Here is a 115,343-nt window from a genome sequence, read left to right as displayed (position 1 = left end):
CATGATAAAGGTATATTTTGCCATCGTTGTCGAAATAAACAAAAGGATCTATCTGTTTAACAGATGCTTTAAGTGCTCTCATTTCTTTCTGTACAAATGGTCCCAAAGGGCTGTTACTCTCTGCGATAGCTATTTGTTCATCAGCCACATAAGCTATGTAATATTTCTTTTTGTAAGAAAAAACCTGAGGGGCCCAAAAGCCTCCGTTGCCAAAAGCTTCTCCTTTTTTAAGGGCATATCCTTTATCCTGCCAGTTTTTCTGATCGGTTGATGTATATACCTTAAATCCAGATCCTGCATTTCCTTCTACCGTTCCATAGAGATAATAGGTCTTATCTGAACGGAAAATGGCCGGATCTGCCAGATAAATCTGCTTATCTGTATCCTGACCAGCCTGACTTAAGGCTTTCAGCTGGCTTATTGAAGATAAAACGATTATCCATAAAACTGTTTTCCATTTTTTGCTGATTCTTTTTCTGTTCCAATTCATTTGCACACCAGAGAGTTATAAATTATGAAAAGTATGTCTGATTAGTTATTTTAAAAACAAACTGCACCATGTATAGGAAGCGTCCGGGAGATTTCCGGAAACAGGTTCAATGTATTCCGCCCTGCTTTTTCCTGTATTTTCCTGTAAGCTCAGGTTAAAACCTATCCTGGAACCAGGGCCAGGCTTTCCTCCCAGTATTTTCCAGGGAATTGCCAATTCCTGAACATATCCATTTCCTGTTTTCAGGCTTTGAGTCTGTATTCCGGAAAAACCTGATTTTTCTACCCATTCTGCCTTTGATCCCTCTCTGACAATCAGCTTATTATCAGCTGTAAGAAAGAACTGAAAGATTCCTTCTGCTGGTTTATCAGTAGCTTTGTTCAGAGCATCAATTGAATAAACGATCCCGTCATTTTGGTCTGCAGATGAAGTTACATAGACATTTTCATCTCTGACATCTGCAGAGAGATAAAGATAATTTTCATCAAATGCCATGTTGCCCCTGGCCTGTGTCCGGCTTTTTTGTCCGACAAATACCGGAAACAGCCCTTTCCAGGGATCTTCATTTAACATGCCGTCTACCTTGATCTGACTTTTATAAGCTTCCAGTTCAGGAATAGCCATTCCTTTTATCATCCATACTTCTGAATTATTGCTGAAAGCATTGGTACTTGTAAGTGCCACCACGGTATTATCCTGAATAACCGACAGACTGTTCCATAAACCTGATTTATCGGCCGGAATCACAAAGGGCACAGATTTTCTGCTGAAATTCAGGGCGTTCTCATCTCCTATTACGACTTTCATTTCGGAGAAATCCATTTTATTGGTACGGTCTTCTGTTCCCTGATAAGATAAAATAGTTTCTCCGCTTTGCAATTGTCTCAGATAAGGTGCGCCTGCATAAATTTCATCATCAATTTTCTCAAAAAGTGCATAATTTCTGTTTGTACTCTGAGCACTTACTGTTTCCTGCCAGTTATTCTGAAGCGTACTGCGAATGAGATAAGGTTTGAAATTGGTAAAACCATTGTCCTCAATTGAAAAGACGATATCTTTCCCGTTTTTCAGCAAAAGCGGAGAAGGCATTCCATCTCTTTTCCCGGCTCTGAAACTTACAATTTTCGGACTTTTCGACCAGCTCATTCCATTGTCTGCCGAACTGAGCATGGAAATATTCTGCTCATCAGAATAAGGGTAAATTCCTTCATTGGCAAAAAAGAGCTGAATTTCTCCGTTGGGCAACTGAACAGCGGCAGGTTCCCAGCAGCCATTTTCAAACTGATAACCTGCTTCATACAATAATCGCTCATCTTTCCAGGAAATCCCTCCGTCATAACTTTTTATCGTTCTGATCGCAAACCTGCGGGAAGGGTCTGTCAGGTAAGGTCTTGGATTATAACATACCAGAATCGACTGGTCTTTCAGTTCAAGTATATCCGGAACCGCCATATTGATTCCTTCCTGTCTTGCTGCAATGGTAAGGGGTTGAGACCATGAATTTCCAAGATCTTTGCTTTTTACCACCTTGATATTTCCATCCGCTTCATATACACACATCAGTGACTGATCGTGTAATTGAATCATTCTGGCATATCCGCAGTATTTTTCGCCGGAAGCTGAAGAGGATACTTTACGCAAAGTAGTATAATCCCAGGCAATACGGATTCCGTTAACCGGTGTTTCAGACTGAATTGTTTCTTCAGTATTATTTTGTTTGCCGGGGTTTATCACGACACTTTTTCCGCAGCCTGCTACCAAAGTTATGCTTCCCAGAAAGATGGAGATGATCCGTTTTATTTTCATCTGAATTTATTTCCCGGTCAATTTTCTGAAAACTTCTGCTTCTTCTTTAATATAAGGCGTGCCATCCTGTCTGAAAATATCATGAAACCATAGTTTCGGTTCAGCAGAATAGGCTTTTGTCCAGCTATCCCAGGGATAAATAGTCTGGCTTTTTCCGCTGACAAATCCCCAGTTAAACATGCCGACGTTATATTTTTTTGCGATCGGTAAATCCCCCTGAAAAGTACTTCCGTTTGGTCTTGCCATGTACTCGGTACAGATAATCGGGCGATCATATCTTTGCAGCAGTTTGATTCTTTTTTCAAATTCTTCCGGACTATCGTAATTATGAAATGAAATAATATCGGATTCTTCCAGTTGCAGTTTCTCAATTGGTTTCATTTTCTCATGAACTGACCAATCGCCCACCCAAACACCAGAGGTAAGAGGCTGTGAAGGGTTTACAGAGCGTGCCCACTGAAAAGTTTTTTTCAGCAATGGCAACACATAGCTCACTTTGTCAGGTAAATCAACTTTCTCATAAGATGGCCCGGTCGGATTATCCGGTTCATTCCAGAGGTCCCAGCCTAAAATGCGGTTATCATTGGCAAAACGGGCAAGAATTCCTTTCACATATTTTTCCAACCGCGGATATTGAGCAGAATCTTTCAAAGCATAATATCCGGGACTTTGCACCCATCCTGAATTATGTACAAAAGGTTTCGGGGCTCTCTGCTTTCCGGTTTTAGGGAAAGGATCCCAGCAGGAATCGAACAATACGAACAGAGGTTTGATATGATGTTTTTCCGAAATTTTCAGAAAAGTGTCTATTTTCTTATAAAAACCAAGTGAATCTTCCTCAAAAAGTAAATCATGCAGAAACACCCTTGAGGTATTCATGCCAAGAGATTCAGCAAAGCCTGACTCTTTGTCAATCGTTAAACTGTCGAAAGTATCCGACTGCCACATTTCGAGCTGGTTAACAGCAGTACTGGGAATAAAATTTGCTCCGACAAGCCATCCCTGTTTGTTGTACCAGCTTTTTGCATGCTCTTTCGTCCAGATCTCTCTGGCATTTAATGTTTCGGTGTTATGCTGTTGTTTGGATAAGCATCCCTGAAAAAACAGACTTCCAACTATTAATGCTATAATTTTAATCAATTTCATACGTACTGTAAGTTAAAAACCGGTGTATAATTTATTGATATACAACCATTTATTCGAATTTCAGAAAACGGGAATCAGGAAGAAAGACTTCCTTCCTGATTCCGGCATATTAATACCCTTTATTTTGTTTGAGGTTAATATTGTTTTCCACTTCATTCTGAGGAATAGGCAGACGATTATGTTTGCCTGGAACGAAGTTTTTGAAATCAGGATCACGCTGAGAAATAACATCAACTTTAGACTGTACGTCAAGATCTCCCCAACGTTTTAAGTCAACCCATCTCAAACTTTCACCACATAATTCCAATTCTCTTTCGATTTTCAAACGTTCTCTGAATTTATCTTTATCAGTTCCCGTTTCAGGATAGGCAGTTGTTAAAGGAAGCATTTTAGAGCGACTGCGAACCATATCTACATATTTAACAGCATCACCGGTTTGTCCGAGTTCATTCAATGCTTCTGCATAAAGTAAGAGTATATCTGCATAACGGATCATTCTTTCATTAACCTGAGAATAATAGTCTTCATTATTGCGGTAATAATCTCTGGAATATTTCTTAAACCATGCTTCATCGGCATCCCATTGCCAGCTTCTTCCATAAATTTTATCCCCGAAATCAGCTTCCAGACCCGGATAAAACAAAGTGTATCTCAATCGCGGATCAATTTTTCCGTCAGCGGTTTTCTCCTTTTTAAATTCAGCGACAATCCAGTTTCTGGCCTGTCCGTCAGACCAGCCTATACTTCTGGGTGCAAAGAACTGGGCTCTTGTATTTCCCATGCTGGCATTGGTGTTATCTCCGTCAGCACCTTTATTGGCATCAGAAAACTGGATTTCAAAAACGGATTCAGTATTGTTTTCATTCAAATGCGTGAAATTATCCTGAAAATTATCGACAAGCTTATAATATCCTTTCCCTTCACCAGTTACGAGGTAATCGAAAGCACTTTTCGCTTTCTGCCAGTCGTGCTGCTGCATATACACTTTCCCCAGCAAGGCCATGGCTGCACCTTTGGTAGGACGCCCGACATTTGCATCGTCCCATGAGCCCGGTAATGCCCCGGAGGCTTCTGTCAGATCTTTTATCACTTGCGCCCATACCTCTTCCAGGGTATTTTGTTTAGGTAAATCTTCGGGAGTTGAGGTTTTTAAAACCAGGGGCACATTTTCCCAAAGGATAGCAGCATAGTAATAATGTAAAGCTCTCAGAAATTTTGCCTGAGCCAGAATCTGGTCTTTCTTCCTGCTGTCTGTAAACTGTATACCCGGAACTTTATCCAGCACCTGATTACATCTGAAAATCGCTTTGTAGGTATCTCTCCAGGTATTTGAATTTCCTTCCCAGAAATTGTAATTAATGTATTGAAAACGAGTCCAGTCGCCTAATTCTATCCAGGGACTTTTACTGAATCCTTCATCTGAAGTAAGATCAAGTCTGAAATACATCCATCTGCTCCAGATACCGGGTTTATAAAACATGGCATACGCTGCATTTATTCCCTGCTGTGCATCGCTTTCACTTTTCCAGAACTGTTGTTCTGTAAGTGTATTGGGGTTTGGTTGATCAAGTAAATCATCCTGACACGCAGAGAAACCTGTGCTAAGTAGTGCCAGAAGTATTGCAATTTTTATTTTTTTCATAAGTCGTTTCAATTTTAAAATCCAAACTGTAGTCCCATTGAGTACATTCTTACATTAGGGAAAGCGCCATAATCGTATCCTTTTTCAAAAATGCTTGCGTTCAGGAACTCAGGATCAAGTCCGGTGTACTTGGTAAATGTCAGCAGGTTTTGTCCCGAAACAGAGATCTGAGCATTCGCAAATCCGATTTTATTTACGATGGCTTTTGGAATATTATAGGCAATACTTACAAATTTCAATCTCATGAAGCTTCCGTTTTCTAACCAGCGGTCTGTATCTCCGCGAGAGTTGAGCGTGGTTCCGTAATAGGCTCTTGGTACATTTGTATTCGGGTTATCCGGAGTCCAGGGTTGAATTCCTGCTCTGTAATTAGAGTTGTCGTCAAAACGATCCATTACGCTGCGGGGTCCGTTGAAAACCGTTGCACCAAATGCCCCGAACCAGTTCATAGAAAAGTCGAATCCTTTATAAGAAGCTCCTAAGTTCAAACCTATTTCATAATTCGGCCATGGACTTCCTACCACTACTTTATCCGAATTAGTAATCTGACCATCGCCATTGTTATCCTTAAATCTGATATCTCCGGGTTTGGCATTAGGTTGAATTGTAACTCCTTTAGCATTTTTATAGCTGTTTACTTCATCAGCATTCTGGAAAATTCCATCCGTTTGCAACACATACCACATTCCGACAGGCTGGCCGACTTGCGTAACAGTGTTCCCTACATAGGTATTATTTCTGTTATAACCCAGGCTGATTACATTATTATTCAGCGTTGTTAAATTGGCAGTTGCGTAATATTTAAAATCGCCTGCATCCTCACGGTATGTTGCTGTAAATTCAAAGCCTTTATTTCCGAGTGTGATTCCATTTACTCTTGGGTTTCCTCCGTCATTTCCCGTCGTCATAGCAATCGGAAATCCGAATAAAACATCCTCCGTTCTGGCAATAAAGTATTCAGCGGTCAGGGAAAGTTTATGATTCAGGAAGGAAGCATCAAAACCATAGTTCTGCTGAATGAGCTTTTCCCAGTGCAGGTTAGTATTAGCCAGCTGAACCTGTGTTGCCCCGGATTCTATATGCTGGTCCCGGCCCATTGCAATTGTTGAGAAGGTATTAACCAAAGGAATATAATCGTATGGTCCGATGTTGCTGCTTCCCAATGTTCCGTAACTGGCTCTCACTTTCAGGTCGTTAATCCATGAAGAATTGAAGAATTTCTCATTGCTGATTTTCCAGGCACCCGAAACGGAAGGATAACTACCCCACTGGTTACCAAACCCGAAACGGGAAGTTCCGTCTCTTCTCACCACTCCGTTTAACAAATAGCGGTCATCATAATTGTACTCAAATCTCCCGAAATATGAGATCAGATCAGAACGGGTTTTGAAACCTCCTGTCTGTGGTTCATTCCCCTGGTCAAGCACATTGAAATAACCTCCAGTCGGATTTACCAGTAAGTTTCTTTTTGTACCATTGATTTGCGCATATTCATCTTTCTGATAAGACTGGCCTGCCACAATATTGAGTGAATGCTTTTTGAAAACTTTATTGAAAGAAAGGGTATTTTCAATCAGCTGCGTAGAAGAAGTAGCACGGTTCTCATTGGCAATTGCCGGATCAAATGCCTGATTCAGTGTCCAGTTCCCTTGTTTTCTGAGATAAGAATAATGGTCGCTGCTGGTTTCATAACCTAAGTTCAGGCGATATTTCAAATAAGGCAGAAACTGTAATTCTGAAAACAGATTACCTCTGATTCTTAAGTTTTCGTTGGTTCTGTCTTCCAAATCGGCAATTGCTACCGGATTGGTACCAAATGTACGTGCTTTGGCTTCATCTCCATATCCGTAACCACCGGGATTAGCTTTGTTGTAAACCGGAATAGTCGGCAGCAAACGAACAACATCTATAATAGGATTACCTGACATTTCATCAGATCTGGAATTACTGATTGCAATGTTCTCTCCGATTCTGAAAATTCCTTTGGTTCCTGAGGTATTCACCCTTAGGCTGTAACGGTCAAATTTTGTACTGATAACTGTTCCCTTGTTACCGAAATAATTGGCTGAAACCAAATAACTTCCATCCTTGCTCCCACCCGAGAATGTCAGGTTATAATCATTGACACTTCCGGTTCTGAAGGCTTCTTTCTGCCAGTCAGTGTTGGTAGTTAAATCCAGTTTCTGGCGGGAAACGCCTGCATTATCATATGCCATGTTATTCAATCTGGCAAATTCATCTGTCCCGGCAAGATTATAAGTCGGAATAGTCTGCAAGCTGCTTTTTCCTGAGAAATCTATTCTCATCGGACCTTCTTTCCCTTTTTTGGTAGTAATGATGATTACCCCGTTTGCTGCCCTTGAACCATAAATCGCTGCGGCAGAAGCATCTTTCAGAATCTGAATGGATTCAATATCATTCGGGTTGAAATCTCTGTTGGCGGTTGAAATCAGACCATCAATTACGTACAGAGGATTCGTCCCGCTAAGGTTTTTCAAACCACGAATCAGAATATTCGCTTCAGAACCCGGCTGGCCACCCCCTCGGATATTTACTCCGGTTGCCAGACCCTGCATTGCTTCAGCAACAGTTGTTGCCTGCCTTTTCTGAATATCTGCCGCTTTTACCACCGAAACAGCACCTGTTAAATCTTTCTTCTGCTGTGTTCCATAACCTACTACTACCACTTCGTTCAAAGAAGTGGTTTCTTCGTCCAGCTGCACATCGATTGTTGTACGGCCATTGATCGGGACTTCCTTTGAGGTATATCCGACAAAAGAAAAAACCAATGATGAACCTCCCCGGGAAGCATTCAGGGAATATATTCCATCAGCATCAGTGGCGGAACCTGCAGAGCTGCCTTTGATTTTAACGTTTACTCCCGGAATTGGCACACCTTTTTTATCAGTAACTTTGCCGGAAATACGGGTATTCTGGGCAAGGGTTACTGTAGAGAAAAATAAGAAAAACAGTAGTAAAAAATGAGTAAACATCTCTGTTCTCTTTCGAAAAAGAAGATGCGGGGATGGTATCATGCCCCGCTTTTGAGGTAAATGTTTTTGAATCATAAAATTGTAAGTTAAATGGTTGTTGTTCAGTACAAAAGACCTTCAAATAGTAATTATTTTAGATTTTTTATAATTAACAGGACAAAGTGACTCATTAAATTTTGATTTTATGGCTCAAAATTTATTCAAAACGTCTCAATTAATGTCATTCAGACACTATTCAGCGGGAAAACAGAAAATCAAATGGATGTATTTGGCTTTTCAACTTATCTTTACATCAGCAATCTTCTAAGTAAATTGAAAAAAAATCATTTAATAGTATTATTACTGCTTAACTGGTCTGGTATTATTTCAGGTCAAAGCTATACTTTCAGGCATTATCAGGTAGAAAACGGCTTATCCTATAATTCCGTCATGTGCGGTTTACAGGATAAAAGAGGCTTTTTATGGTTCGGGACCAAAGATGGCCTGAATAAATTTGACGGATATACTTTCAAAATATTCAGAAATGATCATGATGATCCCGGTAGTCTCGGAAGCAACTTTATTCATAGCATCAATGAAGACAATCTGGGAATTATCTGGGTAGGAACTTTAAAAGGGCTTTATACTTATGAGGCTCAGAATGAAAAGTTTACTTTGATTAAAAATACACAGAATAGTGATGTCAGGGAGGTAAAAACTGACACCAGCGGTAATGTATGGTTTATTTCAGGGCTGACTTTTTCTCATTTCAACCGGAAAACCGGGAAATTAAAACTTTATGACAATGCTGGTATTAATGCCACTTCCCTGAGTATTTCCGGAACAACGATCTGGATTGCAACAACAGATGGTTTTCTCTGTGAGTTTGACTCTGCCAAGGGCTCCTTTAAAAGGTATAGTGTATTTGACAAATCAGGTCATGCGATTTCTCGCTGGATTGAAAAAATTCATGATACCGGGCATCATACCATATTAGTCGGCACTTCCAATCAAGGGGTGAAATTATTCAATACGGTCACCAAAAATTACGAAGACGTTCTGACAAATAATCCTGACCAAACAGATATTTATGCCAGAGATTTTTTGTATTTACATGATAACAAATACCTGATTGCTACTGAATCAGGACTATTTGAACTGGATCTTCAGACCAGAAAATATATAAACCTGCGAAAACAATACAACAATCCTTATTCTATTTCAGACAATGCTACTTACTGCCTGATAAAAGACAAAGAAGGTGGCATTTGGGTGGGAACTTATTTCGGAGGGGTAAATTACAGCCCGAATCAGAAAGTATTTTTTGACAAATACTTCTACCAGGGAAATCAGAAAAGCATTGCCGGAAATGCCATCAGGGAAATAAAACACGATGATTTCGGAAATCTGTGGATCGGCACTGAAGATGCAGGACTTAATAAATATGATCTCCGGACCGGAAATTTCACAAATTTCAGTCCTACGGTACCAGGCAAAGTTATTTCTTATACCAATATTCATGGACTGGCAGTAAAAGGGCAGGAATTATGGGTGGGTACTTTTGAACACGGGTTAGATGTATTGAATATCAAAACCGGGAAATTAATCAGGCATTATGCCGCAGGAAGCGGAGCAAATGATCTGAGAAGCAATTTCATTGAAACACTTTTTAAAACACGGAATAATGACATTATTGTAGGGGCCTCTGCGGGGCTTTACAAGTACAATCCGGCAAAAGACAACTTTAATGCCATTGATAAAATCCCTCAGATTTATCATAACAACGCCATTCTGGAAGATAGAGACGGAACAATCTGGGTAGGCACATTAAGGAACGGACTATATTTCTACAATCCGAAAACAAATGAATCAGGCGGATACACTTATGATGATGATCGGCAAAGTCTGAGTAATAATTCTGTAAACGGGCTGTTCACAGACTCCCGCAATCATTTATGGGTTACCACCGAAAACGGGTTGTGCAAATTTGAAAGACATACCAAAAAATTCATCAGATACAGCACTAAAAACGGTTTTCCAAGTAACGTTTTCTATAAAATTCTGGAAGACCGGACCGGGAATCTCTGGATCAGTACTTCTAAAGGACTGGTTTGCTTCAATCCGAAATCCGGAAAAATTAATACTTATACCAAAGCAAACGGCTTATTGAGTGATCAGTTTAATTATAACTCCGCATATCAGGATCAGGATGGGAAAATGTTCTTCGGTAGTGTGAATGGATTAATCAGTTTTAATCCTGAAAAATTCAGCCATAACACTTTCGTTCCACCAGTCTATATCACAGGTTTTCAGGTTTTTAATGAAGAATTACCCATTAACAAAGATGATTCTCCCTTAAAACAATCCATTTCTTTTACGAATAAAATTCAGCTTGGTTATAGTCAGTCTACCTTTAGTATCGATTTCGCAGCACTCGGTTTTACTGCTCCTGAAATGACGGAATATTCATATATTATGGAAGGGCTTGATAAAAAATGGACTTATCTTAAAACCAACAGAAAGATATATTTCACAGAATTATCGCCCGGAAAATATACTTTCAAGGTAAAATCCTCAAACGGAAGCGGCATTTGGAATAATCAGATTACACAGCTCGAAATCATCGTTTCTCCACCATTCTGGGCAAGTGTCTGGGCTTATATTTTATACAGTTTTATCATTTCAGGGAGCATTATTTATCTGATCAGGAATTATCACAAGAATATTAACCGGAAAAACCAGCGTAAAATTGAATTACTGGAAATTGAAAAAGAAAAAGAAATCTACCAGGCTAAAATTGAGTTTTTCACCTATGTAACCCATGAAATACGCACGCCTCTAACCCTGATTAAGGCTCCTTTGGAAGACCTTATGAAGAAGTCTGAGGAAATACCGGCTTTGCAGGATAATCTGGTTACAATGGAAAAAAACACCAATCGTTTACTGGAACTGACCAATCAGTTACTGGATTTCAGAAAAACGGAAACAAAAGGCTTTAGTTTAAATTTCGTAAATACCAATATCTCGAAGCTTCTGGAAGATACTTATCTGAGATTCAAATCTACTGCCGAATTAAAACAACGGCAAATGCAGATTCACCTTCCTGAAAACCCGTTGTATGCCTATGCCGATCCTGAAGCATTGAACAAGATCATCAGCAATCTGCTGGACAATGCTGTAAAATATGCAGATCAGAAAATTGAAGTGGAACTGAATGTTTCTGAAAGCAATACAGAATCGTTTACCATTGTCGTCAAAAATGACGGGAATCCTATTCCGTTGAACATGCAGGAAAAAATCTTTGAGCCGTTTTTCAGAATTGATGATAATAATGAAGGCGGAACCGGTATCGGCTTACCTTTGGCAAAATCTCTGGCTTTATTACACGAAGGAACGCTTTCATTTCATGCTGATCATTCAAACTTTAACGTTTTTATCTTAAAGCTGCCCGTACATCATGAAAAGGAATTCAAGGTTTACCAGGAACCTTTGGTTCAGGTTCCGATAAAAAGTCCTGAAGAATTACCGGATCCGGCCATCGAACGTCCTTCTATTCTTTTAGTGGAAGACAACCTTGAAATCATTGAATTTATTGCAGAAAAACTGCATAAGGATTATACTGTGCTAAAATCTTCCAATGGACTGGAAGCTTTAAAAGTCCTGAAAACAAACAGCATTCATCTGATTGTCAGTGATGTAATGATGCCTGTCATGAATGGTTTTGAACTTTGTAAAACGGTAAAAGACAATCTTGATTTCACACATATTCCCATTATTCTTCTTACAGCCAGAAACACCCTGCAAGCTAAAATTGAAGGACTTGAATCAGGGGCGGATGCTTATATTGAAAAGCCTTTTTCACCGGAACATCTTCTGATTCAGATTTCTAATTTACTGGCAAACCGAGACAAGATAAAACATTATTTCGCCAGTTCTCCACTGGTACATATCAAAAGTATGGCCTACAATAAAGCTGATGAGGCTTTTCTTGAAAAACTGAACGAAGCCATCTATAAAAACCTTGATAATAAATCGCTGGATGTTGAATTACTGGCAGACCAGATGAATATGAGCCGGCCTACTTTCTACCGGAAAATAAAAGCTATTTCTAACCTGAGCCCGAACGAATTAATCAATATTACCCGATTGAAAAGGGCAGCAGAGTTACTGGTTGAAAGCGATCATAAAATTCAGCAGATTGCCTTAATGACAGGATTTAGTTCTCAGGCACAGTTCGGAAGAAATTTTGTCAAGCAATTTGGCATTACGCCTTCGGAATATGCCAAAACTAAAAGTACTGCAAGAACTCAAAATCTATGATTCTTACCTGAAAACACAGGCTGTCTCCTTATATGCAGAGACAGCCTGTGCGGTATTAAAGAGGTTTCTCTCTTCCAAGAGGTTATTTAGTTAACTTAAGTACTTTCTTTTGCTGGACAAAACCTTCTCCTGAGACTGAAAAAAGATACACCCCATTTGTGAGAGATTCCATATCCAGCTCGTATTTTAATGAATCCGGATTTTCAATCACCCTGACAACTCTTGAATTTTCATCATAAACAACAATGGATTTCATGGCATATTTTGAGGCAATGGTGCAACGGTCGGAAACCGGATTCGGGAATACACTGACAAACGTTTCACCTGATCCTGAAACCTCTTTGTTTTTAGCTAAATCTTCCGAAAAATTGCCTGTACGGGCGTTAGGATTAGTTTTTTCATCCGCGGTGATATAAACTATAGCAGGGCGCTGGTTCGCTGTACCTGACTGAAGTGAGGTAAATGAACCATAGACTCCGGTCACTGTCGAAACGATTTTCAGGCTTAAAATGCTGTCAGAAGGCAAATACTGAAGTTGTTTTGTAATATCCCAGTAAACGTATCCGGCCGCTCCTGAAATAGTGCTAAGCAGGGTATCTCCGGCTGGTTTATTATTCCAGGTAATTCCGGTTTCTGTCCAGCTATTTACATTTGATCTGTATAATTGCCATTGGGTAGCGGCAGTTGAACCACTGTATAATCTGAGTTTTGCATTCAAAACTTTTCCGTGAACCTTTTTTAAATCAAATTTAACATAGGCTTCCCGCTGATATCCGACTCCGTCTTTTTTCACTTCCAGAAAAGTGCCTGTTCCGTAATTGGTTCCGGCATAACTTCCGTCTTTTACATACGAATCGGCAGAGGTCTGAATACTGTCTGACACAACTTTAGCAAACTTTGCACTGATGTCAACAGGTTCTCCTTCGTAAATCTGATTGGTTTTGGAAAGGTAAATTTTCACCACGCTGGAATCAGTAGCCGGAGTAATATTAACGGCGCCGTTGGCATGTGATGGTGTGAATGTTTTTACTGAAAATATCCGGTTTATTCCAAGATTTACGGAATTGTTTGTATAAAATCCATTTCTAAGATCGCTTGCATGCAAGTCGATGCCATCACTTTTTCTTTTTAACAGTAGGGCAGCATAGTTGCTGGACGAAACTTTCAGGCTGTCAGCACCCAATCCGATGGCCTTATTGTATCCGGCTCCGGTAAAGAAGACTCCGGTATAACCATTATAACTTACTGAAACAATTTTGCTGTTGTTATAATTGAGATATAAAGAGCTGGAATCATGATTGATGACTTTGGTATTGAAAAAAGTAATCAAATCGCTTTTCGAAACCGAAGGCACCACCACATAACGGTATGTCTGATCTTTCCATCCGTTCTGAGCTGAACCATGATTGATACTCAGCTGAAAGATGTTTACAGATACTGTGGCATTGGCATTTCTCTTATCAAGATTGTACCAGTTCCCGCTACGGTTTTCTGCTTTCAGAATTACATTTGTTGCAAGAGTTGCCTGTGGAATAATGATATAGCCCGTACTATCCTGCCAATACCAGGATGGTGAGGTGATATTCACGTTTGAATCTATTGAACCTGTGAGGGCAACGGATTGCTCTGCACCACCATTCAGGGAATAATATATATCTGAAAGTCTTTCTGTCTGATCCAGTGTAGTATAAATATCTCCTGAGTCGGTATCTGCATCACTGATCGAATTACCCATGCAGACCAGAATATCTTTAAAGGCAAAATAAGACTTTATGGCTTTGGTTTTATGATAGGAGTTGGTTCTGCTGAGGCTGAAAACCCCAATAGTTGCGATACCATCGCTCACACCTCCTGCTATTGAATTATCACTTTCATAACCGGTACTCCAGGGTACCAGCGGCAAAGCTCCGGTTTTTTGTTTTATTGTCGCTCCCGGAATTGCTCTCCAGTTCCACCCTACTCTGGCTTTATCGTATTCTGTTCCTTTTTTATAAAGCATTGTTGAGCCGTCGGCGACATGAAAATTCATCAGACCCTGTCCACTGGAAGCATCCGAAGTTTCTGCTCCGACGGTTCTGTTCGAAAGCATTTTAATGGCAGCAAAATACTTCGGGGAATGATGCATAATCAAATGAGAATTCCACAGGTATTTCGTGGAATCTATCTGGGAATTGGCGGGGGTCAGTTTATTTTTCAAAGCAAGCACAGAACTGAACTGAGGCAAGGTAGAGTCAGCTACGGCCAAAAATTCACTCAAAAAGGTAGGCAAACCACTTCCGGTTGTTCCGGACCGCTCGTTATGTCTTCCCATTACGCTGTGGGCGGTATGATTCTTATAAGAAAACCATTGCATCCCGTTCAGTAAAATATCTCCCCAAAACTGTTGCTGAGTACTGGTTAACTTCCATTTGGATGTTTTGGTCCAGGTGGCAAATCTGGCTAAATCTCTCAGAAAATCTCCTCCGTAACCAATGTTATAAGTCTGCGGACCATGCTGATTCAGGGAGCCGTCAAACATGGCTGCTACTACCGGGGAATTAGGTTTATTTATCTGAAAAGCAAGCTGATTGGAAACCATCGTTGAAAGTGTATCCATTGAGGCACTGTCGGTTATTGCAGCAAAAATTGATGTATAGCCAAAAAGCCGGTAACCAAGATTTCCCATCCGATGCCAGTCGTCAGTAAGATTTGTACCAAGATTAGGGTTTTTCAGGGTGCTCATTGTCAAACCATTGCTCCAGCTATGTCTCACAAAAGCTCCCGCTCTTTGTCTGATGTTTGAGATAATACTGCTGAAAGCCGGATCACTTTCATCTGTTTGAAAATTATCATAAAGCTTAATCATAATCATTCCCAGTTTGGTAGGCTGATCCATCGCACTGCTCGTCCAGGTAAAAGCCGGAATATGATTCAGCCAATAGTTGAGGGAATTGTAGATTTTAGCTTTTACGGCAGCATTCTGGTAATAACTTACAGAGTCAGGTTTCTCAAAAACGTAAGTCATTTTGTAAATACTTTCTGTCAGATCGGCAACAGTTGTGGCAGGATTCGATCTGTTAAAACTTCCGTCAGCATTTATACCATTCATAATACCCGCCATAGAAGGAGCATTGGTTGGAATAGTAAACATGTAATTAAAATACCAGCTCGAAGATAAGGTCGTTCTGACCTTTTCGATGTCAGTCTGAGAAAAGGCAAAAAATCCTGTAGTGCAAATGCAGGTGCAGGTTAGCAGATACTTGTAAAGTTTTTTCATAGTCATGTTTGTTTAAACGATATAAAAGAGGTACCAAAAATTGCAATGAACGATTGAATTCCCTTTGGGTAAAGGACAGGTAGTATCACCCCGCCCTCTACGGCCGACCATTATAAAAAAACTGAAAAGAATGCCTTATTTTGCCAGCTTATACAAGCCAAATTCAGCCAAGGCAGGATTTAGTCGTGAGGATTCTATATTTAATCTTACTTTCTGCGCCTCTATCGGTTCAAATTTCAGAAGGCGTTTATATCCTATCGTTGTTCCTTCCGTAAAACGTTTCCATTGCCCGTCAACCCAATACTCGGCAGAAAACTTTTCTATCCGCTGACCGATTGATATATTTTCCTGCAAAGACAAGACGTCAAAAGTCTGAGGTTCTTTCAAATCAAACTCTATGGTTGTCGTTGTATCTTTTCCTTTTGTGGTAAAGAATGTCAGCAATTTATTATCAGTAAGCGCAATTTTATTCAGTCCGTTATTACTGCTGACTACTGCTCCTTTGGCAAGATTTTCAGAGAAAGTAGCTTTAAATTTCTTTGACCATTCTAAAAGGTTATGAACGTCACTTGGGCTGATGAGTCCTTTTGTGTCAGGAGGAACATTCAGCAAAAGTACTCCGTTCCTGCCAACGGAAGTAAAATAAATATTCATCAGTTCTTCTGCCGTTTTCACCTTACTGTCTTCATTCGTATGATAAAACCAGCCCGGTCTGATACTTACATCTGTTTCAGCAGGATACCAAACCAGCCCTTTTGCACCCAAAATCTGTTTTCTGCCTCCCATATCTTCATTATTTTTAAGAACCTGGGGTTTTATCATCACTTCTTTCTGGGAAGCTCCGGCAATCTTTTTCTGTTCTGTCTCATCTACAGGTAATACACTCCATTCGGTAAGTCTTCCGATTCCGGACTCAGTCCCAACCCAACGGACATCCGGTCCCTGAATGGCGATTGTAGCCTGAGGCTGTAATTTCCTGATCAGTTTATACCAGTTGTCAAAATCATAAACCTGCTTTTTGCCATTCGGGCCTTCTCCGTTTGCCCCGTCAAACCAAACCTCATCTACCTTTCCGTATTGCGTCAGTAATTCTGTCAGCTGGTTTACGAAATAGGCATTGTATTTTTCGGTATCTCCGTAATCAGGAGAGTTCCTATCCCACGGAGATAAATATACGCCAAAACCTATGCCATATTTCCGACAGGCATCAGCAACCTCCTTTACTACATCCCCTTTACCGTTTTTGTAAGGTGTATTTTTGATGGAGTGCTGAGTATATCTGCTTGGCCAGAGGCAAAAACCGTCATGGTGCTTTGCCGTAATAATTACTTGTCTGAAACCTGCATCCTTCATGGTTTTCACCCATTGTCCGGCATCAAGCCGGGCAGGATTAAACTGTTTAATATCTTCTTTTCCGTCACCCCATTCCCGGTCGGTAAATGTATTAATGCCAAAATGAAAGAATGCAGTTAGTTCCAGTTGCTGCCAGCGCAGTTGTCTGGCAGAAGGAATGACATTGGCTGCTTTACGAATGATGTCTTTTTCAGTGTCTTTGGGAGAAATGGCGACAAAACTTTTGGTTTGAGCCATTGCCGAAGCAGAAAACAACACAATCGGTAAGAGAATCTTTTTCATATTTTGCATTTTTATAATTAATAAATTTCGTACAGAAAGCCACATTTTTATGATAAAACGTTAAAGGCCTTCAAAATCCGTACAAACCTATGAAAAAACCCGAAAATACCTGTCTGGAGCTAAGTAGCTGTCAGATTAACAAAGCATATTCAGAAAAACATAATCTATTGGCCACTAAACAATTACCCGTTTACCCATCATCATGTAAAAAGTCTTTTTACCTTATTGATAAACTCTGACGTAGTCAACAAAATATTTACTGGAAACAATCGATTTATCCAGCTTGCCTCCCAATGTTCCTTCTCTTCCCAGGGCCAGGTTCAGCAATAAATAGAATTTCTTCTGAAAAGTATTTTCATTTCCTTTTTTCGACTTTTTCAGGTCGAAACTGAAATATTTTAATTCGTCATAATAAAAATCAATCTGGTCTTTAGTCCATTCAATGGCATAAATATGAAAATCATCATATGGCGCACCTACAACCGGTTTTTCACCATGATATTTATACGTTCCGGTAGAATCTGCATAATGGATTGTTCCATAAACCTGCGAGGAATCCTTGCCTACAAACTCCATAATATCAATTTCTCCGCAAGTCGGCCACTTTACAGCCTGTCTGTTCTCTCCCAGCATCCAGAATGCCGACCAGACGCCTAAACCTTTAGGCACTTTTGCCCTTACCTCAAATCTGCCGTAAGTCCAGGTTTTTTTCCCTAAAGTCATAATACTCGCAGAAGTATATGCGGAAGTATCAAACTTTTCTTTTCTGGCTTCAATTACCAGTAATCCATCCTCTACTCTGCAATTTTCAAGTCTCTTTCTGGTGTAGTGCTGGGGTTCATTATTACGGACATGTCCTACTTCATATCCCCATTTTGTGCTATCCGGCAGGCCTTTGTAATTAAATTCATCCGACCAGACAAGTTTCCTTTTTATTTTCATTTTCACTGAATTGCCTTGAGCATTCAGCAAAAGCGGACTTATTATTAAAGTAATTACTGTAAAAAAAATCTTCATAGATGCTTGAATATATTGTTGAAATCTGATCATTCTGCTAAAAAATCCTCAAAATGACTGCATGAAAAAACGGGTTTAGTACAAACCTGCTTTAGTCAAACCTGCAATGCCCGAATGCAGGCAAAGCAGGTTTAAACTAACATGGTATAAGTAACTACTAATTAATCCATCCACTGTTTTGTACAAGATTCGGATTCATCTGCGTTTCTGTCGGCGGGATAGGCCAGGTATCAATGTAGTCTCCTTTCAGGTTATAAGGAACGACAATTGATCCCCAAATCTGTTTTACACCATTTCCCGGAGAAAATACCTTTGTTTTCCAGCTTCCCCAGCGTAATTCATCAAAATAGTTAATGCCTTCATTCGGAAATTCCATTCTGCGTTCGTTACGGATACGCTCACGTAGATCTGCCTGTGAAGATACAGTTGTTACTGCCGATGAATTAAGTAAAGCCACTCCTGCCCGTGCTCTAACCTGATTCACAAGACTTACAGCTTCAGCAGTTGATCCCTGTTCATTAAGTGCTTCAGCCCACATTAAAAGGACATCTGCATAACGGATGATCGGGAAATCTATCGGGCCATACTGACGGTTAATAATCTCATTTGAGCCTTCATAAACAAACTTACGGTACAGATAATAGAACTGACCTTTGGTATCAGTGGTTAAATCCAATACCGGAGGGTTTTCATTTCTGTTTGGCCAGCGGGAAGTAAAAGTCTGATCCGATCCGTTGATAGGACGTCCACGGTACGTTGAATACGGAGTAATCACATTATAAGCCAAACGCGGATCACGGTTATCATATGCTTTCTTAACACGTTCCTCGTTGCCGTCAGGAAGATAAAGAGACATATCCAGCCCTTTATTTTTGAAAGTAGTAATCTCTGTTGCCGTCAGGTTATTTCTCAGGAAAAACACTTCACGTTTAGCAGGATCCATGGCAGAATATCCCGGAATAATATCATCCCAGCTGAACTTGCTTCCATTACTGTTTTCATATAAATCCACAAGATTCGGAGAAACTGTGTAGGTATTCCAGCATGAACCAAAAGAAGAACGCGAGCCGCAATACCATTGTGTTGTTGAGCCGTAACCATCAATTCCGATGTTCTGCATAGAAAAAATCATTTCATCAGATTGTTCATTGGCCTCTTTAAACAATGCTTTATAATCAGCGAACAAAGTATAACCTGCTTCTTTTACTTTGGCAAAATCGGCAGCAGCTTCTTTCCATTTTTTCTGATAAATATAGGCTTTTCCACGAAGTGCATAAGCAGCACCTTTGGTAGCATGTCCGTATTGAGCGGCTCCTTTGGCATATTTTGCAGGAAGATTCGGTTCATTTATGGCATCTGTAAGATCCTGAATAATTACATCCCATACTTTTGTTTCCGTTTCACGGCCTTTTGTCATCTTATCGATACTGGTAGGTTCCAGATAAACCGGAACACCCTTAAATACCTGATTCAGACGCAGGTAGTAATAGGCTCTGAGGAATTTACATTCCGCAATGTATCTTGCCTTTTTCTCAGGTGAGGAAGGCGATACTTTTGAGATATTGACAATCGCATCATTTGCCCGCTGAACCCCTTCATACATTTCTTTCCAGGTATTGCTGAAAAGTCCGCTGGTTGTAGCCACTGTTCCGTTCACCATTTCATCACCTCCGGTGGTCATTCCGGTAAAACCCAGACGGTCATAATGGTAAAGTTCACGACCGGAAGCACCGGAGTTAGTGATACCCAGGCGAAGTGCCTGATAAACGCCCGTTACACCCAAATCGGTCAGGTTATCTGAAGTCCACATGTTAGATGAACTGATCGAACCGTATGGAGTAGTATCTAAAAGAGCTTCCTTGCAGCTGCTGGTTGAAAGAGCAAGTGCAAAACAAAGACCTAATGGTTTCACCAAAGATACATTTCTTTTTAATCCTTGTATTATTGTTTTTTTCATAATGTCTTAGAAAGTTACGTTTACGCCCATGGCAAATTGTTTCATTGTCGGATAACCAACTGATGCACCGATCTCCGGATCAAGGCCCGGATAAGCCGTGATTAGCAGCAGGTTTTCACCCGATACAAATATTCTTGCTCTATTCACACTGATCTTTTTAAGCAGTGATTGCGGCAAAGAATAGCCTAGCTGAACATTTTTTAATTTGACATACGTTGCATCGTATAACCAGGCTGTGCTTGAAGCAGTATTCTGGCTGTCACCGCCAAATTTCAAACGAGGGAACGTTCCGTTAATATTATTGGCAGGATCTTCCGGATTGGCATCATTGTAATAATAATGGTCATCAGCGATGCGTGTAGCCACGCCATTTCCCAGACGTACAATCGAGTTATTATATCCCTCTGCATTCCAGTAATATTGCAATCCGCCGCTTCCTGCCCAAAGCATAGAGAAGTCAAAATTATTCCAGGCAACACTCATATTTAATCCGAAATTGTATTTTGGATCTGCTGAAGTTCCGGTGAACGATTTGTCAAATGAGTTTCCATAAATACCATCTCCGTTAGTATCGGCATAAATGTAATCTCCGTAATAAATCTGGCTTTTCCCTACTTTTCCTACTGGCTGGAAGGTATAACCCGCTGCTACCATTGCCTGTATCCAGGCCATATCATCTTTTGTGCGAATCATCCCGTCTTTCGGACCGCCTTTAATATTTGGTGTTCCGTCTGCATTGAAATGACTTCCGTCTCCTTTATACAAGTTCAGCAAATAGTACTCATTGATCTTATGGCCTTCAAGAATACGGTTATCGCCTCCGCTTGATACTGTTCCCAGGTTAGAATTATAGACTTTATTGCCATTTGCATCAGTTCCCCAACCTTCCTGAAGCTGGCCTTTGTAGGTTGTAACATTGTTCATGTTATAGGCAAAGTTCCCGCCAATTGAGAAATCAACCTTCCCGATTCTGTTTTTCCAGGTAACTGCTACTTCAAGACCACGGTTAAGAACTGCCGCCGTGTTTTGTGTCGGAGCTGTTTTGGTACCTGCTGTCAGATAAATCGGAGGTGTAGTAAGGATACCGTCTGTCAGCTTGTTATAATAGTCCACTTCCACATTTACACGGCCTTTAAGAATTGAAGCTTCCAAACCGATGTCTGTAACGGTTGTTTTCTCCCATTGCAATAAGGCGTTTGCATATTTCGACTGTACTAAGCCTGAAGCAGATATTCCGTTGAAAGAATAATTCACTTTGTCGTAAGTAGCCTGATAGTCGTAATTTCCTCTGGAAAGATCAGAGTTCATAATGTTGTTACCCAATTGTCCCCATGAAGCTCTCAGTTTCATATTCTGAATATAAGGACGAACTGATTCCATAAATGGTTCTTCCATAATTCTCCATCCTGCCGAGAAAGAAGGGAATACACCCCAACGGCTTTCAGAAGCAAATTTTGAAGATCCGTCATAACGTAAGTTGGCTTCAAGCAGATATTTTGAGCGGAAAGCATAATTAATACGACCGAAGTAAGAACGCATAGCTCTGTCATATTCTGAACCGCTAATGGCCGACATATCCGAAGCAGAACTTAAGGTTGTGCTTGTATAATCAATCAACCCTTTTTTGGTAGCGCTGAATTCATAGTAGTCGAAGTAGTTTTGGTTATAACCTATCAATCCACCCAAATCATGATCTCTGCCAATTGTAGTATTGTATCTCAATACATTATCAAAAGTCAGGAGATAATCTTTGTTAAAAGAATAACTTGTCGTCAATTGATCCGGCGTTGAGGCCTGGCTTCTTAAGATATTGGTTGCAAAATCCCAGCGTTCGATCGGATTACTGTATGAATTTTGTTCCTGCATACGCATCTGATAGTTCATTTTTGTCTCGAAAGTCAGACCTTTCAGAAGAGTGAGCGTTGCATAAACGGTCGTATTGAAACGGTTGGTGTTATTATTTCCACCGGTTCCATCCAGATAGGTAAGCAGGTTATTATTGGTAACAGGTTCTTCCGGAGCCGGAGCAAAGCCGTATTTTCCATTGTAATAAGGATAAATTCCCGGAGTTGTCTGACGCAAAAAGTTAAACAAGTTATCAGTATTGGCCATGCCTACTGATTGATTTGAGGCGAAAGTCTGCGTTCCAAGAGTAAGAAACTTATTGATTCTTGCCTCTACATTGGCACGAAGCTGATATCTCTTAAGGCCTGTATTTTTCATCAGACCCTGGTTATCGAGATAACCCATCGACAAGTTATAAGAAGCTTTTTCACTGCCTCCGTTTACGGCGATATTATGGTTCTGAACAACATTATTTGTTAAAACCACTTTGCCCCAGTCTGTATTCGGATAGGCCACACGATTCGGAATGCCTAAGGCCGTCAGCCCATCCGGATTCTTATTTGCTTCATCCCACAGGGCAATTGTCGCGGCTGAATATACGTCTGCCTGCCCTATATTGCGTGCTCCTTCGTTAAACAAACGCATATGGCGTGCATTGTCTGAAACAAAGGTAGGACGGTTCATTGGTGTTGAAGAAGAGTATAATCCGGTATAGGTCACATTCATTTTATTTTGTGAACCTTTTTTGGTAGTAATAACAATTACACCGTTTGCTGCTAGGGAACCATAGATAGAAGCAGAAGCCGCATCTTTCAGAATTGAAATGCTTTCAATGTCATTCGGATTGACGGCATCCATTGAACCCATAATTCCGTCAATAATTACAAGGGCATCACTGTTGTTCAGTGTACCCGTACCACGAATACGGATAGTAGCACCGTCTGAACCAGGCTTTCCGGAACCTTGTCTTACAAAAACACCGGGAGCCAGACCTGCCAGTGAAGATGATACGTTGGTTACAGGTCTGTTTTCAATACTTGAAGAAGAGATAGCTGCGACAGAACCTGTCATGTTTACTTTCTTTTGGGTACCATAACCGATAACAACTACTTCATCCAGGGCCTTATTGGAAGATAACATGGTTACGGTTAAAACTGACTTCCCTCCGACTGCTACCTCCTGTGGCTGAAATCCGACAAAACTAAAAACCAGAACAGCATTGTTGTCAGGAACAGAGATTTTAAATTCCCCTTTAATGTCAGTTGTAGTTCCTTTAGAACTTCCCTTTAGTAAAATATTCACACCCGGAAGCGCCTCTCCCTTGTCGTCTGTTACTTTACCTGTGATATCAATGGCTAATGAAGCAGACATAGCTGAAGTAGCCGTTTGCCATTGAATGACCGTCAATGCAAATAGAAATATGCAAATTTTTGTAATAATTTGTTTACTGATACCGGGGTGTTCCCGAAGAAAACCCGGTTCTTTGTCTCCCTCTCTTTTCTTATAAGAGGTAGCACTTAATTCCTTGCCCCGGGGGCTTCCTGTAAAAAGATTCATAGGCTGTTTGTTTAGGATTGGGTATTAAAAATGACCAGACCATTTTTCTGACAAAAGTGGATGACAATCCCAGATTCATAGGGGGAATATTCTAAATAAAAGGGGGGATAATCCTAAACAATGCCTTAAAACAGCAATTATTTCAATAAAATCGGGAAGAAAGGAGTTTTTTTGAGCAAGTCCGGTTTATTTTTACTATTCAAATTTTAATAGGAATAGTTCAAAAAAAAATAAGGTTCGAGTATTTTTTAACTACAATTACCTTATGTTATTATTCAACAAATTATCCTTTCTGAAAAATTTGATATCGGGTTATGAATTATAAAGGTACGGCGGGTGGGTTTTTCCTTAAATCAGGGTGTTTTTCTCTGGTACTATTTTTCTGTAATTACTACTTTTCTATAGGTCAAAAGCCTATTTTTAATCGGGTTAGTATCGAAAACGGCCTTTCCCAGAGTTCTGTTCTCACAATTGTCCAGGATGCGAAAGGTTTCCTCTGGTTCGGCACCAGATCCGGACTCAACCGATTCGATACCCGGAATTTCAGGGTTTATAAAAATGTGCCTTCTGACCCGAAAAGCATTTCTGATAATTACATTCTTTCTTCTTTATGCGACAGCCGGAAAACTTTATGGATCGGTACTATTAACGGGTTGAATAAATATAATGCCGAACACGATTGTTTCAAAAGGATTACTAATGATCCCTCAGACAAAACCAGTCTGAGCAACAACACAGTTCATTGTATCTATCAGGACAAAAAAGGCCGGATCTGGATAGGAACAGATAACGGGCTGAACCTGATGAAGGATGCTGAAAAGACTGCTTTCATCCGGTTTTCTCATCAGGCAGGAAAACCCGGCCTGCCAGGCAATAACATCAGGGCTATTTTCGAAGATCATGAGGGCTTCCTCTGGATTGGTACCGGCAATGGTTTAACAAGAATTTCTGAAAAAAAAGGGTTATTTCAGTTTAAAGTTTACAAAAATTCAGCCAGTGATCACGGGAGCATCAGCGGAGATTTTATTTCGACGATTACTGAAGATTTTCAACATCGTTTATGGATTGGTACCCAGCATGACGGGATCAATCTTTTTGACAGAACACAGGATCGTTTCAAACGCTTTTATCAAAGTTCCGGAAAAACAGGTCTTGTGCATAACAATATCCGGAAAATCATACCTGATAAAAACGGGAGACTCTGGATCGGGACACTTGAAGGAATCAGTATTCTGGATCCGCTTACCCAAAAGTTCAGCTCATACCAGCATGATTCCGATGATCCCGAAAGCATCGGGCAGAATTCTGTATATGATATTTTCCGGGATGACAGCGGCTCTATGTGGATTGGCACTTACTACGCCGGACTCAGTGTCGTATTTTCTCATGCGACACCCTTTACTATTTACAGAAACAGCAAAAGAGTTTCCAGCATCAGCAATAATGTGATCAGTTCTATTACAGAAGATCCCCTTCAAAATCTCTGGATTGGCACAGAAGGCGGTGGCTTAAACTATTTTGACAAAAAGAGTGGAATTTTCAGCAATTTCAGGAATACACCAGGTAATGCATCAAGTCTGAGTTCTAATCTTGTAAAATCTGTTTACCTCGACCGAAATAAAAACCTCTGGATAGGGACGCATCTTGGCGGCCTGAATTTGTTTAATTCTTCATCAAAAACTTTCAGGCATTTCAGGCATAATCCAAACGATTCTTTGTCTATCAGTTCAGATGATATTATTGATATTCTGGAAGACAGTCAGGGAAGACTCTGGATCGGTACCGATCAGGCAGGGTTAAATATTATGGATCGTGAAACCGGAAAATTTTCCAGATTTTCTCCCAAAGGCCTCTTCTCAATCAGCAGTGTTGGGGTAACCGTCTTATTTGAAGACTCCCGGAAAAACATATGGGTTGGTACCAGCGGCGGCCTTAATGTACTTCAATACCAGTCAGAAAAATTCAAAACTATTCTCAAAGACAAAGAGCATAAAAACAGCCTGCCTTCCAATTCTATCACTTGTATCAATGAAGATTCCCGGAAAAATATCTGGATCGGTACTTATTTTGGCGGGCTTTGCAGGTATAACCTTTCTCAAAACACCTTTACTACTTTTACTGAAAAAGACGGCCTTCCGGGAGATAACATATTGGGAATTCAGGAAGATAATCAGGGTTTTCTGTGGGTAAGTACAAACAAAGGTTTGTCAAAATTCGACCCTGTCAGGAGGAATTTCAGGAATTATGATGTCAACGACGGACTTTCGGGAAATGAGTTTAATTACAATTCCTGTTTCAAGGATAGTAAGGGCGAGTTGTTTTTCGGGGGATATAACGGGCTCATCAGGTTTAACCCGAATGAAATCGGCATTAATGATTTCCATGCACCACTGGTTTTTACTGCACTGAAATTATTCAACAAACCTGTCGCCGTGGAAACAGAGGATAATCTATTAAAAAAGGACATCAGTCTGGCAGATGAGATTGTTTTCAGACATGACCAGAACATTTTCACGGTAGATTTCGCCTTACTAAACTACATCAAATCGAACAAAAATAAATATGCTTACAAGCTCGAGGGTTTTGAAAAAGACTGGAATTATGTAAACATTCCTTCTGCAACCTATACAAATCTTCCTTCCGGAGAATATAATCTGTTAGTAAAAGGAGCCAATAACGATGGTCAGTGGACAAGCGAACCTGTCAGCCTGAAAATCCGTGTATTGCCTCCTTTTTGGAAAACCTGGTGGGCCTATTGCCTTTATATCCTCTTTTTTGCAGTGATTTTATTCTTTATTATCCGTTTTTTCCTGTTGCGGGCATTGCTCCGGCAAGAACATGAACTGCATGAAATCAAGCTTAATTTTTTCACCAATATTTCCCATGAAATCCGTACCCACCTTACCTTAATAACCGGTCCGGTAGAAAAGCTGCTTATTTCTGAAAATACCCGTGAAGGCTTTCAGGGACAGCTTGTACATGTAAAAAACAATACAGACAGGCTTTTAAAATTAGTGGGAGAATTAATGGATTTTCAAAAGGCGGAAAGTCGTCACCTCAGATTACATGTTTCCAAAATAAATATCGTTTCCCTGCTTTCGGGAATTTTCGGGTCTTTTGAGCATATTTCTGAAATGCGGAATATTCAGTCTTCGCTCATCGCTGATGCAGAGGATATTGAACTTTATGCAGATTCCGAGCAAATCACTAAAGTATTCTTCAATCTTTTATCAAATGCTTATAAGTTTACGCCTGATGGCGGTTCTGTAGTGCTTAAAATCGCTAAAAAGGATAGTCTGGTTGAGATAGAGGTTATTGACAATGGCCGTGGAATTGCTCCGGAATACCTGAAAAAGCTCTTCGTGAATTTCTTTCAGGTTTATGAATATGGCTTGCAGAATACCGGATACGGAATCGGGTTGGCTTTATCGAAAAGTATTGTTGAATTACACAAAGGCGAAATCAGCGTTGAAAGTGAAGTAGCTCATGGGCATCAGAATGGCCGCACCTGTTTTAAGGTCAGTCTTCCCGCAGGACATGCTCATTTCACTGAAAGCCAGCTTACTCCTTCTGAAAACATTCCTGTTTACTCTTTCACGGCACCAGCTGCTGAAACGGATGAAAATGAGTCCGTTTCCTTAGAAATTTCCCAAAAGACCTCTATCCTTGTCATAGAGGATAATCCTGAAATCCGGCTTTTTATCCGTAATTCACTGAACACTCATTATCAGGTATTTGAAGCGGAGAATGGCCTGAAAGGGTGGGAAATGGCTACTGAGCTTATTCCTGATCTGATAATCAGCGATGTGATGATGGATCAGATGAATGGGCTGGAGTTATGTGATAAAATAAAAAATGATGAAAGAACCAATCATATTCCTGTCATCCTGCTGACTGCCAGAGCCACCCTGAATCATCAGGTTGAAGGCCTGAGAACCGGTGCAGACTGTTACATTACCAAACCTTTCAGCATACAGGTACTGGCACTCAATATCCACAACCTGCTCGCCTCCCGGGAAGTCATGCGGCAAAGATTCAGCCGACAGATTACATTGCAACCTCAGAATACCATTATTAATACTTTTGAGGAGGAATTTCTTGACAAAGTTATACAAATCATTGATAATCAAATGGACAATCCGGAATTTGGGGTAGTAATGTTATCTGAAAAAGTAGCCATGAGCCAGCCTATTCTTTACAAAAAACTGAAAGCCCTGACAGACATGTCTGTCAATGAGTTTATAAAATCCATTCGTTTGAAGAAAGCCGCACAGCTTTTACAGCAAAAACAAATGAACATTTATGAAGTATCCTATGCCGTAGGTTATGACGACCGGAAGTACTTCAGTAAGGAATTTAAAAAACTCTTCGGTAAAACGCCAAGCGACTATCTTAATAGTTTTGAAACCCGTCCGGAGGATCCGGTTTGAGTTGGGTTCAGGTAAAAATAGTCATACCCTATTTCAACTAAAAATATCGTATTCCAGTACGATAATAAACAATTATCGTACCTCAACACGATAATATAAAAATATCGTATCACAGAACGATAATTGACGATTATCGTATTCCAGCACGATAATTTTTGACAGTACGATTAAAATACTGTACATTAGCAAAAAAAATGCTATGAGTTATTATGCAGTAATCACGGGAGATATTATCAACTCAACCAAGTTTGATGCCTTTAAAAGAGATAAGCTGTTACAGAAATTAGATACTTTTTTCAGGAAGTATTCGGCGGAATCTGAGAACGAAATGCATCTGAAAATACAGTTTGAGATTTTCAGGGGAGATAGTTTTCAGGGATTGCTGGATTCTCCTGCGGAGGCTTTGAAGCTCTGCGTATTAATGCGTTCTTATCTAAAAAGCCAATTTGATTCTGAGCTGACTCTGGACGCAAGAATTGCCATCGGAATCGGAGAAATCAGTTATAAATCTGAGAAATTATCAGAATCAGATGGGGAAGCCTTTCATAATTCAGGAAGATTACTGGATGTTATGAAAAAACTGCCCCAGCAAATAGGTCTGCAATCTCCCTGGCCCAACTTGAATAATGACATTAATATCGGACTGGTATTACTGGAAACAATCATCAGTAAATGGACGCCGCTTCAGGCGGATGTGGTATATCTGAAACTTTCGGGACAAACGGAGCTTCAGATCTCAAAAATATTAAATATTGCACAATCCTCTGTTAATCAAAGGGCTAAAGCTGCCTCCTGGGGGGCTGTGGAAATATTTATCAAACATTTCAATGAGGTAACAAAAGCCAACCTAAGCTAAATATGTATATTTCTTCCGCTCAGTTTATCATATTAATACAATTGTTACTGGCTCATACACTGGGAGATTTTCACCTGCAATTCAACGATTGGGTAAAAGATAAGGAAGATCGTTTTCTGCGGTCAAAATACCTTTATTTTCATGCAGCGGTCCATTTCTTCTTAACCTGGATTTTACTGGGAGAATGGAAATTATGGTATATCGCCCTGTTTATTGCCATTACGCATTTAGGAATAGATATCTGGAAAATCAGCAAAGACCGCAGGCTCAATTCAGCCTACAGAACTAACAGGAAAGACCCGGCATATTCCCATAAAAAGTTAAAGTATTTTCTGCTTGACCAGAGTATGCACCTTATCATTATTCTGGCAGTATGGCTGTTTCTGATTGAAAGGCTTGATACTGCATTGGATTATTGGAGCGATTTAACCACTAATTATGGGGCAATGACTATCCTCACTGCTTATGCCCTATGTACTCTGCCTGTTTCTATCATTATTAATATTGTCACCAGAAAATGGCAGATGCAGTTACAGACCCCGGTTCCGCCAAATGTAAACGATAATGACCTTGATAATGCCGGTATGTGGATCGGAATGCTGGAAAGGATTATTATTCTCACACTGATCATTGCAGGACAATATGAATCCATTGGTTTTTTGATTGCGGCAAAATCCCTGCTCAGATTCAGTGAGAATAATCAGCAAAATGGTTCCTCTGTAAGTAAAAAGTCGGAATACATCCTGATTGGCACTTTATTGAGTTACGGAAGTGCCATTATCATAGGGGCTTTATGTAATCTGATTCTTAAAAGCACATGAATAGACTTTCAGCGGTCGGCCGTCGGCTTAAATTTACAAACTAACAGGTTTCCTTGTTCAGAATAAGCTTGTTCCGATTCGACAATTGTTATATATTTATAGACAATTGTCGAATTCATAAGAATTATGTCAGCAACAATATCAAATATCGAAACCAGGTTAAACAGAGAAATCACGGCCTTTTTGCATTCTGACAGAATTACAAACCATCAGATTGAAGTAAATAAGTCGATTACTTATGAAGGCTTTCTGGAAAGCAAAATACTTATCATCCTTGCAATCAGAGCTGGTATTCCATATTCACTTTTTAATTTAATTCAGGATTATGCCCCATTTACTGAAAGTGATTGGGCTGACCTTCTTAACATTTCAACAAAATCACTGCATAGGTACAAGGCATTTTCCGGACATTATTTCAAACCGGTTCATTCTGAGAAAATCATTGAAATGTCCGAAGTTACTAAAGTCGGACTTGATGTATTTGGTAATATAGAAAAACTCAGGTTATGGCTCAATACTCCGAATTATGCACTAGGTAAACTAGCACCCATAGAATTATTGAAAGACTCTTATGGGAAAGAGATGGTTATCAGCGAATTAATTCGGATTAATCACGGAATACTTGTGTAAAATGGAAGTATTCAGACTTGCCAGGGAGAAATATGCAGCTCCTCTCTCAGGGATAGGAGCTGCTATTAAAGGAGCCCGCTGGAACTCTATTGGCATAGAATTAATTTATACTGCCCAAAACAGGTCCTTAGCAATGGCTGAGGTGGCTGTTCACTTTACTTTAGCAACCCTGCCTGATGATTATGTCATGTTAACAATTGACATACCTGATGACATAGCTACTAAACAAATCTCCGAAACGGATCTACCACCAGACTGGAAAAATTTTCCACATCCGATTTCTACCCAAAAATTTGGTGATGAGTTTGTGGCTGAAAATACAAATGGTGTATTAATTATTCCTTCTGTCGTTACACAGGGCGACTACAATGTGCTTATTAATCCTAATCATAAAGATTTTAGCAGAATAACTATCAAAAAAATTGAAAAATTTCCATTCGATATGAGAATATTCAAAGGATAATATACAATCAAAGATTAGTGGATATCAAAACAAAAGTCAAAAACACATGACACTGAGCATTTTTAGCTTTTCCAATGTTTTAACACCACTCCTTTTAATAAGAAACAGAAACCTCTTCACTCGGTTTACTCTGGTTATTCGCCCTGTCAGAAGAAACCAGGTAGTAAAAAAATAATTTCCCTTTTCCTGTCTGTTTGTCAACATACGACAATTCATCCGGTTTTAAAGAAGCCAGTAATTGTGGTTTAGCGCCTCGTTCATAGCGATACAGTTTCACTTCTTTCAGGTCGCTGTAACGTACTTCATCCCACTGTAAAATCACACCAAGCTCATTTTTATAGGCAGTCAGTCCAAACGGAACCGGAATCTCAGGAACTGGAAGCAAAACAACTCCGCTTTCGTCAGCCTTACTTGATTCACCGTTAAAACCCAAGGTCTTAATCTGATACTGGTAAGAGGCTCCTAAAACAGCCGTAGAATCATTAAAATAATTAACATTGGTTCCTATTTGCACGATTTTCACTAAAGTCCCGTCTCCTGTTTTCTTTCTGTAAATTTCATAACCGGAAATACCTGCCTCCTCCTTGGCAGACGGAGCAGTCCAGTGTAATTTTACCAAAGGCATTTCATTTTCTGCGGTAAAAGCAAAAGGCGGACTTAAGGCAACTTTCAATCCGGTAACACCACTGGAAGTATCTGATGGCATACTCATTACATGACTGGTATTTTCAGCTATTACAAAATAACGATAAGAGGCATTTGGCCTGAGTATTCCCGAGGAATCCACATATTCCTGCAAAATAAGTCTGTTATTATGAGGCAATAAAGTCCGTACCAGTTCAAACTTCGAGTCATTCATCCCTGCCCGGTAAATATGATACCCTTTCAGATTTGGTTCTGAAGTCTGCCACTTGAGTTGTATCCCGTCAGGATGTGAAAGGACATAAAGATTACCGGGAGCAGAAACTGCCGTTTTATCCTCATATAAGGTAAAGAATTTTGCCGTCTGGCCGGAAAATTCTCCCATCAATCCGGTAGTAATGAGATAGTAATAGTACTTTTTCATCGGAAGGACGTCTTTGTCAAGAAACTCGCTTTCTGTCGGCAGCGTTTCTCCGATTAAGCGGAAATCTTTGTCATAATATTCACTTCTCCAGATCTGAATACTTTTGAAGATATTAGGACTTTGTATTTCCCAGTTAAGCTTTACGGCATGATTTTCAGAAAGCCCCAAAGCTTTCAGGTTATAAGGAATCCGTACATTCTGATAAGTATAAGCCGCTACAGTAATGGTATCGCTCAGTGGCCCCTCATTGCCAAAATAATCAAACGGTTTAATGGTATATCTATAGGCTGTAAGAGGTTTCACAAACTCATCAATCAGCATAATCGTTGGTTCTCCTTTTCTCAGATATGTAACATAAGAAACATTGACCGGAACAAAATTACCTTTCAGACCTTCCTGACGATAAGCTTTGAGGAAGAAAGGTTTATCTCCTTTTCCAACGCTCAAAAGCACCTGGATTTTATTTTCTTCTGAAATATTATGCAGGTATTTCAATCCGGCAACAGCAGGTCGTTTAGGGAGACTCACCGGGATAGAGATATAAGGTTCTGATCTGCTCAAACCTTCTCCAGTAAAGGAAATGCGGTAAGAATAAGTATTCCCGTTCTGCACCTTTTCGTCAAGATACAATAAACCAAAAGCCATTCTCAGGGATGGATTGGTAATATATCGTTTTAAGCTGTCGATTACCTGATATTTTTCCCATTTTTCCCAGATTTTGCCTAAGGTATTATCGTCCAGATTTGAAGGAACCGGCAATAATGCATCGTATTTCCGGAAACGTTCCGTCAGTTCTTTTCTGCTGGTCGGAACATCCATTTCTGTCAGTCCTTTAAAATCTTCATCATTGACTTTCCGCTCCACCTTAACGCTTCGGATCCCTTTTCCTCCTGCTTTTTTGCTAATGGGCTGCCGACCTAAACTGACATAGATTCCTCCTTTTCCGGCAACGGCAATGAGGTTATTGTTAGCCTTTTGTGAAAAGGATAAATGAGTACTGATGAACAAAACAGAGAAAAAAAGTATCTTTTTCATGATCTTCTATATAAACTAAACTGATCCGTTGAAATGAATAAACCGTAAATTATTCAATTGATTTAGGGAATATACAACTCATATTTTTTTGCATCGCTTCCCATATGCACTCTGATTCCCAGCGTTTTGGTAATACTGTCACTACTGGAGTCGCAGAAAGTACCATCGCAATCAGAATCACATACTCCCCAGCCCCAGTAAGCGGAACCTTTCAGAATCAACATGGCAGAACCGTCCACAAACCAATTGCCGCTGGTACTCACCTGGCCGTCTACACTCACATCCGCAGTAACGGAAGCCTCCAGACCTCCGCAGGCAATGCCTATTGATCCTCCGACTCCGGCAGTAACATTGGCAAAAACACTTTGTCCGATTCCCAGGGTGAGGCCGTCACTAAAGTTCATGGAAACCCTCATGTCGGCCCCGATTGTTGCACTCAGTTTTCCTGAAACTACGCCAAGGTCTATATCAAACTGCGGAATAATCGGTACAGGAATTTCGGCTTTTCCTTCAATATAAAAACCTTTGATCTGATTCGGGAAAATTGGTGGCAGCTCTCCTCTCAGCTGATAAACCCAGGAATATTGTTTAAAGATATTCCGGATTTCCTCAGTCATCGGATACATTCCTATAATCGTTGCAGCCATTCCTTTTGTAACCGGATTTGTTTTTTCAAACTCACCGGCTCCAAGAAAATACCATCCCTCGTTCCCCATTACCATATTGATATCAGCTTTCATAAAAGTGCCGGAACCCATATCTTTTTCAGTATGAAGATGGCCTTCAAGCTGCCCTTTATCGAAATTGTAAATGATTCCGATATTTCCGTAAGGTGTATCGATGTTTTTAACACCAACTTTCTGGTTATCAGCAACAATATCCCCATGCACTTCCAGATTCAGTCTTCCTGTAGCTCCGTTTGCGCCCATAATATCCCCTCCGAATTTCAGCAAAGACCAATTCCCTGAATTTACCCTCAGGCCTCCGGCCATATTAATAAGTTTGGAATTTCCATTTGAAGCCAGGTTAAAAGTGGCAGATTTCGGCAAACTGATGCCGCAGGTATCTTTGTTTTTACCCAGACTCATCGGAAAACTAAACTTACCGTCTTCGGAAACAGAACCCGTGGCAAAATGTCCTGTTTCTGTAATTTTATTGTCAGCAGCTTTAACTCTGACGGTCAGGGTATTTGTTTTGAACTCATAATCAAACGGCAGGACTTTGGTGCTGATACTCGTTCCCTGTTTTGTGAATTGCAGCAAGGTCTGTTTGCTTTCCAGGTTCGGAATATTCAGGTCAATAAAACCCGGAATATTGACACTGCCATCTGTCACCTGAATATCTTTCGGCTTGAACCTGAAAAGTTTAAAGGCTGTCACATCTTTCTGATCACTGGCTAAATCATATCCTTTTGAACCGTCACTGTAAAGACTCATGTTACTGAAATAAAATCTATCTTCAGGATTCAGATTAGGCAGACCTCCAAATGAAGCGACAATACTTTTACCCGGTTTGGCATCCATTTTCAAAGACCAATGGCTTTTTCCGGAATCATATCCAAATTGAACACCTGCTTCAGGCTGAATTTTGATTACGCCACCCAGAGAAAGTTCATTAACCTCATACGTTCCGTAAAGCAATTCTTCAGTCGTAACCTTAATATCCTTAAACGGAACATCCAGCAAACCTGTTTTAATTTTACCGGATTTCAGGATAAAACCTTCATTGCCAATCACATATTTATCTGCCACCAATTGCCATTTTTCCAAAGACATGGTCAATGAACTGGTCGATTGCATCGTGTTCAGTCCTTTGCCATAAAGGAGATTCAGATAGCCCATTGAAATTTTCAGATCAGCCGGACTGACGTTTTTCAGATTGGTATGAATTATGGTGAATAATCTTACAGAATCGGCATTAATATAAGATTTTTCGGCATCAGCTTCAGCTTCAAGATTGGTAGAAAAAAGCTTGAATTTCAATGCATTTCCACTGGCATCCGCAATCCCGATTTTACGGTTTGGCAAAGTATTGGCTGCAAAAATCGCCATCTGAACCCGTTGCCCTTTATCTGCTACTGTTAAATCTGTCAGGTAAAAACGGTTCTCTGTAAAATCGACTTTCGTATCCGGAAAGGCAGCACTGGTAAGAATATAGGCTTTTTCCTTAATCTGTCCTTTACCCCCCCCGCCATCACTTACCACAATTCCTGCAGAAGTATTTTCTGCGATGGTACTGAATTTCTTATAGGTCTGGAATACCAGTTTGTTAGTCTGTGTAACTACTTTTCCGGCCACAGGTTTCAGATAAGGCAAACCTGCTGAGTTTTTTTCTGCACTCTTTGTTACTTCAAGGTCTTTGAAAGTCAGCACCTTGGTAGAATCATAGATAAAATTCGGATTGGAAGGAATGCTGTTGAAACTTCCGGTTACTTTGATTTTTCCACCCTCATTTCTGATTTCAGTCAGCGTAACAGGAAGCCCGAGAATCTTCGTAACGTCTAATGTATCATTTTTCTTTAAACCAAAATCAACATTATTCTGAGACAATTCCATAATAGTCAGCAACTTACTTCCACCGAGATAATTAGAGCCGGACTTCTCTGCAATCACTGTTAAAGGCACTCCTCTTTGCAAGCCATGCAACTCATATGTACCATCAGATTTAGTTTCAGCTTTTACTTCCGGTTTTTCTTTAACATAGACCTTTGCTTTGGCAAGCGGTGAGCCACTATCTGTACCAAATACCTTTCCGGAGATTTTTGCAGACTTTTGCACCATAATGATAACGGCTTTCTCCTCTTTTGAAGGGAAATTTACCACCGTTGTATTTTTGATGGCATAATCCGGATGATTTACCTTGATTACAAAGTTATTAGCACCGCTTTCAGTAGAAAATTTAAATCCGGTTGTTCCTTTAGCATCAGTTTTCTGAGGAGCCAGTCCGGCAATAGCGACCCCTTCATCTTCCTGTGAAGGCTGATTTTTATTTCCGGATAAAGATCCGGCCTTAGCCGGGGAATATTTTGCTGAAAGCGGTGAGCCTCCGCCCGAACCTCCCCCTGCTCTTATTTCTACTGAAGCATCTTTCACATAGGTAATTTCCGAAGCATATTTTAAAACGGTTGATAAAACCTGTGAGGCATTCGGTTCAGCCTCCTGTTTTTCAAAGGCTGTATATAATTTATTTCCGGAGTCCACGACTTTCGGACCTGAACTGGCGTAAAACTTAGATACATCGGCAGCTGTTTTCTTAAAGTTATTGGCAGGAGAAGGAACCGGTGATTTATCTTCCATGACAATAACCTTAATCCTGTGCTGCTTTTTCTTCATGACCAGTTTTCCCAGATCAACTACTGAATTATCTCCGATTGAAAAAGTACTGTCAAAATCAAAAAATGATTCATCTTTTACATCAATATGGAATTTGATCTTCCCGGAAGTAGCAGGCAGGTCAAATTTAACAGGAGGTGTATTTTCGCTAAGTACATACACCGTACCGAATTTCCCTGAACCCGATTTTGCCGAAGAGGTTTTATAAGTCGTTTTAACGTTAAAAGTTGAATCTTTTGCACCTGTTCCCGGGGTAATCACAACGCTAATCCCATTTCCATCTTCATCTACTACAGAGCCTTTTACCCTGCCTGAAGGACTGAGAAAAATACCATCATAATATTTATAAAAACCTGGAGCCAGAGCACGGACCTTTCCTTTATCTTCATAAATCAACTCCCCGGCCGGCTTGAACCCGCTGGCATTCAGCCGATAAGCAAAACTGCTGTATGGTTCTGCAAAATTACCTTCGGAGGTAAGAGGTCCCATCAGCAGATTGCCGGAACCTGTATCAAAATGACCTTTGGTATCGAGCGGAATTTTAAATTTTGCGGTAGCATCAAAGATCAGAGAGAGTCCTAATTTGGCAATATCTCCGTAGAAAAACTTCACATCTCCATTGGTTAACGGTACTTTTTTATTATCACTTCTGTAAACGAATCCTTCTATACGAGGATACAGAGGAAACATATTTACATTGCATTTGATGTTGGTAAAAGTCTCATATTCACTGTTGAAAGTAGCATTATCCAATCCTGGCCCGCCAATAATGATAGATTGCCCGTTCTGACTTACATCCGGATCTTTGTAATCTTTGTTCAGGGCAAAATACACCGCCGGGCCGGAAGTAAAATTATTGATGGCCTTTACCTCTTTGTTATCGGGTTTCTCCGTAATAATATAGTAATTACTGCCTGATTCAAGGTTAACTACCAGATTTTTGAAAACAACTTCATTATTATTGTTACAAACCCCCTCCGCAATTACCTCCATTCCCTGAATTTTCTTCTTAGGTTTCGGAATATCGCCTTCGGTTGCAGGAACTTCCGTCGGGATATTTTTTCGGGTAAGATACACTTTATAGCCATTAAACGTAGTTTTAAAAACGGCATCTCCCTGTAATTTCTGTCCGAACAATATCTTTTCAGCATTTTTCAGGCGCACCGTCAGTTCATAATCCCTTACCCCGGCTACCAGGTTTTTATAAGATGTTTCTTTTTCTTCGTCATAAGTCAGAAAATCTTCCGGACTTGTATAATAAGGACTATCTACTATAATTCTGGCACTTCGGGTAATTTTTCCTTTGAAAAAATTCTTAAATTCTCCACTGCCAAATGTTAAGGAAGTATCTGCACTTAAGACTTTTGTCGGCGAAGTATTAACAAACGTAAACTTGAAATTTCCGTTATTATCGGTTTTCGTTACTGCAATTACTTCATGGTAGTTTTTAAGCATCGAGGAAAAATAATTCTTATCATTTCCCTGAATTTTATTGCCATCCAGCTGACCATCCATTTTATAATCAACTACCAGTTTAACCTGAATATTAGCAAGCGGTTTTCTTCGTTCCGAGACACTGAGTATGGCTGACAAAAATGCGGGATTATAGGCTGTACTGATATTGGTTAATGCGGTAGCATTGGCGGGCGTCATGTTTTTATATGTTCCGTTTCCGGTCGGGTAATAGGAAGCTGCTGCTGCGGGCGGGCTGTTTCCACTTTTCTTAGCCGTTCCGGAAGAGGAAGTTCCGGAACCTGATGAGCTGTTTTTATTGCCCGACTGGTCGATAAAATCATAATTTATTGTACCCGATAATACCGTATTTGCAAAAATCGGAACGTATTTGCCCACAGCAAAATTTGCCGGAATGCTCGCCTTTGGTTTTTTCTCAGGAATGGTTGTTACTTCAGTTTTTACAGTCTGAATTTCAGGATTTTTATAGATGAAAGATCTTACTTCACTCCTTCCGTTATTTCGGAAAGAAGAGCCTTCTCCCTTCTGATTACGACCGTTTAAAGAGCTCTGATCCAATGCCTGTACAGCCCAGGCATATTTTCTGCCCACAACCAAAGGAGGATCAGCAGGGCCTAAAACATATACATTTCCGGTAACAGTTTTTTCAAAAAAAGCAGGTTGCGTTCCTGAAAGAAAAGCATCATTCGGATTCCGGTTTGGCTGAATCATTTCAAAGATTTTCAACTGGTATTGCGTACCAACCGGGCTTCCGGCAGGTACTGTCCATGAAAAAATCATGTTCTGTGGTTGAAAAACCCTCACTTCTTCATCTTCAAGCGGTTTGATTAAAATTGGTGGTTCGAGCTGCGTAAGGCGAATAGTCGTACATCCCAATGGTGCATCAGATGATAAGGCGGTTGTCTGACGGACAAAATCATACGCTCTTACACATACCTGATAAATGCCCTCAGGAATCCCATTTTTTCTTTCAATATCATCCATCGTAATCCCTCTGGCAGTAAGCTGATTTACATCAAACAAATCCTGTAAATCACCAATATTCAAAGTATAGGGAATATTAGGCTGCAAGGTTATACCTCTGACAGGTCTGAAATTCGGATTGGTAAAAATCTGGATTCCATTATCCCCTGAAATAGAAGCTCTCAGATAAACCGTCTGGGCTACCCTTTGGGTGTTTTGCAGAATAATGATGGCTTTTCCGGGATTATTGGCATAATCACTCAGTCTGGTAGAATAAGGGGGAACTAATTGTAAGTTTACATTTACTGCATTCTGGGCAATGGTTTTCCATGACAACAGGACAAAAAGCAGGAGCAAAATTTTATTTTTCATAGCATGAAAGAATTTTCCGTTATTGGTAGCTATATTTTCAGGTTCTTTTTGGCAAAAATTCAAATACTTCAGAAACTCAGTGTATACCCTAATTCTCCCGTTGTCTCTGAAAATTTCGGTTGTCCCCCTTTCGCATCATCACTTGGCTTATTATTCAGATAATTTACTCTTAAACTCAATCTGTGATTTCTCAAAGGCTGGTACGAAGTATTGACACCGAGATTCAAAATGGTACTGCTTCCCTGCGGTAAAGTACTGATGATGTAAGAATTGGAAGTGCTGAACTGCAACTGGTTTTTAAGAAATCCTTTTGATGCGCCTAAAGTCGCTCCTTTGTTGGTAATGGTTCCTGTAGTAAGAACATTTGTCGTATAATTCCCTCCGGCCATTAAAGACAAACCTGATTTATTGAAAGTAAGGTTATAATTCAACATTGCTACGGTTGTATTAATGTTGTTGGCAGCTTGTGTTTCGGCATTTACATCCGAGAGATTGCTGTAATTATATGAAAGCAGGAATACCTGTGTGTGTTTTTCTGCCGGAATAATCAACCTCGGGCTTACCGAAATATTCTGATTAGTCTGGGCAAGCAGGTATTTGTTCTGAACCTTTGTTACAGTCGGTTCTGAATTGGAAGAAAAATTAGTATAATTGGCATCTAAGCCAAAAGCGGTAGTCAGATCCCAGGAAAGATTCGCCATTCCGATAACTCTTTTGGTAGTAGCCTGCTTTTGCTTTTGGGTATTATCATTCTGAATACCCAGACTTCCCAAAAACCGTAATTTTCCTTTCAAAGCATTAAATGAAGGAGAAATGGTGATGTTTTCTATATCACTTTGGAAGAAATAGGCTCCCATCGACTGGAAATTCGGATCGACATGCTTATAAGCTACTTTAAGGGAGAAATCCTTTTCTTTATACCCGATTCCTCCTGAATATGCGATGTAATATTCTGAAGTTCCGTTAATGGTAATGAATTTATTTACCTTGTTGAAAATATCAGTACCGGTAACTTCTGATGACAATGCCAATTTGGATTGAAAATCCCGGGTATAAACGCTGATTGCACCATCAGCAAAAATGAATAGTTTCTTAGCAAAAGTAACCTTTGTATCTGCTCCGATTACCAGGTTTTCAGCAGGACGAACGGTACTTTGATCCAGATTTCCTACTTTTAAACTGGCTTCATCATCTTTGGCTTTCAAAAAACTCAGGTCGAAATGCGTATCTTCCGTCCCATAACCAACTTTTCCGGCATATCCGAATCTTGAAAAGCTATAAGGCTGAATCGTTCCGGTTGTTGTGTCAACCGTAGTTGCCCGATTAAGACGGCCATACATAAACCCTATCCTCAATTTTCCGGGATTCAGTTCAAATCCTCCTCCTAACATGGTATAACCTGCCAGGGTATAAGGCGAAAAAGAAACATTGCGATAACCGGCATGGACGGTAATCCATTTGTAGGCAGGACTCATGCCGAACTGATTGAAAGGCTGCCTGAAATTACGTTCCTGTTCACTGTAAACGAATGAAAGAGGAATTGATATCCCGTAGATTGAAATCGTAGGGCTTCCTGAAATCATATACATAAACGGACTCCTGCGGGCAGGAATTCCGTCGGCTGAATAAGCTATCCCCCGTACGTCAAGAGAGCCACTCAGGGCAAAGGGTTTTTGCTGACCCATAGTTGCCAGATCCTGCGAAAAAGCATTTGGCAGCAAACCCAGAAACATCACCAAAACTATTAATAATCTCATTTCCTGAAAGTAGTAGTGTTTAATAAAGAGCTGTTTAAAATGTTTAATGCTTGTTTTACTTTGTTGTCAGGTGAATAAGTGCTGGATATTAATCGATGCTCCGGGTTGTTTAATATTTTCCGGCTTTCTGCTTCTTCTTAACTAAAGGCTGTTTCAGCCATAATAAAAAGCAATTTTCAAAACAGAAGTTATTAAACGGTTTCAGTATTCCATTGGGAAATTTATAGTTTTAAAACAGAGCATTTTTAAATAAATTCATCAGAAGAATAACCTGTATCTGCATCCCTCAAAAGGTTGTTTTTAATTTCTTTTTCTGATTAATCAAATCTATTTACATTGACCGGCGATACAATATAGTAACCGATGAAAGGCTATCAATAATCGTTGAAGGGAACGCTTTTTCGCGCAGCGGGTTTAACAACAGTCTTTCATGTTTCAGGTTTTTTCCGGTAATCTTAAAAAAAATACCGAGTAAACCGATTCATACAGAAGGCAATAACAAAATCTGTTCACAGAATAATTCAAAAGCTAAAATATATGATTTTTTGTTTTCTAAAATTCAGTTAAATTGTTAGCCAAATGAATGTTAACAGGGATTGCATATCGGTTTCTATTGGTCATATTTCCGGGAAACATCTTTTAATTGATTAAATATTCAACACACCAATACACTAACATGCCTTTTTGAAATGGCGAAGAAGATAGCTTTTATTTATTTTTTAATAGGAATATTATGGATAAGCTCCAGTGATACGCTCTTAGATATTATCGCCGCATTTCTGGGTTTGAATCCTTCCATTATTTATTGGATTGGTATATTTAAAGGTTTCTTTTATGTCGGCATTACTTCTTTGATTCTGTACTTTTATCTAAGAAAGAGCTTCAGGAAAGAGGCTGATCAAAGAATTGCCTATCAACGCCTTTTCGAGGAAAATCCGATCCCCATGTGGATCTCTTCAAAAAAAGAGTTCAGATTTCTGGCTGTAAACCAGGCCGCAATTAACAAATACGGTTATTCCAGAGAAGAATTCCTGAAAATGACCATTATGGATATTCGTTCTGCTTCAGAAATAGAAAGGCTCAATAATTATTTTCAAAAGGTTTCAGCAGATACCCCCGATGATTTTATCTGGAAACACCAGACGAAAAGCGGAAAGGAATTTTTCGTCAGAATATCTGTCATGGAAACCGTTTTTGAAGGCACTGCCTCAAGATTTGCCTCCTCAACAGATGTGGATGAAATCATTAAAACCCAGCAGGCTAATGCAGAATTAAACACTCAGCTGATTGCTTACAAAAATCGTCTGGAAAATATTCTTTCTTCTGTTTCTGACATTATCTGGTCATGTGAAATTGACTCCTTTAAAATCAATTATATCAATGATGCCTGTACCTCTGTTTATGGATATACGCCAGATGAATTCCTGACCAATTCTGATTTATGGTTTTCAACAATCATTGATGAAGATAAAGCAATTATCGGTGAAAATTATAAAAGACTGCTTAAAGAGGGACATTCAGAATCTGAATATCGGATCAGACATAAGGACGGAAGTATCAGAGTTATCTACGACAGAAATGTACTGGTAAGGAATCAGGAAGGTCTTCCTGATTCAATCAATGGCGTTTCGAGTGACATTACAAAGGCGAAAGAATTACAGGAAAAGATCATTAAAGATGAGAAAAATATGCATGCGCTCATCAATAATACCGAAGATCTGATCTGGCTGGTAAACAAAGATATGCAATTGGTTGTCGGAAATGATCCTTATCTGAAACGCATTGAGAAAATTACCGGACAAAAGCCTAAACAGGGTGATTATGTAGTTTATAAAGAAAAGGATTACGCTCTTTGGAACAGATTTAAGGTACATTTCGACAGAGCACTTGCCGGAGAAAAAGCACATTTTGAAGACTCCACCAATTTCCCGAATGAAGGGGAGCGGATTATTGAAATTAACCTTACGCCCGTTACAGATCAAAAAGGAGAAGTAACCGACATCAGCTGTTTTGTAAGAAATATTACAGACCGGCATTTAAATTCCCGGAAAATTAAACTTCAGAATGATTCGCTGAATGAAATTGCCTGGCTTCAGTCGCACACCGTAAGGGCTCCGCTTGCCAATATTATCGGTTTGGTACAATTAATAAATCATGATGATCTCAATGATCAGAATAATCAAAAAATCCTCAAATTTCTTGAAGAAGAGTCATTCAAATTAGATGAAATCATTCATAAAATTGTCCAGAAGACTAAACAGGTTCCAGGCGTTTCACTTCAGAAGAAGCCTACTTCAGAGCTTTGAAAACCTATTTATTTCCGGCATTTACCACCTGAATGCTGTTCAGTTCTCTGATCCAGCGGGCGTGCTTTTTATCTTTGGGAACAACCAGTCTGAAAGGGCCAACACCTTCTCCCAGTGGTTTTCCGTCTGCCTTAGTAGCCAGTAAAATGATGTCATCAGAAAAATCAGAATCCAGCTCCGGTAAAGCAAAAAGTACTTCATAACCGTCATTTGCCTTTGCCAGCACAAATTTAGAGAGGTTTTTCCCGCGAAGCTGAGCGCCTAATGTTACACCTGCCAGTTTTAAGACTTCATTTAATGCTACTCCCGAAAAAACATGATTTTCAGCATCTTTATCCTTCGCCGTTATTGAAATCTGTGGCAGTTTCGACAAATCTTCTATTGAAAGTGACAAAGGTTTAAGTACTTCTCCCTGCACTTTGATGACTGCCTGCTGAGCCTTTGAAATACCCTGGATGAAGCATGTCAGAACAAGCAGAAATGCCAGGCGGCTATGTCGTGATAAAGTTGATTTTTTCATAAAAACAATCTGAAGAAATTGCTGAAAGTATCTGTTTAATCTATTTTCTCAAGTATCTGGAAGGCTTCGTTATATTCAACAGAAAATAACGACTCAAATATAAGCGTCGATTTTCATTTAACAAAACCTTATCTTGATTTGAAATTTCTTATATTGCCCTAAATTGCTTTGGGGGAAAGCAGATTGAATCACATGGTTTTTTGCTTCTCTCTTTCCAATTTTTTAACTTTATGGATGACAAAATTTCATTTTCAGAGTCACAAAATCTAACATGCTGATTATGAGCAGGCGTTTTTAGGGTCAACTTATAATACTCAAAGCAAATTTTAAAACAACCATTCAAAAAAAACACGTATGAATAAAGTTTATTTAAGTGATTCAGGCCCAAAAGTTTCTGAGGCAATTTATGGATTCTGGAGATGGACGGATAAAGGTCTGGAAACCTCTGCTTCTATAGAAAAAATCGTAAACCTTTGTTTAGAGTTAGGAATTAATACTTTTGATCACGCTGATATTTACGGTGATTATACCATTGAAGAGTATTTTGGCAAGTTAATTCAACAAAAATCATTTAAAAGAGAAGACATCGTTTTATTCAGCAAATGCGGTATCCGTAAAACATCAAGCGGGGTAACCTATTTTGACAATACCAGAAAATATATCCTAGAAAGTGTCGAAAATTCACTCAGAAAACTAAAAACTGATTATTTAGACATTTTTCTTCTTCATAATATCGATAAATTAAGCAATCCGGAAGATACGGCACAGGTACTTTTCGAATTGGTTAATTCAGGAAAGGTAAAGCATATCGGGGTAACAAATTTTACGGTTTTTCAGCATCAGTTGCTTGAATCTTACCTTAGAAAACCTATCGTTACCAATCATATTGAACTGAATCTGGCCAATACTTCAGCGATTGAAGACGGAAGAATTGACTTTATCAAACAAAGGTTCAGTAAACCGCTTGCCTGGGCACCACTTGCAGGGGGAAAAATTCTGAACGGAAGAGATGCCAAATCAGAAATGCTGAGAGCCAGATTATCGGAAATAGGTAGAAAATACGAAGCCAATGTAGAACAGACTGCCGTAGCCTGGCTTATGCAATTAGGAACTTTGCCAATTATCGGATCCTTATCTGAAACCAGAATACGAAATGCAGCAAGTGCTACAGAAATCAAACTTTCACATGAAGACTGGTATGATCTTTATAACCTGGCTTTATTGAAATAGAATTAATATCCGGATAAGTGAAGTTTTTAAAAAGAGCTTCACTTATTTTTTTACGGTAGTATCATCCTGTATTGAAACGATTTCCTATGAAAAAAAACAAACTATACAATGAAACGCATCAATTCGATTGATTTTGTCCGGGGTTTGGTAATGGTTATCATGGCCTTAGACCATGTTCGTGATCTTATGCATGTCAGTTCCATTACTCAGGATCCTACTGATCTCAGCACCACGACCCCGCTTCTTTTTATGACCAGATGGATTACGCATCTGTGTGCTCCGACATTCGTATTTCTTTCCGGAACCTCCGCTTATCTTTCGCTTAAAAATCATGGCAATTTAAAGGCCAGTCAAAGTTTTTTGCTTAGCAGAGGGCTCTGGTTAATTTTCCTGGAATTTACGGTCGTTAATTTCGGGATCTGGTTTGACCTTCATTTCAGAGTTGTACTTCTTCAGGTGATAGCCGCAATCGGGTTTGGTTTTGTCATGCTGTCTTTTCTCCAGAAACTTTCTATAAAAACCCTTACCATTATTGGTCTGATCATTACTTTCGGGCATAATCTGCTGCAATTTGTTTCCTTTAACGGAAATCCTGTTGTAAACTTTCTGGGGTCCTATTTTTTCAGGTCTAATGCCTTTCAGGTAACACCACAGTTTACACTGGTAACAGGATATCCTGTCATTCCCTGGCTTGGCATTATGTTGCTGGGTTTTGCTGCCGGTAAGATTTTTGAACTACCGGAGGCCGACCGGAAAAAAATACTCTGGCAGACTTCCGCAGGTTGTCTTATTTTGTTTTTCGCGATCAGATTTATTAATTTATATGGTGACCCGGCTCCCTGGGCTGTCCAAAAAAGCCTGACTTTCACCTTTCTTTCGTTTATCAATGTCTCCAAATATCCTCCCTCCCTGCAGTATTCACTGGTAACATTGGGTTTGATGTTTCTCATTCTTTTTCTGGCTGAGGGATGGAAAGGTAAATTCATTGAAATTATTAAAGTTTATGGGAAAGTACCGCTTTTCTACTATCTGATTCACTGGTATCTTGCCCATTCTATCATGCTGATTATGGTATTTGCACAGGGCTTTCAGGCAAAGGATCTGATTTTCGGAGCTTTCGGATTCGGAAGGCCCAAAGAAGGTTTCGGATTCGAACTCCCTGTCGTTTATCTGATCTGGCTGGGAATAGTCATTTCGCTGTATCCATTATGTAAATGGTATGGAAAATATAAAATGCAGCATAGAGATAACAAATTGCTAAGGTATCTGTAAAATCTAAGAAGCCTGTTCCAGATCCGGAACAGGCTTCTTATTATCAACAAATCATTATTTTAACAGTTCTGCAGCTTTGTCAATCTGATCTGAGTAACCATTTAAAGTCTGCGAAATCGTTTGTATTCCGTTATCCGCTTCTTTCCATTTTCTTTGCTCAATTGATTCACGAACAACAGGCAATGTTTTTACCCCGTAACCGGTATAAAAACCCGGGGCATAAATCTGATGTTTATACCAGGGGCGGGCAGGCAGGCCAGTAGGATTCGTCAGATAACGTTCTGCATGAAACAAAATCCCGTTAAGGCTGTTTAATTTATCTGCACTAAGCTTTCCGGTATTTTTAGACAATAACGCATAATTTTCAGCACTTTTTGATAACCTCGTCAAGGCATTTTCAAGTGGTGCAAAATTCAAATACGGCACTTCATCCAGTAATTTCTCAGACAAAGGTTCATTTATATTAACAGCAGCCTCAAAACTACCTTCCTTAATTAAGCGATTGTTCTCTTCGGTTTGTGCCCGTTTGGTTTCCAGCAATTTTTTCACCTCTTCTCCATATTTCTGAACGGTATTTGAGAACCCAAGGAAATCAAAAGGAAGAACATCTGAATTGGCTAATCTCAGTACACTTCTCCCCATTGTTTTAGCAAGGGTAATTCCATAAGAAAAATCAGGGTCTTTGAAGCGGGTATAAAGGTCAAATGAATCATAAATTGAGTGATATTCTCCCCCGTCGTCTTCTCCGCCAAAACCTACATTCATCGCTGAAATTCCTGAATGCTGCAAAAACGGGGAATAATCCGAACCGGAGCCTAAAGCTCCGATGCGGAAGCCTGTCTGGGATTGAATATCCTTTTTATTCTCAGGACTCCCGTTTACTTTGATATAAGCCCTTAAACGCTCTGAGACACTGATTCCTTTTTGTGGATCTTTTACCTCTCTGGCTATTTCGTTAAAAAATTTCTCAAGCGTGTGCGAACCTTCGGCAGAAAGAAAACCCCTGCCATTACCATCAGAATTGAGGTAAACGACGGCCTTTTTATTTAATTCGTCCTGATTGGTTTCAACCCATTCCGTTGATCCCAGTAAACCGGGCTCTTCTCCGTCCCAGGCACAGAAAACCAATGTTCTTTTAGGTTTCCAGCCTGTTTTGGCCAACTCCCCGATTGCTCTTGCTTCTTCCATAACAGCAACCATGCCGCTCACAGGATCTGCCGCTCCGAAAACCCATCCGTCATGGTGATTCCCTCTCAAAATCCATTGATCCGGGAATTCACTTCCTTTCATCACAGCAATTACATTAAATAATGGTTCAATTTTAAAATCAAACATCAGTTTAAGATGAACTTTTGCCGGACCGGGACCAATATGATAAGTTATCGGCAATTGTCCGTTCCATGTTTTAGGGGCAACTCTCCCTCCCATCGCTTTCAGCAAAGGCAGCGCATCATTGTAAGAAATCGGTAAAACCGGAATCTTCATGATGGTTGTGGCTTCCTGATAATTAATATGTTTTGCATTTTTAGTATGCCCGTAACCGTTTGTCAGAGGATCTCCCGGCGCAACAGGCAAATCCAGTACAGAGCCTCTCTGTACACCATTTTCATTTCTGAAAGGCCCTTTTGGATATACATCACCTTCTCCATAACCATCATCTTTCGGGTCCGAGTAAATAATACAGCCGATTGCTCCTTTTTCAGCCGCTAGCTTAGGTTTTAATCCCCTCCATGACTGTCCGTATTTTACAATGACAATTTTTCCTTTTACACTAATGCCCATTTTTTCAAGCATTTCGTAATCATCCGGCCGGCCATAATTCACGAAAACCAGCTCGGCAGTTACATCACCGTCAGCTGAAAAGCAGTTGTAAGTTGGTAAATGGTCTTTCAACTGACTGGAGGTAACATCCTCTTTGAGAGCAGGTTCGGTTAAAGAAGCTTTAAAAGGTACTGGTCCCAGGAGTTCAAGCTGACGAATTTTGGGTGTCGGGAAAAGTGTATAAGAAGTATCTATTCTGGCTTCATAACCCCAGGAACGAAATAAATCTCTCATAAAAACAGCATTATCACGGTCATGCTGCGAACCAACAAAATGTGGTTTGGAAGTCATGCGCTGCATCCAGCTTCTGAGATTCTGAGGATTAAGTCCGGCATCAAACTGAGCTTCCAGTGCCAGTTGTTTTTTCACATTCTTTTCGTCAAACCCAAGAATATTCTGAGCTAACAGGCTTTGATGTGAAATAAGAGAGAGGATGAAGATGAAGGTAAGTCTTTTTTTCATGTATTTTTCCTTAAACGTTTCAATAAACAGAGGATAAGTTTTCTACTAAAGTAAATATATTGAAAACTCCATAAAATCTGTATTTTAAAACAGTATGTTTGCAGGGAAAAAACAAAGAAAGAGGTTTTAAGTCAAGTTTTTTCTCACCTGATTTTATGAAAAAAGAAAGCTGTCAGCTCTTTCAAAACAAGTTATAAAAACTCGTTTGTCATTTTCCGGATTATTTTCAGGAAAGAATAAATCAAAATCAGCAATTTGGTATAAAACCAAGTTTTACTCCATAAAATCACCAAAAACAAAGGATTTTACGGGGTATGGCTTTAAATTAACTTGTCCAATAATTGAGAAAAACTCAACAAAAGGGAACAAATGATTTTGTATTTTAAAAAAAAGTCTATACTTTCACGGCATGAAATTCACAGCATGAATTTCTGCAAGACAAATTTGTTCAACCTGTTAAACACTATATACCTAATATTTAACACTAAACTTGTTTATTACTTTTCTTTTATCCTCACTGTGGTAAAAAGTGACGAACAAATCTATATCTTTTGGGTCTGAATATTCGGGAATACGGGTTGAAAATCTTAATTTTTATCGACGATTATATCATAAATGTTTTTCTTGGCAGAGAGAAACAGGCATCCGGAATAAATATTGTCATTAGTACCAATAACATTCCTGGTCAAGATTAAGTCTGGGATGAGTAGTTATCTGAATAGATAGTCTTCGGTGTATCCATTTCATGTGCTCAATAAAATCTGATCCTTCAGTATATGCTGAAAAGTCATTACCTAAGATCAGATGGATAAGTAATCTGCACTACTATTTAGAACTACTCAACTCAAACAATCTGAGAAAACGATATACCTTATAACCCGGCAGACTGCTTATCGTTACATTCAGAAAGCATTGTAATCAGACGATAATTCCTTTTATCTTTCTCTAAAGCCCCTACAGATTTCAAAACAGATAACTGATCTATTTTCTCAAGAAAGCAGGGGTTGTCATGGTATTCCATTCTCAGATTAGGTCTTGATAAAAAAAGTATTCCCGCCTCCGCATTCCTGCTGAAATACAAATCTTCAATCGAAGCCCCTCCTATCGTATTTTCAAGAGAATACAAAAGCATTTGGTCAATCTGTTCAATTTTGTAAAAATCTCCCTGAAAAAACCGGAAAATACTTCCATCTCTTCGCTGATATCCCCATAACTCTTTTATGCCAAAGCTTTTTTGCCGGCCATTGTTAAAAGAGACACTGAATATGCCTTTCCCTGGGCGCCAGTTAACTCTCCTGACTGCCTCTTCAGGCCTTGATGAGATGTTTAACAAATCATCACTTTTCCGGATAAGCCGGACAATGTCATGAGGATGAGTCTTTTCCCGGGCATTCACATTTGTGATAGCACACAGGATTAAAAAAAACATAATCAGTGACTTATAAGCATTCACAGACTTTTTCATATTACTTCTTAAATTTTCATTTGGTGTATGTATTCAGGAAAAATCAACTTTAATAATTTGTATTGACCAGTTTGAGAGACATCCCGGTTTTAACCTCATCACTGGCCGTTTTGAGAATGATGTCTCCTTCTTTTACCTGTCCGAAAACCTCTGTTTTGCCATCCGCTTCCATACCTTTTTTTACATCTACCCATTGCGCTTTTCCGTCAACCACTTTTACTACAAAACATTTCTCCATCGTTGTGGCAATAGCAGAAGAAGGCACCATAAGAGAAGCACCGGATCTTTCTACAGGCAGATTAACCATCGCATACATGCCTGAAACCAGTCGAAGGGAATTATTAGGAATTTCTATTTCAATCATTTCCGAACGGCTTTGTTTTTCAACATTATGAGAAATACGATTTACTTTTCCTTTAAAAACCTCATCAGGAAAGCTCATTACCGTAAAAGATACCGGTTGATTCTGTCTGACTGCATCCAGGTATTTTTCAGGAACAGCGATCTGTAAACGTAATTTATGCTCCTGTTTGATCTTAAAAACCGGAACAGCTGTTTTTTCTCCCGGGCCGACAAAAGCACCGGGTGACAATTTACGGTCAGTAATAATTCCGGCAAAAGGTGATCTGACTTTCAGAAACCCATTCATCTCCTGCATAGACTGGTAAACGGCATTGGCTCCTGAAAGAGATAAACTATCTGCCACTGTTTTTGAGCGGGCAACGTCCAGGTCATACGGAGATACCGCCCCCGGAGTCTGTGCTGCTTTCAGGATTCTTCTGTAAGTGGATTTTCCGGCTGTCCATTGCGCTTCCGCAGATTTTACTTTGGCATAAGCCTCTGCCAATTGAGATTTCAGTTCCGGAGCTTCCAATTCCGCCAGAAGCTGTCCTTCTGCAACATGATCGCCTATGTCAACATTTATTTTTTTAATATAACTGTTCACTTTCGGATAGATATCTGTTTCAAAATAGCTCGTCAGTTCTCCGGGTAAATGCAGTTCCCGGGTAGGACTGGCTTTTTCTATTTTAACGGTAGGCCAGGTGATTTCATCCCCCTCTCCCATTGTTTTACCGGCATTTTCAGCATTGGAAGAACTACAGGCATTCAGCATTACTACCATTCCGGAAGCGGTAAGCAATAACATTATTTGACGTTTCATGAGATAATAATTTTAAGCGTTTTCAGCGATAAGTTCGTGTTGGTCATAATAATCACTCTCCGAATCTTCCGGATTGAGTGATACAGATTTTACGGATGTTTTCTTTTGTATTCCGGCAAAAACCAGTGGTAAAATGAGTAAAGCAGCAAGCGTTGACGCAACCAATCCGCCGATTACTGCCCTTCCCAAAGGAGCAGTCTGTTCACCTGATTCACTCAGGCCGCTTGCCATCGGTATCATTCCGACCACCATCGCAATGGAAGTCATCAGAATCGGGCGTAGCCTGACTGCCCCGGCCACTCTGGCAGCTTTTGCAGCATCCTTATATTCTTTTCTTAAAGTTTCTGCATTGGTTACCAGTAACAACGCATTAGCTACCGACACCCCTACCGACATGATTATTCCCATGTAAGACTGTAAATTGAGTGTGCTTCCGGTAAGCAGTAAGATTGAGATGGAACCTGCCAAAACTGCCGGAATCGTTACTAAAACCACAAAAGATACTTTGAATGACTGGTAATTAGCGGCCAGCAACAGGAAAATTACTACTACCGCCAGACCTAATCCTGAACTAAGGCTCCCTAAAGTATCCTGTAACAGCCTTGCCATTCCTTTCAGTTCCACAACTGTTCCCTGAGGCGGTGTTCCGGCTGCTTCGATGGCCAGACTCACATCTGAAGCCGCAGCACCTAAATCCTTTTTATAGATATTTGCTGAAACGGTAATAATCCTTCTGGGGCCGATTCTGTCAAATTCTCCCGGAACTTTCACTTTTTTAACCACAGCAACATCTCCCAGTGTAGGACGAAGCTGACCCGGAATCAAAGGAATATTTTCTACATCCTGAACCGAAGCCATTTGATACTCCGGAAGCTGAACCTGTACCTGATAAGCAAATCCTTTTTTCTGGTCCAGCCAAAAATTCTTGGCCGTAAACCGGCTGGAAGAAGTAGCAGCCACTAAAGATTTAGCAATCTGATCGGCCGATAAACCAAATTGTGAAGCCCTTGTTCTGTCGATCTGAATATCTAAAGTCGGGGCACTTAAAGGCTGATTTAAACGGATATCCCGCAGATACGGAATCTTTTTCAGGCTTTCCATCAGCTTCTCAGCAAAAAATTTACCCTCATTTAAATCCTTGCTCCCTACCATTACCTCTATAGGTGTCAGCGCTCCCTGACTCATTATTTTGTCAGTTAATTCGATAGGTTCAAATGAGACATTTGTTTCAGGAAGTTGCTGATGAATCTTTTTCCGGATTTTTTCTTTGAGTTCATCAAGAGATTTAACCTGATAGTGTTCTCCTAAATTTACCTGTAAAACTGCCTCATTTGGCCCTGCATTAAAAACATACAAAGCACTTGTTCCATAACTTGAAGGAGTCATCCCGACGAAGGCAGAAGTTATATCTACATTTTCTGCTCCGACCAGGTTTTTAATCAGATTGATGGTTGTGATTACCTGCTGTTCGGTACGCTCTATACGCATTCCTTCCTGAGCAATCAGTCTCAATTGGAATTGTTTTGAATGATCCAGTTTCGGCATCATGTCTTTCCCGATCTTCATGAATCCGAAAACCAGCAGTCCTGAGCTCAAAATCAGGTAAGCGGGAATCACAATGGCTTTCCTCAGCATCAGTTTATCCAGCAAATGGAGGTATTTCAGTTTAAATTTCTCAAAACCTGAAATCTGTTTCGGATGCGTTTCTTCATAAACTTCCATTTCTGATTCCTCCGTATTATCGAGGTCATTCAGTATTTCAGGTTTATGTAAGGCTTTATGATCATGACCTTTCAACCACCAGTTTGAAAGCACAGGAACCAGCGTCTGGGAAAAAATATAGGACGCAATCATAGAAAATCCTACCGCAAGCGACAAAGGCATAAACATCCCTTTAGGAACACCATTCATCAATAATGCGGGAGCAAAAACCGCAAGAATACATAAGGTAATCAATAAAAGCGGAAAAGAAACCTCTCTCGCTGCATCGAGAATCGCTCTGGATTTGGTTTTCCCCATTTCAAGATGCTGATGAATATTTTCGATGACGACAGTCGATTGGTCAACCAAAATACCGATAGCCAATGCTAATCCTGAAAGTGTCATGATATTAATAGTCTGTCCGGACAGATTCAAAGCCAGCACCGCCGCGAGAATGGAAATAGGAATAGTAACAATTACAACCATTGAACTTCTGAAATCTCCTAAAAACAAAAACACCACCAGGCCTGTCAGCAAAGCCCCGATCAGTCCCTCTGAGGCCAGACTTTCCACGGCATTTATTACGTAAACAGATTGATCAAATTCATATTTTAATCTGATATAATCCGGTAAAAGAGATTGCATTTCCGGAAGTTTACTCTTCAGTGCATTCACAACATTCATCGTTGAAGCATCAGAGGTTTTGGTCAGAGGAATATAAACCGAGCGTTTACCATTTACCAAAGCATAACCTACCGTAACATCTGAGGCATCTTCTACAGAGGCAATATCATGCAGGAAAACGGTCGGGCCAACTCCTGTACGCAAGGGAATATCCAGAAAATCCTCCACTTTTCCCATCACCGAATTCATCGGAGTCATATAAGTCAGGTCTCCGATTCTCACATTCCCTGCCGGAGAAATCTGGTTATTTTTCACGACTGCCTGTACAATTTCATCAGGAGTCAGCTGATAGCTTTTCATAGCATCAGGATTCACTCTGACTACCACTGTTCTTTCATTTCCTCCAAAAGGAGGAGGAGAAGAAGCGCCCGGAATCTGCGAAAACAGCGGTCTGATTCTGGTTGAAGCCAGATCCTGCATTTCACTTAATGTTGCTTTTTTGCTGGTAAATACCAATTGCCCTACTGGAAGATTGGTAGCATCAAACCGAACTACAGTTGGCGGTACGGTTCCGGGAGGCATATAACTCATTACACGACTTACCTGATTGGCTACTTCACCGGCTGCCTGAGCCATGTCAACCGTTTCGTAAAAACTTAATTTCACCAAACATAAACCCTGGACATTTTTCACTTCAATATCTTTAATACCAGATACATACAGCATTTGATTCTGATACCGGGTTGCGATAAATCCTTCCATTTGTGCGGGGGTCATTCCTCCGTAAGGCTGAGCAATGTAGATAGTCGGCAGGTTCAGTTTCGGGAAAATATCTACCGGAATATTAAATAATGCCATGAAAGAAAAGATGGCCAATCCGAGTACTGCTACAAGCACCATAACGGGCTTGGAAAGTGCTCCTGTGAGTAATTTATCCATGATGATTAAGTTCTTTAGACTATTTTATCTGATTAAGAAAATCTGACAAATCCCCTTTTGCCGCAGATTTGAGCAATGCAGCCCGCCATACATTATTTCTGGCAATTACCTGATCTATTTCTGCCCGATTCAATACTGTCACAGCCTGTGTAAGCTCAAAAATGTTCGATAAACCTGCCTGATAACGTGAATCTGCCTGATTGTAGGCCGATTGTGCAGCATTCAGTTGCAAAGGCGTCTGCCGGACAATCTCCAGAGCCTGCCGGTATTGAAGACCGGCATCTTCCTGCTGGCCTTTCAACCGGAGCAGATTCTGATTATATTGTTCCTGATAACTTTTAGTTCTGAACTGCTGGGCCTTAAATTCATGCTTTGTTCTGAAAATATCCGATATTTTCCAGAGTGTGGTAAAACCAAGCATGTAATCATAAGCTCTGAATCCCAGACCGGATAAGGATGAATTATAAATAAAATTGCCATCTGCATCAGTCCTGTCATTAATTCCTGAACCTTTTGCCCAGGCAGCGCCAACTGCCATGATAGAAGGCATTGAAGATTTTGAGATTATACGGGCTTTTGCAAGACTGAAATCAACCTGTTTCTGGTAAAATTTCAGAATAGGATTTGTACTTTGCCATGATGGACTTTCTTCTGACGACACTTCGGGCAATGCTTCATTAAACTTTTCTCCGGCCAACTGAAAGTTACCATTATCAAACCCAAGTAACTCAGCCAATCTGATCTTCTGCTGGCTTGCCATTTTGCGGCTTTCCAGTAAAAGTATATTAGCTTTTGAAAGCTCTGCCTTTGCCAGAGAACTATCTACACCGGATCTTAGTCCGGCCTGTGCTCCTGCCATAACCACATCATAATATGCCTGTGTTCTGGTCAAAGTATTTTCCTGTACTTTCACCGCTCCTTCAAATACCAGACTCAGCAAATATGCATCCGTTACTTTTACTTTATGTTCAAATAGCTCCCGCTCATAATCTGCATTTGCCTGTTGAATTCCTGCCTCAGCATAATCTTTTTCCGCTTTTTTTCTGCCAAAATTTGCCAGTTTGTAATTAACCAGGACAGAACTTAAACTACTCCAGACTGCATCAGAAGTAAAACCATTAGTCTTAATCGAACCTGAAGTCGGGATGGCCGTTCCTTCCAGCGGATAATATGTACCCCGCACCTGATTGGAAGTAGCATAAAGTGCCTGTGCCTGCCAGGCAATGCCCGGAAGAGCATAATTAACTTTTCTTGCTTCGGCCTCAGATTTCCCTGCTTCTATTTCTGCGAGTTTCGCTTTAAGTGAGGGATAAGATTTAACCGCAATATCTATTGCGTTATCCAGGCTTAATATTTCAGGAATCTTTTGAGCGTTGACTGCCGTAACTGCCAGCAGAGCAATTATTACAGCCAAAACACTTTTACAGGATTGAATCATGACACAGCTTGATTTAAATACTGTGCCGAAGTTAATTTCCTTACTTAAGAGAGGGCTAAGAAAGAGATTAGAATACGATTAGAAATGTTTGAGAGGAAGAATAATCGTTACAATAGTTCCTTCATGCGGCACAGAGGTAAGGTGAATGCTTCCGTCATGAATTTTAACAATCTCCTGAACCAGGGTTAGTCCAACGCCGAACCCCCTTACATGATGGCTGTTTTGCCCCCGCATCATTGGCAGAAAGATATTTTCCATATCAGAGGGTAAAATACCCATTCCTTTGTCTATTACCTTCAGCACGATTTTTTCCTCTTCTTTGTCAAGAAAAATATCCACGGGTTTAAAATCAGAGTACTTACAGGCATTATCCAGCACATTCACAAAGGCAGATCTCAGTAAATGGGGGAAGCCCGAAATTACAGCCTGTACACTATCGCCTGAAAATCTGTCACTGAGTTCAAAATTGAGTAATTGTTCAGGATATTTATGATTAATATAAGATATGGTATCCATCAGCATCTCTATCGGGTCAAGATCTGATTTGTCCGGACTGGCATGAAGTCCTTCTACTTCAGCCAGCAGCAGCAGGTTATTTGCCAGATCTATCGTCCGGTTTACCTCTCCTATCGCTTCCACTGTACTTTTTTTCCATTCATCATCCTTTCTGTCATATGCCAGAGAAGTTTGCAAAACGCCTTTTATAACTGTGAGAGGTGTCCGCAGCTCATGAGAGGCATAAGAAATGAAATGTTTTTGGTTTTCGCCCAAATGCTGAATCTTTTCAAGTAACTGATTAAAAGATGCTGCAAGCCAGGAGGCTTCATCGTTTTTATCGCTGTATTTTACCCTGAAACCAAAACCTGAAACATCCGTTCCGTCAATCTGGTGAATGATCTGGTCAAAGGGGCTTAAAGCTTTTTTTGAGAAGAAATAGCCTGTTATGCCAATGATAATTAAGGCCAGCAGATTTCCGAAAAGTAAGGAGTATCTTAGTGTATTGCTCATATTCCGTCCGTTCAGGTCGTAGGCAGTCACTATGGCAACAAAGATTTTCCCATTATGGAAATAGGCAAAAGCTACGCCTTCTTTCTTAAATTCAAATTTGGGATTACGGTATTCGAATCTGTATTTTTTCTGACTCCGGACCAGCTGCAAAAATGAATCTTCCGGAACATAATCTGACGATTCGGCAGTTGAGACAACCAGATTATTTCCCTCATCATAAACAGCTTCATACTGATCGTTGAGTGAGAAAAATATATCTTTTCTGAAAACAGAATCATTCTGTAAAATCTGACGGGTAGCTTCCGCACGGGCAAAAAGCCTTTCATAAATCAAATCCTGCCGGTAATCTTCGTAAGAGTAATACACATAAAAAGAAAACAGCACCAGAATAGCCGCTACAATCAGGGTAAATGCAATGGTTATTTTCTGTTTGATAGTCATGGTTCTCTCAAAGAATAGCCTCTGCCAATAATAGTCTGCAATAATTTTTCAGGAGAATCTTTGTCTATTTTCCTTCTTAAGTAATTGATATATACATCGATGACATTTGTATTGGTATCAAAATTCAGATTCCAGACCTTTTCCAGAATATCAATCCGGCTGACAATCTTTCCCTTATTCAGCATGAGGTATTCGAGCAATTCAAATTCTCTTTTCGTAAGCTCAATTCTCTGTCCGGCACGGTGAACCTGCTGGCTATCAGTATCCAGCTCCAAATCACTCACTTTTAACACTTTAGACCGATTCGCAAAAGTCTGATTACGCCGGGCCAAAGCCTTTATCCTCAGTAAAAGTTCTTCAAATTCAAAAGGTTTTGCCAGATAATCGTCTGCACCGGAATGGAATCCCATCACTTTATCCTGTAATGTTCCCAGCGCTGTAAGCATCATTACAGGTGTATAAGCCCAGTTATTTTTGATAAATCTGCATAAATCAAAGCCATTAATTCCGGGAAGATTCACATCAAGAATCACTGCATCAAAAGTCTTTTGTTCCAGAATTCTCTGACCGATTAATCCATCGTAGGCAATTTCCAGAGAAATTTGCTCACTTTGAAAGCCTTTCTGGATAAATCCGGCCAATTTAGGGTCATCTTCAATAAGCAGTATATTCATAAAGCGACAGGTGAAATGTAAGGTCTTCTAAAATAACAGACGAATTATCAGGAATATAGTTTAAATACGAATTCTTTCGTTCAAAATTAACAATCTGAAATTCATCTGTAAAATTTAATACCCAAACCAAACGTATAGTTACCAAATGGTATTCCGAAAAATCCTGCGGCGCCACTAACTAAAAATTATTGTATTTATACCTATATAACGTTGCAATTACCCCGTGTTTATACCAAATTTGCAACTTATAATAGATTTCAGATAAAATCGGACAGCGTTTATTCATCGGTTTCAATCATGACTTATGCTTCGCTTCTATCTATTTTTCTGAACCTGTTTTTCTGCATCTGTTTAATTTAACTCGAACCAAATTAACACATTTAAAAAAATCTTAATGCCTGGTCATTCTAAAAATTACAAGAATCTGATTTTCTCATTTATTACGATTATTATTTTTCTGCTGTTTACTGAATTAGCTTTCCGTTTAGTTTTAGCCTTAAATGGCTTTCCTTTCCTGATGCCAAAAGAGGTATTATTTGCAAGGGAATACGGAGACTCATTCAAACAAATCCGGGGGGAGAGTATTACGCAACATGATGATTATCAGGATATCTTAATTCTGGGAGGCTCTGTAGTCAGCCCGGACTGGTCCGGAATGGAAAAAAGGTTAAAAGATTCTCTTTCCAAAAGATTGAAAACTGATAAAATACGCATATTTAACGTAGCATTTCCCGGACATACTTCTCTCGACAATGATATAAAATACCGGATACTTCACGAAAAAGGTTATTCTTTTGATCTGGTTTTATACTATGAAGCCATCAATGAAAACAGAGCCAATAATATCAGTCCTGTGGAATTTAAACCGGATTACTCTCATTTTAAGTGGTACGATCAGATTTACAGAATTCAAAAACATCCTGAACTGAATTTTACGGTTATTCCCTATGTTTTTGATTATATCCTGAGCAAAGTGGATAATGTTATTCATAAAAAAACGTTTCTGAGCATCGGAGATGTCAGGGATAAAACACTCTTAAAATATGGTTCTGATATTAAAACGGCAAAATCTTATGAACGTAATCTATCGGGTATCATCAGTTTATCAAAGCAGTATCATGAACCTTTATTATTGATGAGTTATGCTTATTACCTTCCTCCGGATTATCAGTTAACAGGAGGACAAGAGGATAAAAAGTACTATGCCGACTGCAAATATTCCTGTTCTATCAATATATGGGGAAAACCGGAAAATATCCGCAAAGGAATTGAAGCGCATAATCTCATTATCAGGAAACTTGTGCAGCAATATCCAGAGCTCTACTATCTTGATATTCAGAAAATTATTCAGGGCAACCAAAATTACTTTTGTGATATCTGCCATTTCAGTGAAGAAGGGGCACAATTATATGCTAAAACACTGGCTGATTTTCTGATTGAAAAGAAATTAGTACATTAATTTACTGCTTAAAAAACAGAGAAGCCTGAGACCTGTCTCAGGCTTCTCTGTTTACATTTCTGGTTAAACTATTCGGCAGGAACAAACAAAACTGCGTCTGCCACCACTTTCCCATCTGCTGATTTATTGGAAATTTCTACAAAACTCTGATTACCTTTAGGAAATGTATAAGCCCCCAAACCAACCCATTCACCGGAAGTCTGCCCTTCAACAACCAGTTTGGCATGGTCGATATTAACTTCATTCATGCCTTTCCCGTCAAATACGGTTACTAATGTTTTTGAGGTGGATTGCTGAACTTTAGGAACATAAACATATACCTGATATTTTCCGTTTTTGACAATTTCCGGAATAAAACGGACCGATTTCTCTTCTTTCCCCTTACTTTCATCTGAAAGCATCGAAGAACCATAAGCTCCGCGATTGGTGGTTTCCTTTTCCCAGCTTCCGATCAGTTTTACATTTCCGGTATTTGCATCATCTACCAAAATTTCTGCAATACTTCCATCGGATAAAGGATCGGTTTTTAACATTTTTTGCAGCTTCCCTATTTCTATTTCCTGAACAGAGGTATGATGGTCAATAGCCAGACTTGCTGCTAAGGCAGAAGATTGGCCCAGTACCATAAAAACAGGTTCCATCCGAATAGAACCATATGCAATATGTGAAGCAGACATACAAACCGGAACCAGCAAATTTGAAACTTCAGAGGCTTTGGGAATTAAAGAACGATACGAAATCGGATATGGAGGAAATCCACCTACCTGCACATCACCTTCATTTTTGACCATTTTCACCCCATTTTTCTCAATAACAAGTCTCTGACAATTATGAGAATCCATCGTGTAGGCAGCCATTCCAACACCGTCGGTAACCACTTCTTTTCCCTGACAATTGGCCTGGGTCATCACATAAGCTCCTACCATTCTTCGGGCTTCTCTTACATACATTTGGGGAGACCAGTTTCCATTGTCAGTGTATTCATCTTTCGGATAACCGTAGCTTTTCATTTCCTTTCTCAAATGTTCTTCAATTCTGGCATCGTTTCCGATAAAATACAGTAAGCCTTTGATGTATAATTCATGATTTTTCTGAATTTCTGCCCTTTGCTGATAATCAGCTTCAGGGAATTCATAATTCATTCCGATCATATCCGTTGAAAACGGGCCGTTATTATTGATGTCAGTCTTTTGATTCGGCATAAAATCAAATTTCAAATACTGAGCGAGATTTTTGGGTTTCATTTTGTTAAAAACCCTTAGTAATAATTCATATTTAGTTGAATCATAACCTTCAGGTTTACCAATCGGTATCTGATTAGAAACATCTTTTGTCAGGCATATTCTGAAATTATAAGCCTGTACATTTTTATTCCCGGTTCCGGCAGGTAAAAGTTTTTCATCTGAAACTCCCCAGACCAGACCGCTTTCCGGTTTCCCTTCAATTTTATAAGGATCAATTCCATCCGGAAACTGATGCTTTTCCATCAATTGTACGCCATTATAGGTTTCATGAAAGGTTTGATTATCTTCTCTCCCAACCGTATAACTTACTTTAGCTTTTGCCATTAAGTCTCCTTCATAAGTACAATCAATGAACATTTTTGCTTTGATCTTCCGGTTAGTCGTCATTGAAGGATTTTTACTGTTTTCAAGGGTAATTTCCTGAATGACTTTCCCTTGTTTTTTCAGGGAATTTAACCTATGCCCATACAAAACCTTTACCTGAGCTCTCTTAATATAATCCAATAAAATATGCTCAGCCACATGAGGTTCAAAAATCCATTGTTCAAACTTGCCATAATGTTTACCAATCCTTCTGTAAAAGTCTCTTGCTATGCCCGTTATCGCAAATTTATTCCCGATATCGGTATAACCCAGCCCCCCGGTGGTAAGTCCTCCCAGGTGGTTGCCCGGCTCAATTAAAATCACAGATTTTCCTGCTTTCTGAGCAGTATAAGCTGTAATTACTCCGGCTGCATTTCCTCCATATACACAAATATCCACTTCTGTTTCAGCTTTTTGAGCAGATAATGTCAAGGTATTGACAAATAAAATAAAAAATAATGCGGTTTTCTTCATAGTCTGAATGGTTCAAAATTCCGGAAATATTCCAAAAGGCATTTCCGGATTGTATTTCCTGTAAATAATTCAATTAATACATTAGCATAAAATTTCAGGTCCTTAGTTATTCAGCATTTTTTTCAGATAAGCCGGGTAATTCTCCCCCTCCGCTTTCCCGTCTCCTATGGTGATGCTGTCACCAAAACAAACGATTTTCCCCGACTTAAATTTATCTGACAGATAAGCATAAACTGCTGTGGCAATTACTTTATATCCCTGTGCAGTCGGATGAACACCATCGGTACTCTGGCTATTTGCCTCATTTTTAATCAGACTGTCAGGACTCAGTCCGACATTCCCGATTTTCTGAAAAACCTGGTGAATATCAAGGAATTGAAGATCGTATTCCAGAGCCAGTTTTCTGATTAATTCATTGACTTTAGCCTTTCTTTGAAAATGCCCTTCCGGTTGGTAAAAATCAGGGTTATGCCTTTTAAAAAGATAGGGCTCATAAACTGGTAAAATCGTCATGAGTAAAATACGGCTGCCCGATTGCTTTATTATTCCGATGATTTTCCGAAGATTAGTTTCATATTCAGCCAAAGGAATATATTTCCGGCTGTTCATGTCATTTGTTCCAATCATCAGAATCGTAAGATCGGGGTGATGGGCCATACAATCTTTCTCAATTCTGTTCAATAAATCAATTGTATTATTTCCTCCGACTCCCGCATTAATAACCTCAATTGTTTCTGTCATTCCTGTAACTTTTACAGGTTTTTTCAAGGCGATCGGAATAGCCAGAGAAGTTTGTAAAAATTTTCGACGAAGCATAGTTAATTCATTTGTAAAATACCCTTTCTCTTTTCGGAAAACAGAAGGGCTTCCGAAAAAACCCTTCTTCACAGGCAGGAGGTAATCAGGTATTTTTGTTTACCGGAAAATTAATATCCGGGATTCTGTTCCAGTTTAGGATTCACATCTCTTTCTCCCTGAGGAATCGGCAATAAATAATGTCTGTCCTCCACAAGAATAGAGGGATTCTGAGCTTTCATAGCACTTAAAAGACGTTTGGTTCTCATCAGATCATAGCGACGATGGCCTTCAAATGCCAGTTCCAGCCTTCTTTCTACTAAAACGCTGTCGCGGAACTGCGCCTGACTAAGATTTTCTGTAAGGTTTGCTAAACCCGCTCTGCTGCGAATCCGGTTAATGCTTTTATATGCTTCGGAATTATTAGCAGCTTGCTCATTAAGTGCTTCTGCATACATCAGCAATACATCTGAGTAGCGGATAATCGGATAATTATTACTGCCATCTCCCTGAGAAGTAGATGAAGGATCAAGGTATTTTGCTACATAACAGGGATAAATTACACTGGCAGGCGCAGCGGGGTTTCCGGTAGCAGAATAAAGTCGCAGTGTAATATCCCGGCGTTTGTCTGTCGGTTTGTAAGCATTATATAGGTTTTCGGTAGCCGGGTCATCTCCGAAACCTCCCACTCCGTTAACTTTATCAAAGGTCGGACGCATATATCCGGCCATAAAACTACCTTCTCCAAAACCTCCGCCAAGTGCCTGCACCTCGAAAACAGCCTCTTTCCCGTTTTTATTTCCGATGACAAAAGCATCTGCATAATTTGTCCAGAGGTCGTAAACGCCAAGATCTATTACTTCTTTCGCTTTGGCAGAAGATTTCGCCCATTCCTGACGGGTAAGATAAACTTTTGCCAGAAAAGCCTTTGCTGCTCCTTTGGTAGCTCTGCCTTTATCGGCTCCCGAATAACTTACAGGCAGGACATTCTCTGCTTCGGTAAAATCCTGAATAATCTGTTTATACACATTTTCATCTGTTTCCCGGGCAACAGCCAGGTCATTCAAAGAAGTTGTTTCCTTCAGTACCAAAGGCACTCCTCCAAAAAGTCTGACCAGGGTGAAATAGTAAAAACCACGCATAAACTTAGCTTCTGCAATCAAACGGTTCTTTAAATCTGTATCCATCGAAATAGCCGGCACTCTGCCTATAACTGCATTAGATCTGTTAATACCCTGATAAACAGTTGTCCATAATGATTGAAATGTGGACGTAGTGGGCGTAAAAGTATACTTATCCAGATCATTTTTAGCCTGATTTGCTGTGTTTCTTCCATTTCCCCATTCAGCATCATCGGTAGATTGATCCTGAATAATCCACATAACCTGACCATACATGTTCGGGGAATTTAACGGGTCATAAGTACTGCTCATGGCAGCAATAGCATCGGCCGAATTTTTATAGAAATTATCCGGCATAAAACTGGATTCCGGTTTCTGGTTCAACACCTCACAGGATGATGCCAGTCCTGATATTAATATGAATAATGAAAGTATTGTTATGTTTTTCATATCTCTCAAATGATTTTGTCAAATTTAAACTGTCTAGAAACCTACATTTAACCCAAACATTAATGTTTTGGCTGCGGGATAACTTCCGTAGTCAAATCCCTGACTGCGTCCATCCTGTCCAAAACGGTTCACCTCCGGATCATAACCTGAATAGGCCGTCCAGGTAACAAAGTTCTGTGCAGTTGCATATACCCGCAGGGATCTCAGTTTTAATTTGTCAAGAATAGTATCTGGAAAATTATAAGCTAATTGAACATTTTTCAATCTCAGATAAGAACCGTCTTCAATCTGACGGGTAGAAATCCGGTTAGCTGGTCTGCTGGCTGTGGCTCTTGGAATATCGGTATTTGTATTTGTCGGAGTCCAGCGGTTCAGCACATCAATATCCTGGTTATTTGTACCACTCAGGTATTCCAGCTCAAACCGATTGGCATTCAGTATGCTGTTGCCATATACTCCCTGAAGAAATACTGTAAGTTCAAGACCTTTATAAGAAAACGTGTTTGTAATACCTCCGATAAATTTAGGCTGTGCTCTTCCGATGATTGTCCGGTCATTATCATCAATTTTCTTATCACCGTTCAGGTCCATATATTTTCTGTCTCCCGGTTTCTTTCCAAGCGGATCAGATAAAGCCGCCACTTCATCAGCACTCTGATAAAGGCCATTCGTAACATATCCGTAGAAAGAACCTAATGGCTCACCTACTCTGATAATTCCTGAATTGACATTCTGGGCAATATTAGCTACTTGTCCTGCAAAAATCTGTGGAGCTCCCCCGATTGACAATACAGTATTCTGATTAGAAGCATAGTTAAAATCTGTTGTCCATTTGAATGCTCCGGTAAGGTTTCTGGATGAAATTCCTATTTCAATCCCTTTATTCTCAACTTCCCCGATATTTTTCAGTGCGCTGGTATATCCGGAAGTACTCGGAATCGTGACATTTAACAAAAGGTCTCTGGTTCTTTTCAGGTAAACATCGGCGGTAAGTGTAAACCTGTTTTTCAGGAAACCTACGTCAATACCAAAGTCAGACTGAGTAGTAGTCTCCCATGATAAATCGGGATTCGCTACCTGCGAAGGGCCGATACCTGTCGAAACAGCTCCTCCCAGAATATAATTCTGTGTTCCCAGCAATGAGTTGGCAGGATAATTTCCAATGCCGTCCTGATTTCCGGTAGTACCAATAGAAGTTCTGACTTTCAGATCGCTGATATAAGTGGCGTTTTTCATAAAAGACTCCTCAGAAGCCCTCCAGGCGAAAGCAGCAGAAGGGAAATATCCGTATCTTTTATTAGCTCCGAATCTTGAAGAACCGTCTGACCTCAGAGAAGCTGTAAAAAGGTATTTTTCTTTCCAGGCGTAATTTACTCTGGCCAGATAAGATTGCAGTCCCCATGTTCCGATACCTGAAGAAGGAATAAGAGGTACTGAACCGGAACCAAGATTTCCGGAACCCAGGTTGTCATTTACGAAGTTGCGGGCAGAAGCAGAAGAATTTTCCACACGATTAGCCTGCTGGGTAAATCCCAGTAACACTGTCAGGTTATGATCTTTTGCAAGTGTTTTGGAATAAGTCAGCAGGTTTTCATTTAACCAGGTGATTGACTGGCTGTTTCCAATATAACCTGCCCCACCCTGAGACAACCCGCTCTGCACACTTCTGGGAAGATAGCTGTCAAGCTTGGAAATAATGCCATCTATTCCAAATAACACTTTTAAAGTCAACCCATTAATCACCTGATATTCACCAAATACATTTCCGAATATCCGGTTCGAGGTATTAATACTCCGGCTATCATTTACAAGTGCAGCAGGGTTATCGGCAATAAAAGTCAATAAAGGGCTGTTTACAAGGTAAGTCCCGTCAGGATTATAAACCGGCAGAATCGGAGGAAACTGAAGCGCATTCATGGTTACCAGCCCTGCACTTCCCAGGTCGCCACCAGTTCTGGCCTGATTGGTATAAGTACGGCTGATATTCAGACTGGTTCCTACCTTTATTTTGTCGGTCAGTTTTCTGTCCAGGTTAACTCTGAAGGAATAACGGTTGAAGTCTGAATTTACGACAATCCCTTTCTGGGTAAAATATCCTCCTGAAATAGCATATTGAGTTCTTTCGTCTCCCCCGGTCATGGTAAGCTGATAATTAGCAATGGGGGCAGACCTGAAAATCTGATCCTGCCAGTCGGTTCCCTGTCCGAAAGCAGCTACCTGATCCGGAGTATAAACTGCCGGGCGGCCATCATTGGTATTGGCATCATTTACAAAAGCAGCATATTGAGAAGCATTCAGTACGCCATATTTCTTTCTTACACTTTGTGTACCATAATAAGTTTCAAAATTGATGGTTGATTTTCCCGCTTTTCCTCTTTTGGTGGTAACAATAATTACTCCGTTTGCTCCTCTCGAGCCATAAATTGCAGTAGAAGAAGCATCTTTTAAAACACTGATCGACTCTATGTCACTTGGATTCAGGGTACTTAATACATTAAAACTGGTACTGTTATCTGCTCCGTCGTTTTTAAAAGGGATTCCGTCAATCACATAAAGCGGCTCATTATCTCCCTGAATAGAGTTACCTCCTCTGATTCTGATGGTTGTGGTAGCTCCGGGTGCGGCCGAATTTTGTGTAATCTGTACACCTGCTGCCCGGCCCTGTAATGCCTGATCCAATGAAGTAACTGCCACTTTCTTCATTTCATCTACCGAAACCGTTGAAACCGCTCCGGTAAGGTCCGTCTTCTTCTGAGTGCCGTAACCTACCACTACAACTTCATTGAGCGAGGTATTATCGGTCTTTAAACTTACATTTATCTGTGTCTTATTTTCAACAGGCACTTCCATAATCTGATACCCTACCGAACTGAAAACCAGCACACTATTCTTACCAGGTACCGCAATTGAGAAATTCCCTTCACTATTTGAGATCACTCCTTTCTGCGTACCCTTTATTATGATATTTACTCCCGGCAGCGGTTCATGAGTCTGGGCATCTGTAACTTTTCCTTTAACGGAAATATCCAGGATATCGATCACGTTCTCACCGTCGAGCAGAACAGGCTCTATGGAAGCCCTTTTTTCCTTACTTTTTGTCAGAACGATTTGTTCATTTATTACCCGGTATTCAATATTCTTCGATTGCAATAAACGATTCAGTACAAGCATCAGCCGCACATTTTCTACGGAAAGACTTACTTTCTCATCCAGTCTGATCCTTGTACTATAAACAAATTTGACATGTGTTTTTTCCTGAATAAGATTAAAAGCTTCTTTCAGGGAAACATTATTCAGATTAATACTTATTTCAGTATTCAACACAGCCTGGGCAGCACTTTCACGGGCATAGCTTACACTTGCCAGCGTAACGATAAAAACCCATTGTAACAAACTGATACGCATAATTTTTAGCCAATTAATTGACTGATTAATTGTAATTTTTTGCATAATTTTGATGGTCTGATATTTAACGGATAAAACATGGAGCTCCCGACCCAAAGGTAGGACTAAGGGTTATTTCAGGGAGTGAAATTTAAAAATCGGATAATGGGCGTGGTGGCACACGCCTGTTTTTTAGGGTGGGGGCTTGGCTTTTCTTACGATCATATTTTTATGGGAAAATATTAATCACATCCCGCTCCTTCTAAAATCAAAGTTCCTTCCGAAAACGTGTAGGTGGCATCTAACGAAGTACAGAGTAACTCAAGAATTACGGGCAATGATTGATTATTGAAATCAGCAGTCAAACGGCATTTAAAAACAGCCTGATTGAATACTTCTATTTTTACATTAAATTTCTTCTCTAACTGTTCCAGTACCTCTTTAACCGGAGTTTCATTGAACTGGATTGAAACAGGTTCATAAATTTCTCTCTGTGGTTTTTCAGCAATTCTTGAAACGGTTAATCTGTTGGACTTTATGTCATAAAAAACCTCTTCTCTGGGTTTCAGAATAACTCCGAGGTTTTTACTATCATCTTTTATCCCTTTTACCGAAACGCTTCCGGTTACAACTGATACATTAAAAATAGACTGATTGGGTTTTGCTTTAACGTTAAAACTGGTACCCAATACACGGATAAGCATGTTATCACTTTTGATATAAAAAGGTCTTTTTGCATCCCGGAAAACCTCAAAGAATCCTTCTCCTTTAAAAGAAACTTTTCGCTCATTTGCTTCAAAAGCCTCGGGATATTCTATTGCCGCCTGTGGATGCAGCCAGACTTTTGTACCATCCGGAAGGTGGTATTGAAACAGCTGAGTCTGGGTATTGACAAAGCGAATCATTTTAACGTTCTCTCCCGAAACCTTAGAAAGCAAGGTATCTCCCAATTGCCTTTCAGGATTATATATCCATAAAATCCCGAGAACCAGCAATACAGAAGCAGCTATTCCCAGAGACCAGGCCAGGGATTTATTAAAGCGGAAAACCTGCCTTTCTCCGTGAACTGTCAGGTCTAAACGTTGATGTATATTATCAAGCGTTTCTGCTTCCAGTACACTGCGGTCAAGTGCAGAAAGTGCGGATAAATAATCTTTATTTCCCTGAATGGAATTGTACCAGTTTTCTACGAATTTTGTTTCCTCCTCAGAACATTTTCCTTCCAGGTATTTATTGAGCAGCTCCGGGTCAATCTGATTTTTATTCTGCATGCAAAAAGTACAAAGTTTTCTTGAATGAATTCCTTTTGTATCTATGTCAGTTCCCGAAAGTGTTTACCCTTAGTCTGAATGGAAAAATTTTAAATTATTTTACAAAAAGAAAAAGCCAGAGCAGATTCATATGCGTTTTCAGCAACAATCGCATGATGCGAAGTGCTTTGGTAATATGTTGTTCTACGGTTTTGGGAGAAATGCCAAGTTTTTCGGCTATTTCAACATTTGAATAGCCATTTCTGCTTAGCGTGAATACTTCACGGCATTTTTCCGGGAGATGGGCTAAAGCCTGATGATAGGATTCCTGAAGATCGTTGATTGCAATCTGCTCATTGGTTTCATTGGTGCTATCACCTTTCAGGAGGGAGAATTTTTCGGTATGCTTCTGGTAGGCGAGTTGTTTTTTTAACTGATTAATAGCCAGGTTGCGGATGGAAATAAACAAATAGGCCGGAACTGACTGGGAAATTTCTATTTCATGTCTTTTTTGCCAGAATTCAACAAAAAGATCCTGAACCGTTTCCTGGGCCATAAATCTGTCATGAAGTTTTTCATAGGCATGATTATACAATTTATTGAAATACCTTCGGTAAAGCTCATCAAAAGCCTTTACTTCATTCGATTTCACTAAAGCAATCAGCTCTGAGTCTGTATAAGCACGAAACATCTGGGCCATCTTTAATCTGATATTAAGAGATGAAAAGACAAATTCATTATTGAATCCCGAAAATAAAGAAAGCGTAAAAGTAGTGTTTTCTAATGACAAAATAGACTATTCTCTGAATAAAAAGGAAATTTTCAAGACTTTTACTTATTGAGGAAATAGTCTTTTTTAAAACGTGGAAGCCTGAGACCATATCCGGTTGATATATTCTCAGGCTTCCACGGAGTTGGCAAAATCAGAACGTTTTGCTGGCTAACCCGCCTTTGGCACTATCCACTTCCACGGTATATCTATCACTTTTGCCCTTCACAATCCAGCGTACTTTTACATTACCCAGACCGGAGATATTAGTAACTTCCAAAGTCTGAGGGGTAAATTTCTGTTCTTTGGTAATATTCAAATCTTCATTTTCAACCAGCATGCCTGCTACTACATTTGCGTTTTTCAAGGTAATATAGTCAGGACGCTCTATTTTGTATTTTACGTCATGAGCAGAATGCGTAGGAATTACCTTCTGATTAAATATCGTTGCTGTAATTTCCGTCAATCCGCCAGCCAGAGGTTTTTGTTTTAAATCCAGTACTTCCAGTTTAGGCATCTGTGAAGCATGAAGAATCGTAAAAGCCATGTTGCGGTGCGCATCTTCTTCCAGCATAAAACCAGGGTGAGCTCTTACATAGTTTTTCTTAGGCCCCCCGATCTCAATATCACCATATTGAGGATGTTTAAATGGTTTCCAGGTAACATAAGCATCATCAAAAAGTAAAAGCTTGCTGAACTCGTCAAATTCATTGTTCTGATAACGTCCTTCTTCAGTATTTTTATTGAATAACTTATATGACGTAAGTAGTTCTGTCGAGAAAGTAAAAATTCCTCTTCCTAAAGCCATCCAGTCTATTTCTCCGCCGTAAACTGTATATAAATCTTTGTAAATCACGAAATATTTATACCCAGGGTTCATCTTCTCTCCGATTTTGCCAAAATAATCATACACTGCGGCATCCTGGGCTACATAAAACGGCGCATCTTCCTCTGCACCCGGACCTCTCAGAAACATTCCTCCGTAATTATGGTAACTCTGCGCTCCGGCGATATTGGGATGATTCATAACAAAGTTCTTGATATTCTTCGTTTCAGGAAGCGTTCCGGGATAGTAAAGTGCCCCTCTTTGAATATAATCCGGCTGCCAGTTCCAGCCCCAGTCTCTGTTCGGATCATAATATCCTGTTACATCTTCATTCACCTGACCGTCTCCATCATTATCGAGTCCCTCATAGCCCAGCATTTCATAATCGCCCTTTTCATCCTGCTTAACCTGAATCATACGCTGAGGATTCTCAGGATCAATTTTCCATCTTCCGGTTGCCGACTTCCTTCTCATCAAAACAATGTTACCATCTCCGTCGAGGTCATCATATTTATCCTCATCAGCCACACCATCTCCGTCATCATCCAGCGCCATCATGCCTGAACGGGGAGAATTAGCATTATTCGGGTTTTTCAGGAAATCCTCACGAGCATCAGGGTTAATTGTTGGCGTAATATAAAAAACCTTATCCTGTAATAATTGCTTTACAAAAGGAACACTTGCAAAACTTTCGGCCAGATACCAGGCAGTGTACATTGAAACCTCTGTTCCCTGAATCTCATTGGAATGGATATTGCCGTCGATATAAAATCCTGGTTTACGGTTTGCCGTTCCGGTTCTAAAATCTGTGATAGTTAAAACCCACATATCACGTCCCTGATACGACTTACCCATAGATTCAATTTTCACAAGGTCAGGATAGGCTTTAGCCAGATCCTGACAGAATCTGGAAATCATGGCGTAGTCATTGTAATGATTCCACGACATTTTAACTTTCGGGTTAGCAGGAGAGCCTATGGCTCTTAGCCCAATAAGGTCATCATTCTGTGCTTTTTCCTGAGAAAAAACCGAAAATGAACATGACAAAAAGAATAGAAAAATATATTTTTTCATTTTGAATGCTGGTTATTGAAATCAAACCTGAAATTATTTATCCGGCAGAAATCAGATTTTCTTTATTTAAGATTTACAGAAACCGTTTTACTCCCGGCCGTCGGAACCCCTGACTCAATCGTTACGGAACCGCTTCCACTGATCAGCCAGGTATATTCCTGCACTTCTCCCGAAGCCAGCGCATTTCTTAAATTGATTTTCCTTCCGGAAACAATAGCCTGATTCCCAGACAATTTCAACTCTGTTTTAATCTTCTGAGCCCATCTTACTTTATCTCCTATTTCAGCAGAAGTAGGCAGCAAACCTTTGTTTATTACTTGTACTGTTATACGGGTAAGTCCGGCAGAAACCGCTTCGGATTGTACATTCAACAATTGAATTTCCGGCATCTGGTTTGCCAGTGCGGTTAAAAATTTCAAATGTTTGTCTGCAGTTTCAGCCAGAAAACTAACCGGAGGGTTCCACTTCACAAAAGGAGCAATTCCACCTACTTCAGCTTTTTTATCAGCAAAATCAGGATGCTTTACTGCCTGCCAGTTCACAAAAACATTTGGAATTTTCTGTGCTTCAGCCCATTTCAGATATTTAATATCTTCATTTTCAGTGGCAGGTACTTTAGGTGATTCTTTCTTACTGGTATCTTTTGGAGCCAGTGTTTTTGGTGTCCACCATCCCGGTGTGGCAAAGCTAAACCGTCCATAATGATAGTAAATGGTTTGCGCCAGACTTCCTTTTGTCAAAGGCAGTACTGGAGCATCTTTCAGGCCGGTTTTGGAATTGTATAATTTAGAAACCAGTTCTCCCACTGCGGCATCTTTCTCCAGCACACCGGTAATAATTCTTTTCGTTGTTTTCGATTTGTCAAATTTCACTGCTTCGGTAAGGTTATTACCCGGCCCGAAAGTCAGCACGGCAAAAATGTTAATATTCTTGTACAAAAAGTCAAGAATAGCTCTCGTTTCCGGCTCTGAGGCAGCATATTCTCCGGAACCAGCTACAAAGATAGGGTAATCATACGTTGTGTTTTTATCGATATTTACACCACCAACCCCGTCTTCATTAAATAAACCGTCTTTATCGTTATCAAAACCTTCTGTAATTAAAAGGTATTTTCCAATTTCACCTTTTGCCGGATCGGCCTTAATTAATACCCTCGGATCATCCTTACTTAGAATATATGTTCCGGCAGGATCTTCCACTCTGATCTGGGTAATTAATCCGTCTCCGTTAAGGTCTTCAAAAGGATCTTCATTCATCCTGCCATCACGGTCATCATCAGTATCTGTATCATTACCGCTGCGTTCAAATTTAACTTTGGCAGCATATTGTTCCTGTGCGTCCGGATTAACTCCCGGAACGATATAAAAAGTTTTGGTATCAAATAATTTTGCAACAGAATCACTGGCTGAACCAAGCAGCTTTTCTGCCAGCTGAACCGCTAATTCCGTTCCGGCCAGATGGGCCCCATCCACCCCGGCAATAATGGCGATGGCAGGTTTCTGAGAAACATTTCCCTTTCCGATGGTTAAAGCCCAGATATCCCTTCCGCCTTTACTCTTTCCAATAGACTGAACGGAGGCATTTGTGCCGTACCTGGCAGATAAAGCTTTTAACCTTGAAGTAAGCTGGCTGTGATTCTGATAGGCATTCTGGGCATTTGCCAATTGATTAACTGACAATAGCCCAAAAATGAGTAGTAATTTTTTCATAGAGTTTGGGATGAAAATTTAATTTTTCGCAAAATAGTATTTAGTTCAAACATTTACTATAAAACTTACACGAGTTGAGACCTATAAAGTTGATTGAGAGATGAAATCAACAAATTGACTGATAAAAACTTCAGACTATTGAATAAGCCGGATTTCATGCGGTAAAATACTCTTCAGCTAAACTGGTTGATAAAATGCGGGAAAGCAAAACTTTTATAACAAAAATGGCTGCTACCGAAACTTTGTATCTTTATGATTCAAGACACAAAATTCCGATAACAACCGATTCATTAATTGAAATTAAATATATATATAAGCGTAGAACTCTTTATTTAAAAGCTGTAAATCCATCTTTGTATTATAAATCTACTTTACAAACATACACAATTATCCAACAATCACTTCGGCAATATTTTACCACTTTCATAATTAATGAACCAATTAGCATTTTAATTAAATGAAATAGCTTTTTCTACATAAATATTATCAAAATAATATCATAAAATATAGTATTACTTTACTAAATATTACAATTACTATCGAAATATTCCGGATAAATCAGCCATAGATCGTATTTAAGCGATACAAACATTTCCGTTTTCTTTATCTGCAATGTTCCTTTATCAGACATTTCCACTAATCTAATGCTTATCTTTGAGCATAAAATAATCACAAACTTAAAGAACCATCAGCATTGAAAGCACTATGTTTTAACTCCTTCGGAGGGCCTGAAGTTTTATATTACGGAGAGGTTCCCGAACCTGTTATCGGAGAGAATGAACTCCTGATAAAAAACAAAGCAATCGGCCTGAACTTCGCGGATATTTACAGAAGAAAAGGAAATTATCACCTTACCGGAAAAACGCCTTTCATTGCCGGTTATGAAGGAGCGGGTGAAGTTGTCAGGGTTGGTCGTAATATCACAGATATACAGATCGGAGACAGAATCGGTTTTGCCGATGTACCTTTAGCCAATGCGGAATTTGTAGCAGTTCCGTATGAAAAGGCTATTCCGCTTCCAGATCATATTTCTTTTGAAATGGCAGCAGCATCTCTCCTGCAAGGCTTAACGGCTCAATATCTTATCAGCGACAGTTATACTGTAAAGTCCGGAGATACGGCACTGATTCATGCCGCCGCCGGGGGTGTCGGACAGTTACTGGTTCAGCTATGCAAACATTCAGGTGCTAAAGTAATAGGTCTCACCTCTTCTGAAGAAAAACGGCAAACGGTACTGAATACAGGGGCAGATGAAGCATTGTTATATACAGATGACTGGAAAAAACACCTTAAAGAACAATCAAAAGTTGATGTTGTTTTTGAAAGTATCGGCTCTACTTTGATGGACAGCTTTGAGGTAACAAAAGTAAGCGGGACCGTTGTTTTTTATGGCTTTTCCGGAGGAAATCCTCCGCTTATAGACCCCCGTATGCTTATGGATAACTCCCAGACACTCACAGGAGGAGACTTATGGAGCTACCTGACTTCAAGGGAAGAAAGGCTAAAAAGGTCTTCAGTATTGTTTGACTGGATCTCAAAAAATATAGTCACAATTAATGTCAGTAAAACATTTGCACTAAGTGACGGAGCTGCCGCGCATCAATATTTAGAAAGCAGAAAAAGTACCGGAAAAATATTATTGATTCCCTGAGTAATTTTGCAAAAAGCAACTAAACAGCCCATTTAGGTACTTTTCTGATTTATTTCTATTCGTATGAATAAAGGTATTCAGAGGAATGGGGACTAAACACAGGTAATGTATTGGGATGTAACATAAACCTGAGCAAGTCCCCTTCCTTAACCTGATATTTCAGTTTGTGAGACGCTCGATCTCAATATGATCTAATTTATCATTCTTAATAAACATCTTCACCACTTCCAGAGAATCAGGTCCGGTAGTATAGGCAAAATACCATTGTGGCGACTGAGACATAACCGGATCAAAAGATGTGTTAAGATTTTTGGTTAATAAGGAGATACGCTGAAACTTAATATTATAAGGCTCCAGTCTGCTGATATTAACCAGTTTTTCATACAACTCCGTTGCGGAATCGGCTACACGAACGGCAGATTTACCAGCCAGTTTTTCCGGCCATTGACTGAGTTCTTTCCCGCTGTTCAGATAGATATTTTTAATCTTTCCTGAGGCAAGAGTAATCTGCACACCGGAATCAGTACCTTCATTCTGGTCTAATAAAATATAGTCATATAAAGAAATCCGGTCACGCAAAGCGGTAATATCAGAAGAATTATTGCTGACTACATTCAAATACGAAACACCTTTGGTCTGTTGAAGAGATTGTATGACTGCATACACTTTCCCGGCTTCTTCATTAATCCCCATTCCCAGATAATTTCCGGAAATAATCGTATCTCTTTCTATTATCCTATAGAATCTAGGTTCAACAATCGGTTCAGATTTATCGAAAGATTCTTCCTTCTGGCATCCCGCAGCGGCAATTAACAGGGTAAAAAGAGTAATAATTGTACAGTTCTTCATTTGATAAATATGGTTTATTCAACTTTAAAGACGGCTCTGTTTTCTCTTTGGTTGCAATAGCAAAAAAAAATGCTCTGTACACGACAGAGCATAATTATGTTTTACCTATTCAATCCAGTAAAATAGCTTATACTTTTACTTCTTTCCATTTACCTTTTTTGAAGAAATATAAAGCAATCAGAGCGATGAGGGTTTCTGCCACCGGAATAGCAATAAAAGCTCCTGTAGAAGCAAGCTCAGTCTGCTTTGATAAAAACCATGCAAAAGGTATCTGAAATAACCAGAATCCTATGAAATTTATAATTGTCGGTGTACGGGTATCACCGGCGCCATTCAGTGCCTGAGTCATAACCATTCCAATGCCATAAAAAATATATCCTGCCCCGATAATCTGTAACGCTTTGGTACCATAAGCTACAATTCCCTCATCCTCAGTAAAGAATCTGATAATAGGCGATGCACAGAAAACAAACAAAATCATTACAAAACTCATAAAGATAGCGTTGTATTTAGCTGTAAGTAAAACACTTTGCTCTGCTCTTTGGATTTCTTTTGCGCCAAGATTTTGTCCAACCAGCGTAGCCGCAGCATTGCTCAATCCCCAGGCTGGAAGAATAAAAAATACCACATTACGAATGGCAATCTGATAACCTGCTGAGGCAGTAGTGCCACCTGTTTCTGCAACTAATCTGGCTAAAACAATCCAGCTGCCGCTTGCTATGACAAACTGAAAAGTAGCCGGCCAGGCAATCTTAATAATTGAGGTAATAAGACTGCTGTCATATTTAAAATGGATAGCTTTGAATTTCAGAATACCGCTTCCTTTAAATAAATGGTAGCATTGATACAAAACCCCTGCACTGCGCCCTATTACCGTAGCAATTGCGGCTCCCTTTAAACCGAAGAGATGAATAAAAACAGGGCAAAGAATAATGTTCATAATGCTGGCAATCCATAAGCTTTTCATAGCCATAGCTGCATTACCCGCTCTCCTCTGAAAATACCATTAATCAGGAACAGAAGAATAATAGCCACGCTACCTCCCAGCATAATCCGGGTGAAAATGGCTCCGTCTCTTACTACTTCAGGACTTGCGCCCATCAGTGCCAGAATTTCTGAGGCGAAGAGCATTCCGGTCAGGCTCAGGATAATGGTAGCAATCATCGCAAGCATGAGCGATTGCGCTCCTGCATGTGAGGCAGCCTCCGGATCCTTTTCACCGATTCTTCTGGCAACAATAGCCGTTGCGGCAGTACTCAATCCTATTGCGATGGAGTAAACAATTGTAATTACTGATTCTGTCAGGCCCACCGTAGCAATTGCATTTTGTCCGAGTTTACTTACAAAAAACATATCCACTACAGCAAATACACTTTCCAGACTCAGTTCCAGTATCATAGGAATAGCCAATAAAAATACAGCCTTCCGGATACTCCCTTGTGTATAATCCTGCTCTTCTCCATTGAGCGATAATCTGATCACATTAATGATGGTTGAGATCGTACCTTTTTTTTGAGTTGGTTCCATTTGTCTGCCCACAGGTTTAATTTTCACACTGTGGTATTACTTTTAAGTTCTTTCTTTTATTTCCTGACATTTCTGCCCTATTTTAACACCTGCTAAATCTGCTATTCATTCTGATAATTTTGTTTATTGATGAAGTTAAGAACATTAAAATCCAGACGAATTAAAGTACCGATTTATGCAGTGGTTCTAATCATACACTTCACATCTTTATCGTTTATATACCATTCCACACAATAACCTTCAGGATCCAGATCAGGCTGGGCTAACAACTCCTGAAATGCATTACCTATCGCAGGAATATCCTTCATAAAATCTGTAATAAGCAAACTCAGATACACACCACTCTTAAGAATGATGGTTTCACATCCTAAGGCTTGCCCTTCTCCTTCATGACTTTCCCCGGCCGCTGCCTTATAGATAATCTCACCCTGCTCATTAAGTCGCGACAAGCCCAGGTACTTTCTTTCCATTGAAAAAGGAATCAATGAATGTAATTTCTGATGAGCAGCAAGAATTCCGTCCGGAAAAGAGCTTGCTGTTACGCAAAAGACACTTATGTCTTTGTCAAAGATAATTTTCTCCATTTGATAATTCAATATTTAAAGTTTATTTCCTGATGACTTTGGCATGAAAGGCCCGGCATCCCATCTTAAAACAGTGTTCAACATTCTAGTTACCCAGACTCTGATCCTGATAAATCCCCATAATGTTTCCTGCCGGATCACTGAATCTTGCTGTAATTTCCGGAAAATCCCTCCCGATTTCCTGTACTACTTTTCCCCCATGTGCCAGAATCAATTCAAGGGTGGAAACAGCATTCCGAACCATAATGTGAATGAGTAAACCTACTTCCACTGAAGGATTTCTTCCGGTTACCCAGGTTCCGCTTACTTCTCCTACCCCATCATCAAAAGCAATTGATCCGTCACCACGATTTCGGATTTCCCAACCGAAAACAGATTGATAAAATGACGCAGATTGATTCACATCAACAGCGGGTATTTCAAGATAGCATATTTTGCCATTTCCTAAAGTCGGATGTTGCAGATTTCCCATAATCTTATTGATTCAAAAATTAAGTTATATAACAGATGGTATTAAATTAATCTTTTTTCTACTGTTAATGAAACTATAAAATAACTTAACATTAACCTTATTCTGTTCTGATAATCAGACGATGTCAGTCAGCCTTGAAACAAGTATTTTTCTATCAAAAATCATGCAGCATCCCTGTTTATCCGATGATAAAATTAGTAGTCTGAAGTCAATTTCAAAGGGGGTGAATACGACAATCTCAAGGGCATATTACGCCAGAGATTTTGTGATAAGAATGCTGAATGTGTTGAGAAGAAAATGCTGATTCTTCCGGTATTCCTTTATCAGTTCACATAAAAACTACCATTAAACACTGAGAAAACACCATATCTCCAGCCGGGATTTAAATAATTTTGCGGATAATTTGCTTATCAGGCAGGGCATTTCCCTGTCTTTATTATTCATCTCAATCTTATCAGATCCCCTTTATGAGACCTAAAAATAGTGGCACCAAACAGTTATTTGAAAATCCGATTCTTGAAAAGCTTTCCCGAACCCATATTTCTGTACCTGTGAGTATGTTTTTTCTGATTGGTGCGGTATTAGGCTGGTATGCTTTTTCATACAGCGAACTAAGCCATTTGTTCATCGGATTACTTTTTGCAACGGGGTTAATAACTTTTACTTTCGTAGAATATTGGGTTCATCGCAGTGTTTATCATATTGAACCCAGCACAGAAGCCCGTGCTAAATTTCAATATATTGCACATGGGGTTCATCATGAATACCCAAGAGACAAAACCAGACTGGCCATGCCTCCTGTTTTAGCTATCATTCTGGCTGCAAGTCTTTTTGCTGTTTGTTTTTTTCTGATGGGAGAAGCAGCTTATGCCTTCTTTCCGGGCTTTATCTGGGGATATGCAGCTTATCTGCTTGTACATTATGCAGTACATGCCTATCCTCCTCCTAAAAACTTTTTCAAACATCTGTGGATTAATCATGCTGTTCACCATTATAAAGATGCCAAAGTTTTCGGGGTCTCCTCTCCTTTGTGGGATCATGTTTTTGGCACAATGGATACCATTCCAAAATCTAAGATTGCAGAAAATTTATAAGTTTCTTATCTCAAAAACCATAACTCCCCTGCCTTAAATCAGGGTCTTCAAATACGTAATTTCTTCTTCTATTTCTGTAGCTATGGCCTGAATTTTCTGTTCATCGAAAGTCGTGAAGGCTTCCAGTCTTCCGGCTTTCTCAACCAAAAGGTTAAAACAGGCACTAAGAGAAGTTCCTTTCAATCTGTGAGCTAATGCTCTGATTCCTTTTAAATCCCGGTTTTCAATCAGTTTTTGAAGATTCGGAGAAAATGCTTCCAGAGAAGCCCTGGCCAGAAACAATAGTTCTCCCATCAACGCTTCATCAAAGTCTATTCTTTTACTGAATTCATTTTTATCAAAATGTACCTTCACATCCGGTTTATTTTCCGGGGATTCTTCATTCACACCTGCTACCTGAACCGGAAGCCATTTAGACATGGTTTTCGCAATAGTTTCCTTTACAACGGGTTTTGTCAGGTATTCATCCATTCCTGCTTCCAGGCATTTTTCTCTTTCACCTTTCACTGTCCCGGCTGTCAGAGCAATAATCGGTACATGTCCTTCCTTCTCTGCAGCTCTGATTTCTTTAGTAGCTTCATATCCTCCCATAACCGGCATTTGTACATCCATAAAAATAATGTCCAGAGGTTCCCGCAAAAATACTTCTACGCCAAGTTTTCCGTTCTCAGCTTCCAGGATACGGGATTGAGGGAAAAGACTTCTTAAAATAGTGCGGGCCAGCAGCATATTAACCGGATTATCTTCGACAATCAGAATACTGATTTCCTTCAGGGATGGAGCAGCTTCTGTCTTCGTTTCTTTTGCCGTTTTTACCCTGACTTTTTCAATATTTTCAATAGGCAAAGTAGCGATAGCTCCATACAACTGATTGATATTAAATGGCTTAATCAATCGTTGGCGAATATCAAGTGTTTTGCAGGCGTCGCTTATTTTCTGATCTACCGAAGAACTATGCAGCAACATGATTAAAGGCTGCTCTTTTAATTCTGTCTGTTCCCGTATTTTCCTGACAGTTTCCAGTCCGTCCATATATGGCATATGGTAATCCATCAGAATCAGATCAAACTGTTCTCCGGTACTCAATTTCTGAAGGGCTTCCATCCCGTTATTGACCTGCTCTGAAGCAATATTTTTAATGGACAGCATATCTTTCAGAATATTTCGATTTACCGCATTATCATCTACAATCAATACTTTCCGTATATTTTCATAATTTTCCAGCACAGGCTGGTCGTCTTCATCTGTTTCCAGAGATAATTCGAAATAAAAAGTACTTCCTTCTTCTTTCCGGCTTTGTAATTTCAGCTTGCTGTTCATCAACTCCAGCAATTTATTAGAAATGCTAAGCCCAAGACCTGTACCTCCGAATTTCCTTGTAGTAGAAGCGTCTTCCTGAGAAAAAGCGTTGAATATTTTCTGCTGATTGGCTTCATCTATCCCTACACCGGTATCTCTTACAGAAAATCTGAACCCTGTTTCTCCGTTAACTGATTTCTCCAGCAATTCTACCTTCAGTTCTATTTCTCCCTGATGGGTAAATTTGACAGCATTTCCCAGTAAATTAACCAGAATCTGCCGCAGCCTTACCGGATCAACCCAGATGAACCTGGGAGCATCCGGAGGGATATTCAATATTACTTCCAGGTATTTTTCTTCCGCCTGGAAAGAAATGATATTTACCACTTGTGTCCCCAGCTCCTGTAAATCCGTTTTTTCAACAGACAATTCCAGCTTTCCGGCTTCAATCTTTGAAAAATCAAGAATATCGTTGATAATACTTAACAGGGAATTAGCAGACTGATAAACAGTTGAGGTATATTTCAGCTGGGTTTCATTCAGTGGAGTCTTCATTAACAGGTCAGTAAAACCTATTACACCATTGAGCGGTGTTCTGATTTCATGACTCATATTAGCCAGAAATTCTGATTTAGCTCTTCCTCCCTGTTCAGCCTGCTCTTTGGCATGTCTGAGTGAATAGGCAAAACGATAGGAAAGTATCAGGTTCTGGAAGAATATAAAACCAAGATACCCAAAAAAGAAATAGAGCGGGGTATATTCCAGAAACTCAAAATATCCCAGAATTGTCAGAGAAATCGCTATTCCAAGTGCTATCGAACTTAACAAAGCATACAATGCCCCCTGCCTTTTATTAATGTAGGCATAAATGGTAATGTAAAAATTGTATCCGATAAATACCAGTACTACAAGATAGAAAAAGGCCGCCGCATACGTAAATATAAAGGCAGGTGTAAAAATTAGCAGTACGATATAAAACAAACTCGCCCCGGTAATTGCTTTGAGAAAAAAGTCTTTTGTTTCATCGGGATACAGTTCACGCAAAAACAGGGTAAAAATAAATATCCCGAAAAAGGTTGCAAAATATTCCAGATGAATGGTAAGATGCCAATTCAGGTCAGGGAAAAGATGGTGAATATAATAAATGTTATCTACTCCGAGAATTCTGTATATAAAAACCAGGCAAAAAAGGGCAAAAAACAAAAGTTCTCTGTCCCGCTCGCCCATGAGATAGAGTGCAAAAAATAAGAGTGCTCCCATGAGTAAAACCCCGGTAAGCAATAAATCTGATGCTACCTCAAGCTCTCTGCTCTCAAGCAGGGTTTCTGTTTTCCCCATCATAATCTGTTTGGCAATTCCTCCTTTAAAATGGTCGAAATTGGCAATCTGCATCAGCATTTGCAGGGTGTCGGACTTGGGTGCATAGACCTTTATCACAGGCAGCCAATGAGGCTGATAGTCCTGGCTGCTGGCGGCAACAGTTCCGTTTTTAGCAATCAGTTCTCCGTTAATCCAAAAATTATAACTGGAATAAACGGCCGGAAAAGAAAAGGCAAGAATAGGATTTTTCTTATGATCTACATATACTTTGAGCGCATAACTGGCACAACCAAAAGCTTTGAAAGGAATTTTAAGTACTTTTTGTTCATTCCAGGTTTTGCTTAGTATTGTATAAAAATCAGGAGCCGGTGCTTTGGAAAGCTGATCCGGGCTTATGAGTTTCTGCCAGTAAAAAGCCCAGTTTTCATCTATTGCCAGAGATGGATTTTTCTCAAAATCATGCTGACGTAAATCCAGTACTCCATTGGATGGAGACATTCCGAAGGAAGAACCTATAAAAATAAAACTTAAAAATATGGCTGAAAGAAATCCCCTTTTCACAGGTATACAGGCATATAGAAAAACTACAGAATAAAATTCTGATTTCGTGTGGGTTAATTCGATTGTTTTGTGGCAGCAGGTATTAAAGGGATCCGTACCATTTGGAATATTTTCAGGGTCATTTTTCGTTAAACCTGAAACTTCCTCTTCAAAAAGTTTCATACAACCTGCATGATTAAATTATTGCATTTTATTAAGATTACACTTCTGATTTGTAATCTGCATGACAAGTTTGGGATTAATCAGTTCATGTGCTTTAACCCTAAAATTGTGAAAATAAATAGATAACAACAAATTTTGTACCATTACATATTATCTGACAATAGTGATGAATGCCCTGCAACAAGTGTTTTGTGCAGAATATCAAACACTTAACCTCAAACTTAAGCCTGAAATTTAATTTGACAAAATAAAAAAGGTCTCTGAAAACAATGTTTCAGAGACCTTTTCAGGTATATGTTCCGTACTGACCTTAAATAAGAGTTAGTTTCTCAGGAAGGCAGAATACATCCAGACCGATTTTTCCTGTAATCTGATATAATCACTCATCAGAGCATTCGTTCCTTCATCGTTTGCTTCCGCAGAGAGTTCCAATAGTTCTCTTTCAAGAATCAGCAAAGCCTGCAAGCCTTCCAATACTTTACCAAGGGCCACTTTACCATCTGAAACATTGGTTGCTTCTTTGATAGAGGCTACATTGATATAATCTGAATAAGCGTGAATCGGAGTATAACCTAATGTAAGGATTCTTTCAGCAATTTCATCAATTTTCAATAAGGCATCATTATAAATCTCTTCAAATTTAAGGTGTAATTCAAAGAATTTATCTCCGGCAATATTCCAGTGAAAACCTCTTGCATTGATATAGAATAATTGATAATTCGCTAACAGAACATTTAATTTTTCAGCCAATTGCTTAGACTGCGCAGGGTCTAATCCGATTTGATTTTTAGTTGACATGGTTTATAACTTTTTAATTTACGTTAATTGTACTATTTCCGGATTTATAACAGATACAAATATGTATAAAAGCCGGAATGATTCTGACAAAAATATAGCTACTTTAGATTTTAAACATTAACCCCTTATTAAAAAGTTTGACGGAAGCAGAATAATCTGATAATACATTTTAATATATCAGCTGTAAGTAAACCCGATCCAGATACATAAACTAAAGATGGCGATCATTAAAATCAGAATAAACGGCCAGTGTTTTTGAGGGGATGCCTTTTCCGGCGATAAAGTTCTCTGTTCTGAATCAGTTTTCAATATCCCGTTTTGCCCGATAAAATCTATGAAAATATCAATCATATGACTAGCCTGATTTTGGCGGTCAACAATACCTTTCAGGTATACTTCATCTACAAATTGAGGGTTTTCCGGTTGAATAGAAAAAGAGAAATTTTTGATAAGATTATAGCATGCGGTTTCTTTTCCTATATACCTTTCTACTAAACCGGCTGTATCTGTAATCCAGGTTTCATTATTGTTTTCGTAAAATGCAAGTTTAGATTTCTGATTCAAAAAGGATAAAACTACCAGATCTTTTTCTTCAGCTTCAGCGCCATCATTTAAACACATTTGATTTTCATTTAGGTCTATCGAACAACAAATATATCTGATTGTCTGACAGTTAACCAATAAAAATCTCAAATAAACCGATATTTCTCCGTTTACTTGATCCATGTTAACTATTCTTTCAAAAATCTTCCTTCAGACAATTTTGAAAAGGCACTTCTGAGGAGTACAAAAGTGCCGTGCCGGGATGTAATCAGTATTTCAGGAAATATGAGATTGATGAAGCAGCGGAACAATTATTTTCAATGATGAAAATAATTGTTCCCTGACCGGGAAGAAGTGTGTCTTATGCCTGAATGAAAACATATTAAAATATACCGTTCTGAATCTCATTAGTGGAACGGTTCAGGCCGTTTGGGGAGAAGTGGCTGGGTAGAAAATGCCCTGATCTTTTCAAATCTGAACATTTCTCCGACTGAACCTCAGATCAGAACCTCCTCCATTTCTGAGAGAAGTTCTTCCACATGCTGATAATGAAAGCAGAATACTGATCGGATTTGCGTGTGTACTGACAAAAGCTGAGTGGTAATTTTAAGATTGTGCGACCCGGCTTTTAAAATAACCCTGGCAAAAAGTCTGATTAGCTGCTGTGTTTCCTGCTCAATTGTTTTCAATTGTTCAGACAAAGCCGGTCTGATTGCATTAACAAATGTATTTTCCCTGTAATTTTTAAAGAGTTCAGCATCTGACTGAAGCTTTTGAAGCCATAACTGATAATCTTTCAGCATACCTGCGAATTCCATTTTTTGTGTTTCCATAACAATCGGTTAAAATCGTTTGTACCTTAAAATACTAACCGGAACCATAATGACTCCGGTAATAATATGTTATTCACGGACTTTTAAAACATATGAGGCAGCAGACAAAGCTGTAAACTTCGCCCCTGACCTCATCTGCTGTACTACTTATTTCCCAATACTCTTTTCAGGTTTGCTTCATTGATTTTGTACTCTACTTTGGCATCAATTACATCATTATAAGCCTGCAACCAAAGTGTCTGCGCTTCCAGCACATCTTTCCCGACAATGGTTCCCGATTTCAAACGGTCTTTGCTCAGGCGAAGGTTTTCATCTGCCTGCTCCAGTGAAACCCCTGACAACTCAATTCTTCTGGCACTCTGATTCAACTGCATATAGGCCTGTTGTACTTCCAGAGAAATTTGTTCTTTTCTTTCCTTCAGCTGGATTTCCTGTGCTGATATTCTGAATTGCTGCTGCTGTACCTTCTGCTTACGTTTTCCCCAGTCAAAAATCGGGATATTCAGACTTAGCATGGTATAATATGAAGCCATGAAGTTGTTTCCGGCACTACTTGGGTTAATTCCTGCATCTCCGAAAGCTGAAAGTCCGCTCAGACTGAAATTGACAGAAGGTTTAAAATCAGCTTTCAATACTTTCTCCTGTATTTTCTCAGTTTCCAGACTTTTTTGAAGGATTCTGACTTCGGAACGAAAATCCGGAACTTCCTCAAAAGCAAGCCGGGGTTTCAGAACATTGAAAGAACCTGAAATGCTATCAGAAACCGAAAAATTGCTGCCTTCTGCCAAACCTATGATCTGTGCAAGATTTAATTTAGCCAGTAATTCCGCATCTTTTGCTTTGGTAAGATTCAGTTCATTGGCATTTTGCTGAACTTTTGAGCGTAATACATCATTTTTGTAGGTAATTCCGGCAGTAAACTGATTGTTCAGGTCTTCAAACAAAGCATTTAATTGTTTTTGGTTCTGCTCTGCCAATTTGATTCTCTCTCCGGCCGAAACTACCTGCCAATAGGCTCTTTCTGTATTATAAAGTACTTCTGAGGTAGTCAGCTCTTTCTGTTCTTCCTGTATTTCAACTCCTTTCAATGCAGAAGCTTTGGCCAGATCCGTTTTTCCACCTGAATAGACCGGCTGATTGATACTTACACTCGGACTTACTCCGTAGGACGGTAATACTCTGTTAAGTGGTTTCCCGAAATGGAATGCCGTTGCAGAACCATCAATGGTAAACTTTCCTCCCAGATCAGCCTGTGCTTTTTGAGATTTAGCTACATTAATATTTTGCTGGGCAAGTTTTATATTGTTATTGCGCTCCAATGCCAATTGACGGCATTGTTCCAATGTCAAAATTTGCTGGGCATCTGCTGTTTGTGCAAACAGGCCGATTACTAAAAGCAAGGCAGAAGGAATGTGCTTTTTTATTGAAATTATCATCGTTCTTAAAATTATTAACCTACGCATGTGAAGGTTTGTATTGAATATGTTCGTCGTTGTCCGGTTGCTGTAATTCTTCCTGCGCTGGCTTTTCCGGTTTGATGAATTTGTAGTAAAGAACCGGCACCACAAACAAGGTCATTACCATAGAAACAATCAGTCCTACTGCCAATACACTTCCCAAAGGAGCCCATAGCGGAGATTTTCCGACAATCATCGGTACCACACCGATCGCTGCCGCAGAAGAAGTAAGGAAAATCGGGCGCATTCTTCTTTTAGCGGAAGCCAATGCCGCAGCTTTAATACCATAACCATGTTCAAGAATCAACTCATCTGCATAATCAACCAGGATAATACCATTACGCACTACAATTCCCATCAAACTGATAACTCCCATAAAAGCGGTAAAACCAAAAGGATTTCCGGTCAGATATAAGCCCAGCATTCCACCCAGTAAACTCAATGGGAATGTTGACAATACAATCAAGACTTTTCCTACATTTTTAAACTGGAACAGCAGTGTAAGGAAGATCAATACCAAACTAATCATCAGGGATTTACCCATAGCAGGCTGGGTTTCTCTGGCAGATTCATCCTCACCGCCATAACCGATTGTGATTCCTTCAGGCAATTTCAGTTTTTCAATCTGTGGTTTTACTTTTTCCAGAATAGTTGTGGCTTTTACATCCAGCTGCGCTTCCGAGCGAACGGTCAGGGTTCTCAATCCATTTCTATGCGCAATTACACCCGTATGCCATGAAGGCTGTAAATCAACCACTTCCTTAAGCGGTACTTTTGTATTGTACTTAGTGCTTACATACAAATTCTGTAATTCATTGAAATCTGCCCGGTTTTTCACATCAAGTCTTAGCAACATATCCACCGGTTTGTCTCCTTCCCAAAGGGTTGAAACCGGATATCCTTTGATTTCATTGCCCAGCTTTTGAGTAATCATAGCATTGCTGATTCCCAGACGACTTGCCACGTCCTCCCTGATATTGGTTTTCACTCCAAAATAATCATCCTGATAATCCGTTCTGACCCAGTTGGTACCATTGGTTTTTTCAAGAATCTGGATTACTTGTTCAGCTACTCTTTTCTGATCGTTTAAATCCTCTCCGATTACCCTGATTTCCAAAGGAGCCGGAGTTTCTTTCAGTGAAAGCTGACGTACTCTCACATACCCGTTCGGCAAAAAGTTGTTAAACTTCTTCAAATACTCTTTTGCCATCTCCTCCGTCGCTTCAGCGCTGGTAGTATTGATGAAAATCTGAGCGAAATTCTCTCTTGGGGTTTCCGGTGCATAATTAGAGTGAAAACGAGGGGAACTTGTTCCAATGAAACTGGCGGTACCAACAACTCTTTTATCACCTTTAATGGCATCTTCTACCTTTCTGGCTGCTTTTTCTGTCTCCGTAACATCTGTTCCGTTCTGCATCCAGACTTCAATATTGAACTGATTCCGTTCTGCGGTCGGGAATAATTCCTGCTCATTATGTGCTGCTACAAACATGGCCAGAACAACAGACAAAATACCTGACAATAAAGTCAGTTTAGGCCAGCGGAAACAAAATTCCACGGCTTTGTTATAAGTCTCCTGCAGGTAATCCAGCATATTCTTTTTAGGAGGCCTGTTGCTGATTTCATGTTTCAGTCCTTTTTTCAGGAATACATAACACAAATAAGGGGTAAGCAGCAAAGCAACCAGAAACGAGGCAAATAATGCCACCGCTACTGCCACAGGTAAAGCCTGGATAAATTCTTTCGCAATTCCGTTAAGGAAAAAAGCCAATGGCAAAAAGGCAAAAATAATTGCCGCAGTTGCCGTAAACACCGGAACCATCAGTTGCGTAGCTGCCTGCCAGGCAGCAGTCCATCTCGGTATGCCTTCATCCAGTTTTTCTATGTAATTATCTACGATTACAATAGCATCATCAACCACCATTCCCAATACAATAATCATGGCCGCAAGTGAAACCTGATGAATCTCAATCCCGATCATGTTCAGAACACCAAAAGTAACAGCAATGGAAACCGGAGCGGCAATGGCTGAAATCGTTGCAATCCTCAATGGAAGCAATAACATTACCACCAGAATTACTGCTGCAATAGCTATGGCAAATTCTACCATGAAGTGGCTGACACTTTCCTTTACTACCTCCGGCTGATTAACAATAATGTCCACTTTCACATCCGAAGGGAGTGTTTTCTTTACTTCATCAATTTTCTTATCCAGATCTTCTCCCAGGTTTACAATGTTTTTACCAGGCTGCATTTCAACGGTAAGCATCATTACGCTGTTATCGCCTACTTTGATAAAACTGTTTAGTTCCTCATAACGGCGTTCTATCCTGGCAACATCTTTCAGACGAACTACTTTTCCGTCCGGACTGCTGTAAATAATCTGGTTTCCGATAGCTGCTTCATTCTGGAAACGGCTGTTGGCAAAAATAGGAATATTGCTGGCAGAAAGGGTAATATCTCCTGTAGAGTTTGTGACATTCTGTGCCTGCAAAACATTGGAAATAGTTGAAAAATCAAATCCATAATTCCTGAGCTTTTCATCCTCAACGATTATGTAAATCTGCTGTTTCTGTCCGCCATATCTTTTAATTTTCGAAACTTCAGGAATAGTTTTAATACCGTCTTCCAGTTTATCAAGATATTTCTCAATTTCGGCAAAACTTCTTCCGGGAGCAGAAATGGTAATCATTTGTGCTACTACATCTCCAAAATCACTGTTTACGATTGGTCCCTGCACACCGGAAGGTAAGGTTCCGCGCATATTGGTGTTCAAACCGTGTTGTAATGTACTCCAGAATTTCTTCGGATCTTTTACTTCTTCATTCAGTTCAGCAGTAATAACCATCAAGCCTTCCTTGGTTTCAGACTTGGTTTTGGCTTTACGGATTTCTTCAAAGCTAAAGAGGTATTGTTCTACTTTATTGGTAACCTGTTTCTCCATTTGCAACTCATCAGCACCGGGATAGGCGGCCAAAATCAAACCTTGGCGAACCGTAATCCTCGGATCTTCACTTCTAGGCATTGTAAGAAGCGCAATGACACCGACTATTACCAGAATCAGGGTTATGACCAGGGTAATCTGGCGGTATTTCATCGCCGCTTCAATAATATTTATCTTTCTTTTTTTCATTTCAGTAGTAATTGTGTTGAAATTAATTCAAAAGGATTCCTCCCGATAAATGTTGAAATTCATCGGTTTTCAATATCGATCCCTCAGATTCTGCGGGCTTACAGGCTTACAGTCTGACCATCTTTGATTTTGGTTTGTCCGGCCACTACCACTTTATCTCCTGACTGCAAACCATTGGTAATCAGAATACCGTCAGCAGATAATCCGCCTGTAGCAATTCTTTTACGAATCGCCTTATTCTGGTCATTAACTATGAAAACATAAGTAATATTGTCAGCATCTCTTACCACTGATTCAGCCGGAACAGAAATCGCATCGACGGTTTTTCCCGTAGAAATCTTAATATCACTGATCATACCAGGCAATAGTTTTCCGCCATTGTTTCCGATTCTTACTTTCACGGTAAATGTCTTGGTCGTCTGATCACCCTGAGGATTAATAATATTGATTTTTCCTCTGAGTGTTTCGCTTAAAACAGGAATATTTATGACGGCATCTTTACCGATTGAAAGCTTACCGATTTCTGATTCAGGCACTGACGCTTGTGCATATACTTGATCCGTTTTCAGGATGGTAAATGCGGTAAGTCCCGGAGCTGCACTTGCTCCTTTTTCAATTTGTTTGGCAGAAATAATTCCGGTGAAAGGTGCGTACAGTTTTGTATCAGCCAATCTCTTTACCGCTGAGCTTTTATTTGCCTCTGCCTGCGCCAGACTTACTTTTGCGGAAATAAAATCTCTTTCCGGTAAACTTCCTTTTGAATGCAGCTCATTATATCTTTTGAAAAGGTCTTCTGCCTGTTCCAAACTGGCTTTTGCTACTAAAAGTGCATTTTCATATTCTGTTGTTTCAAGTGTTGCCAGTAATTGTCCGGCTCTTACGTGCTGGCCTTCCTGTACGCTTACAGCCGTTACTCTGCCTGAAACTGAAAAGCCTAAGGCTACTGAATTATCCGCTTCAATGGTTCCGCTGTATGAGAAAGCCTCAGGCTGACCCGCAGGAGTGATTTGCTTAACCGAAACTTTTACTGTTTTTTCTTCTTCTCTGATCTGTTCTTTTTTACTGCCGCAACTGCTTAAAAACAGGGTGGCAATTGCCAAAACGGGCGTAAATGTTCTAACTATAGTCGCCATACTGGTAGGTTGAATTTAAAATGAATTGTTATAGTAATTGTTGTAATAACTGCCCTTCTGATGAAGACAATTGTCTGCCTAAAAATTGTTGAAAAAGGTCATCTGGGTTCTCTACTTGTTTGTGATAAAGTTTTACGATATGATTCCCGATCATTTCCGGACTGATCCGGCCTTGTTTCCCAAGCAGGACTGAAGACTTCTTTCTGGTGACAACATTATTTACCATCAGGTGATAATATCTGATATTGTAGGGTTTGACTTCCCGGGAAAAAATAACTGATAATTTTTCCTGACCTTCTTCAGCAATTTTCGAAAGAGAAGAGTCCGGTTTAAAACGGGTAACATCCAGATCACAGACATTCACAAAAACGCCTCCACCCTGTTCTTTCATCAGATGCAGAGAAACCCGACCAACTACAAAGTGAGCCGTAATTTTTTCATCCAGTATTTTTTGCCAGTCTGTAATTTCAATTTCCGTAAGGGGTAAGTCACAGAAATTATTTTCAAAAGCTGTAACCACCAGATCAATTCTCCCAAACTCCTCAAATACATCTTCAGCAATATCCGTAACTTTATCGTAATCAAATATATCGGTCAGAATTGAGACCAGCTTTCCTGTGTGTAACACAGATAAATAATCTTTCAGAACAGCAATTTCATCCGCACTGTTCGAGGGAACAATGACCGTGGCATTTTCTTCCAGCAGAGATCTGACGATACCCATCCCGATTGCTGATGTTCCACCAACAACTACTGTAATTTTTCCGGATAACAACTGAGACTTCATGCACTGATATTTAAAATTGACAGTGCAAAGTTGGCATGGCAGGCGTTCTAAAAGAATGTCTGAAATGCTTCCAGATATGTCTAAATGTCGTTTATTTTTTGAACGATATTTATTGTACAGTCAAAAAATAGCGTTTTTTCACGGAATATTACAACTCCAAATATCATTCGATAATTACTGCTCGCAGGTTTTTCTGAACTCTGAAGGAGACTGCCCTGTGATTTTTTTGAAGAATTTACTAAAAAAGAACTGGTCGCTGAAATATAACATTTCCGCTACCTGTGCAATAGAGAGCGAAGCATTAAACAACAGGATCCGGGCCTCAGTAATCACCATTTCATCAATCATTTCTCCTGCTGTTTTTCCCATGGTATCTTTAATACTCTGAGATAAATGTTTGGGGGTCACAAACAGCAGTTCTGCATAATACTGTACACTTCTTTGTTCTTTGAAATGATCGTTTAATAATTTCAGGAATTTTCCGGAAAGCTCTTCTTTACGGGTAAGTTTGGTTTTGATATGGGCAGTATATTTAAAGAATATCGCCCCGATTTCAAACAGAAGAATACAGAAAGTATGAAGCACGATTTCTTCGTTATAGGGATGATTTGGCCCTGCATTGCTGTTCTTATCATACAAAAGTCTGAAAGCATTCTGTATTACCCCCGACTCCTCCTCAGTAAGCTCTATGGTAGGTACAATCTTGGAAGCAAAGAAGTCAAATGAATCCATATTCCCCCGATGAATACCTGAACTCATGGCATAATCGGAAGTAAAACTTACTCCAAACAGATTCATATGTTCAGAACAATCCACAAACTGTCTGACTGTATTCGGCGGAATAGCCAGTATGGTATTAGCTTTAAGGGTATAATTGATCAGATTCAGTTTTACTGTCATTTCTCCCGACAAAATCAGCATAATCGAAAAATGGTCTGATCTGAACGGATAAGTGATAGGAATTTCTTCGACAATTTCGTCCTTTACAAAGACATGAAGCCCCTCGGTTTTCAAATTTTCACCAAAGATGGTCACCATATCACTAATGGTTCGGAATTGAATAGAATGATCGGTATTCACAAAGTAGTTATTTTAGCAAATAATTAAATATTGGCGTTGAGAGAGGTTCTGTTTCCTTCAAATGCTCTTTTGGTAACTTTAATTATAATTCTGTTTTAATCGGATTAGTTTCTTTATTTTTCAAATAATTCAAAAAAGATCGCTTTCCCGGAGTGTAGCGGAAGTTAAAAACCCGTTTTTATTGTGCTTTTGGTCGTTTACCAGACATTTCAAAACTGAAGGGTTTTCTACTTTTGAAATAAAAAACACATAATGAAAACAACATTAATCCTCTTCTGTTTCTTATTTCTGTCTGCTCCGGCCATTTTTGCCCAGAAAACTGATGTATTTGTCACCTCAGATGGAGCCATTAAAGGGTATGATCCGGTGGCTTATTTTAAAGAAAATAAACCGGTCAAAGGAGATCAGAAATTCAGTACTGATTTTAATGGAGCCAAATGGGTATTCTCCAGTCAGGAGAACCTTGATGCTTTTAAAATGAATCCGGAAAAGTATGTTCCTCAGTTTGGTGGTTTTTGTGCTTATGGTACTGCGGAAGGCCACAAATCGCCGACAAGCCCGGAGGCTTTTACTATTGTTGATGATAAACTTTATCTCAATTATAACATGAAAGTGAAGGATCTATGGAATGTTAAGCAAAAGGAGAATATTGAAAAAGCCAATAAAAACTGGGAAACACTGAAAACTCCGGAACACAAAAACAACTAATTACAAATGCCCGGAGAGGAGTTTAAATAATGCTCCTCTCCGGGCATTTTTCTCTGCGAACATCCCTGAAATAGTTTACACAAACCGATACTTCATTAACTTCGGTTAATTTCTCTGAATTTTCCTGCTTAAGTCCCTCATTAAAAGGCTTATCTCCGAATAATCCCGTTTTTTCTTTCTAAATTAATTCTTACAAATCTTATCTTTTTAAACCCGGCATTATTTTCCGGTTTTTCAGAGACTGGAAACCATTAACCATAAACTTAAAAATTATGAATTTGCTTCACGTTAATCACAATGATTTTTCATGAAAAAAATAATACTGTTACTGGTCTTATTTATTTTTTCAGAAAAGTCATATTCACAGGAAGGCAGATTACAGGGTTATGTAAAAGATTCGGTAACACACGAACCGCTGGCAAAAGCCAGCATCGTGGTTGATTACCGAAAACTGCTGACTAGTACTGTCACGGACTCTTCCGGAAAATTTTCTATTTCATTGCCAATCGGGAACCATGTTGTTGTGGTGAGGTATCTTGGTTATGTACCCATCCGCAGACTGGTATATGTTGGCAGCAATGGTGCCAATATTCAGTTTGGTCTCCAAACCACTTCCAGTCAACTGGAGGAAGTGGTTGTCACTCAGAAAGGTTTTGACAGAACCGTCAGGCAGCCAATTCTGGGAGTAAGTCAGATCAATATCAAAACCTTAAGGAAACTCCCTTCTGCCTTCGGTGAAGTGGATATTCTCCGGGGTCTGCAAATGCTCCCTGGTGTAACGAGTGTGGGTGAGGCTGCCAACGGTGTCAATATCCGTGGGGGCAGTACAGACCAGAATCTGATTCTGCTGGACGATACGCCCATTTTTAATCCGACTCATATGTTTGGTTTATTTGCGGTAGTTTCACCGGATGCTATCAGCGGACTTGATCTTTATAAAGGCAATGTCCCCGCGCGATATGGTGGCAGAGCCGTTTCTGTCCTGGATATTGCTACAAGAAACCCGGATCTGGAACAATTTAAACTTTCAGGAGGTGTCAGCTTTGTTGCCAGCAGACTGGTGGCGGATATTCCGGTTGTTAAAAATAAATTAGGGATATTGTTTTCAGGAAGAGGGGCTTTCAACGATTTTCTGCTGCCATTGGTTACAGATCGGCTCAGTGGTATTAAAGCGCAATTCGGGGATTTTACCGCAAAAATTTTCTGGAGACTCAATGATAAGAATACGATTTCGGCAATGGGCTATTACAGCAAGGATTTCTTTCAGACAAGCCTGCTGGCCAATTTGCCAAATGTTTCCGGCACTTCTACACAATATTATCATGAAACCAGTAATGCCATGATTCGCTGGCTGAAAGTGATTAACAGCCGGCTCGATTTACAAACGACGTTCATTTATGCGCATTATTCTCCTACAATTGCCTCTCCTGAATTAAATGCCGACAATGTAGTAAAACTTCGTTCGGATTTATATCAGCAGCAAGTCAAGTCGAGCCTGAACTATCAGCTTGAAAATTCAAAAACTGAATTTGGCATTAGCAGCATTGATTACAGAATTGAGCCCGGCACGCTTCTTCCCGGAAACAGTACAAGTATAAATTATATTACTACTCCTACCGAAAAAGCCTGGGAACTGGCTGCTTTTCTGGATGAGGAACTGAACCTTAGTAAAAAACTGGTGGTTTCGGCGGGTTTAAGGTATTCTGCCTTTTTAAACAGAGGGCCGGGTCTGGTAAGAAATTATACCGCCGGAGAAGAAAGGGATGAGTTTTCAGTTATCGATTCTGTCAGATATGGTTCGGGAGATATTATTAAGTTTTACGGAGGATTTGAACCAAGATTGGGAATCAGGTATTCCATTAACGAAAATTCTTCCATAAAGCTGGGATATAACCTCATGAGGCAATATCTTCAGGTAGTTACCAATACAGCTACTCCCCTTCCGACTTCAAGATGGAAAACCAGCGATCAGTTTATCAAACCCCAGATCAGTAACCTGATTTCTTTAGGTTATTACAGAAGTTTGAGGAATAATATCTATGAACTTTCACTGGAAGGGTATTACCGGACTACAGATCATATCATTGATTATAAACCCGGAGCTGATTTTCTGCTTCAGGCCTATCCGGAAACACAATTACTTCAGGGGAAAAATCTGTCTTACGGTATAGAAGCCATGATTTCCAAAAAGAAAGGGGAATTGACAGGCTGGGTAAATTACACGTTTTCAAGAAGTATGAATCAGGTAAATGAAGGACGTTCTATTACCCAGCAGATTAACGGAGGACAATGGTACAGAGCCAATTATGATCGTCCGCACAGCCTGAACGCTTCTATGAATATTGAGGTGGATAAACACAATAGCTTCGGATTTACTTTTGTTTACAGTACAGGAAGACCGTTTTCAGTGCCGGAAGGTTTTGTTGAAAGCGAAGGAAGCATTTATCCATACTACAACAATCGCAACAACGAAAGAATGCCGGACTATCACCGACTTGATTTCTCCTGGAATATTTATAATCCTACCTTGAAAAACAAGCGCTGGCAGGGCCACTGGGCATTTACCGTTTATAATATTTATGCCAGAAAAAATGACTATTCTGTCTTTTTCAGAACAGAAAACGGTAAAACAAAGGCATACGCTCTGCAAATTTTTGCAGCTCCTATCATATCTCTTTCCTACAACTTTGTTTTTCGATAGAAGCATGAAAAAATTAAAGATATTCATAAACATCTGTCTCCTGGTCTTTCTGGCAATAGCCTGTAAAGATAAAAGCGTCGAACCTGATACCAGCGTAAAGGAAATTACAGGATTTTCTTTTCAGGGTTTAGGAAACGCTGCCATAGACAGATTCAAGCATACAATTTTCATCAATGTGCCGGACGGCACAGACCTTAGTAAACTCATTCCCTCAATTTCACTTTCAGCCAATGCAAGCGTTTCACCGGTCTCCGGAGTGGCACAGGATTTCAGTAAACCTGTTTCGTACACTGTAACTTCAAAAGACGGAAGTACCCAGCAATATAAAGTTTTTGTGCAGCTGGAAAATTCTGATATTGTTTTTATCGGAAGTTCAAACGGAAAATTGTATGCAGTATATGCTCTGACAGGACAGAAAAAATGGGAAGCCGGTACGGCAGGTTATATTCTGGGAAGTCCGACTTTAAACGATGGTTTGGTTTATATCGGAAGCAATGACCGGAAACTTTATGCTTTTTCAGCATCAACCGGAGAAAAAAAATGGGATTTCTCCATTGACCCGGACCCCGGAACAGATGCAGGAATCAATTCAACACCGATGGTGACAGATGGCATAATATATTTTGGGGGCACAAACAAACTTTATGCACTGGATGCGCTGACCGGAGAAAAAAAATGGAGTTTTTCAGCAGCAGGTTTTGTAAGGTCCAGCCCGACGGTATCAAATGGCCTGGTATATTTCGGAGATGGTTTTGGTAAATGTTATGCTTTAAATGCCAAAAACGGCACAAAAATCTGGGAATTTACTTCAGGTGCCGCGATTGTCTCGAATCCCTGTATTTCGGGGGGATTGGTTTATGTAACAAGCACCGACCAAAAGATTTATGCCCTGGATGCCCGTACAGGCCTGAAAACGTGGGAATTTGCTACAAAAGGATTTATAGAATCAAGTCCGGGATTTCTGAACAATACTTTATTTGCCGGAAGCACAGATGGCAGTTTATATGCGCTTGATGCTTTAAGCGGGAGCAAAAAATGGGAATTTAAAACCTTTGGCAATCTCAACTGGATCACTTCATCACCACTGGTTCAGGGGAATATGCTCTATGTAAATGCCAATAACGGGAGTTTGTATGGACTGGATAACAGTACAGGGTTAAAGAAATGGGAAATGATACTTTCAAAACCTTCTGACGGAGATTTTTCAAGCCCGGCTTTGGTTAATGACATGCTTTTCGTCGGGAGTATCGACTTCAAACTATATGCCCTCGATGCAGGAACAGGAGCTCAGATATGGTCTTTTACTTCCGGAGGAACCATTTATTCCAGTCCTTGTGTATTGGGAAAAAACGGAAAAGTATATCATGCAGGTATCAGCGGACTTCAGCAGTAATCTGATGTAAAAATGAGAAGATTACCCCTAAAATTAAAGAAACCATGTTTTTGAAGAAATATCATTTATATATACTCATTTTGTTTTCAGGCATATTACTCATAAGCCTTCAGTCCTGTGTGGAGCCTTATTCAATCAATATTGATTCAGGGACTTCCATTATCCTGATTGAAGGAAATATCACCGATTTACCTGAACCTCAAACCATTACCCTTTCCCGTTCAAATCTCGGAAAATATAAAAGTACAGACAAAGTTACTTCAATCACATTCGACAGTGCTTCCCGAAAGCCATTAATCAACGCTAAAGTTGAAGTAATTGTCAACGGAAAGGAAACTTTCTCCCTCAATGAAGTTGCGGATGGTACTTATCAGTTACCGGATGGTTTTATCGGAAAGGTGGGAAACAGTTATCAGCTACGTTTCAAAACATCAGAAGGAGCTCAATATGAGTCGAATGCAGAAATAATGGTAAAAGGCCCTGACATAAAAAAAGCATACGACAATTTTAACCAGAAAGGCATTTATGATCCGGTCAGATATGAATATACTGCTACCAATGATGTTTACATAGATTACGATGATCCGGTATCTGACAAGAATTTCTACAAATGGGACTGGGTGCTTTGGGAAGAACAATATTGGTGTGCCACCTGTCAGCAAGGATATTATGTACTTTATGATTTAGGAAACAGAAGTTATGGAGAATGTATTCAGGATCCGACACTTAATACTTATAATTTTTTCGACTATCCCTGTATGGATCAGGCATGGGATATTTTTTACAGTACCAAAATCAACATTTCTTCTGATATTTTCACAAATGGTCAGTCACAAAAAGGCAAATTAATTGCTCAGATTCCCCTGAATCAATCCAATGCCTGTCTTGTTGCTTTACGACAAAATTCTATTACTACCGGGGCTTACCGTTATTATAAGATTTTACAGGATCAGACTCAAAATACGGGAACGCTGGCAGACTCCCCTCCTGCTCCAACGGCAGGGAATGTGAAAAATATAAATAATCCTGACGAAAATACTTTCGGTTATTTTTCCGCTTCATCGGTATCCGTGTTAAAATATTATATGAATCGCCAGAATACGACCGGAGGAAGGTTTAATGGTCTGTTTCTTTCGATTAATAAAAGAATCCCGAATTTACCTGTAGGAAATTATCCGCATTCATCAGCAACCTGCGTCCCGAGTAAGTACAGAACCTGCTCCAAACCACTTGGCTGGCCGTAAAGAAAAGGCCTCGAAAAATAGGTTTTCGAAGCCTTTTTTATACTTACTTCTTAGCCGGGATTAACAATAAAGTTTCTTCCAGGTTCTGAAGTTGTGCTGCCAGTTCTGCTCTTTTAACAGCATAATCAGGATTGTAGGCAAGGTTATTACTTTCCAAATGATCATTTACCAGATCATATAATTCATATTCAGTTTTGTAGCTCCCCAATGCATGGAAATAATAAGAATATTTCCACTCTTTTGTACGAATACACCTCACACGATTCGCAGCCTTGACAGCAGAAATCGTGTTATTTGCACTTGCCTTGGTATCGTCAAAAGTGAATAAAACTGAATCCTGAACAGGCTTACCTGAAGCTATTAGCGGTGTTAAATCATGTCCTTTTAAACCACTTGGCGGCGTTTCTACGCCGGCTATTGAAGCAATAGTTGGCATAACATCGATTAAAGTTGCAAGGTTGTATGTCGATTTATCAGGATCCAGTTCAGGAAATAATACCGGATTAGAAATAACAAAAGGCACCCTCAAAGTTTCCTCGTAGGTATTAAATGCTTTTTGGCGCATTCCTCCATGAGCAAGCCCCATTTCTCCATGATCGGAAAGGCGAAACACAATAGCAGATTCAGAAAGGTTGGCCTTATCTTTTTTATACAATTCATCGACAAATGTTCCTATTTGAGTATCGATTCTTTTTAAGGTATAACCATAAAAATTAATATAATTCAACTTTTTATCATCGGTCGGTAAAGGTCCGAGTAACACATCGGCGCCTACTTTAGTTTGAAACTGTGCACTAGGTTTCCGGGCTTCCAGTAAATGTTCATTTACTGTCTGAGGCAAATCAATTACTCTGGAAGAATATGTAACGGGCAGATAACCATATTGTACACCATCCGGATAACTTAATACGTCATGCGGATTTACAAGCGACAAAATCAGACAATAGGGACGAAAATCTCCCTGCGCTCTCCGTTCTTTTACCTCTTTGAGATAATCGATTCCCTGCTGAATATAATCGGCATCATGATTGGCAAAGCCTCCTCCGAAATTTTCAGGTTTGGTATCTTCTCCGGCATCCGGCGCCTGCCATCCTCTGAATCCAAAAAGGGCAATATCGGCGGCGGTCAGTCCATTTTCTGTAAAACCTTTACTCAAATGCCATTTCCCCCGGTATTGAACATCATATCCTTCGGGCTGAAGCATTCTGGCAAGATTAGGATACGTCGGAGAAAGTGTTATTTCTCCGGGAGAATATCGCCCTCCCCAGGTAAGGGTTTGCGTAACACCATGTTGAGCCGGGTAAGTACCGGTAAATAAAGTGGCTCTGCTTGGAGAACACATACAGGAATTACAGAAAGCTCTTTCAAAAGTAAAACCATGTCTTTTCAGGAAAGTCATGGTATGTAGATTATCCTGTTCCCAGTTATCGGGAAAATGCTGGGTGGCACGTTCCTGATCTGTAATGATAATAATTAAATCAGGTTTTGAAGGGAGGCGTTTTAAGCGTTCATTAAAGCTCATAGCAGAATAAAGTTTAAGTTAGAAAATTAAAATCTGGTGTTGAGAAAATTTGAAATAATTAAGGCAATGGACATCCCACGGAAACCATGCATTTCATTGAAGAGAAATGTCAGTTTTTCCGGTAACCCCAATGGTCAGGAATTCATTTTTGATGGCTTAATCGTCTTAAGGAGTGTAGCGTAAGTGTAGAAACCAGAACTCTAATTAATGAGCAACCAAGTTACAAGATTAAGATTTATTTTATGCCGATTCAGTGTTAAACTTTTCATTCAATCCTCAAATCATCTTTTATTAAATATTTTATTCAATCAGGCCGATATTTCTGGAATGAATTATGGCTTCATAACTGTGCCGGAAGAAACAGCAGGTTACTCCTTTACTTTCCAGATTAAGCAAAACTTCCTCTACTTTCGACTGATTTTTATGATGAACATCGCGGATATACACAGCATGTATTCTTCCTGGAAAATGGTCTATAATAGAAGCATAAATATATGGATCCTGCTGAGAGCTATCGCCTAATAAAATAAACTTCTGCTTTGGAAAAGCTTTCAAAATCCTCGAAATCCTCATAAATTTCCCGGAATGCCGGTTTTGCCCGGTTTTAAGTAATTCAGAGAAACGTTTAAGAGGGCTGAGTAAAAAGACTCCCGGGGGCAGCTCCCTGACTACCGTAAATTTGAGGATATAATCATACAGATTCCATTCGCTGCTGGAAACATAAAAGAAAGGATTGGGTTCTTCCTTTGGGGTATGCGCATGAGCGAGGAGCCTGTAATGTTCCACAACTCCTTCAAAGGGCATTCTGCTCAATGCATTTTTAGTAAACAAAACATACAGTCTTTTCCATAAATCTGAAGAATGAGAAATCAGGAAAGTATCGTCAATATCTGAAATAAAGCCGAATTGTGTAGAATGCGGAATAAAAATACTTCCCGCTCCGGTACTTAATACATTGCCCTTATCATCAGTCATTTCCACTTTTATTTTATGCCAGCCAAAAGCCACTTTTGTCCCGGCACTCCATTCCAGTTTAAAAAAACCTGCTTTATCGGTTCTGCTCTGAATCACCTTGCCTTCCCATTTCAGGCGGACATTTACATATTTTACAGGTCTTACAATAAATAGTCTGATTAAAGCAAACAGGTTAATCCATAACCTGTTTGTATATTTTTTCCTTGGAGAAGGCCCCAGTGAAATTACATGACCATATACCACCATACTTTTGGTATGGCCATATCCATGATATACTTTTACCTGAAGCGACCTGCTGAGCCGTAGCCAGCGCATGATTTTACGTTCCCAGCCGGGTATATCAGGATGGACTTGTTTGATTGTATCTCGGGATTTAGTAGTTTGCATACAGAGTTTCTGCGAACACTCAATTATTATGGTGCTTATAATGCTATTATGCTGAAAGACGGAATGTTAAAATTACTTTTTGTAGTAAACCCTATCTCCGGTGGTAACGAAAACGTTAATTGGAAAGAGGGGATACAAACCTTTTATAAAGATTCTCAGCACAATTTAAAAATAATTCTGTTAAATGGCATCGATGATGAAATCTCTTTGAAAGAAACGATTACTTCTTTTGAACCAGACAAAGTAATTGCTGTAGGTGGTGACGGAACGATAAAGCTGGTTGCGGAGCAGCTTATTCATTCTAAAATTGTTTTGGGAATTCTTCCGGCAGGTTCTGCCAACGGGCTTGCGACAGAGTTAGGCATTCCTGCAAAACCGGAAGAAGCCCTCAGGATTATTGAACAGGGGGTAATCAGAAAAATTGATGTCATTGAAATCAACAACCAGGAAATTTGTATTCATCTGAGTGATCTGGGTTTAAATGCTTTATTGATTAAATATTTCGAAGAAGATCAGCAAAGAGGCATGTGGGGTTATGCCAGAATGGTATTAAAAGTACTGATGACCAAACAAATCATTAAATGTAAAATCCGGTCGCAGGAGAAGACAATTATCAGAAGTGCCTTTATGATTGTTTTTGCCAATGCCAGAACATATGGAACGGGTGCTGTAATAAACCCTGACGGAGACCTTTCTGATGGAAAATTTGAAGTAGTGATTGTAAGAAAATTATCTTTCTGGGAGCTTCTCAAAATGTTGATTCCTCATAAAGCCTTTGATCCGAAAAAAATTGAAATTCTTCAGACAAAAGAAATAAATATTTCCACGAAAAGGAAAACACATTTTCAGGTGGATGGAGAATTCAGGGGAAAAGTAAACGAGGTAAATGCCAGAATACTTCCGAAAGTGTTAAATATTATTTTACCGCCAAAATCCTGAATAATTGATCAGGCATCAGAATCAGGCAATTAAATTACCAGCAAGCCTTTAAAACAAAAAGTTGCCTTAGCTGATTCAGCCAAGGCAATCTTGTAAAATGCTCTACATGTATATATTTAATTAAAATTCTTCTATCCGTTCAAAGACAGACAATTATTTATCAGCGATATGAGATTTTACCCGTTTTTGTGATGACTTTCTAAAATATCCTGCATCCTTTTCTCTTTGGGCAGTCTCTCTGTTTTTCTTAAATTGACTCATTTTTCAGCGTTTGGTTTAACTATTTTTCAGGTTTTCAGAAAATAAATTTTCTGAAATTCTCACAACTTATTCCCTTCGGAAACCGAATCCTACCAACCATCACTTAAAATATTCATATTCAACCATTTACAGGCTCTTATCAATTTCCTGTAAGTCTCTTTGTTTTTTAAAAATTTCATTATATTTGAACACTAAAATCTTAAACCAGACCATCCGAAAAGGTTAATTTACTTCAATTGTAAAACCTGTGCTGGTCCTGCTAGCTCAGCTTTGGCTGGGCTTTTTTGCGTAATAAGTTTTAAGATTCAATCAGAGAAAAAGCGAATGGAATAATCTGAAGGTCTGTTTTCGAAAGAAACTAATGTTTTCGATAAATAAGATATCTTTCGATACCGGAAAGGGTTATAAAAAAAGTTGCCCTATCGGAAACCGACAGGGCAAGCTTAATTAATAGTTCTACACCTATTATTATCGTAAAGTTAAGAAATTTGTACTCTATTTAAAAAAAAGTGCCAAATTCTTACTTAATAGTCTTGTTTTTGATACGAACGCAAAAAATACTATCTTATTCATTTGCGGCCTGCCTTAAATTTACCCTTTAATTTCCAGAATTCCGCCCAAACAATATAAGCCTTAAAGCTTATAACAGATTCAGGTTTTCAGATGTTTGGAATGGTAAGTTTTATGCAAGGTTTCGTTGAGCAAGTTCAATTGAAGAAAAACATCTTTTACGTAAAGCACTATACGATAGTAAAATTTATTCTGAGAAAAGAAACTTAATTCTCATATCTTCAACGCACTATGCGAAATTACAATTTTTAATTCTTATTTCCATAATAAAAAGAGAAAAATCTTATTATTCGGTATCAAAAATAAGGAGAAAAATGAATATTTTATCGTTTTTGCGATTTCAGTAATATATTATATATCCCTATATATAAAACTGAACTGTATTTTCAGGAAAACTGAGGTATTATTTCAATAAATCCAAACTCAGCATTTTATCATTTTTTACACAAAATTCAGTCATTCGAAAACCCCGAATTTCCTATTTCCATCACCATAATAATTGCATCATTAGATAGCGCCTCAAATTCAACAGCGTCTGTATTCTTTAAAGCAAGTCCGTCTTTGGCATGAAGAAGCCGGTCTTCTACTTCGAAAACACCACTGATTACAAAAATAAAAATACCATTTTCAGGATTCCTGACCACATATTGTCCTTCTTCTCTTCCAATATATTTACCAATCCATCCGGAGGTATCCTGCTGAATGGAAATGCCATTTCCTGTTCCTGAAAAAACAGGTAAAAGGTTATTTTTTCTGCTTAAATCGATTCTTATGGATTGCATATCCGGCACAAAAACAGGTTGATCATTCCTCAGCCAGATCTGAATAAAATTTATCAGTTCATTTTCATAAGGATTGATTATTTCATACTCCATCCCTTTTACCGCTGAAAAAACCAGAATCTCCCCTGCTTCGACAAATCCTTCCAGTACCAGATCGTTTTTATATTCCAGTCCACCTATAACAGGTATAATGATAACTTCTGCGTTATATTTTACCTGCATTTTCATGCCGGCTCCCGGCCTCAGAGTATCATCATTTATTACCTGCAAAGTTCCGAAGGCCTTTTTGCTTTCATCAAAATAGTTCCTAAAATTAAAAGTATGCAGGCTTTTGGATGACTCTAGCTGTGTACATCCTCTTTGCTCCGATAAATAAATTGCTGCATCTGTCCGGGTAACCATACTTCCGTTTTTCATAGTTTTGAGAGATTCGTTTAATTTCACCAAAGTAATCTGATCAGGCACTAACCACAATGGTATGATTCAATACATAACCTGCTGACATACTTCCGGTCATTTTTGCGATCAAAATGTCTGTTGATCCCGAAAATACATGATCTGCACTATTAGATGTATCCTGCTTTCCTCTGGTATAGAGATTTGAAGTAGTATAAACTGTATTATTAATATCTTCCGGAAAACCTACCTGTGTTATCAGCAAAGAAGTACCGCTTGCTGTATAAACATGGACATGAAAATGCGGCGCTCTTCCTGAGTACCAACCCGGATAAATCGAAGTAAAAGTTACCTGGCCAGTGGAATCTGTGGTCTGTCTTCCTCTTAAAAAATCTACTTTGGTATAATCAACCGACTGCATTCCGCTTCCACCATATTCTGAATAATTTCCGTCTTTATCACAATGCCAGATATCAAAAATAACACCATCCAATGCCGTACAATTTTTGTTTTTGTTCTGGACGATAACATTTATTGTAAACGGAACTCCGGTTCTGTCAGAACGAATATCTTTCAAAACAAAAGATGAGGGTACTTTTGTAGGAAAAGGTCCTTCTTCTTTTACCGGATAGGATGTACAGGTTCCTGTTGTAGCGGTGGTTCCGGTCACATCTGCTTCGGTTTTACATGAATCAAAAGCTGGTATTGCCATTGCCAGTCCTAAAATACTGCTGAATCCTTTTTGGAGAAATTCTTTACGATCCATAAATTAATTATCTGAAGTTTAAATTGAGTACATAATGACTGATAACTTCCACATTATCTATATCAGAATACAGCATTTTAACCTCAAATATTGCCAGGACAGGAAAGTTTAGGGATGAATCGCCTCTTTTTATCGGTGAATCATCAATATCTTATCCGAAAATAAAAAAGAAAACATCGTGAAAGTATATACCTCCACGATGTTCTTAAATACCCAGACAAAATTTATCTATTTCCAACCTCCGCCAAGCGAACGATAAAGATCAACCATTGCACTTAAGCGGGCTCTTTTTATGGAAGACTGTTCCAATTCACTCTGCAGCACATTGCTTTGTGCATTAATCACCTCAAGATAGGTTGCCATGCCATTTTTAAATAACATATCTGCATTAGGAATAGCCTGTTGTAAAGTATTAACTCGATTTGCCGTAATATCCTGCTGTACTTTTAATTTTTCAATTTTCACCAGTGCATCAGAAACCTCTCCTACTGCATTGAGAACGGATTGTTTAAAATAAAGTACCGTTTTCTCTCTTTCAACCAATGCCACCTGATATTGTGTCTGCAATTGCTTTTTCATGAATACGGGCTGGGCAATTCCTGCCGCTGCTGTTCCAAACAATGAAGCCGGAATATTAAACCAGTTACTTGCTTTGAAAGAGTTAATACCACCCGCAGCAGTAATTGTCAGTGAAGGATACATATTTGCCTTAGCCACGCCTACTTTTGCATTTGCCACATTTAAAGCTAATTCATTACTCCTTACATCAGGTCTCCTGCCTACAAGCGAAGAAGGGATTCCGGCAGAAAGATTTTCCGGAACGGTTAAAGCATTAAATCCGGCATTTCTTTCAATTTTATCCGGTAATGCCCCTGTTAAGACCTTCAAAGCATTTTCCTGAATAATGATATTCTGTTCCAGTTGCGGTACCAATCCGGCAGCTACCAACTGCTGAGCCTCCGCCTGCTGCACAGCCAGTAATGTTACCTGTCCGGCCTGATGCTGCAAACGTATAATCTGTAGGGTGCTATCATTAAGCGCAAAATTTCTTTTGGCAATAGCAAGCTGTTCGTCAAGCATCAGCAAATTGAAATATCCTTGTGCAACTCCTGCGACAAGCCTGGTTTGTACCGCTTTTCTGGCTTCATCTGTCTGGAGAAATTCCGCAAGAATTCTCGCATTCTGATTTCTGATTTTACCCCAGATATCGGCTTCCCAGGAGAGATTGATACTTGTTGTAAAATCTTCAATGTGTCTTGTCCCTAAAAACTGACTTGCACTGATTCCATTAAGACTGTTATCAGAAGGGCGATTAGAGCCTCCTGTCAGCTGTACCCTTGCATCCGGGAAATAACTCCATTTGGTCTGGTTAAAAATTAACTGCGCTGCCTCAATATTTTTCACAGCAAGCTGCATATCATAATTTTTCACAACGGCACTATCAATCAGTTGCTGAAGTGTAACATCCGGGAAAAAGCTTTTCCAGGGAAGATTCGCTACACTACCGGAATCATTTGAAGCAGAATTTCTGAACGATACAGGTACATCTGCTTTTGGTATTTCCAGGTTTTGGGACACTCTACAGGCGTCAGCAACGATAAGCACTGTCAGAAAAGCAATACCGGTAAGATACTTTTTTATTTTTCCGCCGGATACCTCAATTGTCTGAGGTTCCGGGGATTTATTAAACATATTCTGGTTCTTCATGATGAACTGCAGCAACAGGTTTGTTGCTAATTTTTTCCTGTAAATATTGAAAGATGATGAACAAAACCGGAATGATAAACAGACCAAGTATAACACCTGTAACCATTCCTCCGGCCGCCCCGATACTGATGGAGTGATTACCAAAAGCAGAAGGACCTGTTGCACTCATCATCGGGATTAATCCTACCACAAAGGCAAGAGAAGTCATGATGATAGGTCTTAATCTTAGTTTGGCAGCTTCCAGGGCAGAAGCCAATAATGATTTTCCGGCCCTTCTTCGCTGTACGGCAAATTCAACAATCAGAATCGCATTTTTGGCCAGTAATCCAATCAGCATGACCAGGGCAACCTGTACATAAATGTTATTTTCGATACCAGTCATTCCAATTGCCAGAAATACCCCGAAAATACCCGTAGGAATTGAAAGAATTACTGACAATGGCAGAAGATAGCTTTCATATTGCGCTGATAATAAGAAATATACAAACACCAGACACAAACTGAAAATAATCACTGATTGTCCGCCGGAAGTGATTTCTTCTTTGGTCATTCCGGAAAACTCATACGAATATCCTGAAGGAAGTTTCTCTTTGGCAACTTCTTCCACTGCTCTGATAGCGTCTCCGGAACTAAATCCAGGTTTGGCAATAGCATTGATTCCGATCGAATTGAACAGGTTATAGCGGGAGGCAGTTTCTGACCCGTAAACTCTTTTCAGTTTCACTAAAGTACCTATAGGAACCATGTTACCCATTTTGTTCTTAACGAAAACTTTGTCGATGGCAGTCGGGTCTGAGCGTTCTGTTATATCCGCCTGAACCATTACCCGGTAATATTTACCAAAACGATTGAAATCGGAAGCCTGAACACTCCCAAAATAGGCCTGCATAGTCTGAAGGATTTCTCTTTCACTTACGCCAAGCTGATTGGCTTTTTCATCATCAATCTGCAACTCAAGCTGTGGGTAATCTGCTTTAAATGCGGTAAAAGCCACTGCAATTTCCTTACGCTTCATTAACTCTCCGATGAAATTATTAGTCACGTTGCTGAACTTGTCAAGCTTTCCTCCCGAACGATCCTGTAATACGAAATCAAGCGCATCCACATTACTGAAACCTGGTACAGTCGGGAAAGTAAATACGAAGAAACTACCTTCTTTGATTGTGGCAAGTTTACCTCTTATCGTATTCATAATGTTATTAATATCCTTTTCTTTACCTCTTTCTTTCGTTGGCTTAAGTAGTACAAAACATACTCCGGAAGAAGGACTGGTTGACTGCGTCAGAATATTAAATCCTGAAAGAGCGTTAAGCAGCCTGGTCGATTCCATGGGCTGTAACTGTTGTTCAACCTGACGGATCACTTCAGTAGTCCGATCGAGAGAAGCCCCCGCTGGCATAGACAAGGAAATAGCAATAAATCCCTGATCCTCAGAAGGAATAAATCCTGTAGGTGTTCTTTTTATCATCCAAAGCGTCGTAACAACTACCAATGCCAAACCACCTAATGACAACCATCTGTTGCGAACCAAAAACCTAAGACTATTTACGTATTTATTCGTCAAAGCATCAAATGCTGTATTAAATCCTGTAAAAAACTTTTGAGTAAAGGTTTTTTTCGCAAAGTTCTCAGCATCTCCGCTGTGATTATCTTTCAAAAGTAAGGCGGTTAAAGCCGGACTTAAAGTAAGCGCATTGATTGCTGAAATTACAATGGCGATGGCCAGTGTAAAGGCAAATTGCCGGTAAAAGACCCCTGTTGAACCTTCCATAAAACCTACCGGAAGAAATACCGCAGACATTACCAGTGTAATTGAGATAATAGCACCCGTTATTTCCTGCATTGCTGCAACTGTGGCATTCCTGGGAGACAAGTGTTTATGCTCCATTTTGGCATGAACAGCCTCAACGACGACAATCGCATCATCAACTACAATACCGATTGCCAGTACTAAAGCAAAAAGTGTCAGCAGGTTGATTGAAAATCCAAATAACTGCATAAAGAAGAATGTACCAATGATAGCAACGGGAACGGCAATGGCCGGAATAAGCGTCGATCTGAAATCCTGTAAAAAAATAAACACTACGATAAATACCAGAATAAACGCCTCAATCAAGGTATGCTTAACCTGTTCGATCGACTGGTCCAAAGCCACTTTTGTACTGTACAGAATATCATATTTGACACCTTTGGGAAAATTAAGTGCCGCTTTTTCCATGAATTTGCTGATTTCAATCTGAATTTCATTGGCATTTGAACCTGCTAATTGTACTACTGCCAGATCTATCCCGGGTTTACCATTAATCCTGGTCTTACTTGAATAGGTATATGCCCCAAATTCAACTCTCGCAACATCTTTCAGTCTCAGTACTGAACCATCGGCATTAGAGCGGATGGCAATATTCTCATAATCTGAAGGTTGAGTCAGTTTTCCTTTATATTTAATGACATATTCAAAAGCAACCTTACTGCTTTCTCCGAACTTACCGGGTGCTGCTTCAAGGTTTTTATCCTGAATTGCTGCCATTACTTCATTCGGAGTAAGGTGATAGCTGGTCATTTGCGCCGGATTAAGCCAGACACGCATAGAGTAATCCTTGCTACCTCCAAAAACCATGGCCTGTCCGACCCCCTGAATCCTTTTGATTTCAGGGATAAGGTTAATATAGGCATAGTTTGCCATAAAAGTCTGGTCATAACTCTTTTCATCTTCGGTATAAAGATCCACCACCATAATCAGACTGTTTTGTTGCTTGGCAGTAGTAATACCAGCCTGAACAACCTCTGCCGGCAACTGACTGGTTGCCTGCGCCACCCTGTTCTGAACATTCACTGCAGCCTGGTCAGGATTGGTACCAAGTTTGAAATACACTGTTATTACAAGAGAACCATCATTACTGGCAGTTGAGCTCATATAGCTCATATTTTCTACCCCATTAATTGACTCTTCCAGAGAAGGAGCTACCGAACGTAATACAGTTTCAGCATTGGCACCGGGGTATAAAGCAGTTACCTGAACAGCAGGAGGAGCAATGTCGGGGAACTGCTGCAAGGGTAATCTGGAGAGACCCAGCACACCCAATATTACGAGTAATATCGAAATAACGGTGGCTAATACAGGTCTTTGTATAAATATTTTAAACATGATTTATTCGGTTTAAAAGATGATTCTTTACTTATTAAGATTATCATTACTTAATTTTTCAGGATGGATTTCCTCACCTTCGTGTAAATGATCTAATCCGCTGAATACGATTCTGTCACCTGGTTTTACACCACCAGTTACCAGGTAATCAGTACCATTTTTTCCACCCACTGTAACTGGCTGTTTGCTAACCTTGTTGTCTTTCCCTACAGCATATACGAAGACTTTATCCTGCATTTCAACAGTTGCTGACTGAGGCACCAGTAAGGCATTATTATGTTTCAGGCTCAATCTGATCTTTCCGGTATTTCCTGAACGGAGAAGTCCTTTGGTATTCGGGAATTTGGCTCTTACCGTTATTGCACCTGTATTCTTATCGAATTGACCATCAATTATGTCAATTCTCCCTTTTTCCTGGTAAACTGTATTATCTGCCAGCACAAGTAATACATCCGGTAAACTTTTAAGCTTTTCCTCAAGGGTATTGCCAGGATATTGCTGTTTGAAACTGATAAAATCATTCTCGCCGAATGAAAAATACGCAAGTACCTCATGTACATCAGAAAGATTTGTTAAGGCCTGAGGATCTGTTCTTGACACAAGACTTCCCTGTTTTTTAGGTAACCTGCCGATATAACCACTTACAGGGGCTTTGATTAAAGTATAACCAAGGTTAATCCGGGCGGCCGCTACCTGTGCTTTTGCCTGCTCCACATTGGCTGCAGCTACACTGTAAGCAGCTTTTGCCGTTTTCAGCTGAATATCCGAAACCACTTTATTTTGCACAAGAGGAGTTAATTTGTCTATTTCCAGCTGAGCATTAATTACAGAAGCTTCTGCCGAATGGAGTGCAGCATTTGCACTGTTAAGCTGCTCTCTGTAAGGCTGTTCATTTATTTTAAACAAGGGTTTTCCTGCTGTTACAAAAGCCCCCTCATCTACAAAAATTTTGTCAAGGTATCCATCCACCTGTGGTCTGATTTCAACATTTACTTTTCCTTCAATAGAAGCAGGGTAATCAAGACTTGTCGTTACTGAAGCGGCATTTATACTGATAACTGGCAAAGCCTGAGGAGGAGGCGTACCTGCCTGTTCCTGTTTCGGGGCACACCCATATAAAAAAACGATGATGGCTAATGATAAATATTTCATAACGTTATTAAATTGTTTAACGATGTTAAATAATGATTAATAAAAAATCAGTATTCAGAACTGATTGCGGTTTGTTTAAGAATTAACGATAGTATTTAGAACTTTTAACAATTAAAAATTATTTAACACCGTTAAGTAAGAGATAAAAAAAATTGAGACTAGGATTTAATAGACCTGATAATACCTCCAATGGCATCTTTCAGGATCTGGTTGTTAATCTGGTCAGACAGACCATTCCCCACAATGTTAATTGAAACCAATCCATGCACTACAGAAAGAAAAGTATAATATTTCTGGTATATAATTTCATCTGTAGGATTCTGTTCTTTCATCACTTCACGGATTACAGAGTTAATCAGCATACCTGGTGTTTCCAACTCAGGACAGGACTTTTGCATGACGCAACAGTTTACTTCCACACCAAACATCAACTGATAAAATTCTTTTTCGGCAAAGGCGAAATTCCAGTAAGCCAGCCACATGGCTTCCAGCTGCTGAGCCGGGTCTTCATGCTCTCTCCTTGCTAATTCAAGGCTTTGGGACAAAATACAGTAACCTCTTCTCGTAAGTTCCTGAAGAATAGCATCTTTGTTAGCGAAATACTCGTAGATAATCGGGGCGGTGTACTCAATTAAATCTGCAATCTTACGCATACTCAAAGCCTGCCAGCCCTCATTCTTTACAATTTGACAGGCAGCTTCCAGAATATTCGTTCTGGTTTCCTCTTTTAAGCGTATTATTCTTTCTTTACTCCCCATTACTAATGGCCTTTCATTTACATAACTTAAATGATTTAACACTGTTAAGTGAAACAAATGTAGATGACCTGTTATTAATAAAAAAATTTTAGAACAAGTATTTTCAATTTTTCAAAATATAATTTTATTTATACAACAAATCCCCCATAAAGTACAATATTTCTATTAAATCATTCGCTCAGAATATCCGATAAGCTAGTCTTTATCTGTTGTTTTACCCTATACATTTTGAAGTATTTTCATGTACTTACTCATTCATTCTGAGGATTATATCACAAAGAGGCTGAAACCTGCAAAACAGATTTCAGCCCCTTTGTCAAATCAGATTGATTTTGATTATTTATTGGCAAAAGTTATTAATTCCTGATTGAATTTTTCTCTTTCCTCAACAAACAACCCATGACCGCTTTGTTCAAATCTGACAATGTACGAATTTTTAATGCCCAGATGCATTTGTTCCGCCAGAGAAAAAGAACAGATTTTATCCTGCACTCCATGAAAAATTGCAGTTGGGATATTAATTTTAGCCAGGTCCGGACGAAGATCAGCATCACGTAAGGCAATCAGACTCTGCGTAGTAGCATATGGCGAAGCCTCCAGATTGATCCCTCCTAACCAGTTTCCTAAACCCGGATTAATTGAAGTTTCAGTAGCGCCAAATATTTTACCAAAATTCTGAAGTAATTTCGGACGATCAGTTCTGCTTAACTGGATTAAGTCATTTACCTCTTCATTTGAAAAGCCATAAGGATAACCGGGTTTCTGCGTCCAACTCGGACCCGCAGCACCAAATAATGCCAGTTTGGTTACTCTTCCTTTATTATAAACCGCAGTATAATGAATTGATATCGCTCCTCCCATTGAATAACCACCCAGCGTGACATGATGAAGGTCAAGTTTATTCAATACGGCATCAATATCTTTCGCATAAACATCATAATTGTAATCGCCATAAGGTTTATCACTTTTACCAAAACCCCTCAATGAAATTCCGATCACTCTGAAACCTTTCTGAATTAATTCCTGATACTCATACATCGCATCACTCAATGGCCATCCGTGGATTAAAACAATAGTTTTACCGGAACCCTGGTCTGTAATATGAAGTTTAACATTTTTGGCCACTTCAATATATTCACTTCTTGCTTCATTTTGCAAAACGCCTTTATTTTGTGCATAAATCACTGACAGTGAAACAAATAACATCAATCCCGTTAACATTGCTGATTTTACGAAAGCTTTCATTTTCTGATAAGTTTATTTGATTTTCAGTTGTTTAGTGTGTTTTATTCTGATCATTATTAATTTCCTGCAACTTCTGATAAAACCGGAGCAACAGGGAAATCAACAACCGTTTTAGCAGTATTATTGAAATAATTAGTGAAGATATTCAGGGAAACATGGGCAACGATTTCGGCTACTTCTCCTTCAGTGTAGCCAGCGGCAATTACAGACTGCACGTCCTCATCGTTAACCAAACCCTTTTTATCAATCAATTGTCCGGCAAAATGAAGTGCTGCATTTGTTTTGTCATCATTGGTATGTCCCTGACGTGCACCGAGGATAGTCGCTTCATCAAGTTTTACTACATTTTTGCCTATTGTCGAATGAGCAGCAAGACAGTAATCACAATTGTTTTTTTCTGCGATAAAAAGAGCGAGTTTCTCTCCCAATTTACCGCCGATGGAACCTGAAGATAAAGCTCCGTTAAAAGAAAGATAAGCATCCAGTACAGCAGGAGAAGCTGCCATTGTTCTCATAATATTTGGTACTCCGCCAAATTTGGCTTTAACTTTTGTGAAAAGTTCCTGATTTTTTCCGGTAGCATTTTCGGGGGCGATGGCTGATATTCTTTGCATTGTCTTATGTTTTTATTTGTTTAACTGTTTAAATTTGACATTACAAAGTTGCTACAATCAAAGAGGCAAAAGAATGAAGAGATTACGTCAATAGATGGACGAATTTCCCAAAACATTAATTTGAGGACATAGCTGATCCATTTTATTACTGAAAAGGGGTTTAATTTCAGAAAACAACGCTTAAAACTTCAGATAAAAATAAAGGTTATGGCATTTAATGAAGATATTGCTCAACGGATCAGACAAATTTTGTACGACAAAGGCGTAGCCTTTTCTGAAAAGAAAATGTTTAGCGGTTTGTGTTTCATGGTAGATGACAAAATGTGCTGCGGAACCCGTATAGATAAAAGGACAGATGAAAGTCTTTTACTATGCCGGATCGGAGAAAAGGCTTATGAAACGGCGATTGAACGAGACGATTGCATTCCTATGGACTCTACCGGAAGGACAATAAGGGGATATTTGTTTGTTATAGAAAGTGGTTTTAAAAGCAATAAGGATTTAATGTACTGGCTACAGCTATGTCTGGATTTTAATCCCTCTGCTCAAAAAAGTAAAAAGAAATAACGAATCGAACCATCTAGGAATTAAAATCACAAAAGCTCCGGGATATACCATCGGGAATTAAAAATCAGGAAAGGTCAATCATTAGTTTTCTGGCCTGATCAAAACCAACAGTTTTACGATAAATCTGAGGGGAAACGTCGGCATTTTTCTTAAATAATCTGCTGAAATAATACTCATCTTCAAAACCTAATTCATACGCTATTTCTTTTACGGCTTTATTGGTGAGATATAATTCTCTTTTGGCCTCCATAATAATACGTTCCTGAATGAGATCAGAAAGTGTTTTATTGAAATGTTTTTTGGTAATTCTTCCCAACGCTTTTGGCGTAATACTGAGAATATCTGCATATTCGCTCGGCGAGTGCTTGGTCCGATAATAGGTTTCTATGTGGTTTTTCAGGTTTTGTAATATAAACGGTTCTTCCGCATCCTGATCTTTTTGAGTTGTTGCGGTCTGATTAACTTTAATTCTGGAAGTTTGTATGAGAAATATTTTCAGATAAGAAATCAGAAGATCATGCTGTGCCAGTTCACTTTGTTGAATCCCATCAACCATTTGATCCAGCAAAATATCAAGAGAAAGTTCTTCCGGGCCATTTAATACGATAAAAGGCGGTTCGTAGATGTTATTAAACAAAAGTCCGTTGCATGAAACCTCTTTCTGATGTTTCAGAATACAAAAGAAATCTGTATGAAAATGAATTATGCTGATTTTAATTTCTCCCTTAAAATTCATCAGAAAAGGCTGATAAGGCGTAAAAAACATCATAGTTTTTGCCGAAAAATCGTAGCTCGCAAAGTCTGCTTTTAACTCTCCTTCTCCCTCCTGTATCCAAACGATTGTAAAATAATTTAATCTGGTAAGATTCATAAACGGATTAAAATCGATCTTGCATAGAATTTTAAAATCCGGTTCTCCACTCTGAGGATTGAGGAGCGTATAATTCTGATGAGAGGATGTCATAAATTGTATTAATGAGAAAATGGTATCAGACAGATTGATAAAAAGTGTCCGGATAATCTTATTTTATTTAAACCGAAATGCAAATATTGTATTAAATTTTGTAATTAAAATTGCCGGAAAAGAGCAGTGCAATCCTAGGTAGGCTTTTAATGGTTCACAACAAGGAAAAGGATTTTTCAGTTCCTCTTCAATATATTCTAATCTGTTCCCGGATCATTCCGGCATCTTTAAGGTGAATAAAGGAAATGAAATATCGTAACATGGATTTATCTGCTTATCTATTTCAATTCCACATGGTTCGATTAAAGGTATTGCCCATACAAAAACACCTTCCTGTTCATATACGTTTCAATTCCTACATGGTTCGATTAAAGGCTGTTGACTCAAATAATGCGGAAACTGTATTAAACGTTTCAATTCCTATATGGTTCGATTAAAGGAC

At 39.5% G+C, this 115,343-nt stretch carries 72 protein-coding genes (1 of these 72 running past the window's edge); 18 read left to right on the top strand and 54 right to left on the bottom strand.

Annotated elements, in window-relative coordinates:
- The 5 genes from BM179_RS00360 to BM179_RS00340 form a co-directional block, all read right to left on the bottom strand.
- Window positions 1-490, bottom strand: partial view of a glycoside hydrolase family 43 protein gene (locus BM179_RS00360; protein WP_092010444.1) — the beginning only. The gene continues 509 nt to the left of window position 1, outside the view; only the first 490 of its 999 coding nucleotides appear in the window; its start codon is at window positions 488-490; the stop codon falls past the left edge of the window.
- A 45-nt stretch (window positions 491-535) separates the two neighbouring features.
- Window positions 536-2,296 carry a sugar-binding protein gene (locus tag BM179_RS00355; protein ID WP_092010441.1) on the bottom strand — a complete coding sequence of 587 codons (1,761 nt, stop codon included), beginning with the start codon at window positions 2,294-2,296 and terminating at the stop codon, window positions 536-538.
- A gap of 6 nt (window positions 2,297-2,302) precedes the next feature.
- Window positions 2,303-3,442: a cellulase family glycosylhydrolase gene (locus tag BM179_RS00350; RefSeq protein WP_092010438.1), complete on the bottom strand. Its 1,140-nt coding sequence runs from the start codon at window positions 3,440-3,442 to the stop codon at window positions 2,303-2,305.
- A 109-nt stretch (window positions 3,443-3,551) separates the two neighbouring features.
- Complete coding sequence (locus BM179_RS00345) at window positions 3,552-5,084, bottom strand: RagB/SusD family nutrient uptake outer membrane protein (protein ID WP_092010435.1); 1,533 nt, start codon at window positions 5,082-5,084, stop codon at window positions 3,552-3,554.
- Window positions 5,085-5,098: 14 nt separating this feature from the next.
- Window positions 5,099-8,077, bottom strand: coding sequence for a SusC/RagA family TonB-linked outer membrane protein (locus BM179_RS00340; RefSeq protein ID WP_092010432.1), 2,979 nt, complete (start codon window positions 8,075-8,077; stop codon window positions 5,099-5,101).
- Between the two features lie 312 nt (window positions 8,078-8,389).
- On the opposite strand from BM179_RS00340, the gene BM179_RS00335 reads away from it, so the two are divergent.
- Window positions 8,390-12,376: a hybrid sensor histidine kinase/response regulator transcription factor gene (locus BM179_RS00335; RefSeq protein ID WP_229632866.1), complete on the top strand. Its 3,987-nt coding sequence runs from the start codon at window positions 8,390-8,392 to the stop codon at window positions 12,374-12,376.
- 82 nt (window positions 12,377-12,458) lie between these two features.
- Here BM179_RS00335 and BM179_RS00330 read toward each other — a convergent pair whose 3' ends face one another.
- The 5 genes from BM179_RS00330 to BM179_RS00310 form a co-directional block, all read right to left on the bottom strand.
- Window positions 12,459-15,632 (bottom strand): polysaccharide lyase family 8 super-sandwich domain-containing protein, encoded by a 3,174-nt coding sequence (locus tag BM179_RS00330; protein ID WP_177219260.1) that lies wholly within the window; start codon window positions 15,630-15,632, stop codon window positions 12,459-12,461.
- A 135-nt stretch (window positions 15,633-15,767) separates the two neighbouring features.
- Complete coding sequence (locus BM179_RS00325) at window positions 15,768-17,267, bottom strand: alpha-L-fucosidase (protein WP_092011918.1); 1,500 nt, start codon at window positions 17,265-17,267, stop codon at window positions 15,768-15,770.
- A 222-nt stretch (window positions 17,268-17,489) separates the two neighbouring features.
- Complete coding sequence (locus BM179_RS00320; protein ID WP_092011915.1) at window positions 17,490-18,284, bottom strand: glycoside hydrolase family 16 protein; 795 nt, start codon at window positions 18,282-18,284, stop codon at window positions 17,490-17,492.
- 157 nt (window positions 18,285-18,441) lie between these two features.
- A complete protein-coding gene (locus BM179_RS00315) occupies window positions 18,442-20,241 on the bottom strand; it encodes a RagB/SusD family nutrient uptake outer membrane protein (protein WP_092010424.1) in 1,800 nt (599 codons plus the stop codon).
- A 6-nt stretch (window positions 20,242-20,247) separates the two neighbouring features.
- Window positions 20,248-23,643, bottom strand: coding sequence for a SusC/RagA family TonB-linked outer membrane protein (locus tag BM179_RS00310; RefSeq protein ID WP_218159127.1), 3,396 nt, complete (start codon window positions 23,641-23,643; stop codon window positions 20,248-20,250).
- 314 nt (window positions 23,644-23,957) lie between these two features.
- Here BM179_RS00310 and BM179_RS00305 point away from each other — a divergent pair, with 314 nt between their 5' ends.
- The 5 genes from BM179_RS00305 (at window position 23,958) to BM179_RS00285 (ending at window position 30,843) form a co-directional block, all read left to right on the top strand.
- On the top strand, window positions 23,958-28,073 hold the full coding sequence (locus BM179_RS00305) for a hybrid sensor histidine kinase/response regulator (RefSeq protein ID WP_092010421.1): 4,116 nt from the start codon (window positions 23,958-23,960) through the stop codon (window positions 28,071-28,073).
- Between the two features lie 199 nt (window positions 28,074-28,272).
- The gene (locus BM179_RS00300; RefSeq protein ID WP_092010418.1) at window positions 28,273-28,929 is read left to right on the top strand and encodes a SatD family protein; all 657 of its coding nucleotides are present in this window, start codon (window positions 28,273-28,275) and stop codon (window positions 28,927-28,929) included.
- A 2-nt stretch (window positions 28,930-28,931) separates the two neighbouring features.
- Window positions 28,932-29,750: a DUF3307 domain-containing protein gene (locus tag BM179_RS00295; protein ID WP_092010415.1), complete on the top strand. Its 819-nt coding sequence runs from the start codon at window positions 28,932-28,934 to the stop codon at window positions 29,748-29,750.
- Between the two features lie 126 nt (window positions 29,751-29,876).
- Window positions 29,877-30,380: an Xre family toxin-antitoxin system antitoxin gene (locus BM179_RS00290; protein WP_092010412.1), complete on the top strand. Its 504-nt coding sequence runs from the start codon at window positions 29,877-29,879 to the stop codon at window positions 30,378-30,380.
- Between the two features lies 1 nt (window position 30,381).
- Complete coding sequence (locus tag BM179_RS00285) at window positions 30,382-30,843, top strand: RES family NAD+ phosphorylase (RefSeq protein WP_092010410.1); 462 nt, start codon at window positions 30,382-30,384, stop codon at window positions 30,841-30,843.
- 94 nt (window positions 30,844-30,937) lie between these two features.
- Here BM179_RS00285 and BM179_RS00280 read toward each other — a convergent pair whose 3' ends face one another.
- From BM179_RS00280 to BM179_RS00270, 3 genes are all read right to left on the bottom strand, one after another.
- Window positions 30,938-32,944 carry a fibronectin type III domain-containing protein gene (locus BM179_RS00280; RefSeq protein ID WP_092010407.1) on the bottom strand — a complete coding sequence of 669 codons (2,007 nt, stop codon included), beginning with the start codon at window positions 32,942-32,944 and terminating at the stop codon, window positions 30,938-30,940.
- A 62-nt stretch (window positions 32,945-33,006) separates the two neighbouring features.
- Window positions 33,007-39,084 (bottom strand): hypothetical protein, encoded by a 6,078-nt coding sequence (locus BM179_RS00275; protein ID WP_143095104.1) that lies wholly within the window; start codon window positions 39,082-39,084, stop codon window positions 33,007-33,009.
- A gap of 68 nt (window positions 39,085-39,152) precedes the next feature.
- A complete protein-coding gene (locus tag BM179_RS00270) occupies window positions 39,153-40,841 on the bottom strand; it encodes a hypothetical protein (protein ID WP_092010402.1) in 1,689 nt (562 codons plus the stop codon).
- A gap of 689 nt (window positions 40,842-41,530) precedes the next feature.
- Between BM179_RS00270 and BM179_RS00265 the strand changes: the two genes are divergently transcribed.
- Window positions 41,531-43,147, top strand: coding sequence for a PAS domain-containing protein (locus BM179_RS00265; RefSeq protein WP_092010399.1), 1,617 nt, complete (start codon window positions 41,531-41,533; stop codon window positions 43,145-43,147).
- A gap of 4 nt (window positions 43,148-43,151) precedes the next feature.
- On the opposite strand, the gene BM179_RS00260 is transcribed toward BM179_RS00265, so the two are convergent.
- Window positions 43,152-43,667: a molybdopterin-dependent oxidoreductase gene (locus BM179_RS00260; protein ID WP_092010396.1), complete on the bottom strand. Its 516-nt coding sequence runs from the start codon at window positions 43,665-43,667 to the stop codon at window positions 43,152-43,154.
- Between the two features lie 354 nt (window positions 43,668-44,021).
- Between BM179_RS00260 and BM179_RS00255 the strand changes: the two genes are divergently transcribed.
- Window positions 44,022-44,897: an aldo/keto reductase gene (locus tag BM179_RS00255; protein WP_092010393.1), complete on the top strand. Its 876-nt coding sequence runs from the start codon at window positions 44,022-44,024 to the stop codon at window positions 44,895-44,897.
- A gap of 108 nt (window positions 44,898-45,005) precedes the next feature.
- A complete protein-coding gene (locus BM179_RS00250) occupies window positions 45,006-46,169 on the top strand; it encodes an acetyltransferase domain-containing protein (protein ID WP_092010390.1) in 1,164 nt (387 codons plus the stop codon).
- 54 nt (window positions 46,170-46,223) lie between these two features.
- Here BM179_RS00250 and BM179_RS00245 read toward each other — a convergent pair whose 3' ends face one another.
- From BM179_RS00245 to BM179_RS00215, 7 genes are all read right to left on the bottom strand, one after another.
- The gene (locus tag BM179_RS00245; RefSeq protein WP_092010387.1) at window positions 46,224-48,452 is read right to left on the bottom strand and encodes a transferrin receptor-like dimerization domain-containing protein; all 2,229 of its coding nucleotides are present in this window, start codon (window positions 48,450-48,452) and stop codon (window positions 46,224-46,226) included.
- An 871-nt stretch (window positions 48,453-49,323) separates the two neighbouring features.
- Complete coding sequence (locus BM179_RS00240) at window positions 49,324-49,917, bottom strand: hypothetical protein (RefSeq protein WP_092010384.1); 594 nt, start codon at window positions 49,915-49,917, stop codon at window positions 49,324-49,326.
- A gap of 49 nt (window positions 49,918-49,966) precedes the next feature.
- Window positions 49,967-51,079, bottom strand: coding sequence for an efflux RND transporter periplasmic adaptor subunit (locus BM179_RS00235; RefSeq protein ID WP_092010381.1), 1,113 nt, complete (start codon window positions 51,077-51,079; stop codon window positions 49,967-49,969).
- Window positions 51,080-51,091: 12 nt separating this feature from the next.
- Complete coding sequence (locus tag BM179_RS00230) at window positions 51,092-54,343, bottom strand: efflux RND transporter permease subunit (RefSeq protein WP_092010378.1); 3,252 nt, start codon at window positions 54,341-54,343, stop codon at window positions 51,092-51,094.
- 19 nt (window positions 54,344-54,362) lie between these two features.
- A complete protein-coding gene (locus BM179_RS00225) occupies window positions 54,363-55,781 on the bottom strand; it encodes a TolC family protein (protein ID WP_092010375.1) in 1,419 nt (472 codons plus the stop codon).
- 78 nt (window positions 55,782-55,859) lie between these two features.
- Window positions 55,860-57,230 (bottom strand): sensor histidine kinase, encoded by a 1,371-nt coding sequence (locus tag BM179_RS00220; protein WP_092010372.1) that lies wholly within the window; start codon window positions 57,228-57,230, stop codon window positions 55,860-55,862.
- Window positions 57,227-57,904: a response regulator transcription factor gene (locus BM179_RS00215; protein WP_092010369.1), complete on the bottom strand. Its 678-nt coding sequence runs from the start codon at window positions 57,902-57,904 to the stop codon at window positions 57,227-57,229. The genes BM179_RS00220 and BM179_RS00215 overlap by 4 nt, the downstream gene beginning before the upstream one ends.
- 394 nt (window positions 57,905-58,298) lie before the next feature.
- On the opposite strand from BM179_RS00215, the gene BM179_RS00205 reads away from it, so the two are divergent.
- Window positions 58,299-59,363 (top strand): SGNH/GDSL hydrolase family protein, encoded by a 1,065-nt coding sequence (locus tag BM179_RS00205; RefSeq protein ID WP_092010363.1) that lies wholly within the window; start codon window positions 58,299-58,301, stop codon window positions 59,361-59,363.
- 68 nt (window positions 59,364-59,431) lie between these two features.
- On the opposite strand, the gene BM179_RS00200 is transcribed toward BM179_RS00205, so the two are convergent.
- The 8 genes from BM179_RS00200 to BM179_RS00165 form a co-directional block, all read right to left on the bottom strand.
- A complete protein-coding gene (locus tag BM179_RS00200) occupies window positions 59,432-61,444 on the bottom strand; it encodes an FAD-dependent oxidoreductase (protein ID WP_092010361.1) in 2,013 nt (670 codons plus the stop codon).
- A gap of 102 nt (window positions 61,445-61,546) precedes the next feature.
- Entirely contained in the window at window positions 61,547-62,260 is a 714-nt protein-coding gene (locus BM179_RS00195) for an SGNH/GDSL hydrolase family protein (RefSeq protein WP_092011909.1), read from the bottom strand.
- Window positions 62,261-62,370: 110 nt separating this feature from the next.
- Window positions 62,371-63,810, bottom strand: coding sequence for a RagB/SusD family nutrient uptake outer membrane protein (locus BM179_RS00190; RefSeq protein WP_092010358.1), 1,440 nt, complete (start codon window positions 63,808-63,810; stop codon window positions 62,371-62,373).
- 33 nt (window positions 63,811-63,843) lie between these two features.
- Entirely contained in the window at window positions 63,844-67,260 is a 3,417-nt protein-coding gene (locus BM179_RS00185) for a SusC/RagA family TonB-linked outer membrane protein (protein ID WP_229632865.1), read from the bottom strand.
- A 176-nt stretch (window positions 67,261-67,436) separates the two neighbouring features.
- Window positions 67,437-68,465 carry a FecR family protein gene (locus BM179_RS00180; protein ID WP_092010353.1) on the bottom strand — a complete coding sequence of 343 codons (1,029 nt, stop codon included), beginning with the start codon at window positions 68,463-68,465 and terminating at the stop codon, window positions 67,437-67,439.
- A 94-nt stretch (window positions 68,466-68,559) separates the two neighbouring features.
- The gene (locus BM179_RS00175; protein WP_143095103.1) at window positions 68,560-69,144 is read right to left on the bottom strand and encodes an RNA polymerase sigma-70 factor; all 585 of its coding nucleotides are present in this window, start codon (window positions 69,142-69,144) and stop codon (window positions 68,560-68,562) included.
- Window positions 69,145-69,367: 223 nt separating this feature from the next.
- Window positions 69,368-71,113 carry a M14 family metallopeptidase gene (locus BM179_RS00170; protein ID WP_092010347.1) on the bottom strand — a complete coding sequence of 582 codons (1,746 nt, stop codon included), beginning with the start codon at window positions 71,111-71,113 and terminating at the stop codon, window positions 69,368-69,370.
- Window positions 71,114-71,175: 62 nt separating this feature from the next.
- Entirely contained in the window at window positions 71,176-72,822 is a 1,647-nt protein-coding gene (locus tag BM179_RS00165) for a M14 family metallopeptidase (RefSeq protein WP_092010345.1), read from the bottom strand.
- Between the two features lie 694 nt (window positions 72,823-73,516).
- On the opposite strand from BM179_RS00165, the gene BM179_RS00160 reads away from it, so the two are divergent.
- Window positions 73,517-74,473 (top strand): quinone oxidoreductase family protein, encoded by a 957-nt coding sequence (locus BM179_RS00160; protein WP_092010342.1) that lies wholly within the window; start codon window positions 73,517-73,519, stop codon window positions 74,471-74,473.
- A gap of 159 nt (window positions 74,474-74,632) precedes the next feature.
- Here BM179_RS00160 and BM179_RS00155 read toward each other — a convergent pair whose 3' ends face one another.
- The 5 genes from BM179_RS00155 to BM179_RS00140 form a co-directional block, all read right to left on the bottom strand.
- Entirely contained in the window at window positions 74,633-75,322 is a 690-nt protein-coding gene (locus tag BM179_RS00155) for a hypothetical protein (RefSeq protein WP_092010339.1), read from the bottom strand.
- Window positions 75,323-75,449: 127 nt separating this feature from the next.
- Entirely contained in the window at window positions 75,450-76,289 is an 840-nt protein-coding gene (locus BM179_RS25765; protein WP_310586903.1) for an MATE family efflux transporter, read from the bottom strand.
- Window positions 76,286-76,849: an MATE family efflux transporter gene (locus BM179_RS25760; RefSeq protein ID WP_310586902.1), complete on the bottom strand. Its 564-nt coding sequence runs from the start codon at window positions 76,847-76,849 to the stop codon at window positions 76,286-76,288. The genes BM179_RS25765 and BM179_RS25760 overlap by 4 nt, the downstream gene beginning before the upstream one ends.
- A gap of 173 nt (window positions 76,850-77,022) precedes the next feature.
- Complete coding sequence (locus tag BM179_RS00145) at window positions 77,023-77,433, bottom strand: transcriptional regulator (protein WP_092010336.1); 411 nt, start codon at window positions 77,431-77,433, stop codon at window positions 77,023-77,025.
- A gap of 85 nt (window positions 77,434-77,518) precedes the next feature.
- Window positions 77,519-77,905 carry a VOC family protein gene (locus BM179_RS00140; protein WP_092010333.1) on the bottom strand — a complete coding sequence of 129 codons (387 nt, stop codon included), beginning with the start codon at window positions 77,903-77,905 and terminating at the stop codon, window positions 77,519-77,521.
- A 467-nt stretch (window positions 77,906-78,372) separates the two neighbouring features.
- On the opposite strand from BM179_RS00140, the gene BM179_RS00135 reads away from it, so the two are divergent.
- On the top strand, window positions 78,373-78,999 hold the full coding sequence (locus BM179_RS00135) for a sterol desaturase family protein (RefSeq protein ID WP_092010331.1): 627 nt from the start codon (window positions 78,373-78,375) through the stop codon (window positions 78,997-78,999).
- Between the two features lie 33 nt (window positions 79,000-79,032).
- Here BM179_RS00135 and BM179_RS00130 read toward each other — a convergent pair whose 3' ends face one another.
- From BM179_RS00130 to BM179_RS00090, 9 genes are all read right to left on the bottom strand, one after another.
- Window positions 79,033-82,341 carry a response regulator gene (locus BM179_RS00130; RefSeq protein WP_092010328.1) on the bottom strand — a complete coding sequence of 1,103 codons (3,309 nt, stop codon included), beginning with the start codon at window positions 82,339-82,341 and terminating at the stop codon, window positions 79,033-79,035.
- A 321-nt stretch (window positions 82,342-82,662) separates the two neighbouring features.
- A complete protein-coding gene (locus BM179_RS00125; RefSeq protein WP_092010325.1) occupies window positions 82,663-83,139 on the bottom strand; it encodes a Dps family protein in 477 nt (158 codons plus the stop codon).
- Window positions 83,140-83,316: 177 nt separating this feature from the next.
- Window positions 83,317-83,865, bottom strand: coding sequence for a hypothetical protein (locus BM179_RS00120; protein ID WP_092010322.1), 549 nt, complete (start codon window positions 83,863-83,865; stop codon window positions 83,317-83,319).
- Between the two features lie 314 nt (window positions 83,866-84,179).
- The gene (locus BM179_RS00115) at window positions 84,180-84,515 is read right to left on the bottom strand and encodes a hypothetical protein (RefSeq protein WP_092010320.1); all 336 of its coding nucleotides are present in this window, start codon (window positions 84,513-84,515) and stop codon (window positions 84,180-84,182) included.
- Window positions 84,516-84,658: 143 nt separating this feature from the next.
- Window positions 84,659-85,951, bottom strand: coding sequence for a TolC family protein (locus BM179_RS00110; protein ID WP_177219259.1), 1,293 nt, complete (start codon window positions 85,949-85,951; stop codon window positions 84,659-84,661).
- 19 nt (window positions 85,952-85,970) lie between these two features.
- Window positions 85,971-89,105 carry an efflux RND transporter permease subunit gene (locus BM179_RS00105; protein ID WP_177219258.1) on the bottom strand — a complete coding sequence of 1,045 codons (3,135 nt, stop codon included), beginning with the start codon at window positions 89,103-89,105 and terminating at the stop codon, window positions 85,971-85,973.
- A 98-nt stretch (window positions 89,106-89,203) separates the two neighbouring features.
- Window positions 89,204-90,238, bottom strand: coding sequence for an efflux RND transporter periplasmic adaptor subunit (locus BM179_RS00100; RefSeq protein ID WP_092010314.1), 1,035 nt, complete (start codon window positions 90,236-90,238; stop codon window positions 89,204-89,206).
- Between the two features lie 28 nt (window positions 90,239-90,266).
- Window positions 90,267-91,025, bottom strand: coding sequence for an SDR family oxidoreductase (locus BM179_RS00095; RefSeq protein ID WP_092010311.1), 759 nt, complete (start codon window positions 91,023-91,025; stop codon window positions 90,267-90,269).
- A 174-nt stretch (window positions 91,026-91,199) separates the two neighbouring features.
- Window positions 91,200-92,105 carry a helix-turn-helix domain-containing protein gene (locus BM179_RS00090; protein WP_143095102.1) on the bottom strand — a complete coding sequence of 302 codons (906 nt, stop codon included), beginning with the start codon at window positions 92,103-92,105 and terminating at the stop codon, window positions 91,200-91,202.
- Between the two features lie 252 nt (window positions 92,106-92,357).
- Between BM179_RS00090 and BM179_RS00085 the strand changes: the two genes are divergently transcribed.
- The 4 genes from BM179_RS00085 (at window position 92,358) to BM179_RS00070 (ending at window position 98,151) form a co-directional block, all read left to right on the top strand.
- The gene (locus BM179_RS00085) at window positions 92,358-92,813 is read left to right on the top strand and encodes a YHS domain-containing (seleno)protein (RefSeq protein WP_092010306.1); all 456 of its coding nucleotides are present in this window, start codon (window positions 92,358-92,360) and stop codon (window positions 92,811-92,813) included.
- A gap of 307 nt (window positions 92,814-93,120) precedes the next feature.
- Complete coding sequence (locus BM179_RS00080; protein WP_092010304.1) at window positions 93,121-95,514, top strand: TonB-dependent receptor; 2,394 nt, start codon at window positions 93,121-93,123, stop codon at window positions 95,512-95,514.
- 4 nt (window positions 95,515-95,518) lie between these two features.
- Complete coding sequence (locus BM179_RS00075) at window positions 95,519-96,907, top strand: outer membrane protein assembly factor BamB family protein (protein WP_177219257.1); 1,389 nt, start codon at window positions 95,519-95,521, stop codon at window positions 96,905-96,907.
- Window positions 96,908-96,951: 44 nt separating this feature from the next.
- Window positions 96,952-98,151: a DUF4249 domain-containing protein gene (locus BM179_RS00070; RefSeq protein WP_092010298.1), complete on the top strand. Its 1,200-nt coding sequence runs from the start codon at window positions 96,952-96,954 to the stop codon at window positions 98,149-98,151.
- A gap of 43 nt (window positions 98,152-98,194) precedes the next feature.
- On the opposite strand, the gene BM179_RS00065 is transcribed toward BM179_RS00070, so the two are convergent.
- Together BM179_RS00065 and BM179_RS00060 are read right to left on the bottom strand one after the other, a co-directional pair.
- Window positions 98,195-99,673, bottom strand: a complete 1,479-nt coding sequence (locus BM179_RS00065; RefSeq protein WP_092010295.1) for a sulfatase family protein — start codon at window positions 99,671-99,673, stop codon at window positions 98,195-98,197.
- A gap of 300 nt (window positions 99,674-99,973) precedes the next feature.
- Window positions 99,974-101,035 (bottom strand): App1 family protein phosphatidate phosphatase, encoded by a 1,062-nt coding sequence (locus BM179_RS00060; protein WP_229632864.1) that lies wholly within the window; start codon window positions 101,033-101,035, stop codon window positions 99,974-99,976.
- Here BM179_RS00060 and BM179_RS00055 point away from each other — a divergent pair.
- Complete coding sequence (locus BM179_RS00055) at window positions 101,030-101,974, top strand: diacylglycerol/lipid kinase family protein (protein ID WP_229632863.1); 945 nt, start codon at window positions 101,030-101,032, stop codon at window positions 101,972-101,974. The two genes, BM179_RS00060 and BM179_RS00055, sit on opposite strands and share 6 nt — an antisense overlap.
- 1,283 nt (window positions 101,975-103,257) lie before the next feature.
- Here BM179_RS00055 and BM179_RS00050 read toward each other — a convergent pair.
- From BM179_RS00050 to BM179_RS00015, 8 genes are all read right to left on the bottom strand, one after another.
- Window positions 103,258-104,004, bottom strand: coding sequence for a pirin family protein (locus BM179_RS00050; protein ID WP_143095100.1), 747 nt, complete (start codon window positions 104,002-104,004; stop codon window positions 103,258-103,260).
- A 40-nt stretch (window positions 104,005-104,044) separates the two neighbouring features.
- Window positions 104,045-104,749: a dioxygenase family protein gene (locus BM179_RS00045; protein WP_092010291.1), complete on the bottom strand. Its 705-nt coding sequence runs from the start codon at window positions 104,747-104,749 to the stop codon at window positions 104,045-104,047.
- A gap of 228 nt (window positions 104,750-104,977) precedes the next feature.
- A complete protein-coding gene (locus BM179_RS00040) occupies window positions 104,978-106,441 on the bottom strand; it encodes an efflux transporter outer membrane subunit (protein ID WP_092011894.1) in 1,464 nt (487 codons plus the stop codon).
- Window positions 106,434-109,601, bottom strand: coding sequence for an efflux RND transporter permease subunit (locus tag BM179_RS00035; protein WP_092010289.1), 3,168 nt, complete (start codon window positions 109,599-109,601; stop codon window positions 106,434-106,436). The genes BM179_RS00040 and BM179_RS00035 overlap by 8 nt, the downstream gene beginning before the upstream one ends.
- A 27-nt stretch (window positions 109,602-109,628) precedes the next feature.
- The gene (locus BM179_RS00030; RefSeq protein WP_092010286.1) at window positions 109,629-110,753 is read right to left on the bottom strand and encodes an efflux RND transporter periplasmic adaptor subunit; all 1,125 of its coding nucleotides are present in this window, start codon (window positions 110,751-110,753) and stop codon (window positions 109,629-109,631) included.
- A 158-nt stretch (window positions 110,754-110,911) separates the two neighbouring features.
- Window positions 110,912-111,553, bottom strand: coding sequence for a TetR/AcrR family transcriptional regulator (locus BM179_RS00025; RefSeq protein WP_218159126.1), 642 nt, complete (start codon window positions 111,551-111,553; stop codon window positions 110,912-110,914).
- 294 nt (window positions 111,554-111,847) lie between these two features.
- Window positions 111,848-112,756 (bottom strand): alpha/beta fold hydrolase, encoded by a 909-nt coding sequence (locus tag BM179_RS00020; RefSeq protein ID WP_092010281.1) that lies wholly within the window; start codon window positions 112,754-112,756, stop codon window positions 111,848-111,850.
- A gap of 56 nt (window positions 112,757-112,812) precedes the next feature.
- Window positions 112,813-113,370: a carboxymuconolactone decarboxylase family protein gene (locus BM179_RS00015; RefSeq protein WP_092010278.1), complete on the bottom strand. Its 558-nt coding sequence runs from the start codon at window positions 113,368-113,370 to the stop codon at window positions 112,813-112,815.
- A 207-nt stretch (window positions 113,371-113,577) separates the two neighbouring features.
- On the opposite strand from BM179_RS00015, the gene BM179_RS00010 reads away from it, so the two are divergent.
- The gene (locus tag BM179_RS00010; protein WP_092010275.1) at window positions 113,578-113,937 is read left to right on the top strand and encodes a TfoX/Sxy family protein; all 360 of its coding nucleotides are present in this window, start codon (window positions 113,578-113,580) and stop codon (window positions 113,935-113,937) included.
- Window positions 113,938-114,001: 64 nt separating this feature from the next.
- Here the strand turns inward: BM179_RS00010 and BM179_RS00005 are convergent, their stop codons facing one another.
- Window positions 114,002-114,901 carry a helix-turn-helix domain-containing protein gene (locus tag BM179_RS00005; RefSeq protein WP_092010272.1) on the bottom strand — a complete coding sequence of 300 codons (900 nt, stop codon included), beginning with the start codon at window positions 114,899-114,901 and terminating at the stop codon, window positions 114,002-114,004.
- Between the last annotated feature and the right edge of the window lie 442 nt (window positions 114,902-115,343).

The organism is Pseudarcicella hirudinis (assembly GCF_900115665.1).
Taxonomy (GTDB): Bacteria; Bacteroidota; Bacteroidia; order Cytophagales; family Spirosomataceae; genus Pseudarcicella; species Pseudarcicella hirudinis.
Note: the sequence above shows the minus strand (reverse complement) of the source record. Positions and strands in the feature narration are given on the sequence as shown.

Excerpts from the sequence above, each read along its gene's own strand:
- BM179_RS00355 (WP_092010441.1), bottom strand. The coding sequence starts at position 2,296 with ATGAAAATAAAACGGATCATCTCCATCTTTCTGGGAAGCATAACTTTG.
- BM179_RS00350 (WP_092010438.1), bottom strand. The coding sequence starts at position 3,442 with ATGAAATTGATTAAAATTATAGCATTAATAGTTGGAAGTCTGTTTTTT.
- BM179_RS00345 (WP_092010435.1), bottom strand. The coding sequence starts at position 5,084 with ATGAAAAAAATAAAAATTGCAATACTTCTGGCACTACTTAGCACAGGT.
- BM179_RS00340 (WP_092010432.1), bottom strand. The coding sequence starts at position 8,077 with ATGTTTACTCATTTTTTACTACTGTTTTTCTTATTTTTCTCTACAGTA.
- BM179_RS00330 (WP_177219260.1), bottom strand. The coding sequence starts at position 15,632 with ATGAAAAAACTTTACAAGTATCTGCTAACCTGCACCTGCATTTGCACT.
- BM179_RS00325 (WP_092011918.1), bottom strand. The coding sequence starts at position 17,267 with ATGAAAAAGATTCTCTTACCGATTGTGTTGTTTTCTGCTTCGGCAATG.
- BM179_RS00320 (WP_092011915.1), bottom strand. The coding sequence starts at position 18,284 with ATGAAGATTTTTTTTACAGTAATTACTTTAATAATAAGTCCGCTTTTG.
- BM179_RS00315 (WP_092010424.1), bottom strand. The coding sequence starts at position 20,241 with ATGAAAAAAACAATAATACAAGGATTAAAAAGAAATGTATCTTTGGTG.
- BM179_RS00310 (WP_218159127.1), bottom strand. The coding sequence starts at position 23,643 with ATGAATCTTTTTACAGGAAGCCCCCGGGGCAAGGAATTAAGTGCTACC.
- BM179_RS00305 (WP_092010421.1), top strand. The coding sequence starts at position 23,958 with ATGAATTATAAAGGTACGGCGGGTGGGTTTTTCCTTAAATCAGGGTGT.
- BM179_RS00300 (WP_092010418.1), top strand. The coding sequence starts at position 28,273 with ATGAGTTATTATGCAGTAATCACGGGAGATATTATCAACTCAACCAAG.
- BM179_RS00295 (WP_092010415.1), top strand. The coding sequence starts at position 28,932 with ATGTATATTTCTTCCGCTCAGTTTATCATATTAATACAATTGTTACTG.
- BM179_RS00290 (WP_092010412.1), top strand. The coding sequence starts at position 29,877 with ATGTCAGCAACAATATCAAATATCGAAACCAGGTTAAACAGAGAAATC.
- BM179_RS00285 (WP_092010410.1), top strand. The coding sequence starts at position 30,382 with ATGGAAGTATTCAGACTTGCCAGGGAGAAATATGCAGCTCCTCTCTCA.
- BM179_RS00280 (WP_092010407.1), bottom strand. The coding sequence starts at position 32,944 with ATGAAAAAGATACTTTTTTTCTCTGTTTTGTTCATCAGTACTCATTTA.
- BM179_RS00275 (WP_143095104.1), bottom strand. The coding sequence starts at position 39,084 with ATGAAAAATAAAATTTTGCTCCTGCTTTTTGTCCTGTTGTCATGGAAA.
- BM179_RS00270 (WP_092010402.1), bottom strand. The coding sequence starts at position 40,841 with ATGAGATTATTAATAGTTTTGGTGATGTTTCTGGGTTTGCTGCCAAAT.
- BM179_RS00265 (WP_092010399.1), top strand. The coding sequence starts at position 41,531 with ATGGCGAAGAAGATAGCTTTTATTTATTTTTTAATAGGAATATTATGG.
- BM179_RS00260 (WP_092010396.1), bottom strand. The coding sequence starts at position 43,667 with ATGAAAAAATCAACTTTATCACGACATAGCCGCCTGGCATTTCTGCTT.
- BM179_RS00255 (WP_092010393.1), top strand. The coding sequence starts at position 44,022 with ATGAATAAAGTTTATTTAAGTGATTCAGGCCCAAAAGTTTCTGAGGCA.
- BM179_RS00250 (WP_092010390.1), top strand. The coding sequence starts at position 45,006 with ATGAAACGCATCAATTCGATTGATTTTGTCCGGGGTTTGGTAATGGTT.
- BM179_RS00245 (WP_092010387.1), bottom strand. The coding sequence starts at position 48,452 with ATGAAAAAAAGACTTACCTTCATCTTCATCCTCTCTCTTATTTCACAT.
- BM179_RS00240 (WP_092010384.1), bottom strand. The coding sequence starts at position 49,917 with ATGAAAAAGTCTGTGAATGCTTATAAGTCACTGATTATGTTTTTTTTA.
- BM179_RS00235 (WP_092010381.1), bottom strand. The coding sequence starts at position 51,079 with ATGAAACGTCAAATAATGTTATTGCTTACCGCTTCCGGAATGGTAGTA.
- BM179_RS00230 (WP_092010378.1), bottom strand. The coding sequence starts at position 54,343 with ATGGATAAATTACTCACAGGAGCACTTTCCAAGCCCGTTATGGTGCTT.
- BM179_RS00225 (WP_092010375.1), bottom strand. The coding sequence starts at position 55,781 with ATGATTCAATCCTGTAAAAGTGTTTTGGCTGTAATAATTGCTCTGCTG.
- BM179_RS00220 (WP_092010372.1), bottom strand. The coding sequence starts at position 57,230 with ATGACTATCAAACAGAAAATAACCATTGCATTTACCCTGATTGTAGCG.
- BM179_RS00215 (WP_092010369.1), bottom strand. The coding sequence starts at position 57,904 with ATGAATATACTGCTTATTGAAGATGACCCTAAATTGGCCGGATTTATC.
- BM179_RS00205 (WP_092010363.1), top strand. The coding sequence starts at position 58,299 with ATGCCTGGTCATTCTAAAAATTACAAGAATCTGATTTTCTCATTTATT.
- BM179_RS00200 (WP_092010361.1), bottom strand. The coding sequence starts at position 61,444 with ATGAAGAAAACCGCATTATTTTTTATTTTATTTGTCAATACCTTGACA.
- BM179_RS00195 (WP_092011909.1), bottom strand. The coding sequence starts at position 62,260 with ATGCTTCGTCGAAAATTTTTACAAACTTCTCTGGCTATTCCGATCGCC.
- BM179_RS00190 (WP_092010358.1), bottom strand. The coding sequence starts at position 63,810 with ATGAAAAACATAACAATACTTTCATTATTCATATTAATATCAGGACTG.
- BM179_RS00185 (WP_229632865.1), bottom strand. The coding sequence starts at position 67,260 with ATGCAAAAAATTACAATTAATCAGTCAATTAATTGGCTAAAAATTATG.
- BM179_RS00180 (WP_092010353.1), bottom strand. The coding sequence starts at position 68,465 with ATGCAGAATAAAAATCAGATTGACCCGGAGCTGCTCAATAAATACCTG.
- BM179_RS00175 (WP_143095103.1), bottom strand. The coding sequence starts at position 69,144 with ATGGCCCAGATGTTTCGTGCTTATACAGACTCAGAGCTGATTGCTTTA.
- BM179_RS00170 (WP_092010347.1), bottom strand. The coding sequence starts at position 71,113 with ATGAAAAAATATATTTTTCTATTCTTTTTGTCATGTTCATTTTCGGTT.
- BM179_RS00165 (WP_092010345.1), bottom strand. The coding sequence starts at position 72,822 with ATGAAAAAATTACTACTCATTTTTGGGCTATTGTCAGTTAATCAATTG.
- BM179_RS00155 (WP_092010339.1), bottom strand. The coding sequence starts at position 75,322 with ATGAAGAACTGTACAATTATTACTCTTTTTACCCTGTTAATTGCCGCT.
- BM179_RS25765 (WP_310586903.1), bottom strand. The coding sequence starts at position 76,289 with ATGAAAAGCTTATGGATTGCCAGCATTATGAACATTATTCTTTGCCCT.
- BM179_RS25760 (WP_310586902.1), bottom strand. The coding sequence starts at position 76,849 with ATGGAACCAACTCAAAAAAAAGGTACGATCTCAACCATCATTAATGTG.
- BM179_RS00145 (WP_092010336.1), bottom strand. The coding sequence starts at position 77,433 with ATGGAGAAAATTATCTTTGACAAAGACATAAGTGTCTTTTGCGTAACA.
- BM179_RS00140 (WP_092010333.1), bottom strand. The coding sequence starts at position 77,905 with ATGGGAAATCTGCAACATCCGACTTTAGGAAATGGCAAAATATGCTAT.
- BM179_RS00135 (WP_092010331.1), top strand. The coding sequence starts at position 78,373 with ATGAGACCTAAAAATAGTGGCACCAAACAGTTATTTGAAAATCCGATT.
- BM179_RS00130 (WP_092010328.1), bottom strand. The coding sequence starts at position 82,341 with ATGAAACTTTTTGAAGAGGAAGTTTCAGGTTTAACGAAAAATGACCCT.
- BM179_RS00125 (WP_092010325.1), bottom strand. The coding sequence starts at position 83,139 with ATGTCAACTAAAAATCAAATCGGATTAGACCCTGCGCAGTCTAAGCAA.
- BM179_RS00120 (WP_092010322.1), bottom strand. The coding sequence starts at position 83,865 with ATGGATCAAGTAAACGGAGAAATATCGGTTTATTTGAGATTTTTATTG.
- BM179_RS00115 (WP_092010320.1), bottom strand. The coding sequence starts at position 84,515 with ATGGAAACACAAAAAATGGAATTCGCAGGTATGCTGAAAGATTATCAG.
- BM179_RS00110 (WP_177219259.1), bottom strand. The coding sequence starts at position 85,951 with ATGATAATTTCAATAAAAAAGCACATTCCTTCTGCCTTGCTTTTAGTA.
- BM179_RS00105 (WP_177219258.1), bottom strand. The coding sequence starts at position 89,105 with ATGAAAAAAAGAAAGATAAATATTATTGAAGCGGCGATGAAATACCGC.
- BM179_RS00100 (WP_092010314.1), bottom strand. The coding sequence starts at position 90,238 with ATGGCGACTATAGTTAGAACATTTACGCCCGTTTTGGCAATTGCCACC.
- BM179_RS00095 (WP_092010311.1), bottom strand. The coding sequence starts at position 91,025 with ATGAAGTCTCAGTTGTTATCCGGAAAAATTACAGTAGTTGTTGGTGGA.
- BM179_RS00085 (WP_092010306.1), top strand. The coding sequence starts at position 92,358 with ATGAAAACAACATTAATCCTCTTCTGTTTCTTATTTCTGTCTGCTCCG.
- BM179_RS00080 (WP_092010304.1), top strand. The coding sequence starts at position 93,121 with ATGAAAAAAATAATACTGTTACTGGTCTTATTTATTTTTTCAGAAAAG.
- BM179_RS00075 (WP_177219257.1), top strand. The coding sequence starts at position 95,519 with ATGAAAAAATTAAAGATATTCATAAACATCTGTCTCCTGGTCTTTCTG.
- BM179_RS00070 (WP_092010298.1), top strand. The coding sequence starts at position 96,952 with ATGTTTTTGAAGAAATATCATTTATATATACTCATTTTGTTTTCAGGC.
- BM179_RS00065 (WP_092010295.1), bottom strand. The coding sequence starts at position 99,673 with ATGAGCTTTAATGAACGCTTAAAACGCCTCCCTTCAAAACCTGATTTA.
- BM179_RS00060 (WP_229632864.1), bottom strand. The coding sequence starts at position 101,035 with ATGCAAACTACTAAATCCCGAGATACAATCAAACAAGTCCATCCTGAT.
- BM179_RS00050 (WP_143095100.1), bottom strand. The coding sequence starts at position 104,004 with ATGAAAAACGGAAGTATGGTTACCCGGACAGATGCAGCAATTTATTTA.
- BM179_RS00045 (WP_092010291.1), bottom strand. The coding sequence starts at position 104,749 with ATGGATCGTAAAGAATTTCTCCAAAAAGGATTCAGCAGTATTTTAGGA.
- BM179_RS00040 (WP_092011894.1), bottom strand. The coding sequence starts at position 106,441 with ATGTTTAATAAATCCCCGGAACCTCAGACAATTGAGGTATCCGGCGGA.
- BM179_RS00035 (WP_092010289.1), bottom strand. The coding sequence starts at position 109,601 with ATGTTTAAAATATTTATACAAAGACCTGTATTAGCCACCGTTATTTCG.
- BM179_RS00030 (WP_092010286.1), bottom strand. The coding sequence starts at position 110,753 with ATGAAATATTTATCATTAGCCATCATCGTTTTTTTATATGGGTGTGCC.
- BM179_RS00020 (WP_092010281.1), bottom strand. The coding sequence starts at position 112,756 with ATGAAAGCTTTCGTAAAATCAGCAATGTTAACGGGATTGATGTTATTT.
- BM179_RS00015 (WP_092010278.1), bottom strand. The coding sequence starts at position 113,370 with ATGCAAAGAATATCAGCCATCGCCCCCGAAAATGCTACCGGAAAAAAT.
- BM179_RS00010 (WP_092010275.1), top strand. The coding sequence starts at position 113,578 with ATGGCATTTAATGAAGATATTGCTCAACGGATCAGACAAATTTTGTAC.
- BM179_RS00005 (WP_092010272.1), bottom strand. The coding sequence starts at position 114,901 with ATGACATCCTCTCATCAGAATTATACGCTCCTCAATCCTCAGAGTGGA.